88 protein-coding genes and 1 tRNA gene (1 of these 89 running past the window's edge) are annotated in these 115,343 nt (G+C 47.4%); 51 read left to right on the top strand and 38 right to left on the bottom strand.

What is annotated here, in order from left to right:
• From JNN12_05310 to JNN12_05280, 7 genes are all read right to left on the bottom strand, one after another.
• Window positions 1-491, bottom strand: partial view of a hypothetical protein gene (locus JNN12_05310; GenBank protein MBL7977740.1) — the 5' portion only. The gene continues 1,789 nt to the left of window position 1, outside the view; the window shows 491 of its 2,280 coding nt (coding positions 1-491); it begins with the start codon at window positions 489-491; its stop codon lies beyond the left edge, outside the window.
• Window positions 492-511: 20 nt separating this feature from the next.
• Window positions 512-1,495, bottom strand: coding sequence for a hypothetical protein (locus JNN12_05305; protein MBL7977739.1), 984 nt, complete (start codon window positions 1,493-1,495; stop codon window positions 512-514).
• A gap of 345 nt (window positions 1,496-1,840) precedes the next feature.
• A complete protein-coding gene (locus JNN12_05300; GenBank protein MBL7977738.1) occupies window positions 1,841-3,310 on the bottom strand; it encodes a glycosyltransferase in 1,470 nt (489 codons plus the stop codon).
• Window positions 3,311-3,405: 95 nt separating this feature from the next.
• Window positions 3,406-5,892 (bottom strand): hypothetical protein, encoded by a 2,487-nt coding sequence (locus JNN12_05295; GenBank protein ID MBL7977737.1) that lies wholly within the window; start codon window positions 5,890-5,892, stop codon window positions 3,406-3,408.
• A gap of 28 nt (window positions 5,893-5,920) precedes the next feature.
• Window positions 5,921-7,492: a hypothetical protein gene (locus tag JNN12_05290; GenBank protein ID MBL7977736.1), complete on the bottom strand. Its 1,572-nt coding sequence runs from the start codon at window positions 7,490-7,492 to the stop codon at window positions 5,921-5,923.
• Window positions 7,493-7,809: 317 nt separating this feature from the next.
• On the bottom strand, window positions 7,810-8,583 hold the full coding sequence (locus JNN12_05285; GenBank protein ID MBL7977735.1) for a methyltransferase domain-containing protein: 774 nt from the start codon (window positions 8,581-8,583) through the stop codon (window positions 7,810-7,812).
• 10 nt (window positions 8,584-8,593) lie between these two features.
• Complete coding sequence (locus tag JNN12_05280) at window positions 8,594-9,658, bottom strand: hypothetical protein (GenBank protein MBL7977734.1); 1,065 nt, start codon at window positions 9,656-9,658, stop codon at window positions 8,594-8,596.
• A gap of 251 nt (window positions 9,659-9,909) precedes the next feature.
• Here JNN12_05280 and JNN12_05275 point away from each other — a divergent pair, with 251 nt between their 5' ends.
• A complete protein-coding gene (locus JNN12_05275; GenBank protein MBL7977733.1) occupies window positions 9,910-11,334 on the top strand; it encodes an alpha-glucosidase C-terminal domain-containing protein in 1,425 nt (474 codons plus the stop codon).
• Between the two features lie 267 nt (window positions 11,335-11,601).
• Here the strand turns inward: JNN12_05275 and atpC are convergent, their stop codons facing one another.
• The gene (atpC, locus tag JNN12_05270) at window positions 11,602-12,012 is read right to left on the bottom strand and encodes an ATP synthase F1 subunit epsilon (protein MBL7977732.1); all 411 of its coding nucleotides are present in this window, start codon (window positions 12,010-12,012) and stop codon (window positions 11,602-11,604) included.
• 80 nt (window positions 12,013-12,092) lie between these two features.
• On the bottom strand, window positions 12,093-13,580 hold the full coding sequence (atpD, locus tag JNN12_05265; protein ID MBL7977731.1) for a F0F1 ATP synthase subunit beta: 1,488 nt from the start codon (window positions 13,578-13,580) through the stop codon (window positions 12,093-12,095).
• A 336-nt stretch (window positions 13,581-13,916) separates the two neighbouring features.
• Between atpD and JNN12_05260 the strand changes: the two genes are divergently transcribed.
• The 3 genes from JNN12_05260 to JNN12_05250 all read left to right on the top strand — a co-directional run bounded on the left by JNN12_05260 (window position 13,917) and on the right by JNN12_05250 (window position 17,484).
• The gene (locus tag JNN12_05260; GenBank protein MBL7977730.1) at window positions 13,917-14,270 is read left to right on the top strand and encodes a metal-sensitive transcriptional regulator; all 354 of its coding nucleotides are present in this window, start codon (window positions 13,917-13,919) and stop codon (window positions 14,268-14,270) included.
• Window positions 14,271-14,387: 117 nt separating this feature from the next.
• A complete protein-coding gene (locus JNN12_05255; protein ID MBL7977729.1) occupies window positions 14,388-16,286 on the top strand; it encodes a hypothetical protein in 1,899 nt (632 codons plus the stop codon).
• Window positions 16,279-17,484 (top strand): anhydro-N-acetylmuramic acid kinase, encoded by a 1,206-nt coding sequence (locus JNN12_05250; protein MBL7977728.1) that lies wholly within the window; start codon window positions 16,279-16,281, stop codon window positions 17,482-17,484. The genes JNN12_05255 and JNN12_05250 overlap by 8 nt, the downstream gene beginning before the upstream one ends.
• Window positions 17,485-17,491: 7 nt before the next feature.
• On the opposite strand, the gene purB is transcribed toward JNN12_05250, so the two are convergent.
• The 5 genes from purB to JNN12_05225 all read right to left on the bottom strand — a co-directional run bounded on the left by purB (window position 17,492) and on the right by JNN12_05225 (window position 23,964).
• On the bottom strand, window positions 17,492-18,790 hold the full coding sequence (gene purB / locus JNN12_05245) for an adenylosuccinate lyase (protein ID MBL7977727.1): 1,299 nt from the start codon (window positions 18,788-18,790) through the stop codon (window positions 17,492-17,494).
• A gap of 38 nt (window positions 18,791-18,828) precedes the next feature.
• Complete coding sequence (gene pdxH, locus JNN12_05240) at window positions 18,829-19,464, bottom strand: pyridoxamine 5'-phosphate oxidase (protein MBL7977726.1); 636 nt, start codon at window positions 19,462-19,464, stop codon at window positions 18,829-18,831.
• Between the two features lie 180 nt (window positions 19,465-19,644).
• Entirely contained in the window at window positions 19,645-21,477 is a 1,833-nt protein-coding gene (gene rho, locus JNN12_05235; GenBank protein MBL7977725.1) for a transcription termination factor Rho, read from the bottom strand.
• 239 nt (window positions 21,478-21,716) lie between these two features.
• Window positions 21,717-23,015, bottom strand: coding sequence for a bifunctional folylpolyglutamate synthase/dihydrofolate synthase (locus JNN12_05230; GenBank protein MBL7977724.1), 1,299 nt, complete (start codon window positions 23,013-23,015; stop codon window positions 21,717-21,719).
• 4 nt (window positions 23,016-23,019) lie between these two features.
• Complete coding sequence (locus tag JNN12_05225) at window positions 23,020-23,964, bottom strand: RsmB/NOP family class I SAM-dependent RNA methyltransferase (protein ID MBL7977723.1); 945 nt, start codon at window positions 23,962-23,964, stop codon at window positions 23,020-23,022.
• Between the two features lie 187 nt (window positions 23,965-24,151).
• Here JNN12_05225 and clpX point away from each other — a divergent pair, with 187 nt between their 5' ends.
• The 8 genes from clpX to JNN12_05185 all read left to right on the top strand — a co-directional run bounded on the left by clpX (window position 24,152) and on the right by JNN12_05185 (window position 34,251).
• The gene (gene clpX / locus JNN12_05220) at window positions 24,152-25,408 is read left to right on the top strand and encodes an ATP-dependent Clp protease ATP-binding subunit ClpX (protein ID MBL7977722.1); all 1,257 of its coding nucleotides are present in this window, start codon (window positions 24,152-24,154) and stop codon (window positions 25,406-25,408) included.
• Between the two features lies 1 nt (window position 25,409).
• Complete coding sequence (locus JNN12_05215) at window positions 25,410-25,841, top strand: DedA family protein (GenBank protein MBL7977721.1); 432 nt, start codon at window positions 25,410-25,412, stop codon at window positions 25,839-25,841.
• A 3-nt stretch (window positions 25,842-25,844) separates the two neighbouring features.
• Window positions 25,845-26,798 (top strand): YihY/virulence factor BrkB family protein, encoded by a 954-nt coding sequence (locus tag JNN12_05210; GenBank protein ID MBL7977720.1) that lies wholly within the window; start codon window positions 25,845-25,847, stop codon window positions 26,796-26,798.
• 280 nt (window positions 26,799-27,078) lie between these two features.
• Window positions 27,079-29,949: a tetratricopeptide repeat protein gene (locus tag JNN12_05205; protein ID MBL7977719.1), complete on the top strand. Its 2,871-nt coding sequence runs from the start codon at window positions 27,079-27,081 to the stop codon at window positions 29,947-29,949.
• Window positions 29,950-30,058: 109 nt separating this feature from the next.
• Window positions 30,059-31,582 (top strand): class I SAM-dependent methyltransferase, encoded by a 1,524-nt coding sequence (locus JNN12_05200; protein MBL7977718.1) that lies wholly within the window; start codon window positions 30,059-30,061, stop codon window positions 31,580-31,582.
• A 3-nt stretch (window positions 31,583-31,585) separates the two neighbouring features.
• Window positions 31,586-32,731, top strand: coding sequence for a cysteine desulfurase (locus tag JNN12_05195; protein ID MBL7977717.1), 1,146 nt, complete (start codon window positions 31,586-31,588; stop codon window positions 32,729-32,731).
• Window positions 32,732-32,734: 3 nt separating this feature from the next.
• Entirely contained in the window at window positions 32,735-33,934 is a 1,200-nt protein-coding gene (locus JNN12_05190; protein ID MBL7977716.1) for an amidohydrolase, read from the top strand.
• 17 nt (window positions 33,935-33,951) lie between these two features.
• Window positions 33,952-34,251, top strand: a complete 300-nt coding sequence (locus JNN12_05185; protein MBL7977715.1) for a hypothetical protein — start codon at window positions 33,952-33,954, stop codon at window positions 34,249-34,251.
• Window positions 34,252-34,570: 319 nt separating this feature from the next.
• On the opposite strand, the gene JNN12_05180 is transcribed toward JNN12_05185, so the two are convergent.
• Both JNN12_05180 and JNN12_05175 read right to left on the bottom strand, forming a co-directional pair.
• Window positions 34,571-35,161, bottom strand: a complete 591-nt coding sequence (locus JNN12_05180) for a leucyl/phenylalanyl-tRNA--protein transferase (GenBank protein ID MBL7977714.1) — start codon at window positions 35,159-35,161, stop codon at window positions 34,571-34,573.
• Window positions 35,161-36,600: a substrate-binding domain-containing protein gene (locus JNN12_05175; protein MBL7977713.1), complete on the bottom strand. Its 1,440-nt coding sequence runs from the start codon at window positions 36,598-36,600 to the stop codon at window positions 35,161-35,163. Before JNN12_05175 ends, JNN12_05180 begins: the two co-directional genes overlap by 1 nt.
• 395 nt (window positions 36,601-36,995) lie before the next feature.
• Here JNN12_05175 and JNN12_05170 point away from each other — a divergent pair, with 395 nt between their 5' ends.
• Complete coding sequence (locus JNN12_05170) at window positions 36,996-38,180, top strand: T9SS type A sorting domain-containing protein (GenBank protein ID MBL7977712.1); 1,185 nt, start codon at window positions 36,996-36,998, stop codon at window positions 38,178-38,180.
• 562 nt (window positions 38,181-38,742) lie between these two features.
• On the opposite strand, the gene JNN12_05165 is transcribed toward JNN12_05170, so the two are convergent.
• Both JNN12_05165 and pepQ read right to left on the bottom strand, forming a co-directional pair.
• A complete protein-coding gene (locus tag JNN12_05165) occupies window positions 38,743-39,747 on the bottom strand; it encodes a GNAT family N-acetyltransferase (protein ID MBL7977711.1) in 1,005 nt (334 codons plus the stop codon).
• A 68-nt stretch (window positions 39,748-39,815) separates the two neighbouring features.
• Entirely contained in the window at window positions 39,816-41,153 is a 1,338-nt protein-coding gene (pepQ, locus tag JNN12_05160) for a Xaa-Pro dipeptidase (protein MBL7977710.1), read from the bottom strand.
• Window positions 41,154-41,313: 160 nt separating this feature from the next.
• Between pepQ and JNN12_05155 the strand changes: the two genes are divergently transcribed.
• The 4 genes from JNN12_05155 to JNN12_05140 all read left to right on the top strand — a co-directional run bounded on the left by JNN12_05155 (window position 41,314) and on the right by JNN12_05140 (window position 43,766).
• Window positions 41,314-41,384: transfer RNA gene (locus tag JNN12_05155), tRNA-Gln, on the top strand.
• 94 nt (window positions 41,385-41,478) lie between these two features.
• On the top strand, window positions 41,479-42,432 hold the full coding sequence (locus JNN12_05150; protein MBL7977709.1) for a ribose-phosphate pyrophosphokinase: 954 nt from the start codon (window positions 41,479-41,481) through the stop codon (window positions 42,430-42,432).
• Between the two features lie 81 nt (window positions 42,433-42,513).
• On the top strand, window positions 42,514-43,065 hold the full coding sequence (locus JNN12_05145; GenBank protein MBL7977708.1) for a 50S ribosomal protein L25: 552 nt from the start codon (window positions 42,514-42,516) through the stop codon (window positions 43,063-43,065).
• 89 nt (window positions 43,066-43,154) lie between these two features.
• Window positions 43,155-43,766 carry an aminoacyl-tRNA hydrolase gene (locus tag JNN12_05140; GenBank protein MBL7977707.1) on the top strand — a complete coding sequence of 204 codons (612 nt, stop codon included), beginning with the start codon at window positions 43,155-43,157 and terminating at the stop codon, window positions 43,764-43,766.
• 76 nt (window positions 43,767-43,842) lie between these two features.
• Here the strand turns inward: JNN12_05140 and JNN12_05135 are convergent, their stop codons facing one another.
• Window positions 43,843-44,271, bottom strand: a complete 429-nt coding sequence (locus tag JNN12_05135) for a hypothetical protein (protein ID MBL7977706.1) — start codon at window positions 44,269-44,271, stop codon at window positions 43,843-43,845.
• A gap of 304 nt (window positions 44,272-44,575) precedes the next feature.
• Between JNN12_05135 and JNN12_05130 the strand changes: the two genes are divergently transcribed.
• Complete coding sequence (locus JNN12_05130; protein ID MBL7977705.1) at window positions 44,576-44,839, top strand: NifU family protein; 264 nt, start codon at window positions 44,576-44,578, stop codon at window positions 44,837-44,839.
• 43 nt (window positions 44,840-44,882) lie between these two features.
• Here the strand turns inward: JNN12_05130 and JNN12_05125 are convergent, their stop codons facing one another.
• From JNN12_05125 to JNN12_05110, 4 genes are all read right to left on the bottom strand, one after another.
• Window positions 44,883-46,115: an HlyC/CorC family transporter gene (locus tag JNN12_05125; protein ID MBL7977704.1), complete on the bottom strand. Its 1,233-nt coding sequence runs from the start codon at window positions 46,113-46,115 to the stop codon at window positions 44,883-44,885.
• Between the two features lie 176 nt (window positions 46,116-46,291).
• Complete coding sequence (locus JNN12_05120; protein ID MBL7977703.1) at window positions 46,292-46,816, bottom strand: rhomboid family intramembrane serine protease; 525 nt, start codon at window positions 46,814-46,816, stop codon at window positions 46,292-46,294.
• A 338-nt stretch (window positions 46,817-47,154) separates the two neighbouring features.
• Window positions 47,155-48,552, bottom strand: a complete 1,398-nt coding sequence (locus tag JNN12_05115) for a radical SAM protein (GenBank protein MBL7977702.1) — start codon at window positions 48,550-48,552, stop codon at window positions 47,155-47,157.
• 733 nt (window positions 48,553-49,285) lie between these two features.
• Window positions 49,286-49,525: a hypothetical protein gene (locus JNN12_05110; protein ID MBL7977701.1), complete on the bottom strand. Its 240-nt coding sequence runs from the start codon at window positions 49,523-49,525 to the stop codon at window positions 49,286-49,288.
• Window positions 49,526-49,775: 250 nt separating this feature from the next.
• On the opposite strand from JNN12_05110, the gene JNN12_05105 reads away from it, so the two are divergent.
• The 9 genes from JNN12_05105 to JNN12_05065 all read left to right on the top strand — a co-directional run bounded on the left by JNN12_05105 (window position 49,776) and on the right by JNN12_05065 (window position 65,938).
• A complete protein-coding gene (locus tag JNN12_05105) occupies window positions 49,776-50,438 on the top strand; it encodes a hypothetical protein (protein MBL7977700.1) in 663 nt (220 codons plus the stop codon).
• Between the two features lie 50 nt (window positions 50,439-50,488).
• The gene (locus tag JNN12_05100; protein MBL7977699.1) at window positions 50,489-51,145 is read left to right on the top strand and encodes a hypothetical protein; all 657 of its coding nucleotides are present in this window, start codon (window positions 50,489-50,491) and stop codon (window positions 51,143-51,145) included.
• Window positions 51,146-51,259: 114 nt separating this feature from the next.
• Complete coding sequence (locus tag JNN12_05095) at window positions 51,260-53,518, top strand: family 20 glycosylhydrolase (protein ID MBL7977698.1); 2,259 nt, start codon at window positions 51,260-51,262, stop codon at window positions 53,516-53,518.
• 574 nt (window positions 53,519-54,092) lie between these two features.
• Entirely contained in the window at window positions 54,093-57,230 is a 3,138-nt protein-coding gene (locus tag JNN12_05090) for a hypothetical protein (GenBank protein MBL7977697.1), read from the top strand.
• A 69-nt stretch (window positions 57,231-57,299) separates the two neighbouring features.
• Window positions 57,300-58,685 (top strand): hypothetical protein, encoded by a 1,386-nt coding sequence (locus JNN12_05085; GenBank protein MBL7977696.1) that lies wholly within the window; start codon window positions 57,300-57,302, stop codon window positions 58,683-58,685.
• 29 nt (window positions 58,686-58,714) lie between these two features.
• Window positions 58,715-59,557 (top strand): glycoside hydrolase family 16 protein, encoded by an 843-nt coding sequence (locus JNN12_05080; protein MBL7977695.1) that lies wholly within the window; start codon window positions 58,715-58,717, stop codon window positions 59,555-59,557.
• Window positions 59,558-59,602: 45 nt separating this feature from the next.
• Window positions 59,603-63,010, top strand: a complete 3,408-nt coding sequence (locus tag JNN12_05075) for a hypothetical protein (GenBank protein MBL7977694.1) — start codon at window positions 59,603-59,605, stop codon at window positions 63,008-63,010.
• Window positions 63,011-63,020: 10 nt separating this feature from the next.
• Complete coding sequence (locus JNN12_05070; GenBank protein MBL7977693.1) at window positions 63,021-64,514, top strand: glycoside hydrolase family 30 protein; 1,494 nt, start codon at window positions 63,021-63,023, stop codon at window positions 64,512-64,514.
• Window positions 64,515-64,516: 2 nt separating this feature from the next.
• Entirely contained in the window at window positions 64,517-65,938 is a 1,422-nt protein-coding gene (locus JNN12_05065; protein MBL7977692.1) for an MFS transporter, read from the top strand.
• A 278-nt stretch (window positions 65,939-66,216) separates the two neighbouring features.
• On the opposite strand, the gene JNN12_05060 is transcribed toward JNN12_05065, so the two are convergent.
• The 6 genes from JNN12_05060 to JNN12_05035 all read right to left on the bottom strand — a co-directional run bounded on the left by JNN12_05060 (window position 66,217) and on the right by JNN12_05035 (window position 74,382).
• Window positions 66,217-67,176, bottom strand: a complete 960-nt coding sequence (locus JNN12_05060) for an alpha/beta hydrolase (protein ID MBL7977691.1) — start codon at window positions 67,174-67,176, stop codon at window positions 66,217-66,219.
• Window positions 67,173-68,672, bottom strand: coding sequence for a long-chain fatty acid--CoA ligase (locus tag JNN12_05055; GenBank protein ID MBL7977690.1), 1,500 nt, complete (start codon window positions 68,670-68,672; stop codon window positions 67,173-67,175). Before JNN12_05055 ends, JNN12_05060 begins: the two co-directional genes overlap by 4 nt.
• Before the next feature lie 5 nt (window positions 68,673-68,677).
• Window positions 68,678-70,147, bottom strand: a complete 1,470-nt coding sequence (locus JNN12_05050) for a sodium:solute symporter family protein (protein MBL7977689.1) — start codon at window positions 70,145-70,147, stop codon at window positions 68,678-68,680.
• A gap of 30 nt (window positions 70,148-70,177) precedes the next feature.
• Window positions 70,178-71,164, bottom strand: a complete 987-nt coding sequence (locus tag JNN12_05045) for a ketoacyl-ACP synthase III (protein ID MBL7977688.1) — start codon at window positions 71,162-71,164, stop codon at window positions 70,178-70,180.
• A gap of 105 nt (window positions 71,165-71,269) precedes the next feature.
• On the bottom strand, window positions 71,270-73,840 hold the full coding sequence (locus tag JNN12_05040; GenBank protein ID MBL7977687.1) for a TonB-dependent receptor: 2,571 nt from the start codon (window positions 73,838-73,840) through the stop codon (window positions 71,270-71,272).
• A 38-nt stretch (window positions 73,841-73,878) separates the two neighbouring features.
• Complete coding sequence (locus JNN12_05035; protein ID MBL7977686.1) at window positions 73,879-74,382, bottom strand: winged helix DNA-binding protein; 504 nt, start codon at window positions 74,380-74,382, stop codon at window positions 73,879-73,881.
• Between the two features lie 240 nt (window positions 74,383-74,622).
• Here JNN12_05035 and JNN12_05030 point away from each other — a divergent pair, with 240 nt between their 5' ends.
• From JNN12_05030 to JNN12_05010, 5 genes are all read left to right on the top strand, one after another.
• Complete coding sequence (locus JNN12_05030) at window positions 74,623-75,549, top strand: DJ-1/PfpI family protein (protein ID MBL7977685.1); 927 nt, start codon at window positions 74,623-74,625, stop codon at window positions 75,547-75,549.
• Window positions 75,550-75,784: 235 nt separating this feature from the next.
• Window positions 75,785-78,322, top strand: a complete 2,538-nt coding sequence (locus tag JNN12_05025; protein MBL7977684.1) for a M1 family metallopeptidase — start codon at window positions 75,785-75,787, stop codon at window positions 78,320-78,322.
• A 137-nt stretch (window positions 78,323-78,459) separates the two neighbouring features.
• On the top strand, window positions 78,460-78,807 hold the full coding sequence (locus tag JNN12_05020; GenBank protein MBL7977683.1) for a hypothetical protein: 348 nt from the start codon (window positions 78,460-78,462) through the stop codon (window positions 78,805-78,807).
• Window positions 78,804-79,262: a GNAT family N-acetyltransferase gene (locus JNN12_05015; GenBank protein ID MBL7977682.1), complete on the top strand. Its 459-nt coding sequence runs from the start codon at window positions 78,804-78,806 to the stop codon at window positions 79,260-79,262. The genes JNN12_05020 and JNN12_05015 overlap by 4 nt, the downstream gene beginning before the upstream one ends.
• A 1-nt stretch (window position 79,263) precedes the next feature.
• Window positions 79,264-79,779 (top strand): DinB family protein, encoded by a 516-nt coding sequence (locus JNN12_05010; GenBank protein MBL7977681.1) that lies wholly within the window; start codon window positions 79,264-79,266, stop codon window positions 79,777-79,779.
• Between the two features lie 229 nt (window positions 79,780-80,008).
• Here JNN12_05010 and gmk read toward each other — a convergent pair whose 3' ends face one another.
• Together gmk and JNN12_05000 are read right to left on the bottom strand one after the other, a co-directional pair.
• Window positions 80,009-80,584 carry a guanylate kinase gene (gmk, locus tag JNN12_05005; protein ID MBL7977680.1) on the bottom strand — a complete coding sequence of 192 codons (576 nt, stop codon included), beginning with the start codon at window positions 80,582-80,584 and terminating at the stop codon, window positions 80,009-80,011.
• Between the two features lie 157 nt (window positions 80,585-80,741).
• The gene (locus JNN12_05000) at window positions 80,742-81,830 is read right to left on the bottom strand and encodes a DUF3298 and DUF4163 domain-containing protein (protein MBL7977679.1); all 1,089 of its coding nucleotides are present in this window, start codon (window positions 81,828-81,830) and stop codon (window positions 80,742-80,744) included.
• 190 nt (window positions 81,831-82,020) lie between these two features.
• On the opposite strand from JNN12_05000, the gene mnmA reads away from it, so the two are divergent.
• Together mnmA and JNN12_04990 are read left to right on the top strand one after the other, a co-directional pair.
• Complete coding sequence (mnmA, locus tag JNN12_04995) at window positions 82,021-83,136, top strand: tRNA 2-thiouridine(34) synthase MnmA (protein MBL7977678.1); 1,116 nt, start codon at window positions 82,021-82,023, stop codon at window positions 83,134-83,136.
• Between the two features lie 650 nt (window positions 83,137-83,786).
• Window positions 83,787-84,935, top strand: coding sequence for a hypothetical protein (locus tag JNN12_04990; protein ID MBL7977677.1), 1,149 nt, complete (start codon window positions 83,787-83,789; stop codon window positions 84,933-84,935).
• Here the strand turns inward: JNN12_04990 and JNN12_04985 are convergent, their stop codons facing one another.
• Window positions 84,936-86,138 (bottom strand): glycosyltransferase family 4 protein, encoded by a 1,203-nt coding sequence (locus JNN12_04985; GenBank protein ID MBL7977676.1) that lies wholly within the window; start codon window positions 86,136-86,138, stop codon window positions 84,936-84,938.
• Window positions 86,139-86,232: 94 nt separating this feature from the next.
• On the opposite strand from JNN12_04985, the gene JNN12_04980 reads away from it, so the two are divergent.
• From JNN12_04980 to JNN12_04955, 6 genes are all read left to right on the top strand, one after another.
• A complete protein-coding gene (locus tag JNN12_04980) occupies window positions 86,233-87,378 on the top strand; it encodes a 4-phosphoerythronate dehydrogenase (protein MBL7977675.1) in 1,146 nt (381 codons plus the stop codon).
• Window positions 87,379-87,577: 199 nt separating this feature from the next.
• Window positions 87,578-93,739, top strand: coding sequence for a PKD domain-containing protein (locus JNN12_04975; GenBank protein ID MBL7977674.1), 6,162 nt, complete (start codon window positions 87,578-87,580; stop codon window positions 93,737-93,739).
• A gap of 163 nt (window positions 93,740-93,902) precedes the next feature.
• A complete protein-coding gene (locus JNN12_04970) occupies window positions 93,903-95,243 on the top strand; it encodes an AAA family ATPase (GenBank protein MBL7977673.1) in 1,341 nt (446 codons plus the stop codon).
• An 11-nt stretch (window positions 95,244-95,254) separates the two neighbouring features.
• On the top strand, window positions 95,255-96,088 hold the full coding sequence (locus JNN12_04965) for a sulfite exporter TauE/SafE family protein (protein MBL7977672.1): 834 nt from the start codon (window positions 95,255-95,257) through the stop codon (window positions 96,086-96,088).
• A gap of 53 nt (window positions 96,089-96,141) precedes the next feature.
• Complete coding sequence (gene pgeF / locus JNN12_04960; GenBank protein ID MBL7977671.1) at window positions 96,142-96,966, top strand: peptidoglycan editing factor PgeF; 825 nt, start codon at window positions 96,142-96,144, stop codon at window positions 96,964-96,966.
• A 59-nt stretch (window positions 96,967-97,025) separates the two neighbouring features.
• A complete protein-coding gene (locus JNN12_04955) occupies window positions 97,026-97,316 on the top strand; it encodes a hypothetical protein (protein MBL7977670.1) in 291 nt (96 codons plus the stop codon).
• Between the two features lie 38 nt (window positions 97,317-97,354).
• Here JNN12_04955 and JNN12_04950 read toward each other — a convergent pair whose 3' ends face one another.
• Window positions 97,355-98,527: a PLP-dependent transferase gene (locus JNN12_04950; GenBank protein ID MBL7977669.1), complete on the bottom strand. Its 1,173-nt coding sequence runs from the start codon at window positions 98,525-98,527 to the stop codon at window positions 97,355-97,357.
• A gap of 93 nt (window positions 98,528-98,620) precedes the next feature.
• Between JNN12_04950 and JNN12_04945 the strand changes: the two genes are divergently transcribed.
• Window positions 98,621-99,100 (top strand): Lrp/AsnC family transcriptional regulator, encoded by a 480-nt coding sequence (locus JNN12_04945; protein MBL7977668.1) that lies wholly within the window; start codon window positions 98,621-98,623, stop codon window positions 99,098-99,100.
• A gap of 38 nt (window positions 99,101-99,138) precedes the next feature.
• Here JNN12_04945 and JNN12_04940 read toward each other — a convergent pair whose 3' ends face one another.
• Both JNN12_04940 and sixA read right to left on the bottom strand, forming a co-directional pair.
• Window positions 99,139-100,479: an alkaline phosphatase gene (locus JNN12_04940; GenBank protein ID MBL7977667.1), complete on the bottom strand. Its 1,341-nt coding sequence runs from the start codon at window positions 100,477-100,479 to the stop codon at window positions 99,139-99,141.
• Window positions 100,480-100,649: 170 nt separating this feature from the next.
• Complete coding sequence (sixA, locus tag JNN12_04935; protein ID MBL7977666.1) at window positions 100,650-101,117, bottom strand: phosphohistidine phosphatase SixA; 468 nt, start codon at window positions 101,115-101,117, stop codon at window positions 100,650-100,652.
• A gap of 133 nt (window positions 101,118-101,250) precedes the next feature.
• On the opposite strand from sixA, the gene mdh reads away from it, so the two are divergent.
• Window positions 101,251-102,183, top strand: a complete 933-nt coding sequence (mdh, locus tag JNN12_04930) for a malate dehydrogenase (GenBank protein MBL7977665.1) — start codon at window positions 101,251-101,253, stop codon at window positions 102,181-102,183.
• A gap of 100 nt (window positions 102,184-102,283) precedes the next feature.
• Entirely contained in the window at window positions 102,284-102,463 is a 180-nt protein-coding gene (locus JNN12_04925; protein ID MBL7977664.1) for a hypothetical protein, read from the top strand.
• A 389-nt stretch (window positions 102,464-102,852) separates the two neighbouring features.
• On the opposite strand, the gene JNN12_04920 is transcribed toward JNN12_04925, so the two are convergent.
• Together JNN12_04920 and JNN12_04915 are read right to left on the bottom strand one after the other, a co-directional pair.
• Complete coding sequence (locus tag JNN12_04920; GenBank protein ID MBL7977663.1) at window positions 102,853-103,440, bottom strand: CbrC family protein; 588 nt, start codon at window positions 103,438-103,440, stop codon at window positions 102,853-102,855.
• 12 nt (window positions 103,441-103,452) lie between these two features.
• On the bottom strand, window positions 103,453-104,871 hold the full coding sequence (locus JNN12_04915; GenBank protein MBL7977662.1) for an MBL fold metallo-hydrolase: 1,419 nt from the start codon (window positions 104,869-104,871) through the stop codon (window positions 103,453-103,455).
• A gap of 209 nt (window positions 104,872-105,080) precedes the next feature.
• Here JNN12_04915 and yidD point away from each other — a divergent pair, with 209 nt between their 5' ends.
• The 8 genes from yidD to JNN12_04875 all read left to right on the top strand — a co-directional run bounded on the left by yidD (window position 105,081) and on the right by JNN12_04875 (window position 114,042).
• A complete protein-coding gene (yidD, locus tag JNN12_04910; protein MBL7977661.1) occupies window positions 105,081-105,377 on the top strand; it encodes a membrane protein insertion efficiency factor YidD in 297 nt (98 codons plus the stop codon).
• Window positions 105,377-105,883: a MogA/MoaB family molybdenum cofactor biosynthesis protein gene (locus JNN12_04905; GenBank protein MBL7977660.1), complete on the top strand. Its 507-nt coding sequence runs from the start codon at window positions 105,377-105,379 to the stop codon at window positions 105,881-105,883. The genes yidD and JNN12_04905 overlap by 1 nt, the downstream gene beginning before the upstream one ends.
• 103 nt (window positions 105,884-105,986) lie before the next feature.
• The gene (locus tag JNN12_04900) at window positions 105,987-106,661 is read left to right on the top strand and encodes a hypothetical protein (protein ID MBL7977659.1); all 675 of its coding nucleotides are present in this window, start codon (window positions 105,987-105,989) and stop codon (window positions 106,659-106,661) included.
• 2 nt (window positions 106,662-106,663) lie between these two features.
• Window positions 106,664-107,317 carry a hypothetical protein gene (locus JNN12_04895; GenBank protein ID MBL7977658.1) on the top strand — a complete coding sequence of 218 codons (654 nt, stop codon included), beginning with the start codon at window positions 106,664-106,666 and terminating at the stop codon, window positions 107,315-107,317.
• Window positions 107,314-108,387 (top strand): glycosyltransferase family 2 protein, encoded by a 1,074-nt coding sequence (locus JNN12_04890; protein ID MBL7977657.1) that lies wholly within the window; start codon window positions 107,314-107,316, stop codon window positions 108,385-108,387. Before JNN12_04895 ends, JNN12_04890 begins: the two co-directional genes overlap by 4 nt.
• Window positions 108,388-108,654: 267 nt before the next feature.
• The gene (locus JNN12_04885) at window positions 108,655-111,012 is read left to right on the top strand and encodes a TonB-dependent receptor (protein ID MBL7977656.1); all 2,358 of its coding nucleotides are present in this window, start codon (window positions 108,655-108,657) and stop codon (window positions 111,010-111,012) included.
• A 42-nt stretch (window positions 111,013-111,054) separates the two neighbouring features.
• Window positions 111,055-112,248 carry a right-handed parallel beta-helix repeat-containing protein gene (locus tag JNN12_04880; GenBank protein MBL7977655.1) on the top strand — a complete coding sequence of 398 codons (1,194 nt, stop codon included), beginning with the start codon at window positions 111,055-111,057 and terminating at the stop codon, window positions 112,246-112,248.
• A 393-nt stretch (window positions 112,249-112,641) separates the two neighbouring features.
• On the top strand, window positions 112,642-114,042 hold the full coding sequence (locus tag JNN12_04875; protein MBL7977654.1) for a T9SS type A sorting domain-containing protein: 1,401 nt from the start codon (window positions 112,642-112,644) through the stop codon (window positions 114,040-114,042).
• 183 nt (window positions 114,043-114,225) lie between these two features.
• Here JNN12_04875 and JNN12_04870 read toward each other — a convergent pair whose 3' ends face one another.
• Window positions 114,226-114,747 carry a rhodanese-like domain-containing protein gene (locus JNN12_04870; protein ID MBL7977653.1) on the bottom strand — a complete coding sequence of 174 codons (522 nt, stop codon included), beginning with the start codon at window positions 114,745-114,747 and terminating at the stop codon, window positions 114,226-114,228.
• Window positions 114,748-115,343 lie beyond the last annotated feature (596 nt).

Below are 115,343 nucleotides of genomic sequence, written 5' to 3'. Positions count from 1 at the left end.
CAAGAACCATCTGGCTTATACAAACCCAGCGCCCAAGTTGCCACCACCGTTCCACCATTGTTCATGAAACGCCTGATTTGTGCGGCCTCATTATCGCTCAATGCCCGCACCGAAGGCAAGATCAGCATTTCCCATCTTGGGTTTCCCTCCTTATCCATCAATTGTCCGTCTTCAATGTTCTCATCCGTAAGCGGATAAGCCCCTTGGTTGCGTATCTGAAGCAGGTGTTGCCATTGGGCAACCGTGGTATCGCGCCACCGAAGACCAGAACCATTAAATTGAAGGATATTATGAACCTGTGCTGTATAGTCGCTTTTGAGAATGGCTACACGTAGAGGTGGGCGCCGCACTGGGAGCAGCCTTTTCAGGTCCGATGGCCCTCCAATGGTACTTTCAATCAACTGAAAAAAAACAAAACCGCCTGCAATCACAAAAAAAAGCGAGAACAAAACCAACCACAACAAATTGATGCGTGCAGGGCGATACAGCATAGGGCAAATGATCTACAATTTCAGTTCCATTCAGGCTTTTCATCCCGACGCGGAGGTATAGATGGAGGCGGGGGAGTATGGGGCATCGGTTGAGGCTTAGCAGGAGGCGGTGTCGTCTTTTTCTTAGGTACAGGTCGCGTAATGGTCATACGTGGCCGCATGGCAGAAAGCTCTACTGGAACCATAAAGAGAAGGTTATTGGACGGTATTAACGGAGAAACATCCTGAACATCCGATAAACCAATAGATTCCAATACCAAGGGTTCTGGCCCTACCAGATCTTCAAATGCATGCAAACTGCCCGCCGAGTCGCCGCCTGAATAAACGCCGTCTCCGGTCTGCGGCTCTGGACTCACACTTAAAACAGGCGGCGTAAAGACCTCGTCTATGCTCCGTTCCGTTGTAGGCATATCTGGCAACATTACTTGAGGGATGTTCCTTATCTCCGATACCGATGTTTCCTGAGGTGCGGTTATGCTTTCCTTTTTGTCTGCTGTATGCTCGCCGAGTTCTGTTTTACTGCTGGATAGCCCCATTTTTTCTTTAATTTCAGGCTGTTTATTTTCCGGCATCTCTCCAACCATTGTTTCTGAAACAGGCTCGCGAGGAATGTTTTCGGAAACGGGCGTTTCTGTAGCCTTACGCTCTCCAGTTGGAGGCTCCAACATGGTGACGGTGAAAGGTGTTTTCTCTTTTTTGGGTACGGGTGTCTCGGTTGTTGGGTGCTCGTTTTGAGAAGCGAGGGCTTTGTGCAGCGTCTTCGTAATGGCCTTGGGCGTAACCGGAACGGGCGGTGGAACGGTTGGTTTCACCGTAGTCGTCGTTGCGGCTTCGGTCAGTACATAGGGCTTGGGAGGCCCAATCTGACGAAGTGCCTCTTCATCTTTGCGCGCCTGACGCTCGCGGATACGGTGGAGCCAGTACTGTACAAAACTGAAAATCAGTGTTCCCAGCATCAGTACCAGAATAATGGTCGTAATGATTGTCAGACTTTGGGCTTCCATAGCAGTAAAACAGATTGAATGGTGGGCACACGCAAGAACCGTTGTTCCATTTTTTATGTATCGCCAATCCGTTTTTTGGTTCCGTCAAAAACAGGCTAAAGGCGATTTAAGTTTTATGAATATAACTTTTTACGTCACATACATTGCGGTCATCTTTGTATTAAAGGACGCCCTCGTACATGTTTGGAACGTATAGTTCTTAAATTGCAAACAGTGTGCCCAAAACCCAATATTCACCGTGTTTTTTTAAGTAGGTATCAAACATCCTCCTAAAATGGTGATTCATGGTGAATATATCCCTTTCCAGAATACCCGAAAATGCCAGACAGTGCATGCGCCAAAACCCTATAAGCGGGCACCAATGCGTTCCAATTTGCCCCATCCCATCCGAATACCCAATAGCTCCTCGATGGTTGCTAATATTTTACAAATATCTATCACCAACACGAAGAAGATGCGATAAAAAATAGCATACCATACCAGCCGAATCTCTTCCTTCTCGGCTGCAACGGCACAAAGGGCCATCGCCATATCCAACAAAGTGAGACCCAACCACCAATAGAGCAAATAATAGGCAATGCTATAGGCAAACGCCACATAGATAAAATAGACCGTTGCAAATACATTCGCGAATGGCCAGACAAAAGCCTCGAAGATCACCAACCACATTTGCAACCATGCACCAAAATTAGACCATTTCTGATGACGGTTTTTGCGAATCGCTTGCAGGATACCCCGTGTCCAGCGATAACGTTGCTTCATGAGGGAGGAAATGGTATTGGGCGCTTCCGTCCAAGAAATGGCCATTGGCTCATAAACCACTCGCCAACCCTGTCGTAACATCTTCAGGGTGATGTCGCAGTCTTCGGCAAAAGTGTCGGAACTATACCAGCCTACTTTTTCGATGGTGGCTTTCCGGAAAAGTCCAACCGGACCAGGTACGATGTTTACTAGCTTAAAAAAACTTTGGGCCGTTCGGGTCAGGTTTAACCCTTCCACATATTCCAACGCCTGAAAAGTAGTCCACCATGTATTGCGGTTTAGGACTTTAACATTTCCGGCTACAGCCCCAATTTTAGGATCCTCCATATGTCGGATGGCCATGCGTAGGGTCTCTGGTGCAAGATTGGAATCGCCGTCTGCACAGAGGACAAAATCATACTTCGCAACCTGTATTCCGGCATTCAGGGCCGAAGCTTTTCCGCCATTTGGTTTTGTAACAAGCCGCAGTGTCGCATTTCCGTGTTTTCCCAAGACACGTTCTACGATTCGGGCAGTATTGTCTCGCGACCCATCATCCACAATGATGACTTCATATTCGGGATAATCCAGCGATAACAATGAAAGTAGGGTTTGGCGGATGAGTTTTTCTTCGTTATAGGCGGGCACCACTACTGAAATGGGTGGCATAAAGGTACTTCGCTTTTGACCGTATCGGAACGTATAGCGGATCATATAGAGCAGCGCAAACAGCATCTGAAAAGCATAACGCGCCACTACAACCAACAAAAAAACCACCAACACATATGTAGATGCCTGTACGACCAAGCCAGACCAAGTGAGCACTGCTTGATCGGCAAACAACCGATACCCCAAAACAGGTAAGATAGGATTCTGAATCAACAAAAATAGAACCACCACCACCACGACCAAGGCTAATACCATAAACCCAAACCACCATACAGAAGGCCGCTCAGGCTTAAGGGGTTCGTATTGCGGAACCACCAATGGATCAAAAGCCGTATAGACCAACTCCGGCGGTGGACCGGGAGGACGCTTCGGAGATAAAGGCTTTTCGGAGGATGGTGGTTTCATCTGATCTTGCGGTGGAATAAAAAAGGCAGACTTTAAGGGTCTGCCTGGTTTCGATTTTGAACTTAATGGCAGGGGAGGCCCTGAAGACCCACGCCTCAGAGTGTCCAATAGAAATTAACACCGCCTACCAAAATCTGATAGGTATTATATGGGTTTGTTTCCAGTTTATTTCGATAGCGGAAAGACTGGGTAATACGCCCCATCAGGCCAATTCCAATATTCGGAGCAAACTTATAGATAACATCCAATTCGCCACGTCCGAAGGCAAAGTCGTTATTTAACAACATCCCCGGTCCTACTTTAAAGCGGAGGTAATACTTTTCCGCCATCTCTCGTTCATGCAAGAGCCATGCCATAACTTCTTGGTACGACCAATTTGTGGGCGAAAAATAGAAGTTCACCTTATTATCGTAGTTGATGGTATAGTAGCTGGCCCCAATCCATGAGTTGCGAAAGGTCTTATATCCCAAATCGCCACCAATAGACATACCTTTGTTTTCGCCAAACTTGTCTTTTACCACATTGTAATGATAAGAAGCATTAAATAGTAACTTCTGGCCATATGGCGTACCCAAGTCGCCACCAATTTGGTTTAATACCAACTCATTTTGGGCGCCCGCCGGAGACCAAAGCGCAGTTGCACCTTCCTGACGTTCTGCTCCCAGTGATAGACGAAAAACATTTTTTGTTTGGTGATAATAACGGAGTGCCCCAAAAGGTGCCGTCCGACCACCTGCATAATCCACAATACCACCTTCTGCTGCAATACGATTGGTATAGTTATGTCCATAAAAACGATAAGGCTCCGGCTTGGTAAGGTCAATAAAAGCCCCAAGAGAGACTTGGTTGTACCACGTATCACCATAACCTAAAGGCTTATCCCCGTCAGGATTTTTCACAGGATCGCTGATACCTGGCCGCGACTGGAAGGCCGTCCCTTTGTTTCCGCCCGAAGTAAAACCTGCGGTCAGAACTACCGGAATCGGGAGTGTGATCTGAGAACTGACCCCCATCGCAAGAGCATCGTAGTTCGTTTCAAAGCCCTTGGCGCTGATACCACGTACAAAAGGAATCAGCAGAGCGGCATAATTATAAGATCCACTTTTGCCAACGCCCGGTGTGGCCCATGTGATGCGCTGGCGTAAATCTGGGTCATCCGGCGAAAGTGCCAAGGCCATATTGTAGGCTTCACGAGACTTCCCAAACCATCGGGCTTTTGCATACGCATCCCCCAATAAGCGGTAAGCCCCTGTACTTTTATGACCACGGTCCATCAATTCTTCCAAAACGGCAATCGTTCCCGCAAAGTCATTCATGTCGTAGCGTAGCTGGGCAACGCGCAGTACCAATGCTTGGTCATATTCTTCAACCAAGGCCCGTTGTAGTACCCCAATGGCCGATTCGGGGTCTCCGCCGTCTGCAATGGCATTCGCCATTTCTGCAAGGATTTCTTTTTTAACCGGGCCACCTTTGCGGAAGTACATCTCGAAAGCATCTGCGGCATCAAAGTATTTTTGTTCGCGATACAACTGCCGTGCCCGCTCCAAGTCTGCACTATATCGTGCAGCGGCCCCGAAACCCACACGTCCCGTGCGCTTACTTTCGGCAATTAGGGCATCTAATTGTTCTAGGCGGCCATTAAAGCCGGAGCCTACACAGGTTTGCGCCCGACGTGCATACTGGTCGGCCTCGTCGAGTTTGCCCTGATACACCTTGAGGAGCGACATGTTGGCAAGAATATCCACATTACAAGACTCTCGTTGAAGGGACTCGTTCAGGTATTGCTCGGTACGGTCAGTAACTTTGCCACTAAATAATGTGATAGAAGCATATAGATTTTTGTACTTCAAACTGGAGGGCCGCGCCGCAATCAATGCTTCCACTTCTGGTAGCGCCATGTCATACTTCTCCATAGACATCAATAAGTCTGCATATTCAAACCGCAATTCGGGATCACTGCTCACCGTAAGGGCCCGTTGATAGGTCGTGATTGCAGCATCGCGGTTCCCACTTACCGCTTGGAAGTAGGCCAATTCCCGCAGTGCTTGTCCGTCTCTGGGATTAGCATTGGCCTTAGATTGAAGCTGGGCAATTTTTTGTGCTGTTAGGCTTGCTTTACGGGAAGCCATGTCATTTTTCCGACGGAGGTACTCTGGGTCTTGCGCATTTACATAGCGTTGCCCTTCCAAGAACTCTTCGGCTTCATAAAACCGACCAGCCTGCATCAAGGCATCTACCAATTCGTAGCGGGTTTTGCTGTCATTAGGCGTCACCCGCACTTTGTAGGTGAGGCGGTCTATTGGGAAAAGCAGCGAACGTCCCTTCGCGCGAACAAAGTAGTCGTCGGCCTCTATGGTGAGACGCATCCACTCGTGCTGGTTGCCATATTGTTCCCGCACCGATTGGAGCAGGTCGTAGGCATCGGCATATCGTTTTTTTCGGATAAATTGCCGGGCTTGTTCGAGAGGATCGGAGGCGGAGGCGGTATCTGTGGTGCGTTGTTGGGCCAGAACCGAATCGGCAACCGGATTGCACAGGAGCAATGCAATCACAACAAGGAAGGTATATCGCAACTTTTTCATAGCGGATGAAGCGAAATGAGCGGTGAGTTTAGGGCCGATCCATGGCGTAGGCCAAGAATTCTTCTGCCGTTTTAAAAGGTTTGCCATCTGGAACCACAATGGCGGATACGGAACGGAGCAAGTGCTCTGCCTGCTGAGGCGCCTCTTTTCGGAGTTGGCCCATCAGTTCAGTGAAGAAGGACTGAGACTCTTCCGCCCCGATATTCGTGCGCAGCATCACCAAGCGCTCGCGGTCGTGATTCACAAGCATGCTATCGGTATTGCGTAGCGCATCTGTTACCAAGTCCAGAATAAATTCAAAATCAAATGGACGAACTTTTTTGCCCTCTCCACGATCCATGCGCATGGCGATTAGGAGGAAAGAATGCCCATTTTGGTCGCGCAAACGGAATTGATGCTCCAGAACTTGCTGAAATGCTGCCCGGTCTGTATAGTCGCGAACTTCATGCTGCAACACGTCTTCCACAAGGGCTTCCTCCTCCTGTCGCAAACTGCTTAGGTTCTCGAAGGAAGGCAGGGGATTGGCCAAGGGCGTCGGAATAACCGGAGTATGGGTTATGGCTGGCGGTGGTGCCGTCACCAAAATCGGTTCTGGTTTTTGTACCGGAACGGGTGGTGGAGTTACAACATGATTGGTAGGCGCATACGCTGGCATTCGGGCAGAACTGCCAAAACGACGCGGTAATTCCGACAACCGACGCGGTGTCTGCATGGTCGGTAAAATGAATGGCTGGCCCAATGCAGGTTCAGGAGCCGGAGGCTCGGGTTCAGCAGGAACCACTGGTACAATCACTTCCGGCTCGGGAGCAGCAACGGGTTCTTCCACCACTACTGGTTGCGGTACTTCCGGCTCTGGTTCTTCAAAGGATTGTTGTAGGGCCGACTGCTCCAAAAGATAACGTTCGTTTTCCGAGACCGTTTCTGCCAAATCCCAATAATCTGCAACAGGTCCTTCGAGGTGCCCGATATTGGGGATAATCGTCAATAAACGGCGAGAGGAAGTCGGCTCTTCTTGGTCGAGGGCCACATGAATACAACCCGTTACTTGGCGAGCAATGAACTCGATGACATTACGGGCATTGTCATTGGCTGGTTCGCCGAGAGCAAACAAAAGCGTTGTGTCCACCAATTCAATGCGTTCAAGCATGTCTATGAAGGCATCCTGGAATGCCGCGAAAGACTTGAATTGTGCAAAGCGGCTGAAGTTGTCAATAATCAACCGATCCGGATTTTCCTGTGCCACCACCTGAACCAAATCCGTAATGGCCTTGTGGAGTTCCTCATCCGTCAGTTCATTTGGTTTGAACGACGGCGGAATCCGCATCAGTTTAACCAAACCATCCTCTACGGCCCCTCTCAGGTCGAAGTTTATAGAAGCGGCCTGAATGATGAGATCGCGGGGGCGTTCGGGGAAAATATAGAGACAGCGCTCTTTTTGCTTCACCCCCGTGAACGCAAATTGCAGGTTCATTAGACTACGACCTGTCCATGCTTGTCCATAGAGGAGGTAGGAACCACCCCGATACAAACCGCCCCAAGCTTCGTCAATCACATTGATGCCGGTAATAATTTTGGGCGCGTAGATACTTTGTTTTTCCATTACAAACAACCGTATGAGGTTTGGGTATTTAACGTTCTTATCCGATAACAAACGGTATGCCACCTTTCTAGATACAAAGAAAAATCCGTTCCAAAAGGGCTCGCGTCCCAATACCTACACAAAACAAAGCCTCGGAATGCCAAGATTGAAACGCAGTATCGGAATGAGATCAAAAAGTAAACAAGGGATGTGTACTTTTTAATGTAAGAAGCCGATCATGCGATTGACGAACTGATGACCGTTGGTGGCGGGACACGTCGTTTCTGTTTGCGGGTTTATGATGCAGCGCAGGGGATCATCGTTTAGTTTTGTGCCAATTAAGATTTAGTCAAACGGTTCTTTTTTTTTGCAACACAAAACAAGTCAAAACAACGATCTGAAGCAGGTGCGAGTTCAAATTCCGCGAGGCTGACGGCCTGGGTAAGGGCGGTATCACTCTTGCGTAAGGCCAACCGATTGAGTCTATTCAGCAGGTCGTATGGTATCTGTAGGATACGCCTGGGGAGGCGGTATTGCAGATTTAATACGTCGAAACGGGCTATTCTTTCGACGAATGCTTTGTTTTTTTCAAAATAGGCCATTGCGGTGGCCTTGCCGAAGATGCCCAACATCTCGACCGAATCAAAAAACGGACAGCACAATTCGGATAATTCCGCAGCCGTATATTCGCGAACATGCCAAGGATTGCGGGTGAGCGACATACGGATATTAGGCGTGGAAAGGATCAACGTTCCTCCGGGTTTTAGAACCCGTGCGCATTCCGAAACAAACAAATAATCTTCTTCTATGTGTTCAATAACCTGAAACGAGACCACTACATCAAACTGTTCTGCGGCATAGGGGAGGGGGGGGATGTTCCCTCGAAGAAATGTTACATTTTCAAGGCTTGCTGGAACAGGTGTTTCATATTTATCTATCGCATTGTAATGTATTGCTTTAGGGGCCAATTCTTGGATACCATAGCCCGTACCACTCCCCACCTCCAAAACATTTCCATGTATGTAAGGAGCGGCTTCGCGATATGCAAAAAGGTGCCTTTGAAAGATAGGATTATCAGAAGCCACCGTTGGAGAAGAGCGCTCGGCAGTCATAAATAAATATTTAATGAATTAATTGTTTTGTCGTTCTATTTCCTTGCCGCCATTGGTACAGTCTCACCGATGGCGTGGGTTCATGATACGCCACTGCAAAAATGAGACGCCCATCGGGCAATAATTTGACGTCCATATCCATCGGCGTCCAGTTTTTTTGATACTGGGGCTTGGGCGTTTCAGCAACCTGCCGGAGCCTGCCCTTCTCGTCGTAGCGGTCTATGCGCAGCCATCCTGCCCGGAGGTTCAGTACAAACAAAGAAGAATCTAAAGCGACAGCCGAAGAGGTGAGCAACGGCGGATTCCATTCATCTCCAATTAAAAATGCTCGGCTCTGCCGCAACATCGGCGAGTCGAAACCAGTCAATTTGAGCGTATCCAATCCACCATCTGGCCTCAAAAAATCCACCACTGGACGAAAACCAGAAAGGCTCATGGGTCGGTCCCCCCACATACGCAAGTTACCAGCATAGCGCCAGAATCTTTTTTTCGAGAATTTGGCACTCGGCCAACCAATACGGCCATCGGGGTTCATACGGGCCATAAAACCTTGGTAGGTGTCATCGCCGCCAGTTGCTTTGAAATAATATTGATTTTTATGGTAGAGCACATATGTCATCGGGCCTGTCGGAACGGAAACTACATGCACCTTGTTGCCGTTTTTGTAATATTCTAAGCGATTTAAGCCACGATTCAGCACCAAAACGGTATCCCCTTTAAATCCGGCCAAATACGGATATTTAAAATCAGGAGAAGCAATCTGACCAACACGTCGTCCGTTTAGGTCGTATATAAAAACACGGTTTTGCTCCACATCACTAATATAAATCTGTTCTTCAGGGCCAAAACGAACGGTTTGTGGATGGATCATTTCGTCGTTTGGGACCGATGCCGAAATCCACAGCCGTTCCAAGCGTTCAATAGGCACTTGTACCGCGATTTTGCGCGATAAAGAATCCGAAGGCATCAGATCAGAAGATTCTGAACGTCCAAAAGGACGGCAGGCACTCAGCAAACCAAGCAAGGCCAACAAGATGACGGGGCGTCTCAAGACGTGAGGCCAGAAGATTACCATATTTGATTAACGTTTTAGGGGATCATTCCAGAAAGATAGCGATATTAAGGCGCTACTATGCCGAATTGTCCATAAAACCCGATGTTTTTTCCACCGGACCAGTATTCATTTATTGAAAAACAGATAAGTTTTTCTTCGGAAGGGGTTTTTCCGGCATTGCGAAACTTTGGGGATGCACACAAATGAAGTAGCTTCTTTGTAACATTTTTTGTTACCACGTGCCCTTCATCTTATAAAACCCAATCTGCATCATGAAATTACATTATTTAGTACTGGCAATTGCCTTGATAGGGCTGCCGTCCTGCAAATCAACCCTAACAACCCCTCATAGCGGGGCCAAACCCAATCTAACACCCCAAATGCGGGTACCGGAATGGGCCAAGAACGCCGTGATTTACGAGTTGAATACCCGCCAGTTTTCAAAGGAAGGGACCTTGAAAAAAGCAGCCGAAGCCCTGCCACGTATCAAAGATTTGGGGGTGGATATTGTATGGCTTATGCCGATTTATCCGATTGCCGAAGCGCAAAAAAAATGCAATCCCGCAGAAACCACTCCTTGTCTTGGTAGCCCATATGCCGCCTATGATTTCAAAGACGTTAATCCCCAACTCGGTACACAAGCCGATTTTCGGGCGTTCGTCCAAAAAGCACATGCTCTGGGACTAAAGGTGATTTTAGACTTTATTCCCGATCATACCGGATGGGAATCCAAGTGGATGAAGGAACACCCGGAATATTTTGTACGGGTCAATGGCCAATTTACGGTTCCCATAGACCCTTTTTCCAAACAAGCTACCGACTGGACGGATGTGGCCATGCTGGACTACAACAATCCGGCATTGCGGCGTGCCATCATTGACGCCCATGAATTTTGGGTACGGGAGTTTGACGTGGATGGATTTCGGGAAGATGTGGCGGGGTTTATACCAAATGACTTTTGGGCAGAACTGCGAATTGCGTTAGACCGCATTAAACCCGTTTTTATGCTTTCGGAGTGGGGTGATATTCCCGAACACCTTACCTCTTGTTTTCAGGTGAATTATGGCTGGAAGTTCCATGTACTGATTAAAGACATTGCCAAAGGAAAGAAAAATGCGAATGATCTGATGACTTACCTTTCGGAGTTCAAGTCTAAATTTCCAAAACAGGGTTATCAGATGCATTTTACCCAAAACCACGACGAAAATACTTGGAATGGTACCGAGGGTGAGTCTTTTGGTGAAGCTGGGAATACTTTTACAGCCCTCGTCTTTACTTTTGATGGGATGCCCCTCATCTATAATGGCCAAGAAGCCTCGCTAAATAAACGCCTGTCATTTTTCCATAAAGACGAGATTGATTGGTCTGGCCCTTCGCGTGCGACCTTCTTCCAGAAATTGACCCAACTCAAACATACAAATGAAGCGTTATGGAATGGAACCGCAGGCGGAAGTGTCCAGCGCCTCGACAGCAATGACAACGCGAGCATCATGGCTTTTGTCCGTGAACAAAACGGAGACCGGGTAATGGCCGTATTTAACTTGTCCTCCAAATCACAAGAAACAACCATACAAGCGGGGAAATTTGTTGGAACCTACGGAAACGTCATGAAGGGTGGACGCCAAAACGTAGCCGCCAATCAGGTATTTACGCTGAAACCTTGGGAGTTCGTTCTGCTGTCTATGGACAAACCATAATCCCAAAATTACACACGATTTACTTGTACCACGCAGAGGCCGTCTCATAAGTATTAGAGATGGCCTTTTTTTGTGATGGTTATACCTATGTGGATAAGGAAGGGCACTCGGCCTTATTGTGGCGGCTTTTGGCGCTTAACAATATGAGCACAAGGCAACGAGAAAAGGGTTAACGCAAACAGACGTGAAATGAATACCCATATTGGCAAAAAAAAACCGCCCCGTTTTGTAGCGAGGCGATTACAACTCGTCGGGCCAAGGAACGGCTTAGACTTTTCCCATAGAGGCACGGAGGCGGTTACGAGCACGCTCCAATGCCACACGGGCCTTTTCCTTTTCAACGGGGTCTTCTGCCTTGGCTAATTGTGCAAGCGCTTTGTCCATAGAACTTTGGGCACGTGCTGCATCAATCTCACTTACGGCCTCCGCCGACTCCGCCAGTACCATCACTTTGTTGTGGTGTACCTGCACAAATCCGCCACCCGTAGTGTAGTCAATTTTATCACCCTCCGGGGTTTTGATTGAAATAACCCCCACACCCATAGCAGCCAGCATAGGGGCGTGGTTGGCCAGAATCTGAAACCCACCATCCATTCCCGGAGCAGCAATGCTGATCACATCGCCCTTAAAAACACTGCCGTTGAGTTCAACGATCTCTGTATAAAAAGTATTGGCCATTTTTGTAAAGCCCTAAATAAAGCCAGTGGTTGGCTTAAAGTGGATGAACATAGAATACGTCCGGATGTACTCATGCGGTATTATGCGGTTGCAGCCATTTTCTCGGCTGCTTCCAGCACTTCTTCGATAGCACCTTTATAGCGGAATGCTTGTTCTGGAATTTCATCCAATTCACCATTCAAAATCATTTTAAATCCTTTGATGGTGTCGTCAATTTTAACGTATTTGCCCTGCATCCCGGTGAACTGCTCGGCCACGTGGAAAGGTTGAGACATAAATTGCTGGGCTTTCCGTGCGCGGGAAACCACCAATTTATCCTCTTCCGAGAGTTCGTCCATACCCAAAATGGCAATAATGTCTTGCAATTCTTTATAGCGTTGCAGAAGCATCTTCACCCCTTGTGCCGTATTGTAGTGGTCGTCGCCCAAGACACGAGGATCCAAAATCCGAGAGGTTGAATCCAATGGGTCAATGGCCGGATAAATCCCCAACGAAGCAATTTGTCGAGAAAGCACGGTTGTGGCATCCAAGTGGGCAAAAGTCGTCGCTGGGGCCGGGTCCGTCAAGTCATCCGCAGGAACATAAACCGCCTGTACAGAAGTTACGGAACCGTTTTTCGTAGAAGTAATGCGTTCCTGCATCCTACCCATTTCGGTAGCGAGGGTGGGTTGGTACCCTACCGCAGAAGGCATACGACCCAACAAGGCCGATACCTCTGAACCCGCCTGGGTGAAACGGAAAATATTGTCCACAAAGAAAAGTACGTCTTTCCCGCCGAGATCACGGAAGTATTCGGCAATGGTCAAGCCAGTCAAGGCTACACGTGCACGCGCTCCGGGCGGCTCGTTCATCTGACCAAACACCAACGTAAGGCTACTATCGGTCAGTTCTTGCATGTCCACCTTCGAGAGATCCCAATTGCCTTCTTCCATCGAGTGTTTGAACGTATCGCCATAGCGTACTACATTAGACTCAATCATTTCGCGGAGGAGGTCGTTCCCTTCACGGGTCCGTTCGCCTACACCCGCAAACACCGAAAGTCCATCGTGGCCTTTTGCAATATTGTTGATCAACTCCATGATGAGTACGGTCTTACCCACACCTGCACCACCAAAGAGGCCAATTTTCCCCCCTTTGGCATAGGGTTCCAGCAAGTCCACCACCTTAATACCCGTCTCAAGCATTTCTACGGCAGCGGCCAACTGATCGAAAGAGGGCGGCTCGGCATGAATTGGCCGATAGTCATCGGCTTTAGGCTGTGGAAGGCCATCAATGGCGCGGCCCACAACATTGAACAAACGTCCACGGATTTCGGAACCAGTGGGTACAGAGATGGCCCGATTTAAGTTGATCACTTCGGTACCGCGTGTAAGGCCATCGGTAGATTCCATGGAAACGGCACGGACACGGTTTTCACCGAGGTGTTGCTGAACTTCAAGAACCAGATTCGTTTGCCCCGGGCGCTCAATTTCGAGGGCGTGCAAAATTTCCGGTACCTGGTTTTGCGGAAATTCCACGTCAATTACCGGACCGATGATCTGGACGACTTTTCCTTTGGCGTTGCTCATATCAAAGTGAATTATCAAGGTTGAGAAGTCTGAAGGAATGTACCCCCTTGCGAACAGCACAAGCGTGTGAACACAATGGGCATTACGCTTTTCATAAGTTTTATCAAAATAAAAAACTGCTTTTTGTTAGTGGCTGTTTATCCGTGAAATCTGTGTTTTACATCCACGAAGAATTCAGGAAGGGACATGCTAAGTGTCTATTTTGTGAAGGTTATAAGAGGTTGTTTGGTCTTTTACCAGGTTTGGCTTGGATCGGGTTTCCTATTTTGAAGTTATCACAACCCAAAACACCTTTCTTGCATCCAAGACAAACACCCACCAACCCAACACCTTTGTATGTCTGTCACGATACCCGCGGTTGAATGGATCCCGCTGAATACCCAGGAAAAAAATACGCAGCAGGACGCTCTACATGCCACCTTCGATGCCGAACAAGTTCTTCGCAAAGGACTTACCAATCGTCTTGCCCGAATCGAAGGACATGTCCGATCGGTGAGGGAAATGGTTCTTCAGGATCGGCCTTCACGGGATGTGGTCTTACAGGTACAAGCCATCAAAGCAGCCCTCAACCAATTTGCCCTCACCTTGCTTGAACATGAATTAAAGCAAGAAATGCACCTTTCCGAAGAGACACAACCACAGGTAGAAGAATTGATCCAGACCTTAAAAATGTTACTCAAACACGCCTGACAAAAGAAATTTCTATTGGTAATTCCGCGTTCTAATCTTGTGTAATGGCCTTTAAGACCGTACTTTCCTCAAATCATTCCGGAATTCATCTTCCGGATCTACTTTTCCGCCCTCCCTATGAGCCGGGGAATGATGATCTGGCCACCGATCGCCGATTTTGCCATGCTACAAGAAACTTCCCAAAACCTGTACCGCCAGCTTTTAGCAGTTTTTCCACCTGTTAAAGCCTATCCTCTTGCCACACTTGGCACATCTGCCATGCCGCCCGATATTGCACACTTTCTAGAGAAAGTCCTGCTTCACCGGGCCACCTTTGAATTGGAGCACCTCAAGAGCCCTTGGTTTCGCATGGATGCGCCCGAAATTTCTGCTCTTTTCGCTAGCCTGCGGGAAAACATGGAACACCATATACAGTTTCCGGCAGATGACTGGGCCGCTGCATTAGAAAACGCAACGGGGATTGTATTAAGTTATTTGATCCGACCGAGCCATACCTTGGCAGGGTTTGTTTTTGGCCGCCAAAGCGAGGCCCTGGCCCCAGAGGTGGTGTTACGGCGTATGCAATATTTTTTGGCTTACCCGTATTTCACAGAAATTCTTTCGGCATTCTTGGCCCGTAAAAAAAATGAGACCTTGGCCAAAGAGCGATGCTTAGACTTGTTCTCCCAGATTGATCGTCGAATGGTGGAGGGCTATGGCCCCACCCATTGGCTGAGCCTCCTTGAGCCATTGTTCGACATCTTTACTTATATCAATGCAGATGGTACGCCCTCCGTTCCAACAACCCTCTTGGCGGTATTTTTTCAGGATAAGGGTGAAGAACGTCTGTATCGTCGGCTGTTGTTCGAAGGCCAGATTCGGCAAAAAGGAACTTTAACAGCCGATGAGCTACGTACTTTTCTGAATATTGCACCACACACAGATTCTGTGACTTCGCCTGCTAATGCGGTTTTAGGCCCCGTAACCCCAAATAACGAAGAACACCTTAAACCACTCGATACGCTTGGCCCAGAACGCGATGAACCGGAGCCACCTGAAACATTGGGGTCTGAACGCGATGAGCCTACTGACGCCTTGGGACCTGAGCGTGATTCTGTCTTGCCTCTTGCCTCCGAGACCCTCACAACCATAGAGGACAATACATCCGGTAACGACCCACTACCCGTTATGCAGGAAGAAGCCGATCCCCCCAGTCCCTTTGCCCCGGAAATTGAAAACCATTCGGATATAGCGCTTCCCAGAACGAGCAAAGTTGCATTTTCTGAAGAAGGAAATACAATACCATTGCCCGATATTCCGGTGGCTCCCACATTCACTGCTAAAGAAATGGTGGATGACGAAGGAAATACCGATGACATCCCAGTACATTCCGCAGAAGAGGTATTAGCTGCCCTTATCGGAGCAACCGATTCTTCCCTAACCGTTGAAGACCCATCCGAGGTCGGGGCTTCACAAACAAACGAATTAAAGCCCATAGAAACGGTCCAGTCTGTGCCCTCAAGCGAACATTCGGCACACAAAATGGCAACGGGACCAATCAGGATGCACAACCTGCTCCGCGAAACCCTTGGTACAAGCAAGGACGGCGCCAACTCTGTCCATACCCCGCACCTTCAGTCACCCACATTGGCTTCCACATTGCGACAACCAACCGGATTGCCCCTTTGGAAGCAATTTAATCAAAAAGTGCCTTCCGAACGTGTATCAACCGGACCAACAACTTCCGACCCCAACTTAGAAGCTGCCATGCGTATAGAGCCACTTATACTGGGGTTTTTGAGTCCAGAACGGCGAACATGGTTTCTGCGCACTCTTTTCAACAATAGTCCTGCGTTCTATCTGGAATTGCTCGAAAAACTACGGCAGTGTAAAACATGGAACGAGGCTTCCGAAGTGATTGCCATCGCACTTTTCTTAAAAAACAACATAGACATTTACAGCGAGGCAGCCGTGGTCTTTACCGATACAGTCGAAACACGATTTATGCAAAATAAACGTTCTGCCTCTAATGCTTAATGGTATGTTTCTAAAGCGTTTACTAGAAAAAGAGGAACGTTTGGTCGTGGGCCTTATGAGCGGTACATCCTTAGATGGAATTGACGTTACGCTGGCCCGGATTTCTGGAAGTGGCCCCGAAATCCAAATTAATGTCCTTCATACGTTTGGAAAGGCATACCCTGATGTACTGCGCGAACGCTTGCTCCGGAATTCTCTTTCCGACAAGCCTGCCTCGGTGCGGGAAATAAGCCAATTAAATACGCTCTTACCACAGTTTTATGCCGATGCTGTGCAGGAAACCTTGAACGAAGTGGGCATTCTTTTTTCAGATTTAGACCTGATTGGCTCGCACGGACAAACCATACATCATGTCCCCAAACCCGAAATATTGATCGGGAAGTCTGTCATTTCCACTTTGCAGATCGGCGATGGCTCCTTTTTGGCGAATCTGACGGGGGTTCCTGTCGTCTGTGATTTCAGAACGGCAGATATGGCTTTGGGAGGACAAGGTGCGCCTTTGGTCCCCTATTTAGACTATGTGATGTTTTCGGACAAAAACGAAACACGTTTACTGCTCAACTTGGGCGGCATAGCCAATATCACCTCGCTCCCAAAAGGAGGTACAGCCCAAGAGGTGCGTGCATTTGATACAGGACCAGCCAATATGGTCATCAATGGCTTAGTCCAATATTTTTATGGCTTGCCTTGGGATCCGGACGGGCAATACGGGGCCACCGGAACCGTGGACGCAGCTTTGTTAAAACACTGTATGTCAGATCCGTATTTTACTGCGCCCCCACCAAAATCTACCGGACGTGAAGTCTATAATGCCACCTTTATTGAACGCCTCGTCTCAGAAAATCCACATCTTTCTCCTAATGACCTAATTGCCACGGCCACGGCCTTTACCGCAGCATCCATTTGGACGGCATATCAATCCTTTTTGGCTTCGGATTTTCCCGCCGATGTATTAATCGCTTCCGGAGGTGGCATCCACAACCAATCTTTGATGCAAATGCTGAGAACCCGGTTTGCACCCATTCGGGTTTGTACCTTAGACGACTTAGGGGTTTCCTCAGACGGAAAAGAAGCCCTTTGTTTTGCAGTCTTGGCACACGAATACTTAAACGAAGTACCTACCAACATGCCATCGGTAACAGGTGCTTCCGGGCCAACGCTTTTGGGCAAACTCTGCCTCCCTGCTCCGAAGCGATAGCGCCCTCTTATACCCCAACCCGTTCAAATATCTCATCCACAAACCTGAGGTGGTAGGCGGGGTTAAAGGCGTCTTGTATTTCCTCAGATGAAAGCGTAGCCATAATAGTACTATCCAACAACACCAATTCCTTGAATGGTTGCTCGGTTTCCCATGCCTGCATCGCCAAAGGCTGCACCGTATCGTAGGCCGTTTCGCGGGGTAGTCCTTTTTCAATCAATAAAAGCAATAAACGCTGGCTGAAGACCAATCCATGCGTCCGTGTCATGTTACGTAACATGTTTTGGGGAAACACCGTCAAGTGCTCGATCAAGTTTGCCATCCGATGCAAGGCATAGTCCAAAATAGTTGTGGCATCGGGCAAAATCACCCGCTCTGCCGCCGAGTGTGAAATGTCCCGTTCATGCCACAGTGCGACATTCTCGAAGGCAGTTATCATATAGCCACGCAACAGCCGGGCACACCCTGTAATGTTCTCGGAACCAATTGGGTTGCGCTTATGGGGCATGGCCGATGAACCTTTCTGGCCTTTCCCAAAGGCCTCCTCCACCTCTCGGACTTCACTTTTTTGGAGTCCACGAATTTCCACCGCAATTTTCTCTAAACTGGCCCCAATTAGTGCTAAAACTCCCATGTAGTGGGCATGGCGGTCCCGTTGGATCACCTGGGTAGAGATCGGAGCCGCCTCTAAGCCAAGTTCTAAGCAGGTAAAACGCTCCACATCGGGTGGAATATTGGCAAAAGTCCCCACTGCGCCCGATATTTTACCAACTTCCACCCCTTTTGCTGCTTCGAGGAACCGTACACGGTTGCGGTCTATCTCGGCCACATACAAGGCCATCTTCAACCCAAAGGTGGTGGGTTCTGCGTGAATGCCATGTGTCCGGCCCATCATCAGCGTATGCTTGTGCTCGTGTGCTTTTGCTGCCAAAACGGACCGCAAACGGTCTATTCCCGCCACTAATAATGCGTTTGCCTGCTTAAGCCGAACCCCCCATGCGGTATCCACCACATCCGAAGAAGTGAGGCCATAATGAATCCATTTTCGTGCAGAGGCTTCGCCCAAGTGCTCGCTCACTGCGCGTGTAAAGGCCACCACATCGTGTCGGGTATGGGCCTCTATTTCGTGGATTCGCTCCACCGAAAAGCCTGAGTGCGCATATAAAAAATCCACCTCTGTCTCAGGGATCACACCCAGTTTCGCCCATGCCCGACACGCAGCCAACTCTACGGCCAGCCATGCCCGGTACTGATTTTCTTCGCTCCAAAGGGCCGCCATTTGCGGACGGGTATAACGCGCAATCATGGAATTCAACAAAAAGAATTTGGAAAAAAAGGATTATTTCAGGGAGAGAGCCGTTCTATCTTCCAGTACGCTCCCATCTTCTGATAGCGGATACGGTCATGAAGTCGGCTTGGGCGGCCTTGCCAAAACTCCAATAACGTGGGTTTTATCAGATATCCGCCCCAGTGGGAGGGGCGTGTGACCAGCCCATCTGCAAATCGAACTTCCAGTTCGGCGAGACGCTCTTCAATAACCGAACGACCTTGAATGACGGTGCTTTGCTCGGAAACCCAAGCCCCTACTTTGCTCCCGAATGGCCGACTTTCAAAATATGCATCAGATTCCGCGTGGGGCACTTTTTCCACATTTCCTTCTATTCGGATCTGGCGTTCCAACTCTGGCCACCAAAAGGTAAGGGCTGCAAAAGGCCGTTCTTGCATTTCGTGCCCTTTCGCACTCTCGTAATTTGTGTAGAAAACAAATCCCCGTTCGTCCACCCCCTTTAACAGGACAATACGGGCTTTCGGAATACCGGAGGCCTGAACGGTCGAAAGGGTCATGGCATTGGGTTCAATGACCTCTGCCTGAAGGGCATCATTAAACCATTTCTTAAACTGTACCAATGGGTCGGCGTCACAATCCGCTTCCAATAACCCACCTTTCGTGTAATGGGCGCGTAAAACTGCAATATTCATGATTAAGCTGGTTTAAAGTGTAAAAAAACCATGCCAGATACGATCTTGGATTACCAGCAAGGTACAATTATTAGCGTAAAGGATCGGCGTATTCCGGACGAAAAAACGATGCTTTCGTTCATAAAAAAAGCCGCGTCCCTCTAAGAGGAATGCGGCTTGGCAAACAAAAAAGAATATGGGTTATGAATTCATCACCGTCAGGAATTCCTCATTATTGCGAGTGCCACGCATCTTGTCTAAAAGAAACGTCATGGCAGCAATAGGCTCCATATCGGCCATAAGTTTACGAAGGATCCAAACACGGTTCAGAACGGTTTCCGGAATCAGGTGTTCTTCTCGCCGCGTTCCAGATTTGATAATGTCTATGGCGGGGTAAATCCGACGGTCCGAAAGGTCGCGGTTTAGTACCAACTCCATGTTTCCAGTACCTTTAAACTCCTCAAAGATCACCTCGTCCATCCGACTTCCTGTATCAACAAGTGCGGTACCAACAATCGTCAGCGACCCCCCTTCCTCCACATTTCGGGCCGCCCCAAAAAAGCGTTTGGGCCCCCGTAGTGCACCCGCTTCTATACCACCGGAGAGGGTCTTTCCAGAGGCTGGAGCAACTGTATTGTGCGCCCGTGCCAGACGGGTAATGGAATCTAATAAGATCACTACATCTTGACCGGCTTCAATCAGCCGTTTGGCTTTTTCTAACACAATATTGCTTACCTCCACATGGCGCTCCGGATCCTCATCAAAGGTAGAAGCAATGACTTCTCCTTCTATGTGGCGGCGCATATCCGTCACTTCTTCCGGTCGTTCATCCACTAACAATACGATCAGATGGCATTCTGGATGATTGGTCGTGATGGCATTGGCAATTTGTTGCAGGAGAATCGTCTTACCACTTTTGGGTGGCGAAACAATCAGTCCACGCTGCCCTTTACCAATAGGAGCAAACAGGTCTATAATCCGGGTGCTGTAATCCGAAGCGCGGGACTCTAATTTTAGTCGTTCTTCTGGATAAAGCGGTGTCAGATAATCAAATGTGGGACGTTCTTGCAATAGCGCCGGATCACGGCCATTAATCGTATTGACCCGAATCAAGGCGAAGAAGCGTTCGCCTTCCTTTGGAGGACGGATTTCACCATCCACCGTATCACCCAGTCGTAGGCTAAACCGTTTTATCTGTGAAGGCGAAACATAGATATCATCCGGACTGGGCAGGTAGTTGTATTCTGCCGAGCGTAGAAAGCCGTAGCCATCTGGTAAGATTTCCAAAACGCCCACTTTTCGGATCATGCCTTCTAGTTCCACGCCGTTTGGGTCGAAACTCCGCATGTAATCCGGCAAGGCTTCTTTTGCCGCACGGATGCGTTCGTCTCTTCGGACGCGGTCTTCGCGGGAGTACCGTCCTGGCCTTTCCGGTCGTTGTTCTCTTTTAGGAGGTGGTACACGGTCTCGGTCACTACGGTCCCGGTCGTCTTTTTTCATCCCCCCACCTCCTCGATCGTCCCGCCGCACCATTGGTGAGCGTTCTTCGCGTTTATTGCTCCACTCTTCGCGTTTGCTCCCGCCCCAATCATCCCGTTTTTTAAAGTCGGACTGTGGCGTTCGGGGTTTGAAACGATCCTCTTGACGTGGGCGTTGTTCTTCGCGTTGTTCTCTCGGTTTTTCTTCGCGCGGACGAAAAACGCCCTCGGAACGAAAGTCCTCTCGTTCTTCAACAGGCTCTCCATTGGAAGTCGGTGGTGCAAATAATTCGGGTGTAATGGGGGGTTCCACCTCTGGAGGTGGTGGTTGATAGGAAAGAGGGTCTATTTTAACGGCTGTTTTACGAGGCCGTTTTCCGGCGCGATCTGCCGCAGGTTCACGCTCTGGTTCTTCGGCAGCCGCAAGGGCAAATGATTCCAGAATCTGATAAATCAGTTCCTGTTTGGTCATCCGATAGGTACTGGCTATGCCGAGGGTTCGGGCAATGTCTTGCAGTTCAGTAACCTTTTTTTCCTGAAGGGTTGCAATGTTCATGGATGAAACAGATCCGGAGTATCCGAATGTCTAAAGGTGGGTTTTATGGAGAAGTAGAAATATTATTCAATCAACAGAAAAAGCGCCCAACGAATATCCGATGCGAATAAAACAGACGGCTTGTCTGAAATACTACGGAGGGTGAAGGAGTGTGCTGTATATAGACTCAGGCTGAGATTATGACATACAAGTTAGGGCTTTTTCCAAAAAAAACAAAGGGTATAGTGGATATTTTTTGGTTAAATTGAAAAAAAATCATCATTTGTACCCAATTCGGCAACCACTTGATGGCTTCCAGTAACCAGTACCGATTTATTTTTCGCTGGTAGTTCTTTTAATAGATGGATGGCCTCGGCAACGGAGTCGCAAATAGTGACCGCTAATCCTTCGTCAATTAAGATGGCGGCCAATTCTTGGGCTTCATATCCTCGTGGTGGCGGGAGTCCTACAATATATACATGGGCTTTCTCCCGAACAAACATCCGCGCCATATTGGTCAGGCTTTTGTCTTTCATACAACCAAAAACCACATATAGTGCCTTAGCGGGACCGAGAAAGCGTATAAACCGCAAAGCCACTTCCAGTCCTTCCGCATTATGGGCCACATCAGCCACGACAAGTGGCTGTTGCGAACGGACTTCGCACCTTCCTCTTAAGCCAGACAAGGAGGAGACATTGGCAAGCCCTGTACGGACCGCTACTTCTGGGGCTTCCGGAAAAAGGATTTCGGCACAACAAAGGGCTAAGTGGGCATTTTCGCGTTGGTGTACACCATTTAGGGACACCATTAGGCGCTTATAGGCATGGTTGGGCGTTTGAATATCAGCTATAAAACCGTCGGGTAATAATCGGAAATTTTGAATGGCGCCGTTTAAAAAAAGTTCATGAAAACGCGCATTTTTGTGCTTGGCTTTTTGTCGGATTACCTCCAACACTTCGGGCTGCGAAGCCATTGTAAAGAGGGGGATACCCGGCTTGATAATGCCTGCTTTTTCGGCAGCAATTTTGGGAAGGGTTTTTCCTAACTGTTCGGTATGATCCCACCCAATCTGGGTGATGGCTGTTACCAAAGGCTGAATCACATTGGTGGCATCCAACCTACCGCCAAGCCCTGTCTCTATCACCGCAGCTTCCACGTCCATTTCGGCAAAAAAAACAAACGCAAGCGCTGTTGTCGCTTCAAAGAAGGAGGGTTTTTCCTCTTCAAAGAGGGGTTTCCAATGGGTTACTGCGCGGGCCATCCAATCTGATGGAGCTGGCTGACCATCTATTCGGAAGCGCTCGGTAAAATGAAACAGGTGAGGGGAAGTATAAAGGCCAACCCGTTTGCCAGAAGCCGTTCCAATGGCTGCGATCATTGAAGAAACCGAGCCTTTTCCATTGGTTCCGGCAATGTGTGCGGTTGGATAACGTAGGTGCGGATTTCCCATGGCATGAAGAATCCTGCGAATTTTTTCCAACCCCGGTTTGTATGCCTCGGTTGTTTTCTCGAAACGAGGCAATGCCAACAGATATTGATAGGCTGTTTCCGGCGTCATGGCATTAATCGGTAGGCATACATTTTCGGAGCTTGGCCACAAAAAAACCTTCCATTTGCGGTGTGGGTAAAATCCGAAGGGCATATTGGATATCGCTCCGGAATGTATTGTTTTCCCATTTTTCCAACGCTGATTGGGTATTGGGAAAGGCTACAGAGAGCGGCTCCATACAAACGGCATCCCCAAACTGTTGGAGGACCGCTTCGAGGACCGCTTCATTCTCTTCGGGTGCAAAAGAACAGGTGGAATAGACAATTTCCCCACCCGGTCGCGCGCACCGGACAGCTGCTTGGAGCAATTGGCTTTGTTTCCATGCCATTTCATGCACTTTCCGAAGGCTCCAGTATCGGTAGGTTTCGGGATTTTCTTCGCGAAAACGGGCTTCGGTAGAACAAGGAGCGTCTAGTAGAACCCGATCGAAGTAATTCGGACGATGTCGCCAAATGGTGGTTCCGTCTTTCAAAAAGGTACGGACATTTGTTGCGCCTTGGGCCTTCAGATTCGCTTGCAACTGGAAGAACCGTTTCCGAACCACTTCTATGGCAGCGATGGAGCCCGAATTCTGCATTAAAGCAGCCATTTGTAAGGTTTTACTACCGGGAGCCGCAGCTAAATCCAGTATCTGCTCTTCTTTTTGGGGATTCAGTAGGATTACCGGAACCATACTTGAAAGGTTCTGAAGGTAGATCCAATGCTTTTGGTATGCGTCACTGGCCATCAAGCGGCTCCGGTCTTCCGGCAAAACCCAAAAGGCCAAAGGATTCCACTCCACTGCTCGTATCGGTATCCCTGCCGAAGCGAGTGCGGCCTGTACCATTTCCGGCGTTGCCCGCATCGTATTGATCCGAAATCCGGTTACCGGTGGCTCTGAGAACGATTGCAAAACGGCCTCCCAAGCATGTTTAGGTACAATCTGAGTAAGCCTTTCGACAAAAACACGGGGAAGCATATATACTCTTAGGATCGCGGGATAACAAGAAGAAACAAGACAGCGAAAGTTTTATCAGGAGTCTAAAATACACATCGTTTCGTTTTGTTTCAAGTGTCCGCAGGGGATTAGGTGGTTTAAATGATTTGAAATACCCCTTATGACGCTGTATATTATCTTACTTATAACGTTCCAGCAATACCCTGCTATGCATAACCTGAACGAAGAAACGATTCGGTGTTCTTTTTGTGGCCGTCCGGCACAAGACGTGGTCTCGATGGTAGCTGGCCCAGATGTCTATATCTGCGACCGATGTGTGGAAGATGCCGTACATATCATAGAAAGCGAACGACAGCAGCTACAAAAAACCCCACCTAAGCCGTTGGTCAAGCTCGCCCCCAAAGAATTGAAGCAGCGACTGGATGAGTTTGTCATCGGACAAGATCGTGCCAAAAAAGCCATGTCGGTTGCCGTTTACAACCATTACAAACGAGTCGAGGACGAATCTTTCATGGCAGATTTTCACGATGTCGAAATCGAGAAATCCAACATGATTTTAATCGGCCCTACCGGTACAGGCAAAACCCTGTTGGCCCGTACCTTAGCCCGTGTTTTGGACGTACCCTTCTCGATCTCGGATGCTACTTCGCTGACCGAAGCGGGTTATGTGGGCGACGACGTTGAGACGGTTTTATATCATCTTCTTCAAGCAGCCGATTTTAATGTGGAGCGGGCAGAACGCGGCATTGTTTTTATTGACGAAATTGATAAGATATCCCGCAAGTCCGACAGTGTGTCTATCACGCGGGATGTTTCGGGCGAGGGGGTACAACAAGCCTTGCTCAAGATTATTGAAGGCACCATTGCAGGCGTTCCGCCGAAAGGGGGGCGTAAACATCCGGAGCAATCGCTTATTAATATCAACACCAAAAATATTTTGTTTATCTGCGGCGGCGCATTCGAGGGCTTAGACGAAATTGTGGCCAAAAGGCTCACCACACGGACATATGGATTCGGAAATGGGAAATCTATAACATACGATAAAAAAGATCCCGGCATTTTCGCACATGTCGCGCCTGATGACCTCATGAAATATGGTTTGATTCCAGAACTAATTGGCCGTATGCCTGTGATCACCTCCTTAGATGGCCTTTCGGATCTGGCGCTTCGGCGTATCCTCACCGAGCCAAAAAATGCCCTCGTCAAGCAATACCAAAAACTCTTTGCTATGGATGGCGTTTATCTGGTTTTTGAAGACAAGGCCTTGGATGCAATTGTTCACAAAGCCCGAAAATTAGGCACGGGCGCACGGGGTTTGCGTTCCGTCATGGAAGGAATGATGACCGAGATCATGTTTGATATTCCAAGTAGAGCACACCTCCGAACCTGTCGCATCACCCGCGAGGCAGTGATGGAAGGCGCTCCCCCCATCATGGAAGAGCGCATACAACGTGCTGTCGGGTAAGATGGATTTTTTGACCCAGCATATCCTCCTGAACGTGTTTATCGTGTGCTTTTTGGGCGCTACACTCCTGCCTTTGCCCACCGAAGCTGCTTTGTTGGGGGCATTGTATTTGGGTGAAAGTGTGGTTTTGGTGTGGCTGCTCGGTTCAGTCGCCAACATACTGGGTGCATTTACCAATTACCTCATCGGCGTTTACTTCGCAGATCGTGCGGCTTTTCGTTTGCACCGCAGCACCTCTGGTCGTAGGGCCATGGCGTGGTACAGCAAATACGGAGCATGGAGCATGATGGGCAGTTGGCTTCCGGTGATTGGCGATCCATTATGTCTTACCGCAGGTATTTTCCGAATGCCGTTGAAGTGGTTCTTCCTTGGCCAACTCACCCGTTCTATCCGCTATCTGGCGGTTGTCTCAGGTTTTTTGGCCGTGAGGTAAGAAATGAATATCCGTAAAGCTTGGCCCTTCACCTTACCAAAACGCCTGTTGGATGTACTGAAATTTTATGCAAAGGGCATTTGGCACCGTTTAGAAACAGATGATGTCTTTGTGTGGGCGGCAGCCATCGCTTTTAAAATGTTGATCGCTTTTATCCCTTTACTCATCATGGCCACTGGGGTCATTGGCTGGGTGGTACAATATACTTTAAACACTTCCGATCCCTATTTGGCCATCAATCGCTTTTTGGCCACCTTCTTGCCGCAGTACCAAAACCGAGAGGTGGTACAGGGCATCAACAGTTTGGCCCGCGCCGGACAGCGGTTCACCTACATTGGCTCGGCCTCTTTGTTCATTTTGTCTATCAGTTTGTTTACGACCCTCCAAACGGTTGTTTCCCACATTTTTAAGGAAGAGCGGGTACACCGCAGCCTTTGGCGTTCGTATGTATTCGATGCACGAATGGTGATTCAAGTGGGCTTTGCCTTTGTGGTATCCATTCTCCTTACCCTGATCTTGACCACCGTAAAACAAACAGGAGATGGGTATTTAGGAACCTTACCCAACATTTCGCCAGAACTTATTGTGCTGTGGGGAAGCCTTGCAAACGGAATTCTATATTATTTATTGCCGTTATTAGCGACGATGGCGATGTTTTTTCAGCTATATTTTTTTGTTCCGCAGCCCCACCCTCCTGTTCGAAGTGTCTTAGTAGGAACCCTGTTCACCGCAGTGCTTTGGGAATTGGCAAAAAACCTCTTTGCTTGGTATGCCTCTACCCTACGGCCCTTTGATCGTTATGGAGCATCCCATGATGCCCTGGTTCCAGCACTCGGAGATTTCTTCGGAATCACCATGGCCTTGGTCTTTTGGGCGTATTATTCTGGACTTGTCTTTATTCTGGGAGGAATGATGGCAGCCCTTCACGAAAAAGCGCGTCGGAAAGGGCTGCATTAGCAACAGGCTGAAAACAAACCAATCTACCACACACAGGTTGTACAGAAACCTAAACCGAACACCCGATAGAAAAAAACCCTTGATATTGCCATCCGTTGTTCTCGATATTGGCCCTCTGCTCCCGGAACCCATATGATTGATTATGCGTAGAAGATTAAAATCTTTTCATCAACACACCGACGCCTTACGTCCCTCTGTTACCGATCTTATATTCCATCCCGGCCTTTGCTGAACGGTCAGAAACCGTTTGGGGTAAGCATTTGACATGAAAAAAATCTGTATGCGTCGTTATTGGCTTTTAGCTTTCTTCGTCTTTGCTGGATTTGGGGCTGGGTGTAAGCCCCCTGCTTTTCTGGCCAATCGCTTTCAGGACTTTGCGGCCTATTATAATCGTTTTTATAATGCCCAAGAAGCCTTTCGTGAGGGTCTCAAAAACATCGAACGTCCCAACGATGTTGTGAACAGAGACGAGTACATCCGGCTGTTTATTGGTGCAGAAAGCGCGAGTGGTGGAAACTTCGAGAAGGTAATCAAAAAAAGTGCGGACTTACTGCGGGCATACCCTCGGTCTAAGTGGGCAGATGACGCCATTTTACTTATCGGAAAAGCCTATTTCTATCAGGGCGAGTATCTGGGCGCCGAACAAAAATTTAATGAGGTGATTCAAACACCAGATTCCCCGTTGCGTGATGAAGCACGCTTTTGGCAGGCACGCACGCTCATTAGTGCAAAGTCCTACGACCGCGCGTTGGCCCTTTTGAGCGAGTCCCTTTTGATCAAAGACCTAAAACCCAAATGGGGAGCCTATATGCAATTGGCTCTGGGAGAGTTGTTTGTCCGCCAGAAAGACTGGACAAAGGCTGCGGAGGCACTTGAAAAGGGCTTGGAACGCTCTACCGAACGTGAACTATCGGCGAAGGCCACCTATTTATTGGGACAAGTGTATGAAACCCAGCAAGCCTGGACAAAAGCGGCTTCGGCCTATCGGAAAGTACCCCAATACCGCCCTTCTTATGAATTGATCTATGCGGCACAGATCTCAGAAGCCGAGGTTGCAGGGCTTAATATCCGTCCAGAGCTAGGGATGGCCGTCATCCGAAAACTGGTTCGGGACGACAAATTCATCAAAGAACGGGCCGAGATTCTCCTACTTCAAGGCCGCATTATGGCCCGAATGGGACAATCTCGCGAGGCATACACCTTGTTTGATGATCTATTATACAACCCCAATCGGAATGCCAATGCAGTGAAGGGCAAAGTCCATTACGCTCTCGCCAGTATGTACCGAGATCAGTTCCGGAACTATCGTCGGGCAGGTGCTCATTTTGATACCGCGTCCACCAATTTGCGCACCGGAATCGGTGAAGAAGGACGTCTTAGGCTACCCAAAGCCATTACCGATGCTGCCCGCCAGGCGGCTACCTACAAGAGTTTTAATAAATCGGCATCGCGGGTATTTGAAATTGATTCGTTACTATGGGTTTCTCAGCTAAACCGTAAATCCTTCGATTCGTTGCTCACCGTTGTTCGGGCACGTAAAGAGAAAGAACAAGCAGCGCTTCAGGCCGAGGCAGAACGCCGCCGTGCCGAGTCGCAATTTGCCAGTAGCCAACAACAAAGAACCAATAATACCTCCTTTGGTCGGCCCGGAGAATCGCAACCAGGTGGATTTTTGGGCCACTTAGATCCGATCCGCGTGCAGGAAGGAAAAAACAACTTTAAACAACGCTGGGGCGACCGCCCACTTGCACCCAACTGGCGGCGAAAAGCAGCCATTGGCAATCTAAACGAAGGACAGGGTGCCAAACAAGACAGTCTCCGGATAGCAGAAAAGGCACGGTTATTGGCACAAGCCGAAAAAGGCACCATCCAAATTGACACTTCTTCGGTACCCAGAACCGCAGAGGCACGCAAAAAACTCTTAGAAGAACGGGCCCAAATGCGCTATGATGTGGGCAATATCCTATTTTTGTCTATCAACTTACCTGATTCTGCCGCCGTTTGGTATCGTAAGGTTATAGATGACAACCGGACCTCTCCGGTGGCCCAACGTGCTTATTTTGCCCTTGCAGAAGTACAACAAGTCCTTAAAGATACCACTTCGGCAGAACGTCTGTATCGTTTTATCGTGGATGAATATGCGGGTTCAGACTTTGCCGTAAGGGCACGAGAACGCTTAGGATTGCCAGCGGAGGACCGGGTAGTTACGGATACACTGGTCATTGCAGAGAAAGCCTATCAACGGGCCTATACATCATGGGAGCAAGGCGCTCACCAAACCGCTTTGTCGGATTTACTGGCGCTGGTCCAGCAATACCCCAAATCGCCAGTCACGCCCAAGGCCATGTTGGCAGCGGGGCAGATTTATACCGAGTGGGCCACCCTCGAAAAGCAAGACCTTTACGGTATTTGGCCTTTTGAGTTTGCAAAAACCGAGCCGCCATTGCCAGATTCGATACAGCAAGCCAAGCCGGATAAACCCCGAAGACCACTCCCGCAGCCTTTAACGTTGGAGACGCTTTATAAAAATCTTGCTGAACAGTACCCCACTTCGCCCTATGGAAAACAAGCACAACTCTTGGGCAAAGCGCTTACTGAACTAAAACCTAAACCCGCAACGCCCCCACAAGACTCAACAGCAGTGGTGCCTCAGGCAGATGAAGCCCACACCAATGCTGTACCAGAGGCGGCCAAACCCCCTGCAAACCCAAAAAACGGTGAAGAGGATGTCTTCATCCGAAAAACACCTGACCCAACTACCCAAACAGGCAATGCACCACCAACTGATCCTACAAACAAGGAGGTGGACGAAAGGCCAATGCTTAAAAACGCACAAGATAGTGCCGATAAACTACCACAGTTTCCGGGGGGCCAAACGGCTTTAATGGCCTTTATCAAAGACAACCTGAAATATCCAGAAGAAGCCGTAGAAAAAAAGATAGAAGGGGCCGTTTTTATCCGCTTTACGGTGGACGATATGGGCAAGGCGCAGGCACCAGAAGTAGTGAGCGGCATTGGTGCTGGTTGCGACGAAGAAGCCATTCGCTTGGTCAGTCTGATGCCAAAATGGGAAGTGGGAATATTAAATGGCAAACCCGCCACACAGCAAACAACCATCCAAATTTTGTTTAACCTTCCTTCAGATAAATAGCCCAATTTCCCAAAGCCCCAAACGGGGCTTTGGGCTACGAGCATGGTGCATCCAAGGGAATTGTTTTATATTACGAGTACCCCATTTTCCTTGCCAAAAAGCATCGCCCATGTCTTTTATTTACGACGAAATTCCATACACCAACCAAACGTATCCAGAAATGGCTCCAGCGCAAATGGCCGTAATGGGTCGGCTCTTTGGCTTAGAAACGTTCGACATGGCCCATTCCCGCGTCTTGGAAGTGGGTTGTGGCAATGGGATGAACCTGATTCCACTGGCGATGGCCGCGCCAGAAAGCACCTTTGAAGGTTTAGACTTGTCCGAGACCGCCATTCTGGAAGGACAAAAAATGGTTGAGGCATTGGGCATTAGGAACCTAACCCTGTTCCATGCCGACGTAACCCAATGGCCCTTAAAAGGCCCTTCCTATGACTTCATCATGGCGCATGGGGTCTATTCTTGGGTTCCACCCACCGTTCGTGAATCCCTGCTACGGTTATATAAAAACCGACTTGCCACAACTGGATTGGGCTATATAAGTTTTAAAACCTACCCCGGTGCACATTTTTATGCCGCTTCGCGGAATATGATGCGATACCACACCCATGACTTAGCGGACCCACAAACCCAAATCGAACAAAGCATGGCGCTTTTGCGCTTCGTATTGTCTGGGCAACCAGAAAATCCAACGGTTTTGCACCACCGTTTTTATAAAGACTACCTACAAGCCGAGTGGGACAGGCTCTCGGCCCTGCCAGATTGGTACCTACAACACGACCACCTTGCCGATTTTAGTGAGCCTTTTTATTTCCATCAGGTACACGAGGCACTGGCCATGCACGGGTTACAATATTGGAGCGATGCCCATTTTCCGGCCATGCAAATCCGAAACTTCCCCAAGCCCGTCCAGCAAGTATTGGTACAAATGCCCGTTTTGGTGCGCGAACAATATTTAGACTTTCTGCTTGGACGTGCCTTTCGACAAGCATTGGTGTGCCATGCCGAAATTCCGAGGTCCGTTACCTCTCAGCCAGAAAGCCTCTTGTCGTGCGTGGTCGGTGCGCCTTTCCAGATTCAAGAAACCCCCCCCACAGGTTTTGTCCTTACGGGCCATAATGGAAGCACCATCGTATCCGATAATGGCGCCGTCCGTGTAATCGCTGCTTTTCTCGGAGCAAAATGGCCCCAAATGGTGCCTGTTCAGGCCTTGATCACCGCCCTTAAAAACACGTTATCGGTTCATCCAGATCAACAACCCCTACTGGTTACCCGCATACTGTTGGGCCTATATGCAGATGGCCTGCTGGTGGTTCGAACCATTGCCCCGAATGTATCCCAGAAAGTTCCTCAGCGTCCGCTCGCCCTAAAAGCAGCCCGATTTCAAGCCGCATATGGCTTACCGTTCCTCACCAATGGTCTTCATGAAGCGAAGCCCATCTCAGATCCGGCTATTCAATGCCTGATTCCGCTTCTAGATGGCACAAGAGATGCAGACGTGTTATTATCCGATTGGCAAAAAGCCTTGTCTAAAGGATACCATACAATGGAAATCACAAAAGAGACATTGGAATCGGTCTTACAAACCCTATGGCTCGATACATTCTTGGAGGATTACGTCGAGGAAACCGCCTAAACGATGATCTATTTAGACCATAATGCCACTACACCCGTAGAAACAACGGTTTTGGAAACAATGTTGCCATATTTCCATACCCATTTTGGCAATGCAGGCAGTAACCTTCATCCATATGGCTGGGCTGCTGCGGAAGCGATAAAACACGCACGCACCCAAGTAGCTGCCTTGCTTTTGGCCGAACCAGAAGAATTGCTGTTTACGTCTGGTGCTACCGAATCGGTGAATTTGGCGATTAAGGGTGTAGCTCAAGCCTATCAACACAAGGGGCGACACCTTGTAACGGTACAGACGGAACACAAAGCTGTTTTGGAAGCCCATGCACAACTGGCCCAACAAGGATGGAAAGTGGAATATCTGCCAACAGATGCGGATGGCATCTTGTCCCCAACCGTTTTTGCCCATGCCTTACGATCGGAAACGGTGTTGGCTTCGGTGATGTGGGCCAATAACGAAACAGGCGTGTTACAAGACCTCCCCATACTCTATCAGATTGCTCGCGAAAAGGGGGTTCTGCTGTTTTCGGATGCCACACAGGCCGCCGGAAAAGTACCTATTTCGGCACATCACGCCGATTTATTGGCCATTTCGGGACATAAAATGTATGCACCCAAAGGAATCGGGGCGCTCTATGTGCGGCGACGGAACCCGAGGGTAAGCCTCTTGCCCCAAATCATTGGCGGAGGGCAAGAACGCGGCATGCGCGGGGGCACACTCAATACGCCCGGCATTGTGGCTTTGGGGAAAGCGGCACAAATCGCACAAACCACCCTACAAACAACATCCGAACGCATTCAATACCTCCGGGATCTCCTCGAAAGCCAATTATTAGAACAATTACCTGCTGTCACGGTGCATGGTGCCAGCGTTCCCCGCCTGCCCAATACATTAAGCTTCCGCGTCTCCGGCATTCCAGCCATTACGTGGGTGAAGGAGGTGCGGCAAGTGGCCTTCTCTACGGGAAGCGCTTGTACAACCGCCCAAACCAAGCCAAGTCATGTGCTCACCGCCTTAGGATTAGACCGCACCTCGGCACTGGAAACCATCCGAATCAGTCTTGGTCGGCCTACGACCCCATTCGAGATTGAACAAACCATCTCGCATTTTATAACTGCTGCCCAGAAATTAGGCATTAAACCCCATATCTGACCCATGATCGCAACCATCAAAGCCTTCGCAGACCAGTTTTTCGAGGAAACGGTTCGGAACCGACAACACCTACATGCACACCCCGAACTGGCCTTTGAGGAGTACGAAACCGCAGCCTTTATTCAGGCCCAATTAGTCGGCATGGAAGTGACCATAGAACCGGATATTGCCAAAACGGGCCTTGTAGTCACTTTGCAAGGTACAAGACCAGGCCCCACACGGGCCCTTCGGGCAGACATGGATGCTTTGCCAATTGTAGAACAAAACCTACTACCGTTTTCTTCCACCCGTCCGGGAAAAATGCACGCCTGTGGTCACGATGCCCACACCGCCAGCCTCATCACCACCATTAAAATACTTCACTCCATTCGGGAACATCTTCATGGGACGGTACGCTTTCTCTTTCAACCAAGCGAGGAAAAACTCCCCGGTGGCGCAAAAGTGATGATAGAAGAAGGAGCTTTGGCGGCGCGTGCTTCCGGCCCCGCTCCTGCACACATTTTCGGACAACATGTGGCGCCAGAGCTGCCCACCGGAACCATTGGTGTACGGAGTGGCATGTATATGGCCTCTACCGAAGAAATTTACCTAACCGTTAGTGGGCAGGGAGGGCATGGGGCAGCCCCTCATCTACTGACGGCGGATGCGGTGTTGGTGGCGAGCCACATTGTTGTGGCCCTCCAAAGTATCATCAGCCGGAATTGCCCGCCCGACTCCCCCAGCGTCTTGTCTTTTGGGCGCTTCATGGCCGAGGGGGCAACAAATGTTCTTCCCCAAGTGGTGCAGATCGAAGGGACCTTCCGCGCAATGGACGAGAAGTGGCGGTTTCAGGCACACGACCTCATCCGCCGTGTGGCTACACAAACCGCCGAAGCCTTTGGCGCAACATGCGAGGTGGAGATCAAGATTGGCTATCCATGCCTCTATAATGATCCCGCTGCGACTCGCTTTGTCCGAGAGGCCGCGCAGGATTATGTGGGACCAGCAAAAACAATTGACTTAGACCGTTGGTTTGCCGCCGAAGATTTTGCATTTTACCTACAAGAACTGCCCGGTGTGTTCTATCGGTTGGGTACGGGGAATGCAGCCTGCGAAAGCACCTATGGCCTGCACCATCCCCGATTTACCATAGACGAAGAAGCGCTCCGTATAGGGCCGGGGTTTATGGCTTATTTGGCCCTGCACTACGAACAATACACCTGATTTAATCCTTTATTACGATGGAAGCTTATTATTTAATTGGGGCTGTCGTTGCTTTTATTGCCACGTCTTCGGTGATTGGCGGCATGTTCAGCAAATACATTGAGGTACGACGCTATAAGCCGGAAAAAGAGTTAGACCTAGCCCGCGAAGCGCTCAAAGACGCCCAGAACACCATCGCTACCCTAAAAGAAGGGAATGCTGATTTGCGCAAGCGGATCGAAAAACTCGAAGCCCGTGCAACCAGTACACCATTGATGCATCAGGGCGAAGAAATGCACGAAGCGCGTTCAATTGGTAAGGGCCGTGTTACCGAATAAAAAAGGATGCGGTGTGGGAAATCCGCATCCTAATCTCTCGGAAGTTTTGCACACAACTCCTCTCTCAAAAATTGTGGTCTCAAAAAGAACCACAGAATGGGGGCAATGGTTGGGATGAATCCCCCGTTACTTGTCTGAAAATACCAACTTTTTTTTCCGGTTTGCCACCAAATTGGGATAAATGGACTATTTTTGGGATGAGTGGCGCCTATGAACCGTTAATCGCAGGTACCGAATGAAAGGCGAACCTTCTACAAACCATTTGCAATGATGGTCTTATCCTAAACACCTCCTTTGAAATATTGATTTGTGTTCAGCCTCAGTCCCATGAAACAGGTAATCGGAGGGCTTTGCGGAGCAGTTGCACATACCGTCTTCGGGAAATTTCATAAGCCCCAAAGTGTGCCAAGTGAGGGGTGATGAACTGTGTATCCAACAGGACAAACCCCTGATTTCTCAGGTGCGTCACCAAATGCACGAGCGCCACCTTGGAGGCGTCCCGCACGGTAGAGAACATGGATTCGCCGAAAAAAGCCCCACCCAAAACCACCCCATAAAGTCCGCCCACCAACTGTCCCTCTTGCCAACACGTTACACTGTGTGCAAATCCTTGTTGATACAACCGGACATAAGCCGTAATAAGGTCTTCTGAAATCCATGTGCTTTCCCGACGGCCACAAGCCCGCATTACCGCCTCGAACGCCTGATCTAATCGCACCTCAAATACCTTCCGGCGCACCATCTTGGCCAATGTTTTGGAAACATGAAACCGATGATCCAAGGGGATGATGGCGCGGGGATCGGGCGCAAACCAATAAATCTCGTTATTTTCTTCTGGGATGGCCATCGGAAAGATACCTTGCGCATAAGCACCCAATAGCACTTCTGGCGCTAAAAAATCCGCTTTCATCAACGATACCAAACATCCACCCGCCGATTCATGGCGCGGTACAGTTCATTGGTGTTTTCACGAACCGGATCACTGGAACCAAGACCCGTCACCGAAGCCACCGAAAGGCCGCCCTGCTGCATCAATGCCTGTACCGATTGGGCGCGCTTAAGCGATAAAGCCACATTGGAAGGCTCGCCACCCACATTGTCGGTAAAGCCAATCAGCACAAACTGCTTTCCTGCGTATCGTGGGTCGGTCTTCAGGCGCTCTAAGTCTCGGACGGCCTTGCTGTCTAACTCGCTACTGCCCGTCTTGAAGCGCAAAACCACATTGGTACGCACACCACCTCGGACGGCTGCGCGGTATTTATCCGAAATGGTAGTCGTAAAATTGTTCACCCCTTGTGGATCAAGCGGAACAAAACCCGCACGTTGGGCGGCTTCTTGTCCTTTCGAGGTCTGGATATAGGCCATGAAACGGTCTATTAGAACCTGTTTCTTCCCTTCGGAGGATTTGGGCGTATAGAGGTATAATCGCCGCGACAGTTGATACTCCTCGGTGGCAATTGTAGAAGGATTTGGCATAACGGGCTGCGTAGCATCCGTATAAAGGGCAACGCTTTTTACCTCGGCATTGCCTTTGGTGGCGGCCCAGCTCGTAAATCCAATGCCATATTCATCTTCTGCCACCGACTGAATGAGCGCTTCGTTGTCCCGAAAACTGCGGGCATTGGGAGAAATGGCTTCTTCTTCCGATCCATAAATTTCGCTCTTGAACAAATCCACCGTTGCGCCAGCATCGCGCACATAAAGGTTGATGTTTCCGGCAGGATACCCCACCTCGGCCCAATTGGTAATCTCCCCTTTAAAGATACCCGCCACCTGTGCTTTGCTCAGTTCCTTGATGCGCGTATTGCTGTTTACAATCACCGCCACGCCATCCATCGCCACCACATTTTCCACTCGGTTACTCCGCAAATCACCCAATCCGGCATTTTTCAGGTCTGCAGCCTCATTATCCGCAACGGGCCGCGATGCCATTACCACATCCGCCTGTTTGTTCTGGGCATCCACAAATCCTTGATGGCTGCCTGTGGGTTTTACCGTTACCGCAACAGCCTCGCCATTGAGGGTAGCACGAAAGGTTAATTGCTGATCGTTGCGGATTTCCGTCACGTCGCTGGCCCCTTGTTGTTTCAGGAAGGCGCGTACCAATTCCGGCACCAACCGCGCCGCCAAGGTATTCGAGCCATGAATCCGAACAGCCGTCGCATTCGCCGGGACGGTGGGAACAGGCGATGTGGCGGGCGATGTGACCGCCTCGGTTTTATCTTTGTTCATCCAGCCAGGTAAATAACGCCAAGCCAAAAAGGACAAACCACCGATTATCAGCACCAAAATCAGTCCCGAAAGGATTTGCCAGCCCGTGGAGGGCATTTCGCTACGGTCTTCGCGCATGGAAGTTGGGTTTATATGAGTTAGAGGATATTCCACCAGAAAATACGGCTTTTTTCTAAAATCCCCACAACAGCAAAACCCACTCCCAAAACGATATGGCTAAACCTAACGAAGCAGACATTAAAATTTATCCAGCCCTTTGGGATTTTCCTTCCGATCGTTTATATTCTCTCATATTGCTATGATGTGTTCCTTTCCGATGGTTGTGCGGCGCATATACCAACGCTTTATCGGTCTTCGTACTAAACCAAAAGGCATTTGACTTCTTGCGTGCTAAGAAATAATAAACCTGAAAACGTTTTTGGTTACACCTTCTTAACACGCCTTACCAGCCCAAAAGGCTATCTTTCTTTAATCCATCACCTAACTTCTTCACAACCTAAACACACACAAAAATGAAAAAAATAGTTACGATTTTGTTTGTTCTGTTATCAATAACTCCTTCCTTAGTTGCACAAACCACCTTGAGTGCAGGGCAGTTGGTAATAGTCGGCTTCAACATGGACGACCCTGATCAATTTTCGTTTGTTCCACTTGTAGATTTAGCTTCTGGTACTGTTATTAAATTTACAGATAATGGATGGATTGCTACTACAAGTAGTTTTCGAACTGGCGAGGGAACTATTACATATACAGCTCCGAGCGCAGTCACTGCCGGAACCGTTATCACCTTTTCATCACCGGCTGCCGCTCCTTTTTCATCAGCCGGTTCTTTTGCATTCAGTGCAACTGGTGATCAGATTTTGGCTTATCAAGGCTCTGATAGCTCTCCAACTTTCATTTTTGCAGTAAATAACGATGGTGCCGCCGTTTGGCAAACAGATGCTACAAGTGCCAACAACTCAGCTTTACCAAGTGGGTTAACCAATGGAACGAACGCCGTAGCATTATCAGAACTTGACAATTACCTATATACGGGCCCAACAGGTAATCCAACTCAACTTTTAGCTTCTGTTTCAAATTCTGCTAATTGGACAGGAAGTGACACTACCCCTTTCACCATGCCAACTTCTAGTCCCCTCCCCATCGAATTGGCGGATTTTACGGCGCAGGCCACGAAGGATGCTGTTACGCTGAACTGGCAAACGATCTCGGAGGTGAATAGCGATGTATTCGAGGTGCAACACTTGGTGAAGGGCGAGTGGCAAACCGTGGCCACCGTACAAGCAGCGGGTTCCAGCACCGATGTGCGTTCCTATACCCAAGCCGTACAAGGCTTGCAAGTGGGCACCCACTACTTCCGCCTAAAAAGTGTGGACAAAGACGGCGGTGTGAAGTACAGCAAACAAGTGGCCGTTTCGGTAGAGGTTCCGGGTACGTTTGTCATGAACCCCGCCTATCCAAACCCGTTTAATCCGCAAACCACGCTCACCTTTGCCGTTGCCCAAAAACAAGCCGTCACCATGACGTTGTTCAACGCACTGGGCCAACAAATCTCGGTCTTGTACCAAGGCACACCCGAAGCCAATACGCTCCAAACCGTGCAACTGGATGGCAGTGCCTTGCAAAGCGGTGCGTATTTTGTTCGTCTTGCCGGAACAAATTTTAACACCATGCAAAAGGTGATGTTGGTGAAATAAGCTACATCTGCTTCTTTTTCCAAAGCCCGGAGCCTGATGGTTTCGGGCTTTTTTTGTTTGCTATACGCCCCCTAAATCCCACCCTTTAGGCGCGGAAAAGCCCTGTCTAAAAAGACCAACCACCACCCGCGTTTTGGAGGAGTGGTATTGAACCCCTGCATTGAACTTTCCTTTCCTTGTTTTGCGTTTCTTTTATTAACCCCTTCTTTTGCGTGCCGAAGGAGTAAATAGTTGCTTTAGTTTTGATGTAAGTAATGATAAAACAAGACTTTAAAACTTTCTTTCTGAAATATTGGTACCTCCTGATCTGGGCACTAAGGCATCATCATTAAACCTTTTGGCCTTTAAAAGAATTTTAGCATTGGTGGTTATGTTCTGGGTTCTTGCGGTGTCTATATATTTATATGCAGCCTAAAATAAGGTGTCTCATACACAACATAAACAAATACATACATGAAAAACCGAGTTCGCGCACAATCCAATCCCAAAGAACTTGATCGGGATTTTCCAGAGATCGCCCTCGCCTTGATTAAAGGAGCCATGTTGATTGGCTCACTCAAGTTTATTGGCTATCTGCTGATTCCGTAAAAACGAGGCGCATAAACAAATCTACCCGCATGTAGCCCAAATTTTCAGGTACAGCTTCTTCCAGAAAACCGCGTTTACGGTAGAGGTTTATTGCAGTATCCAATTTAGAATTGGTAGAGAGCCACACACTACGGGCCTGCTTGGCACGGGCAAAATCCAATCCTGCCTCCACCAATTTTTTACCCCATCCACGTCCTTGCTTTTCGGGTATAACGGCCAACTTGGCCAGTTCCATTTCGTCCGGGCCACTTGGAATCATGGCTACCGTTCCTACGGCGATGTTGTCTTCCAATAAAAAGAAAATTTCGCCCCCTTTTTCAAGAATATGCTTCTCCGGATTTTCCAAATACGCCCGATCGGGGGCTTCCACCGAGAAATAATGCGTAATCCATTGGTAATTTAGGTACGCAAAGGCATCTCGATAATCCGGATGGAACGGAATCACCCGAATATTGCCTATATCTCGTTGCATCAAATAGTCGGTGGGTGGGTTCTCACTCCCCAAAGGGAAATTCACATAGCCCGTTTTACGGAAACCCCACCGTTTGTAATACCGGACGGCTCCCGGATTTTGGTCCCAAACCGTTAGCCAAAGCACATCGTGCCCCTGTTCTTCCGCATAGTGGAGGGCTTTTTCCATGAGGAGGCGTCCTACCCGTTGGCCCGTCCATGCTTTTTTCAGATAAATACGGTGTAGCCATAGTGGCCGGCTCCCCGATACGCCCGGAATCCGTTTATCCGGTTCCAACTGTAAATAGCCAATGGCTTCATTCGCTGAAAACGCCAACCAAACGTGTACGTGCGGATCTGCCAGTTCGTTTTGTAGTTTTGGCACATTATACGAAGACGCTATAACGCGGCGGCAGTCTTCGGGATCATAAATGGCTTCGAATGCTTCCCGAAAGGTTTGTTCCGCCAATTGTGACAAAAGCGTGGCGTCGGATACCGTAGCCGGTCGTAATACAAAGGAATATCCCATTTCAGATTCTAAAAAGGCTTACCACTCTCGTAGTAAGCCAATGTTATGATAAAGTGTTCTTTATGTCCTCAGCGGTGATCACCGATCAGGCCTCGGCTTAGGTTTTCGGGACCATCGTTGGTTACATACACATTGTCTTCCACCCGAATTCCACCCAACGGAAGCAACTCATCCACCAAGGTCCAATTGAAACAAGAAGCATGTTCACCGGAACGATGCGGATTCAACAACAGCGGAATAAAATACAACCCCGGTTCAATGGTTAGCAAGTGTCCCACTTCCAGTGGGCGTGTGGTGCGTAGCCACGGATAGGCTGGATCGGGCGCGAGAACCGTCCCGTCTATGTCCACTTGGCGTCCACCTACATCGTGAACCTGAATGCCTAAATGATGGCCCAAGCCATGTGGAAAAAACACCCGGCTGAGGCCCTTTTCAAAGGCTTCGTCTGCACCCACGGTTAATACACCCGCTTCCGAAAGCATCCCTGCAATGGTTTTGTGGGCATGGACATGAATGGCCGAGTAGTCTGCACCCACGGTACACATGGCCACACACGCTAACTCCAGCGCATCCATTTTATCTAACAAACCAGCAAAAATCGAATTGGGTTGGGCCTTTAGATACGTTCGAGTGATGTCGCTGGCGTAGCCAAAAGTGGCGGCTCCGGCATCTATGAGGAACGTATGCCCCGGATTGGGCGGAGACGTTTTTTTGGCCGTATAGTGCAAGGTCGCCGCATCGGTATCCCACCCAATAATATTGCCGTAGGGAGTATCGCGGTCTAATTGCCCGGTAACCGCAAGATAAGCCGCATGAATTTCGCGGGCGGTTCGGCCTTCCGCCGTCATTTTCTTGGCAACCCGATAGCCTTCGGCGGTTCGTTCTAGCGCTAAACGGACACAGGCAACTTCATATTCCGTTTTATAGGCGCGGAACCAATCTAAGGCATGGAGCAACGCGGTAGGCTCTACAGCCGATTGTGGCAAGCCGAGGGCATCCGCCGCTTTGGGGCTATTTCCGATATACGCAAATTTCCAAAGAGCACCAGCGGCTTGAATGGCTTCTTCAAACGAGGAAACAACAGTTACATCCAGCACTTCCGCGTAGGGATGATCCAATGGTTCGGGGGATTCATACCAAAAATCTTGTGGTACTACGTGGATCAACCGGATAGCGGCGCCCGGCTTGAAAATTACCAAATGATCTGGCCCAACAACGGGGGCAAAACGAACAAAATGGGGAACGGTATGAAACCATACGTCGTGGTCATCGGCATGATAGACCGACGCAGCACCCGCATGAAACACGATCCCATCGAAACATTCGCCTCTTTTTGCAGCATGGGCCAATGCCTCGGTGGTATAGCGGCTAACCGCTTCGAGATGGTTTTTAAACAAATTTTCCATGTGATTAAGCATTTATGAACAAAGTATAAACCCATTATGTGTCCGTTTTTCCGAAAACAAATCGAATTTGTGAATCTACCATGCAAGATACAACACAGCCTTATGAAAGTATTGACATGTGTAAAGTTTTATTTGTACATTTAGGATCTAAAATAAAGATAGCCCGATCGTCTAACGGTAGGACAGCGCCCTTTGGAGGCGTACGTGGTGGTTCGAATCCTCCTCGGGCTACAAATATAAGACACAGAAACGGGGCTCGTTCCTCGTTTTTTTTTGTGTGTTCCGTCATAAATGGCGCCGAAAATATCGCGTTTGCGATTATGTTATGCTCCACCATTACGATTTTAGGCCTATTTCAATCTTTGCCGGGCGCTCCAATCCGGTTTTGGCGGAGGCCATTGCAGGCCATTATGGACAGCGGCTTGGAAACGTGACCATCAAGGAATTTTCGGACGGAGAGTTATATGTTCGGTTCGAGGAATCTATCCGAGGGCGCGATGTTTATCTGATTCAAAGCACCAACCCTCCAGCCTCTAACTGGTTGGAATTATTGTTGATGATTGATGCCGCACGGCGTGCGTCGGCGGATCGGATTACAGCGGTGATTCCTTATTTTGGGTATGCGAGACAAGAGCGCAAAGACCAGCCCCGTGTTTCGATTGCGGCCAAGTTGATGGCCAATATGCTTACGACAGCGGGCGCAGATCGGATACTGACCATGGATCTGCACGCGCCACAAATTCAGGGGTTCTTTGATATTCCGGTGGATCATTTGTATGGCTCGGCTGTTTTTGTGGATGCCATCCGACGCATGAATATTGACAATTTGTTGATTGTTGCGCCGGACATGGGTTCCATCAAACGAGCAAGGGCTTATGCCTCAAAATTGGGATGTGGGCTTGCCGTCATAGATAAGCGGCGGGCACAGGCCAATCAGTCCGAGGTAATGAGCATCATCGGAGATGTTAAAGGCAAAAATGTGATTTTGGTGGATGATATGGCTGATACCGCCGGGACGCTGGTAAATGCAGCCGTTGCCCTACAAGAACGGGGTGCTTTGGAAGTGCGAGCCGCTTGTACGCATGGCATTTTCTCAGGCCCAGCTTTGGAACGGATTGCGCATTCGGATATCGTGGAATTTTTGGTGACCGATACCATTTACCACGACCCTCAATTGCTGCACGAGAAAATTACGACGATTAGTGTGGCGCCAGGGTTTGCGGATGCCATTCGTCGGATTTATACCGATGATTCGATTTCCACCCTTTTTACGGAATAATAACCGCCCTATTGGGGCATTTTCTTAGGTACGGGAGGTCACATAACGTCTTGGCCAATCCCCTTAAAACCATATAATAACATGGAAAAAGTAGTTCTCAATGCCACGCCACGCGAAGTGGGCAAATCTGCCAGTGCTGCCGAACGCCGTAAGGGCTTGGTCCCATGCGTTTTATACGCCAATGGCGTTGCTCCGGTTTATTTCTCGGTCACGGAACTGAACCTAAAACCGCTGGTCTTTACAAATAAAAAGGCCATTGCTACGGTGGAGGTGGATGGAAAAATCTACGATTGCATGATCAAGCAAATAGACAACCATCCTGTGACCGACCGTCCGATCCACGTGGATTTTCAGGCGCTGATTCCGGGCACCAAAATCCGTACTTCGGTTCCGCTTCATGCGGTGGGTACTCCTAAAGGGGTGGTAGCCGGGGGCGCGTTGAAAAAGGTGATCTTTAAGGCCAATGTGGAATGCGATCCTGCCGACTTACCAACCTACATTCCGGTGGATGTTTCGCACTTAGAAATAGGGAAAGATATCCGGATCAAGGACTTAGCGGTAAAAGGGATTAAATTCCTGAGTGATGCCAATCAGTCTATTGCGAAAGTGGTGACGAAGCGGGCCAACCGTTAACTATTTTAAAAAACTGCGAAGCGCGTTATGTCGGGCCAATTAAGGCTTTGCATAACGCGCTTTTTGCTTACAATACGTACTACACCCGTATGGCACATCGGTTAATTATTGGGCTGGGGAATCCAGGGAAAGAATACCTCCATACCCGCCATAATGTGGGTTTTATGGTCATAGATGCCCTCGCCGAGAAGACCAAATGCACCATCGAGTCTTCGGATATTCCAAGATTGGCGCCGTTTTTTGGTCAACGCTCGGTGGCCATAGAAGCCGAGTCTAAGTTTAAAGGATATCCATTTTTTCTACTCAAGCCGCTGACCTATATGAACCTGAGTGGTTCGGCGGTAAAAAAAGTGGCCAATAAATATGGGATTCCAGCAGAAAATATGTTGGTGATTTACGACGATATTGCGCTTCCGGTTGGTACGCTCCGGATTCGGCCATCTGGAAGCGCGGGCGGGCACAATGGCCTACAAGACATCATAGACGAATTGGCAACAGATGCCATCCCGCGCCTACGCTTTGGGATTGGCAGTGCCTTCGAGCGCGGCGAACAGTCTCGTTATGTATTGTCGCCCTTTGCAGAAGAGGAACAATCGGTGGTTAAGGCTTCTATCAAAACCGCAATGGATGCAAGCCTGACTTTTGTTCGGGAGGGGTTACAAGTGGCAATGAATCGGTACAACCGCAAAAACAGCCTCTAAAAAAACGGGGTACCGCATTTTTCAAGTACCCCGTTTTTCTCACCCATTATTTACCCAAATCTTATTTTCTAACGAATTAGCCTTTGCATGGCCCGGTTCTGCGGTCGCGTCGGTCTTCTTTCCGGTCGCGGATGTCTTCGCGCCAATCTTGGATGTCTTCTTTACGGTCACGTCGGTCTTCTGCACGATCTCTCCGGTCTTCACGTCGGTCACGAATGTCTTCAAGCCGGTCTTTAAGTCCGCCGTTATGCCGGGCATCCCGTCGGTCTTCTCTTCGGTCGCGGATGTCTTCGCGCCGATCTCGGATGTCTTCTTTACGGTCGCGCCGGTCTTCTGCGCGGTCGCGTCGGTCTTCTCTTCGGTCACGGATGTCTTCTTTACAATCTTCCGGAATAGATTTTGCTTTCCGTTTGATCATTTGTGCTTGTGCATCGTCTGCGTTTACCAACAAGATGGTTCCGGCGATCAAGACCGTGCCTAAGAAGGTTTTAATGATGCTTTTCATGGCGTAGAATATTTTTATGATGATGAAAATGGAAGGCGGGGTTGGGTGGCTCTTATCCTTTCCCCTGCGCTACACCCATATATTACGGCGATTGTGGGCCTAAAGTATTGTCGGAATGACGGGAAGAGCATGGTTAATTAGCATCAGAAATGTGGCAAAAATGTGGCTGATTCCGATTCATCTATTTGTATGTTCGAGGAGGGCTTTGGAACGAAATTCTTGAACAAGGGTATGATAATTATGGCTTTGTCGTCTTATCTTAGGATGAAAATTCCAAAATATTATTCAAACCGCTTCTGATCTGATGTTTGCGTATAACGACCCTACCTTGCTTAAAAAAGTAGAAGATGCCCTTGAACTGATCCGCCCGTATTTACAGGCAGATGGGGGTTCTGTACGGATTGCCGATATCACACCGGATATGGTAGTAGAGTTGGAGTTGTTAGGCGCGTGCGAGTCTTGCCCAATGAGTTTAATGACCTTACGCGCAGGCATTGAACAGACGATCAAAAATGCCGTTCCGCAAATTAGCCGCGTAGAGGCCGTTAACGTAGCGGTTGCCCATTAGTCTTGGTTTGGTTGTTTCGTGCTCCCAATGGTATATTACCCGATTATTCGGGGTTAATTTCGGAAATCAGTAGTTTGTCCACACGGTTATTGTCCATGTCCACAATTTCGAAACGATAATTTCGCCACTCAAACGTATCCCCTGCTTTGGGGAGCCGCCGTAGTTTCTGCAAAACAAATCCGCTGATGGTATAAAATTCCCCATGTCGGTATTGATCATCAATGATATCAAATTCGCGGAGGAAATCGTCGTAGGGCAATCGGGCATCTACCAGCCAAGATTCATTTTCTCGTTTAATAATCCAGTCTTCTTCCTGATCGTGGTCTTCTTTAGGAATGAGGTCACCAAAGAGCGCCTCAAAAATATCATCCATCGCCACCAATCCCAATAACTGCCCAAATTCATCTACGACAAACCCTTGGTGGGTTTTTTCCTCTCGGAAGCGTTCTAATGCCTTCCAAGCCCGCACGTTTTCGGGAAAAAAGATGGCAGGTCGGATGAGTTTTCGCAAGTCGGGCTGGTCTTGCATGGTCAAGGCAACGACTAGGTCTTTCAGGTGAATGAGGCCCAATACATGATCTAAGGACCCTTCACAGATGGGGTACACATCGTGTTGTTCTTCAACGAGAATGCGCCGTATGGTAGGCCAATCATCCGCAACGTCTAACCATGCCAGATCGGAACGGTGGGTCATGAGAGAGCCAACGCGCTTATCACCGAGATGAAAGACATTTTCTACGATGTCTTGTTCGATGGCTTCAATGGTTCCGGCGGTGGCTCCTTCCCCTACAATGGCTTTAATTTCTTCTTCTGTCACCGCCGAATTATCGCTTTTGATGCCTAATAAGCGGATAAACAGCTCGGTTGTAGCGGTTAGGAGCCAAATGAATGGTGCGGTGATCTTGGAGATGGCCGTCATAGGACCCGCAACCAAACGGGCAATGGTTTCTGGATTTGCCATCCCGATCCTCTTGGGCAATAACTCACCAAAAACCAAGGAAAGAAACGTAATGGCGATGACAACAACCCCTATCGCTGAGGCTTCTGGATAGGGCACATTCAGCCCTTTCAGCCCGTTCAGAATAAACTCGGTAAGAGATCCACCGCTAAAAAAACCATTGAGAATTCCGACAAGCGTTATGCCAATCTGGACACTGGATAAAAACCGGGTTGGTTCTGCGGCCAGCTTCAGGGCCTGCGATGCGCCACGAACATCGCGCTTGGCTGCTACCTCCAGTCGAGATTTCCGGGCTTGTACAACAGCAATTTCGGACATGGAAAAAATGCCGTTGATAATGATCAAGACACCAATTATCAGTATTTCGGTTAACATATGAAAACAGAATAGGTGCGCTTCGTGCGTAAAATGGATTTGGGCGAATAGAACAGGGCTAAAATACAACAGAGACGGTTAAACGCAACCATTATTCTTTCAGCCTTGCACAAACACGGTCAACCCAGTCCTATAAAATGAGCAATTTGGGATAAGAATATCAGTAGCGACACCGGTTTAATGATGATCGTAAGCAATAGCCCACCAATCGCGCCACCCAAGTGGGCCTCGTGGGCAATATTACCCCAATTGGAATGGGTGTCAGATTTGGCAGCATAGATGGATGCCGCAATATATAGAATGGCAAAAACGATTGCTGGCATGGGGAAAAACAAGACGATCATCATCTTAAATGGCTCAAAGAGAACAAATCCTAATAGGATGCCAGAGATTGCTCCTGAGGCTCCTACAGCATTATACAGGGCATTATTTTTATATTTATAATAGGTTAGGGCATTGGCTGCCAATTCGGAACCCATATATACGGCCAAAAAGCCAACACTTCCCAAAACTTTCTCCATATAAGGCCCAAAAGACCAAAGGGTAACCATGTTAAAGAGCAAGTGCATCCAACTTCCGTGCAGAAATCCACTGGTAATAAAACGATACCACTCTTTGTGGCGCCGCACATCATAAGGTTTCATCCCCCATTTTTCGATGAGCTGTGGTTGGGTCAGAAATGTAAGGGCGCTGATCAAAATATTCAGCAAGAGCAGGTTGAAAGTAACGGGCGCTGTAAAAAAGAAGGTTTGCAAGGTGTTTGCGAATTTATGTGGGTTGTGAATAAAAGGAAAGCCCTACTGACGCATAAAATGGTGAATCGGTTTCATATAAACAAAGCTTTCATGTTGGCAGTTGTCTTGCCGGAGACCGCAAACTGCACGCATACAAGACCCCAACAGATTGAGAAAAACTCTAAGGGTTATTAGGGGCGTATTTAGCTGATATAAGGTGTCCATTTGGCGGGGCGCCGCTTATTATATTATGCGCTACAACGCGCCTGTAAGGTCTTTAAATAGGCGGCTTTTTCATCACGATAAAACAGGTTCATCGTCTCGAATGGAATCATGTTGCCGTCTTTGTTCACAATATGCACACAAGACTTTTTGATGGCCCGCACATCAAAGTCATAAGCATCCATAAACCGCATAATAATGATCCGGAAGAGGTTTTCGTACCCCAAATTCGGAGCAGACACGCGGGGGAGGCAACATAAAAGTGCCCCATTCAGCTCATCAGTAGCACATTCCACCGAGTTACCCGTACTGAACAGTTGTACCATATGCTCTCGGAGGCGCTCGTCTTGTTCATATACAATCGTATTTTTAGAAGCATTAAGCAAATCGTCCGGATTAATAAAGCGCGTAAGGGGGAAGACCTCACCCTCCATTTTAAGTACATATCCCATCGCCAAAGCATCCGGATTACACGGCACGGGGATCAGGTCGTCTTCTGTAAAAAAATCTGTTTGCTCCAAAATCGCTTGTCGAACTTCGGTAAGGGTACAACGATCGGTTTTCGGATTAAAGCCTTCCAGCCGCCCCGCAATTTGTGTCGGTTGAAAGGTAACGCCACGCACACAGGGTTGTTGAAGGGCATAATGAATGATTTTCCCAATTTCGTCGGTATTGACGCCTTTTTGAAGTGTGACTACCAACGTGGTAGAGACATTGTGGCGATTCAGGTTTTCGAGGGCTTTTTCGCGGATGCTACGCAAATCAGCACCACGAAGATGAACCAGTGCATCCAATTTAAAAGAGTCGAATTGCAGATATACCTCAAAATCGGGCATATAAGTAGCCAATTGCGCTGCAAATTCGGGGTCTTTTGCAATGCGGATACCATTGGTATTCACCATTAGGTGGCGAAAGGGGCGCTTTTTGGCGGCGTCCAATATCTCAAAAAACTGAGGGTGTACCGTAGGTTCGCCGCCTGAGAGCTGGATCACATCTGGTTCACCCTCGTTTTTTACCACGATGTCAAACATATGCTCGATCTCGGCAAGGGTACGATGACGACCATAAGTAGGTGAACTACCTGCATAGCATGTGGGGCATGTGAGGTTGCATCGGTCTGTCACCTCAACAAGCGTAAGACAAGAGTGTTGTTCATGGTCGGAACAAAGTCCACAATCATATGGGCAGCCATAATGCACCTTGGTGTTAAACCGCAACGGCATTTCACTGGGCTTCATATAGTTCCGAATACGTTTATAATAGTCAATATCAGTAGCAATCAGCGCTTTTTCGCCTCCATGTTCAGGACAACGTTTGAGCATATACACGTTTCCAGCTTCAAAGACAATTTTAGCATCTACGCGCCGCAAACAGGTTGCGCAAAGGCTTTGTGTATAGTCGTAATAGGTATAAGGGCGCTCCACAATGGATCAGATAAAAGGTCAAAGTAAATGGGTCTATGAACCGTAAAGTACGCTGTTTTTAGTTCTGGAGCCAGAGCAACCATAAACAAGTGATAAAAACAATTGTGGGGCAGATTAGAAACATGGTTGGTCCTAAACCGCCTGTAAATTTGCGTTGGTTCTATTTGTCCATCACCGATCTTAATAGTTATCACCAATCTTAATAGTTATCACCGATCTTAATGGTTATCACCAAAGTTTTTATTCGATAGATGGAGTAACTTGGTACGAATTCCTGCTGGGAACAGTCGCTCAATTGCCCCCAGACTTGCAACTCTATTTCTTGGATAAAGGCGATTTGGTTCGTCGAGACATGAACAATTCAACACAAGAAATACGGATCCCACTTCCGCAATTCGATCGGATGTTGGTATGAGGTTTTACCCCCTTAAATGAAAAGGAAATGCTTATCCGGGCAGATCGAAAAAAGGCGGAAGGTGGTTTGGAAGCCGTTTCTTTTCCTTTTATGCTTTCACCATCAAAAGAGCAACATCAAGGTCTTGTGAGGCAAGTTTATCAGACAAATAACGGTTTCATCTAGGTGGTTTTATAGAAGGTGGGAGTGGATAGCGTATACTGATTCTGCGATTTATGAATCACGCGATCAGGGTAAAACGTGGACAGCACTTTCGGATCCAGCTAAAGAAATTGCTTCAGGTCAAAATGGTAACCCCACGACTTTGGCGCAATGGATTCACACACTGACCAATACCGAACGGCCATCAGGGACGTTCTCGAAATGCCGTCGGGTGTGTATTTCGCGCACATTAGCATTTTTGGGATTATGCAAACAGCAATAACCAGTAACAACCTTGTTCGCTTGGGCTTGGTGAGCGAAACGGTTGACCAAATGGACACTATTAATGAGGGTTGCCCATAGCGGTCCTCCCGGAGCTACTTGGTGCGTCAGGTACACCAATTTTAATAGTGACATGGGTTTTTCCACAACTAAACGGTTTAGCTTGCCCCGCTTACAAAGCCTATCATAAATAGTTGTAGTTCACCCAATCCAAACACAATGCCCCTATTGATGCCCCAAGCAATACGTTTGCAGGTCTTACCAATTAAATAAACAGACACATGCGACCGATGATCCTATTCCAAGCCGTATTCCGATATATTGGGTATCCACTTCTCGCGAGGAACAACTCTTTCATCTTCAACTTTTCAAAACATGTAAAGCCATGAAAAAAATTTTCTTCTTTCTTCTCTTTTTTATCGCTTTCCAAGTGAATGCACAAGTTCGGGTTTCGTGCTTCAATGGGGACGTTAGCGTTGACTCGCTTTGGACACAAGTCGAAACAAGCCACAATGTGTGTACCTTTCGAGTAGCACAACAACGAGATTACACCCTGTTGGCCTCTATTCGCAAGCATCCTTCAGTAGAGCCAAACCGATTAGTCCTTCTCGGTCGAGCCTTAGAAGGCGCTCAAGCAAGAACTCCTGTTATCGGTACGATAGCGAATGTCCGTTTTGGGACAGAAACCAGACCTCATTTTGTAGAACAGTATGGTTTTTTTAGGTTTATGTCTCTTGTTAATGGAGAGATCGTTTCACCCATATATATTTATAAGCATATTAGTGCTTTGTCTAAGGTCGGGGAGACAGAAGCCCAATACTATTTTGAGTTTACGGTTTTGGGTAACGTCAGTGACGCCCAGTCAACCAATGCATATAATCGCTATGAATCGCAATTGAATAATTTTAAAAATTCGTTGCAGTTTAGGCCAAGACTCGTCGTAAATCCAGGCGTAATGACAGGTCCTGCTGGTTCCTCTATCAGAGATGCCGCACGGCCTGCGTTGCCCAGCGGCGTTAAAGTTCCTAATAGAACAAAGCGGTTCTAATGGCTTATCCAAACGTCATCCATTCAGTTAACCCTATTAGACAACTGGCCATGAAAAAGATGATTTTTTGCTTGTTCTGGGTTTTTGCCTCTCAAATACAAGCCCAAGCCGTAACTTGTTTAAACGAGGAAGTTCAGGTGGTTAATCAGTCCGGATGGATAAACCGTGCCAACCAGCCTACCTATTGTACGTTTGATAGAGGCGAGGACTTCACCTCGTATAGTGCAATGCTGCGGAAAGCAGAAGCGGCGTTCCCAGATGTACGTGCATTAGCCGAAAACGTTTTGAGCAATATTCGGGCAGAAACAGGGGTGGAAAATGTTCGGATACTTAGGAATGGGTATTACAACGAGAACCCTCTTACCGATTTCTTTATTGAATTGACCTATGCCAAAAACATACGGGTGGGTCATGACCTAAGAACGGTATATGTCCATAAATTGATCTATGCGTTTGCCAAAGACGGGGAAGTTCAAACTCCCTATTATGCCGAAGTGGGTACTTCTACAGAACTTCCGGGGAATGTGGTTTCTACCCGTTTTACTGCCGAAAGCCCAAGGTTTTTCGCATTCATCCAGTCAATCCGTTTTCCGGTTGTGAGTTCCGTAGTGCCCCGCACCATCAATCCGAAGGTGGTCAAGGTTCCGCAAGGAATTAAAACGCCGCCGAAGCAGCCTTTGCGGATACCGCCCAGGCCCGGAAATTAAAACAAGGTGATTAGAACCTGAATGACAGGATACGTACTTGTTTAAGGAAAGAAAGCAAGGCCGTCTTTTTTTAACTATCTTAAAAGACAACCAAACTTCCAACTCCTAAACCATATGCGTATCCTATTTTTATTGGGCTTCTTGCTTCTGCCAACGTTATTGGAGGCCCAAAGCCCGACAGCACTTATCCCGCAGCCCACTTCTTTTACGGTAGAAAGTGGTTTTTTCGCCTTCCAGCCTTCCACCAAAATTATGGTTTTGCCTGCCGGAAACAAGCGGGCGAAAGAAGTGGCTGTTTTTCTTCGCGACTGGCTGAACCAACAAGTAGGTCTTAGGACGAGCCTTCAGGCGGGGACGCACATTCCGGCGGGCGCTATCGTCCTTGCTTTAGAACGGCACGATGACATTACCGCCGCCGAAGGCTACGAACTCCGCATTCGCAACAACCAAATTCGCCTCTCTGCCTCCGATGAAAAGGGCCTATTTTGGGCCGTACAAACTCTCCGGCAACTATTCCCGCCAAGTGTTGAAGGCGCAAATCCGACGAAAAAGTTCCCCATTAGCCTTCCGGCAGTCACCATAAAGGATGCGCCAAAGTTTGGATGGCGGGGTAGTTTATTAGATGTGGGGCGGCATTTTTTCCCCGTCTCTTTTGTGAAGCGGTACATAGACTTGCTCGCACAGTATAAAATGAACGTCTTGCATTGGCATCTGACCGAGGATCAGGGCTGGCGCATCGAAATCAAGAAATATCCCAAATTGACGGAAGTGGGTGCATGGCGAACCGAAGCGGACGGCTCGCGGTATGGTGGATTTTATACCCAAAAAGAAATTCAGGAAGTGGTGGAATATGCCCGCCTACGGAACATCACCGTTGTGCCGGAAATTGAGATGCCCGGCCACTCTTCGGCGGCACTTGTGGCCTATCCGCAGTATTCTTGCTCTGGCGAGACCAAGACCGTACCTACTACATGGGGCGTGTTTAACGATATTTATTGCGTGGCCAAGCCGGAAACCATGACTTTTCTGAAGGATATTTTGGATGAAGTCATGACGCTATTCCCTTCCAAATTCATCCATATTGGCGGAGACGAAGCCCCAAAAACCGCATGGAATGAGTCTGAACAGACGCAAGCCTTTATGCGCGAAAAGGGCTTAAAAAACGGCGAAGAACTCCAAAGCTGGTTCATCAAAGAAATAGATGCCTACGTTCAGAGCAAAGGTCGCGCCATTATTGGCTGGGACGAGATTTTGGAAGGCGGGCTTGCATCGGGCGCAACCGTACAGGCGTGGCGCGACATCGAACATGCCCGAACCGCTACCAAGTTGGGCAATTACGTCATCTCCTCGCCAACCAGTCATGCGTATTTTGATGGACAACCAGACGGTTTGCCCCTTGAAAAAGTCTATGGGTTTAATCCAATTCCGGAAGGACTTGCCCCCGAAGAAGCCGCCCGAATCCGAGGAGGCGAGGCCAATATCTGGACGGAATACATCACCACGGCAAATTTTGATGCGATGGTCTTTCCGCGCCTCTTGGCCATGTCGGAAGCTCTTTGGACAAAAAGTCCCAAATCTTATACTGACTTTAAAGCCCGTTTAGACCGCGATCACTACCTGCGCCTGCGCCAATGGAACGTACAAGTTGGCCCAGAAAATCGCCCGCTTATTACCATGAAACCCTTTTTTGATGCACAGTCGGGTAGCATCCGCGTGCAAGTGGAGGCCAATGTTTCCGGCATGGCACTACACTACACCACCGACGGAACCGCGCCGAAGCCTTCCTCGCCGCGTTATACCCCAGAGGTGGTCTTTGATAAACCCGGTGATGTCCTGATTTTACCCTTATTAAATGGGGAACCCCTCCTGCGCTCGGTACGGTTTACGGTTCTCGAAAAACACTTGGCCGTTGGAAAAAAACTGAACCTCACCCATTCCCCTTCACCGCGTTATACAGGAACGGGCGATCAAACCCTGACCGATGGCGTACAAGGATCGTTTATCTTCAATGATGGTCTTTGGCAAGGCTGGAACGACGAGGATTTTGAGGCAATAGTGGATCTTGGTACCGCGCAATCGGTGAAGGAAGTAGCCCTTTCTACCCTACAAGTAAGTGGTTCGTGGATTCTTTTACCCAAAGAAGTGACGTTCTCCACCTCCTCCGATGGACAAACATGGCGTACGCCCGCCCGCCTCACCCATGGCGAATCCCCCCGAAGACTGGAGGGTTTCCGTTATCTTTTTGTCCAACCCTTTAGTGGAGAACCCATCCGCTACCTCCGCATTACAGCCAAACGAGACACCCTCCCCGATTGGCACAATGGACGCGGAACGCCCGCATGGGTTTTTATAGACGAAGTGGTGGTGCAGTAGTCCCCGCTAAACAAGTTGATAGCAAGACAAAGTTTTGTAGGTAACCTCTCGTGTTGCTTGCAAAACTTTTTGTTTTTTGGAAGCCTTTCTACGCAACCGCAACACATGATATAAATCCATTAATCTTGAAACCAAGACATCCCCTCCTCGGTCTCTCCTTCGCCAGTGCTTTGTCTGGCTACTTTTTTTCACATCTTAAAGCTCTTTTGGGGGTTCTTGGTCCAAATACTGTGCTAAAAACCTCAAATAAAGCATCCTTGTTTTAGGGGATATAAAATAAAAGCTGCTGCCTTTTATTCCTGTCTGGATTATGTCTGGTGAAAACACCGTCTTTAAATCCCCTAAGTCTTTTGTCATCTTCTCTATAATGATTTAGTTTCAATCCAGAGTTCTAAAAGCGCTTTCGGTGGGGCAAAAAAATACGTTCTCCATGTTTCGGAAGGCCATCGGTCGGTTGACCCCAGCCAATGTAACCAAGAACAAAAGGTTTCTCCCACTCTCCATCTGGTAGCAAAACCCCAATGCCCAAGACCACTGGCAAAATGCCTGTTAACCAATTAAATGATTTTTTAGTATGAAGCAGTTTTTATTGGTTTTATCCCTCGCCACCTTACCACTTATGGCTTTCGCACAACCTGGCAAAACCACAATCCAGCAGGATGCGTCGGGAATCTCCCTTGTGGTAGATGGCAAGCCGCTTATGGTGAATGGTATGAATTGGGATTATTTCCCGATTGGTACCAACTTTAATTATAGCTTATGGAATCAGTCTGAAGTAACCATTAAGGCGGCTTTAGACGAAGAAATGGCGCTTTTAAAAAACATGAATGTAAATGCCATTCGGGTTTATACAGGCATTCCTAAAAAGTGGATCGAATATATATATGACAACTATGGAATCTATACCATGCTCAATCATTCGTTTGGTCGGTATGGACTAACCATAGAGGGCGCTTGGATTGCCAATACCGATTATGCAGATCCCAAGACCAAAGCCCTGCTCCTGAAGGAAGTCACCGAGATGGTGACCACCTATAAAAACACGAGGGGCTTGCTCTTATATCTCTTGGGAAATGAAAACAACTACGGCCTCTTCTGGTCGGGTGCAGAAACGGAAGACATCCCAATAGCAGATAGGCAATCTACCAAGAGAGCAAGAGACATGTATAAACTCTTCAACGAGGCTGCCCTTGCAATGAAGGCGATTGATAAAAGCTATCCGATTGCCCTATGTAATGGTGATTTACTTTTCTTGGATATTATCGCCCAAGAGTGTCCAGATGTAGATATTTTTGGAACCAATGTGTATCGTGGGGTCTCTTTTGGAGACTTGTTTGAGCGGGTAAAGAAAGAATATGGCAAGCCTGTCCTCCTCACCGAGTTCGGCTCGGATGCCTTTAATGCGCTCACCAACGACGAAGATCAAAAAGCACAAGCCCATTACCTAAAAGAGAACTGGAAAGAAATGTATCTCAATGCCAAAGGCTTAGGTAAAGCAGGCAATTCTCTTGGGGGATTTACTTTCCAATTTAGTGATGGATGGTGGAAATATGGACAAACCAAAAATTTGGATGTTCACGACAGCAACGCCTCTTGGGGGAACGGAGGTTATCAGTTCGACTTCCGCGAAGGCCAAAACAACATGAATGAAGAATGGTTTGGAATTTGTGCAAAAGGTCCGACCAACGCACAAGGCTTATACCAGCTCTATCCGCGTGCTGCTTATTACTTATTGAAGGATGTGCATCAACTGAATCCCTATACAACTGGGACGACGACGGCAAAAGTAGAAGCCCATTTTGCAGCAACAAACATCATGGAGGCTGTCTTAAGGGCGCGCTCAGACAAAGCCGCCATTCAGGGACAAGCGGGCGAAAAAATAAAATTATCCCGATTCACCGCAGAGTTTTCTACCTTCAACACAGGCGGGAGCCTCATTTCCACCCCAACAACCGCTGCTTCCGGCAGTACCGATTATCCCAAGCAATTAGGGTTTGATCATATGCAATCGTTTTATGTTGGGATAGAGGCAAAGCCCGTTGCCAACATGATGGCCAATGCCACCTTTAATGTCTTGGGGAATGTGGCCCAAAACCCGATAGACCAAATCTTTTATGAAAACCGAGGCCGACCCGTTGTTTTGAATTCGGACAATGGGAACGTGCAATTGGATGATGTGAACCGCGTGCAAGTATATAGTGCAAGCTATAACTGGAATCATGATTGGTTTAATCTAAACGGTTTTTACCGAATTGGGCATTATCATTGGGGTTACGAAGGCGATTTCTTTGGCTTGTATCCAGAAGCCAATTATGGCCCGATGATTGACATTTACAATGCCACGGCCCCCCTTGGTTTTGAAGTAGAAGGCAAGAAAACGCTCAAACATTTCAAGGCGGCTTTCGGGCCACAATTATGGTGGGGTGCAAATCCCGCATTTTTGCTCAAATATGGCCGAAAAGTCGGAAAGTCCGAACTAACGGGCGTTTATCACGAAGACCTACAAGAACAAGCAAATGTACAAAGCTCGTTTGCCATTCCACAACCCAAAACCCGAAGGGTAGCGTTGCACTTAAATCGCAAACTAGATAAATTTATCTTCGATTTAGGTGGAATTTGGGCAGGTCAGCCTCTCAATGGCAGGGTCTATCAAGTACAAAGAGGAACGGAGGGTAATTACCAAGTCTTCCAACACCAAATTGAGGCAAAGGACAATTGGGGTGGAAAGGCGAAAATCACCTATACAGGCGGAAAGTTTAATTGGTATGCCCAAGGTGCTGCACAAGGATTGGTGGCTTCTGGAGGTGCAGATCAAACGAAAACCTTTACTGGATGGCGTTTAAAGGACAGCGGAAGCGGCAATCAGTACAACTTTTTAACCGGTTTTACCGTTGCTACTGGCCAACTACAAATTGCGCCTAACTTTTTGTGGCAAAAACCCCTCGAAGGCCCCATTAGTACGAGTGTACCCGCTCCGGGAAGACCACGAAACATCCTTACAGACCCGTTTGCAGTAAGGGCTAATAGAGAGCAAATTGCCGGAGAAATCTTATTGAGCTACGATCCAACCCCCGCTTCCTGGATGTATGAGTGGGACAACGACCGTGCAGAAGATGCACCTTTTGCCATGAATCTGGGCTTTATTTATCGTCACCTGCCCACCACCCAAGACGCCGCCGTCGGGATATTCCCAGATGGCAGAAGTTCCTTCCCCTTCAATGGGGCGCCTCCAGCCAAAGATCTTTGGGAAGTGCATTCCAGAATGGTCTCGAAGATTAGCCCGGAAGTGGGGATTATTGCCAACCTTTTTGCTGGAACGGCACAAGCAAATGGGAGTGACCCGCGTACCGTTACACGATTTGGCGGAGACCTCCGCGCGATCTTTAATAAAAGTAAATTAATTGCTTCGGCAAAAATAAATGACTGGGGACCGTTCGACTATCATCGCGATTTTAATTTGACTTTCCCTGTTCAATTAATGGCCGATTTATCTACCGAAATTGCAAAGCCAGATTGGTTTGCATTACCCGGAACACGCATTGGATTACGTGGAGTCTGGAGGACTTTAGACCGTTATTCACCGCGCTACAATCCAACACAAATGTTAGATGCTTATGGGAAATGGGTACCTAATCCCAATGCTGTTGGTTATCCAAATGGTACGGAATGGGAAATCAGAACCTACGTCCATATCAACTTAGGAAACAAATAATATAATTGAAGGGCAGTCCATTTATCATATTCACAGTCAATCTGAAATTCGATGAAAAACAATACATCCATGAATCGTTTGCTCAATGTAATAGGCGTTGTTTGTTACACCCTCTTATTGAGCGGTTGCCAAAACGATGACAGCGTTTTTACGGCTGCAACCTATCCAAATAATCCCGATGTTTTTCTGGATTCATTTTCTGGAGGCTTGAATTATGCCGCCTTTTCAGGTACTGTACCCACGGCTTTTCAGGTGGACAAAAAAGTCACCTATAACAATACGGCCCAATCCATGCGATTTGATGTGCCCAATGCAGGAGATCGCCTAGGAACCTATGCTGGAGGTGCTTTTTTTACGCAGGTTGGCAGAGACCTAACACAATACGATGCCCTTACTTTTTGGGTAAAAGCGACAGAAGCCGCAACCATTGGCGCTATTGGTTTTGGGGTTGACTTGGGCGAAAATAAGTTCCAAGCAGGTTTTAGCGACCTAAAAGTGGGCACTACATGGCAAAAAGTGATCATCCCCATTCCCAATCCAGCAGCGCTAAAAAGTGAAAAAGGCTTGTTTTATGTTTCTGCGGGGAATCAAAGCGGAAATGGATACTCTTTTTGGATAGACGAAGTGCAGTTTGAAAAACTAGGAACCATTGCGCATCCACAACCTTCCATATTGAATGGTGAAAATCAAAACAAATCTGGCTTTGTGGGAATTAATGCCAATATTTCTAACCTACAAGTCCTCTTCAATATGCCTTGGGGAGAAAATCAGGGGGTTAATGTTACCCCAAATTATTTCACCTTTATCAGTTCCAAGCCGGAAGTTGCTTCCGTAGATGCAAAAGGTATTGCAACCATTGTAGGACAAGGCACTGCCACGATTACAGCTAAATTGGGAGATGTTACGGCAAAAGGTAGCCTTACCCTCACGGGTACAGGTGTTTTTGTTTCCGCCCCATCCCCTACCAGGGCCGCAAACCGGGTTATTTCCGTATTTAGTGATGCCTATACTAATGTCCCAGTAGGGTACTATAATGGCTATTGGGCACCTTTCCAAACCACCCAATCTGCCGATTTTAAAATTAATAATGACAATGTGTTAAATTACACCGCATTTAATTTTGTTGGAATTGAATTTGCAAACCCTGTCATTAATGCCAGTTCGATGACCCATTTTCATACCGATATTTTCATACCCGGTACGCTCGCAACAGGGGCAACATTCAAAATCCAGCTTGTTGACTTTGGCGCAGATGGTGCTTTTGGAGGCAATAATGACAAAAGTCATACCATCACTTATACAGCACCGACCCTAGGCGGCAATAGGTGGATAAGCATTGATATTCCCTTCTCTGTAATGACCGGACTGACAAGCAGAACAAGCTTGGCACAGATCGTTTTTGAAGGAACAAACATCAGTAATTTTTATGCCGATAACATTTATTTTTACAACTAATGTACCTCACTTTTAAAACCAAAAATGCAATGATAAATTTTAGATATAACCCTAACTATTGGGTTCTCACAGGCATTTTATTCTTTTTCTTGACAAGTGGTTGTGATCTAAATGAAGGACAGAATTTACCTGAACGAAATTGGAGTCTGACTTGGTCGGACGACTTTGATGGACAAGCAGGGACGCTTCCTAATGCCCAAAAGTGGTCCTTTGATATTGGTAGAGGGGAAAATGGATGGGGCAATTCGGAGTTACAGTATTACACCAATAGACCTCAAAATGCTGCTTTAGATGGAAGCGGAAACCTCGTTATTACGGCCATAAAAGAAAATTTTGGAGGTGCCAGTTATACCTCTGCACGTATCAAAACAAAAGATATTTTCACACAAAAATATGGTCGTTTTGAAGCCCGTATTCAAACACCATATGGTCAAGGAATTTGGCCCGCTTTTTGGATGTTGGGTGATAACATTGAAACAGCAACGTGGCCTTTATGTGGTGAAATAGACATCATGGAACAACGCGGCCAAGAACCTTCTGTTCTAAACGGATCCTTGCATGGTCCCGGTTTTTCTGGTGCAAACCCATTAACGGGAAAATATGTCCTCAAAAACAGCCGATTTGATACCGGGTTTCACGTGTATGCGGTTGAATGGTTTGAAGACCGGATTGATTTTTTTGTGGATGATTTGCTCTTTCATCGGATCACTAAAAAAGATATTCCTACAAACGGGCAATGGGTTTATGACCATCCTTTCTTTATGATCCTGAATGTGGCGGTAGGCGGAAACTACGTGGGGGCACCTAATGCGGGCACCAATTTCCCACAAAAAATGATCATAGATTACGTGAAAGTATATCAAGAAATGTAATATCTGTTGTACGAATAATCTATTTTTTTAAAAAAATCCTCCATAATGAAACAGGTCGTCTTCGGCAACACTACATTTTATCAAATTACCAATATTGATAAAATGAGGCCATTCTTTATGACAATTTTGAGCTCCTCGAATCATTGGATGTTTGTTTCGAGTAACGGCGGACTTACGGCAGGCCGGATAAGTGCTGATTTTTCGCTTTTCCCATATTATACCGAAGACAAAATTACAGATGGTGCCGAATATACTGGCTCCAAAACCATTATCCGAGGTAAAAACAAGGCAGGTGTTTACGTCTGGGAACCCTTCTCTGAAAGAAATAGAAGTCATTTTGAAACCCAGCGAAATTTGTATAAAAGTATTTATGGAAATGAGCTTATTTTTGAAGAGATTAACCAGACTCTTGGATTAATTTTCAGGTACCAGTGGAGCAATGCTGCCCAATACGGTTTTATTCGAAAAGCAACATTGGTCAATCTGAATGCCGAAAATTGCCAACTTGACGTGCTCGATGGCCTACAGAATATACTTCCGGCAGGTGTTGGTAGTGATTTACAGAACTTTTATAGCAATTTGGTGGATGCCTACAAACAAAGTGAGCTGGCAATGCCATTGGGACTGGGCATCTATGCCCTTTCAGCCATTATTGTGGATCGGGCGGAACCCAGCGAGGCGCTTAAAGCCAATACCGTTTGGTCGTTCGGGCTTCAAAATCCTATCAATTTGCTCTCTACGTTTCAATTAGAATCATTTAGGAATGGACGGACAATCCATCCTGAAATTGAAAATAAAGGCGAAAAAGGGGCTTATTTTATCTGTGAAACCCTCTCGCTAACTGCAAATGATGTTAAAGAATGGTATATGGTGGCGGATGTTCATAAAAGCCATAGTGAGGTTATTCACTTAATGGAAGCCCTTAAACAACCGACTCGTTTAATAAAAGATGTTTTAGCAGATGTAGCGGAAGGCACAAGCAATCTCCTTAAATTGGCTTGTAATGCAGATGGATTACAAAACACCTCCGATCCGCTTAAAGACTCTAGACATTTTTCCAATGTCTTATTTAACATCATGCGAGGCGGTATTTTTGATGACCAATATTTGATTTCAAAATCAGATTTTTTATCCTATCTTAATAACGCAAATAAACATATTTTTAAATTAATTTCAGAAGAAGCAATAAAATGGCCAGAGAAATTTGATTTTAATTTCATTACACAGCTATATCTTTTCGATACAAATACTGACTTTCAAAGATTATCTAAAGAATATCTGCCTCTGTATTTCAGCCGAAGACATGGCGATCCCTCACGTCCATGGAATAAGTTTTATGTAAATACCATCAATGAAACCGATGGTAGTAAAGTATTGGATTATCAAGGGAACTGGCGGGATATTTTCCAAAATTGGGAAGCATTGGCCATGTCCTTTCCTGAATATGCGGAAAGCATGGTTTATAAATTTTTAAATGCAACTACGTTTGAAGGATATAACCCCTATAGAGTAAGTAAAGACGGTTTTGATTGGGAAATTATTGAGCCAGATGATCCTTGGGCGTATATCGGCTATTGGGGGGATCATCAAGTGATCTATTTATTAAAATTTTTGGAATTTATAACCGCTTATAAACCTGATTTATTGGGAAATTTATTCGATAAAGAAAGTTTTGTTTATGCCCATGTTCCTTACAAGATAAAAAAATACCAAGATATTGTTCTCAATCCAAAAGATACAATTACTTTCGATCACGTAATGGACTTACGTATCCGAGAAGAAAGAACTAATGTTGGATCGGACGCTTGTTTAGTAAAAGATGAAGACAACAATATTCATCACGTTAACTTCATTGAAAAAATTCTCGCTGTTATCTTATCCAAAATATCTAATTTTATTCCGGAAGCGGGTATTTGGATGAATACCCAAAGGCCCGAATGGAATGATGCGAACAATGCGTTGGTTGGAAATGGTGTTTCGATGGTTACTTTATACTATTTACGTCGTTTTTTGGTTTTTTTCGAGAAAATATTATGCACATCGCCTGTTAGTGAAGTTAAGATTTCTCAAGAACTCATTGACTGTTACAAAAATATTCGGAAAGTTCTGGAAGATAATGTGGCTTTACTCTCGTCAGAAATCACCGATTCTGATCGTAGAAACATCATGGACCAACTTGGTGAAGCAGCAAGTTCTTACCGTTGGCATGTATATGATCACGGATTTTGGGGTAAAAAACGAACCATTTCTATTGAAGGTATTCAGCGATTTAATAAAGTGTCTTTACAGTTTATTGACCACACCATTCAGTCTAACAAACGGCCAGATGGGCTTTACCATGCATATAACTTAGCCTCATTTGAAGGGCAAGCTGTACAGGTATCTCGCCTTACTGTCATGCTGGAAGGTCAGGTGGCAGCACTAAGCGCAGGGATATTGGATGCTAAACAAGTGGTACAGGTGCTAAACGCATTAAAGCAAAGTCCTTTATATGTTGAAGACCGAAATAGCTACATCTTATATCCAGATAAAAAATTACCGGGCTTTCTGGAAAAGAATACATTTGATGAGTCAGAAATAAAAAATTGTTTATTGATTCAGGAATTAATAGAAAAAGGTAACAAGTCAATCATTGAGAGAGATGCATTAGGATATTATCATTTTAATAAGAATTTTAAAAATAATAATGACTTAAAAGACGGATTATCGAATTTAATTTCACTTCATTACGTACATTATAATGAAGTTGAATTAAATAAGATATATCTAATCTACGAGAAGATATTTAATCATAAAGCCTTTACAGGGCGGTCTGGGACTTTTTATGCATATGAAGGGTTAGGCTCTGTCTATTGGCATATGGTTTCAAAATTATTATTGGCTGTTTTAGAAAATATATTTAAAGCATATCAGGAAAAAGTAGCTAAAAAGGATTTTGACGCTCTCGTCCAACATTATTATGACCTTTATGAAGGTCTTGGCGTTCATAAGTCTCCACAAGCGTATGGTGCATTTCCTACAGATGCTTATTCGCACACACCTTCCAGAAAAGGTGCACAACAGCCTGGCATGACTGGACAAGTAAAGGAGGACATTATCTGCCATTGGGGTGAATTAGGTGTTCAGATACAAAATGGCCAACTTCATTTTAAACCTATCATTCTTACAAAAAAGACATTTAAGAGTGATCCATTTTTGTTTACTTATACAGATGTTAAAAACAAACAAAATAAGTATCTCATTCCTGAAAATAGCATGGCATTTACTTATTGTCAGGTTCCGGTAATTTATGAGCTTGGAGATAAAATAAGCATGACTGTAACCTTAAAGAATCAAGAAGAGATAGTATTTAATACCAGTGTACTATCAGCCGAATTAAGCGAAGCCATATTTTTAAGAAAAGGAATTGTGCAATCCATAAAAGTCTGTATTAACCCTAATGCATTAATCTAACTCTTACCTTATGAGATACTTTTTTTTATTTCTTGTTATTTTCTTGGGGATAGATACGGTTATGTCGCAGGCTAAAAGTTGGGAAGTAAATGCATGGAAATCTTCTGCTAGTGGAGATGCTTTGACAGCGGTAAGTATTCAAAACATTACAACCTCTCCCAGTGTGATTATTCGGATTCAGCCTAAGATTAAATTTCAGAAAATATTGGGATTTGGTGGTGCTTTCACCGAAGCAACTACATATTTATTACAAAAATTGAGTGTGGCAAACCGAAAAAAAATATTAAACGCATACTTTGGACAAGAAGGAGCAAATTATTCTTTGTGTCGAACCCAAATGAATTCATCAGATTTTTCTCTTGATCATTATGCATATGCGATGACACCAGGCGATACATTACTAAAAAATTTTGACATACGTCATGATGAAGAATCCATTATTCCCATTATCAAAGAAGCACAAAAATTTTCTAAAGAAGGCTTTAACTTAATTGCTTCTCCGTGGACAGCTCCCCCTTGGATGAAAGACAATAACCATTGGGTGGGGGGTAAACTTAAACCAGAATATTACGCTACTTGGGCATTGTTTTTTTCAAAATACTTAGATGCCTACAAAAGACATGGAATTCCATTTTGGGGTATTACCGTAGAGAATGAACCAAATGGGAATGGCAATAATTGGGAAAGTATGCACTATACTCCACAAGAAATGACCAATTTTGTACAATACTATTTAGGCCCTCACCTTGAAAAAAATGGATATAAAAGTATTAAAATTTTAGGTTATGATCAAAATAGGGCGGACCTAAAAAATTGGGTAGATGAAATGTATCGCACATCAGAAAGTAGTCGCTATTTTCATGGAACAGCCATACATTGGTATGAAAGCACCTACGACTATTTCCCGGAAGCGTTGGATTATGCCCATCATAAAGCACCCGAAAAACATTTAATTCAGACAGAAGCCTGTATAGATGCAGAAGTACCTGTATGGCAGAATGATCAATGGTATTGGCAGCCCCATGCCACAGATTGGGGTTACGATTGGGCATCTGAGCATGAAAAATACCTCCATCCTAAATATGTACCCGTCTATCGTTACGCCGAAGACATTATCGGCTCTTTAAATCACTGGGTAGAAGGCTGGATTGACTGGAACATGGTATTGGATCAACAAGGTGGACCAAATTGGTTTAAAAATTGGTGTATTGCACCCATCATTGTAAACGTAGAAAAAGATGAAGTCTATTTTACGCCTTTGTATTATGTGATGTCGCATTTTAGCAAATTCATCAGACCGGGAGCACATAGAATTGGCCTTTCAAACTTAAATAGTACTATCCATGCAACCGCTGTCGAAAATACAGATCATTCTATTGTCTTGGTATTGTTAAATAAAGAGAAAAAGCCCCAGACTGTCTCCATTCATCTGGATGGTTTTTCTCACATATTTAATTTAGATCAAGAAAGTTTGCAAACCATAACCCTAAAACCCCATAATTAATTATGAGTAACCAGATCAATCAGGGTGTACCGATCGTCCAAAAAATGGCCTTTGGTGCTGGTCACTTGGTGAATAATCTTTTTCCGGGTGCCTTGGGGGTTTTTTCCTTTTTCTTACTAACAGGATTTGGAATTGACCCCGTGTATGCAGGTATGCTGTCTGCCATTCCTCGTTTTATAGATGCTTTATCAGACCCAATTATGGGTTTTATTTCTGATAATACGAAATCAAAGTGGGGACGAAGAAGGCCTTATATCTTTGCGGGTGCTATCTTTGCGGGTATTTTCTTTTTTGTTCAATGGCAAATGAGTGAGGCAAATGGAACTGTTTTTAATTTTTGGTATTTTTTGATTACCTCTATTATATTTATTTTATTTAATACCATGTTTTCTACCCCATTAATTGGTTTGGGGTATGAAATGACAAGTGACTATAAAGAAAGAACAAGGTTGATGGGCTTTTCTCAAACAGTAAGCCAATTGGCTTGGATGATTGTGCCCTGGTTCTGGGTATTGGTTGCTGATCCAAATTTGTTTGCCACACAAGCAGAAGGTGTTCGCACTTTATCTATTATAGTAGGTATTGCGTGTATTATTCTCGGCATTTTGCCAGCTATTTTTTGTAAAGAAGTAGCCGCTTCTCATATTGAAAACCAAGCAGACTTAACCTTAAAAAACACCTTTAATAATTTAGGTAAGTTATTTAAAGATATTAAGAACATGAGCCGCAATATTCCATTTATGCGTCTATGTGGAGCGACTTTTTTGGTCTTCAACGGCTTTCAAATGGTTGCTTCATTTAGTATTTTTATTATTGTTTTTTACATGTTTAATGGTAGTTACGAAGCAGCTGGCACTTTACCTGCTTGGTTTTCTACCATTAGTGCCCTGGCAACGGCCTTTTTGGTTATTCCTATTGTCACCATGTTGGCCAATAAATATGGGAAGCGGACGGCATTTGTAATTTCTACTTTCATTTCGATTATTGGGTATATTCTGAAATGGTGGGGATTTAATCCGGAAAACCCTTGGATGATTTTTATGCCTGTTCCATTTATTGCCTTTGGATTGGGCGGCTTATTTACCTTAATGATGAGCATGACCGCCGATGTGTGCGACTTGGACGAGTTGGAAAATGGTATGCCACGAAAAGAAGGAACCTTTGGCGCCATTTATTGGTGGATGGTCAAACTTGGTCAAGCCTTGGCGTTGTTTTTAGGGGGAATTGTACTAAAAGTAGCTGGATTTGACCAAAATGCCGCGATACAGACCGCCGAAACAATGACGCTTTTACGTATTTTCGATATTGCTCTGCCTGCCATAACAGCCGCGCTGGCTATTTGGTTGATGTGGAATTACGACTTATCCGAGGAAAAAGCAAAGGAAATTAAAGCGGAACTTGTACGCAGAAGAGGCGAGTTATAAGAAGCCATATCACATTGTTTGATGAAGAGAAAAGGAAAGGGGAGTCTCGCAGATGCAGGCTCCCTTTTCCTTTGGTATAAAACCTTCTGGGTTTAGTTTCAGCCGATTAGGCCGTTCACTTGAATGATCTGGCTTTGCGAGAGACCTATTTTGATGTCTCATAAGCAAAGACCACAGGTTCGGCAGGGCGAAAACGATAGGAAAAAACCATAACCTTATCCTACACTTGGTCTTTGGCCAATACCTAAAGTTGTTCCGTCATAAGACAGGAATGACCATTATTTGGAAGGTGAATTCTTTAGCCATGTGAGTAACACGCGATTAAATGCTTCCGGCTGTTCTAATGGCAACAAGTGTCCGGCTTTTTCCACCAACTCCACTTTTGCATTATGGAGGGCACTTCCGGCGCGACTGGCAATGTCTGCTGTGGTGAGGCCGGGATTAAAGAAACGGTTTGGAATCATTTTGTCCCCCTTGCCATAAAGAACCAAAACAGGGAGGTGGAGGACATCCAACTGCTCATAGACAGCCCCGTCCAACATGCCAGAAACCGATTTTTCGTTGACCTCGGCATAGGCGCGGAAGTCTGGCCGGGTTTTCCATGCTTTCCGTTGTTCTACCAACCATCCAAATTTTGGGGCGTCATACGTATCGAAATTAAGGGCAATACTGGTCGTGATTTGTGGGTCGGTGGCCTCCATAATAGACTTGACGGTCATGAAGTTCCTTAGACTCGTACGGGCTTTTTCGTCGAAGGTCTCTATGCCAGCCGCCGAGACCAAAACGAGCTTCGACACCTTGTCCGGATGCTGAAGTGCGAGCGTCATCCCGATTTGTCCACCCATAGAGAGGCCCACATACGTCACTTTTTCGATTCGCATGGCTGTCAGAAAAGCCGCTACTTGATCGGCAAACCACGGCATGGTCGCCGGCACTTGCTCCTTAGACGAAGCGCCGTAACCAGGCAGATCTATGGCAATGACGCGGTACCCTTCGGTGAATGCTGGCAGGTTTTCCTTCCAAAAAGATGAGTTGGAACCCAAGCCATGTACAAACAAAAGCACCTCTTTGCCTTTTCCGCCTTCCCAAAAAGCAATTTGGTGGTTGCCAACGGTTATTTTTTTGAGGGGAGCAAGGGCGTGGGGCAAGGCATCGGTAACGGGCATGGTAGGTATTTTTGTGGCCTGACATCCAGCCAAAAGAGTAAAAATCAGCAGATTAAAAAAAAGTGTTCTCATAAGGTTGATGTAGTATTCGGGGTATTCAAACGATCTGCCAGTTCCCGTTTTAGGATTTTACCACTATGGCCTTTGGGTAATTCGGGCAGGAAGTGGACGTATTTTGGGATTTTATAACGTGCAAGGAAACGCTGACAATGGGCGATGATTTCCGCCTCGGTAGCGTTTTGATTCGGCATTAGGGCAATAAAGGCCAATCCTGTTTCGCCCCATTTGGCATCTGGTATGCCGATAACGGCAGCCTCGGCCACCGCAGGATGTTGGTACAAAACCTTTTCCACCTCGGCAGGATACACATTCTCGCCGCCCGAAATATACAGGTCTTTTTTACGTCCGGCCACATAGAAATACCCTTCTTCGTCCACACGCACCAAGTCTCCAGTATAGAACCATTCATTCTGCAAGGCTTGGGCAGTTGCAGGTTCATTCCGCCAATATCCAGAGGTAGTCATGGGGCCGCGCATGAGCAGTTCGCCCGTGGTTCCGGCAGGCACATCGTTGCCAAAATCGTCCACTACCCGAACGTCCACATAGAAATTAGGAAAGCCAATGGATCCGGCTTTACGGATGGCGTCTTCTTCGGGTAAAGAAAAGCAGTTTGGTCCAACTTCCGTCATCCCAAACCCTTGCCGAATGGGTACGCCTTTTTGTTGCCAAGTTTGGATAAGTGGAATTGGCATGGGTTCGCCGCCTACAATTGCATATCGCACACTTTGGAGATTTACCCTTCCGAAATTGGGATGATCCGAAAGCATTTTCATCATGGTTGGTACGCCCCAGATGATACTCATTTGCTCGTTCTCGCCTAGTTCGAGGATTTCCGCCGGATCAAAGCGGTCTAATAAAATGGTGGTTGCTCCCAGCAAAAGAAAGGGCGTTAGCAGGACATTCCAGCCGCCTGTATGGTAAAACGGTGCGGCGTTGAAGGAGATGTCCTTGGTGGTCAGGTCGAGACGCATGATGGTATTATACGCATTAAAGGCCAGCATCTTGTGCGTGATCATGGCTCCTTTGGGTCGTCCAGTTGTGCCAGAGGTGTAAAGGATCATAACGGCATCGTCTGGATTTTGCTGAAACGATGGCAAACTAAGTTCTTTATTCTCAATAACCTGAAGCACTTTTGTTATAGGCAAACAAATCGGCTTTGCGTTTGTTACATATTCGGCAAAAGCGTCTCCATAGAAGAGTACCGCCGGTTCACTATCCTCAACGATGTATTGCACCTCGGAGGGGGTAAGGCGATAATTCAGTGGAACGAGGATGAGTCCGACTTTCTGACAGGCAAAAAAAAGCAGGATATGCGCCAAACTATTCTCGGCAAGCACCGCCACTCGATCGCCCACCTTGAGGTTGTACTGTGTGAGGAGCCAATGGGCTGTTTGATTGCCCAAATGGTCACATTCTAAATAAGAAAGCCGTCGGTTTTCCGGCTGCCAGATGAGGGCCGTTTTTTGTGGGTAATATTGTGCATTTCGGGCGAGCCAGTCTGTTCTCATACAGGTTATCTTTTATGGAAGGACGGACGGTTGGAGAGGACGAACAACGTAGCGACGATCAAACTGCCGATAAGGGCAAAGGTAGCCGGAACGGCGGGGTTATTGGACATCAAGGTTATTTTGCCGTAGGTCATGCCAAAATGAATCACAATAGCGGTCAAAGCCGTGATCAATACGCCCATTTTTGTAAGTCGTTTAGAGAAAATCCCAAATAAAACGGGCGCAAAAGTAGCTGAAAACAGTCCATAAACGCCATTTTGTGCCAACATTGCTACCGATAGATCGGGCTTGATTTGGCTGGCAGAGATCAGAAATAATACCGGGGCCAATACCACCAAAAAACCCTTTCCATATCGTAGCGCCTGTCGGTCCGCGTCCTCTCGAGATTTTTCGGGTTGGGGGAAAAGGTTTTTATAGACATCGTTGGCAAAGATGGCTGAGAGCGAAACGAGCAAGCCTTCCATCGTAGAAAAACCCGCAGAAAGCAGGCCAAGCGCTACAATTCCCCGAACCACAGGCCCAAAATGATCGGTCAGATAGCGGGGCATGACGGCATCTACGGCAAGACTTGGATCGTTAAACTGGATGCGGGCAAAAGCACCGACGACCAGCACCATGAAGAAGAAGAAAACCGTTACAAGACCTGTCGTAAGGTATTTATTTACATCACTTTCTGTCTTGAGATAAAGGGCTTTGGAAATAATATGCGGCTGCATAATCACCGCCACGCCAATCATAAAATTGGCCACATAGACCTCAAAGAAATTCCTAAAAAGTGCACTCTTGGGGTTGATTGGTTGGGCGAGCCAGGGGTCTATGGCCCTCAGTTTTTCTAAGAACCCGCCAAGCCCGTCCGCAAAATACGAAATACCAGAGCCGAGCAAGATTAGTGCCACCACAAGCATGATAAGTGCCTGTACCGAATTGATGAGAATATGTGCGCCTGCGCCACCAAGAAAAATGGCCACCAATGGTAAAATGATGACGATGGCAATGGCCACCAGTAAATCTATACCCAGCAACGCTCCCAAGACACGGGCCAATCCAACCGTAATCAATACCAAAAAAGTAATGAGCAATAAACTTAAAAAGGCATAAAAAAGCGTAAGCCGTTTATCCCCAAATCGGTCGCCAATCCATTGTGGAACCGTTAAAACCGCAAACTGATCGCCCACCCGCCGGAAACTCTTGGAGACAATGATCAGCCCCACCATAATGCCCAGCGGTGTCGCCACGGCATATCCTAAAAATCCAGCCATTCCAAAGTGATAGACCAAGCCGGGATTGATTACAAAAGTGGCCGCACTTGTCAGATTGGCCGCCAACGATAGACCCACCCAAGTCGGGTTGACCTGACGATTACCCACCGAAAAAGAGGCCAAGCCTTTGCTCTGACGAAGACCGAGATAGGTGGCATAGGCCATAAAGGCCACATATATGCCAAAAAAAATCCAACCAATGACGTGCGAATCCATAAAGGTATCTTTTGTGAGGGGTTGAAAAATTTACCAGCGGAGCGCTAACGCAGCCATGGCCGCTCCACCGCCAGAGGTAACGATAAAGATCAAATCTCCCCGACGGAGTTTACCCGCCGCGTTGGCATCGGCCAGGGCCATCGGAATGGCGGCGCTTCCGGTATAACCATATCGGTCCATGATGTAATGGGTTTTGGTTTCTGGAATCGCGAAATGCCCCAGTACCTCGCGGATCGTGAGGATGTTAATTTGGGTGAAGAAATAACGATCCACCTCTTGTGTCGTTATGCCCAACTCGGCGCATAATGCTTGAATCACCCCCGTCCAAAGGTCAAAATTAAACGTTTTGGGGAATTTTTTCCGGAATTGAAGCAAATGTTGTTGTTCATGAATCAGGACTTCGGTTGGGGGTGTTGCGGCTCCACCCACATAAAGACCCATATAGTCGTTGTACTGACCATCGGACCATAAACGAGAAGCCAGAACCCCGCTTTCGTCTTCAGAGGGCGTTAGTACCACCGCACCTGCACCATCTGCAAAAAGTGTGGCGACATTGCGGTCTCTGAAGTCCAAAAAGCGGCTCATGCCATATGCCCCAATCACCAAAACGTATTGATAGCGCGGATCTGCCCCAATGTATTTACTGCCGATGTCCAAGGCCGTCGCAAATCCGGCACAGGCGGTATTGATGTCGAAGGATCCGGCACCGGTAGCGCCTATTTTATGTTGTACGATGGCAGCCGTAGAAGGCGAGAGGAAGTCTGGCGTATCAGTCGCAACTACCACCAATTGAATGTCTTGCGGCTGGAGACCCGCATTTTGGATGGCGCGCCGCCCTGCTTCAGCGGCCAGATCGGATGTGGTTTGTTCGTCTGTCATGTATCGCCGCTCAAAAATATGGCGGTTTTCGCGCAGAAAAGCATCTACATCCTGTTGATAAAGGTCATTGAAGAATGTATTAGGGATCACCCGTTCCGGTGCATACAAACCTGTTCCGATAATTTTGGCTTTGCGCATACTACTTTTAAATCCGACTCGTGTGTAGAAAAGCGGTTTGGTGAGTTTAATGAGCAAAAACGGGTGGCAGTTTGGATGAACCACCACCCGTTTTCGATAACTGGCTTATTTCATATTGGCTTTGAGCTCAAACGAAATCAACCGTCCGATAGAAGGCGAACCAACAAATTCGCGTTGTTCTACATTAAAGACATTGCTGACCGCAGCCCCCAGCGAGAACACCTTGTTCAGGGCGTAGCCCATACTTAGGTCCACCGTAGTGAAGCCGCCCAATGCACCATGATCCCAGTTTTTAAGGTAGCTGGCCGCTGTGCCAGAGGGCAGGGTAACCGAGACCACCCCACGTTTGCCTTCGCCAGCCGCCGTACCAATCTGGTTTCCGGAATAAAAATCGTATTCTTGTACCCACCGAGCCGATATGTTGGCAAAGAGGGGTTTTCCGGCGATATTGGCCAAACTCAACGTACCCGCTACACGGTGGTTGGGGGCATTGAGGCTTCGCTCTTCTGCCGAGACCACACCGTCACGGTTTGCATCGTTTTTGAGGTCTCCGTCTGTGATGTCGGAGTCGAACCAAGAATACTTCACCCCAAGTGTAGTATTCTTGTTAAGGTAATAGTTTATCCCCAAGTCCACCCCCCAAGCGTCCACTTGGCCATAGTTGAAGTAGGTAAGGAATTGTGCGCCCGAAAGAACACCCGCTGCACTAACCGCTCCTGGAAGCGCGGTATTTTTAATTTCGATATCTCCCATTGAAAGCGGGCGGCCCAAAATACCGATCGAAGGACTCAAGAAGTCTTTGGTTTTGCCATAATATCCGGCTACATCCACAAATACTTTTTTGTTGAACGTTCCTTTATACCCCACTTCATACGTTCCGATTTGCTCTGGACGCAATGGGTCGGTGGTTTTAATGGCCGCTGCGTCATTCACATTGGCCCCATTCGGGATGTAACGAATGCCTTTTCCGTTGCCATAAACGATGTTGAAGATATAGGCATATTGAAATAAAATCAACGGATTCGAGAAAGCGCGGCCATAACTTGCCCGAAACGCACCATCACCCACCGTTTTTACAAGCGCTACTTTCGGTGCAAACTGGTTGCCGAAGTTACTATGGTTGTCTAAGCGCCCCGCAGCCACCAATTTGAAGCCCACAGGCAAGGTTTTTTCCAATTGTAAGGCGGCTCCCATTTGGGTGACATTAATGAGGGTGCCTTCTTGCCCGGGAACCGTGCTGTCTGCAATGGAGGTTCCAAAGGTATTGGGTTGGTCATTTTGGTAATTCGCCGAGGCTACAACGTTTAGGCCCAATGCTTCAAACGAGTTGTTGTATTGCAGTTCGGCATTTAACCGCCCCGATTTTTCCTTGAATTGGTTACCCAAACGGAGACCAAAAGCATCAGCGGCTTCGGAGGATAAACGCCCCACTACCGGAAAGAAGGGGTTGGTGGCATCGGTAATGGTACTGTTGATGCGGTTCGTGTAGTCACGGGTGTAAGGGGTGATACCATACGAGGTTCCTACGTCTGTCCAGGTATAATAAACCTGACCAAATAGACGTGGTGATACATAACGGGCTTGGGCATAGGAGAATTTCCAGTCTCGGATTTGGTTACGCCCCACATTGTTCACACTCAGAAAATCGTTTACGCTTCCGCCATACGACAAGATAATATCGTTTCCGGCTTTGGGCGTAAAGTATAAATGACCTTCACCCCGAATGTGTTGGAAGGTGTGGTCCACATTGCGTTCCGGAACCGAGCGGACACGACCATAAAAAGTCCCCCCTACATAAACACTATCCCTAAAGTCGAAGTCTTCCCCTTTGGTAAACTCACCCGTTACCTTAAAAGCAAACTTATCGCCCAGGGTTTGCGCATGACGTAAGCGTGCTGAAAGTACACTTTGATTTCCACCAGACAGGGCAACGGTGGTTCCCGGATGGCGACGCGGGTCTTTGGTAATGGTATTCGCCACACCATTATGCGCATTCGGGCCATACAATGCCGAGTTCGGGCCTAGCACTACTTCTAATCGCTCGATGTCTTCCTTTATCACGGTATTCATAATCCCCGCAGGCAGGCCACTTCCACCCGCCATCATGGAGTTTCGGCCATCGGTCATGGCCATTACCTTCGCATTAAAGGCATTATTAAAGCCACGTGCATTAAAGCCCACACCTGTTACACCCGTCCGAACGAACTCTACCCCTTGAATCTTTGAGGCCAGTTCGCCCACATTAAACGAGGCAATTTGGTCTAAATCTTTAGCCGTAATCACGCTAATAGAAGCCGGCGCTTCGGTCAGCTTTTCGGGACGGCGAGAAGCCGTAACCACCACCTCGTCTCCAGAAAGTGTTACCGGATTCAGCGAAACATCTAAGGTTTGGTCTTTTCCTACGGCCAACAATACGGTGCGGGTCTCGGTGGCATATCCCACAAACGAGTATCGGATGCTAAACGTACCTGCTTTGCCCACACGAAGGGAATAAGCCCCCGTCGTGCTGGTAACGGTTCCTGTAGAAGAACCAACAACGGCTACTGTAACGCCAGGCAGTGGTGTATTAGAGCCACTATCTCGGACGATACCACTTACCGTTTGTGCAGACACCATTGGCGCTATCACGCAAAGCAATGCCACGCCGCAGGCCCATAACGTGCGGAAAGGTTTCATTTTTTGTTTGGGTTTGGATGATTAGGTCAGTAAGATGATCAAAAACGCTCCTCTTCGTGACGATTGGAAAGGGGTTTTTGGGATTTCCATTCTTCCGAGAAGTTGCGGTAAAAAGTCTCCATAAGCGTGTAAAAAGCACGCATGTGTTCCAAATTTCGGGTCAGATGTCCGTTTCCGGGTGCATCCGGCGATACCTCGTTCAAAAACTGCTCGGCAATGCGGCGATTGCGCCGTACCGTTTGCATGTTGAACATAAAGTTGTTGAAGAATAAGTCGGGGTGGGTGGTATAATAATCCCGACGATTCTCCGGACCAGTCACCTTTCGCAAAATACCCATCGTAGAAAGCTCACGAACCGCCGTGGAAATCGGACCTTTAGAGCGGCCCAACGCATCCACGATATCATCGAGGCTCATGGGTTCCGGCTGACCCAGTAGAAGGCCCACAATGAGTCCTTTAATCCGTTGAAAACCGTAATTTTCATAGATATTGCCAAATTCTACGACCAATTCGTGTTGCAGGGGTGAGAGTTCAAGCGACATTTATAAATTTTGTTTTGTTTGATAATTTTCAAACGATTGAAATATAAGAAAGCGCTTTCCGTTGCGCAAGCATTTTATGAGTTAATGCCCAAAATATTTGTCTATCGGCAATAAAACCAATTTGATACATGAAGCAGCCACTAATTCGGGGTATCTTGCCCTTGCTGTCTATGCCTTATGCATGTATTTTGACTTATTCTTTCCGTGTAGAGCATGTCCATCATAACAACCCCTTATCCCATGCGCCGAACGAAGTTCATTTTTATTGTTTTACCGGAAGTTCACCTACTGGATCTTGCGGGGCCAGACCAAGTCTTGAGCGAGGCCATAGATTTTGGCGCCAACTTCGAGATCGTGTACTGTGGCATCGAGCACGAAATCCAAACCTCTGCAGGCTTGGGCCTTCACCGACTAATGCACTTCTCCGAGGTGACCTATGCCGCAGGAGACTATATTATTATCCCAGGATCGCGGGTCAAATACATTATGTCTGATGCATTCCGGAAACAAGAGGCGCTATTTCATTGGATTGCAGGGGCCAACCAGAATGGGGCCCACTTGGTCAGTATTTGTGTGGGGGCTTTTGTCATGGCCGCAGCGGGTGTGCTAAACCAACGGGCTTGTACCACCCACTTTCAGTTAATCCAACAACTCAAAAAAGATTTTCCTCAGCTAAAAGTCATCGAAAATGTATTGTACCTTTCGGAAGGCCGCATCCATACCAGTGCTGGAATTGCCTCTGGAATAGATCTCATGTTGTATTTATTAGAAGGACTTACCGATAGTTATTTTGCCCATAAGGTCGCCAAAGAATTGGTGGTATATAACCGTAGAAAAGGAGGAGACCACCAGATAAGTCCTTATTTCAATTACCGGAACCACATACACTATGGCATCCATGCCGTACAAGACCACATTATCGAAAAGATAGACCAGAAGCACAACCTCGCTTCACTGGCAGACGTGGCTTGCATGAGTGAACGAAACCTAACACGTACCTTCAAACAAGAAACGGGGCTTACGGTCAATCAATTCATCACCCAAGTCCGTATCCAAAAACTACGAGAATTCTCCCGAACGCCCGACCTTTCCAGGTCTCAACTTGCGCCCAAAGTGGGTCTTAACAGCGAAAAGCAGGTAGAACGGCTCCTCCGCCAGCTTGATTGACGATGGATTGGCCGTAAATGTCGTGTCCTTGTCCACATCCCATTTCCCAAAGACGCTAATTTATTGGAGAGTCGCTGGTCAATGTGGTATAAGAGTTTGGTATTAAGCATTTACAGGCGGAGACGCATATGTAGCCGCCTGTAAATAAATGTACGAATCTTAACCGCTCCACTACCGGTGTAAGACCTTGCCCGAAAGGCCCACCTCGTCCATATTTTAGCCTTAGCATGTTCAAATGAACCAAAAAATAGCTTATATTTTGTTTCTTTTTGGGATACTTTCTTTTGTTGTTTATGCCCAAGACAAGCCTAAACATGCCACTACAGAATCCATTGATTTAGCCCACTATAAAATCCACTTAGCCCTTGATTGGGAGAAAAAACGCGTACTTGGAAAGGTAGAAATTACGTTATCATTTACTACACCGTCCAATTCCATTCAGTTAGCTGCTAATCAACTCCTGATCCATGAAATTTACGCAGAGGATCAGCAACTTTCTCGGTTCACCTTAGATAAAGAAAACAATATTCTACAAATTGATTTAAACAAAACATATCAAAAAGGAGACTCTTTAAAATTAAATATCCGATACGAAACCACACAAGTAAATGAGCCGGATCCGAATAATCTTGGCGGCAGTTTCGGAAAGGGAGTCCGATTTTTTTCGCCCACTACAACCAATCCCATCAAGCGAAAACAAGCTTGGTCTCAGAGCGAATGGCAGCACCACCCCTATTGGCTACCGGGGAGCCTTGTTCTTTCCGATTTGGCGACAACCGAATTGATGGTCACAGTGGAAACTCCTTTGACAGTTATTGCCAACGGCGTACTTGTGGGGCAAACCGAGAATTCCGATCAAACCCGTACGTTTCACTACAAGACAAGCCACCCACATCCGCTTTATTTAACCTCCTTTGTGGTGGGCGAGTACCAACGATTGGTACAACATTACCAAGAGACACCCTTATATACCTATTGTTATCCCGATGAAAAAGAAGCAGCCACTGCTACCATCGTTCGCTTGCCGGAAATGATGCGATTTCTAATGGAAAAAACTGGTTTTCAATATCCATTTTCGCATTATACACAAGTGGTGGTGCAAAATTACCCTTTTCCCAGCCTAACAGGGCAACAAGCCATGAGCATCATTTCGGACAATATGATTGATGACTACGGAACGCACGAAGATTTTCAATATTTATGGGATGGTGTGGAATTTAATGCTTTGGCGAGTCAATGGTTTGGGAATATAATTATACCCAAAAATGTTCGAGATATTTGGCTGACCAAGGCTTTTGCACAATATTTTGAAGGACTTTTTACGGCACATATCCACAAGGAGGCAGAATATCAATTGTGGTATTATCCTTGGGAGGCAAGCAATATTTGGAACGAGATTAAAGCCGATAACCCATCACCCATCGTCCCAAAGGAAGTGGAACAGGAAGAAGCCTTTACTAAAAGTAGTGCGGTAAAATACAGAGGTGCATGGATACTCCGAATGTTACAAAGAGAATTAGGAGACCAAGTTTTTTTTAAAGCAATTCAGGTTTTTATTAAAGAAAATGCTTTTAAACCAGTTTCAACCGAAGATTTTGTAGCAGTTATTCAACGTGTTAGTCCGAAAGACCTAAAATGGTTCTTTGACCAATGGATATATCAAGCCCAATATCCTATTTTCAAGGTTACAAAAGAAATAAATATAAAACGCAATGAAATAAAATTAATTTTTAAACAAATCCAAAAATTAAATAACCAACCTCTTAGTACGCGTTTTTTTAGAGGAATATTAGATATTGAAATAGAGGGAATAAAAAAATCAATCTGGATTAAACCACAAGAAACCACCACAATAGTCTATCGTTTTTCCCAAATGCCGCACTATATAAATATAGACCCTCATCAGATTTGGCTTAAAGAAGTTCAATATAACCAAAATACAGAAGCATTATTGACTCAGCTAAAATACAGCCCTTTTACGTCCTCCCGAAATACAGCCTTTTTTGAATTGGTAAATATTTATAAGGCCGATCCTATGAACAAAACCCTCCAGAAAAGGCTTTTGGATGCGGTGCATGAAGTCCTCCAAAGCAAAGCCTATTGGCGCTTCCGTTTTAATGTATTGGGGCAGCTCCAAGCGGTCATAAATGCACCTTTTGACCCTCAAACAACCCGCTTATTAACGGATATTATAAAGAAAGACCGTTCATGGGTGAAAGCGGCAGCCCTTTCCAATCTGGGCAATACGCAGGATTCAACCTTTGCACCGCTCTACCTTTCGAACCTTAATGACCTAAGCGACCGTGTGGTTAATGCAGCGGCTATTGCGTTGGGAAAAACCAAAGTCAGCCATTCTTTTTTAACGTTAACCCATTTAAAAACAAGACCTTCTTGGAAAAACCAGAGCCTGATGCACGCCCTAAATGGATTGGTTGCATTAGGAGATACTAAAGCAGAATCATTTGCTTTAGAGGCTTTGACAGACCTCCACACACCAAGGTGGTTTTTGGGAAATGGTTGGGATTTTCCATTGGTTGCCGTACAAACGTTGACCACACTTGGCAAGACAGAAAAGGCATACGCCATGCTTTCAGCTAGATTGAACCAATCACTTCAGGAAGGATCGGTAGATGATATTTTCTATCACGTCCTCCTCCTTACGACCTTGGGAAATCCCAAAGCAAAAGAAATTTTCGCTCCACTGAAAGCTCGATACCACAACAATCCCAATATCCTCTCGGCCATTGAACAATTTGAGGCTCAACTTAAATAAATAAGTGATATATGATCGTTAAAACACCCTATAAACCGAGGATAATTCGATTTAAGGAACTTGCCTATATTGATGATTGGGTGATTAAATGTTACACCATCACCCAATCGGATAATTCTATTCCTCTAAAAATAATCATGATTATTAAAGACCATATTTCAAAATGGCTTCAACATGCTCAACTAATCAGCCTTACACACTATAACATTGCAACACTCATTATTCACCAAGGAAAAGAAGGATATTACGCCATTATATCATGGTGGATAGACGAAAATATGTTACAATTATTTGCTTATTTTTCCTCGAACCCCATGACCGAAGACTTTCAAATGGTCTCGGATAAAGGAATTGTATCATGTGTCTGGGAAATGGCTATTTTGTGGTTCGAGCGGAATGTCTGGGTGGAAGAAGTAATGCTGCAACATAATAATCCAGACGCACGAACGAATTACCTAAACCGTCACCTAAATACAATTATATGAATTATATCATACGAAAATCAACCCTAAAAGACGTGGATTCTGTTGGCCAACTCTTTGATTTATATCGTGTTTTCTATGAAAAAGAAAGCGATATAGAGACCGCAAAACGTTTTATAACAGAACGTATGGAACAAACTGATTCTGAAATCTATCTTGCAGAAACTTCTGAAGGAAGAGCAGTGGGTTTTACACAATTATATCCACTTTTTTCTTCTACACGTATGAAACGTCTTTGGCTCTTAAATGATTTATATGTGGAAAAATCATTTCGGGGAAAAGGAATCTCAAAAGCACTCATTGAGTCCGCAAAACAACTCGCTGTTCGCACAAATGCCTGTGGGCTTTTATTGGAAACAGCCATCACAAACACGGTTGGCCATCAACTCTACCCTTCAACAGGGTTTGAAATACAAAGTGATTCTAATTTTTATTTTTGGACCAATAACCGCACCTAACATGACCAGATCGCAACTGAATCCTATGCCCGCCTATTTTGATCGGTACATCAATATGACCGATGAGGTGACGGTGGAACAGGCCTTGCAGACCAGCCTCGATGAACTCCAACAAGCACCGTTAGAGGCGTGGCAAACAGTGGGGAAGGCTGTTTATGCACCTGGAAAATGGACGATTCCAGATATATTACAACATCTTATTGATACCGAGCGGGTGTTTTGTTACCGTGCCTTGTCGTTTGCACGCGGCGAAAAAGAGGTACAGTCATACGACGAAGACGGCTATGGCAAAATGGCCAAAGCCACCCAACGAAGCCTCGAAGACCTACTCGAAGAAGCCCTTGCTGTACGCAAAGCCACCCTTTTATTGTTCCAAAGTTTTGATAGTGAAATGCGGGAACGCATTGGAGAAGGATTCAAAGGCCCTTATTCGGTTCATTCCATCGGTTTTATTTTGGCGGGACACCAAAGATGGCACTTCAGAACCATTGAGGAGCGGTATCTTCCACTGGTTTAAGAAAGCACAGATTGTGCAAAAATATTTGATAGAAACGGATGGATAAAAATCAGAAAGGAGTTATTGTTAATGAATAAAGTAAAATTTATTTTGTAAACTACGTATTCATTACATTATACAGATACGGTAAAGCAACCTCTTTAGACGTTATTTTGAATAATATTATTGTATTATGGCATTGGTTATCTATGGTATTTTTTGGGTTATCGGAAAAACCTTTAGCCTTTTTTCAGGAGGTTTTGGCGGCTTTACGAGCCAGAAATTGGTGTACATGGGCCATTGCTTCGGCTACAGCCATATTCAGGTCATCGTTTAGGATCACCACATCACACTTATCGGCAAAGGACATTTCGTAGGCAGCTTTTTTCAGGCGGCGCTCCAACGATTCCGCCGTCTCGGTTCCACGTGCCACCAAACGTTCACGCAATGCCTCCAGACTCGGTGGTTTAATGAACAACGTGAGGGCATGATCGCCATACAGCGTCTTTACGTTTTGCGCACCTTCCACATCTATATCCAGCAAGGCAATACCAGAGGTGGCTATACGCTCTATCTCGGAACGTAAGGTGCCATAAAACAGCCCTGGGTACACTTCTTCATATTCCACAAACGCCCCTGCCGCAATCTTGGCCCGAAAGTCCGCCTCGTTCAAATAAAAATAATCTCGCCCATCTTGCTCGTAAGACCTTCTTTCTCGTGTTGTAGCCGAGACCGAAAAGCGCATCAGCGGAAATTGCGCCAAAAGTGCTTTGGCAATGGTGGTTTTGCCGGAGCCACTGGGTGCGGCAAGAACAACGATTTTCATAAAAAAACAAATTTAAACCGCTCCAAATTAATTGTTTCCCCATTCGTCGCCTGCAAATCCTATGCTAAGTTTAAAGTGGGTAGCAAAGACCCCGCAACGCTTTTCAATCCATATATGATGGATCGCAAAAGCCGCCGCCAATACCTCTTCGCCATGACTACCGCTGTTTTTCAAGAAGGCCGCCCACTTTAATCCAGTCGCGAAAGGCGCTATATGGAATCAATACCTCAAAATCGCCTTGGGCAAAAGCGGCAATTTCATATGGATCGAACTGTACGAGCAAGCCATTGCTTTTTAGAACCACATTCTGATAGTTATCGGCAGTGGGTGCCGTTCCATTTATAAACCACTCATCGTTGGGATTTTCCGCCAACCGCGCATCTTTCCGAAGTTCCTCGCGCACCAGATGCGACAGGGGTTTCAGAAATCCGGGCTTAAGCAGTTCGTCTAAGTGAACGGGATTGCCCGTCTGAAGGTTAATGGTTAGTGTTTTAGAAAAATGGTTGCCGTGTGCCCCGCCTGAGTACACATAAACCCCATATTGCACCGAAAGGAGTTGTGGCGTAACCCAGATATCGCTGTAGGAAATTTCCATTTCATATACCTGTACGCCACTCCTTTCATCTGGCGGATTTTGCTCGGAGTCGCGGACAAATTCATCCACCAGCGGTTTAATGACGGCCTTTAGCGTAAGGTTTGCGCGAGATTGTGCGACCGTATTTTTCATTCCGCTCAGTTGTGGATAGGCCATCTTCGCGGTATAACCCCTGCCTTTCCGTACCTCTTCTTGTTTGGTCACCAAAGGCGCGTTCATTTCCACGGCGCTTGTCGGGGCCAGCCTTGTCGGAGCAGTTTTTTGCGCTAAACGGAGTTTAAACGGCAACGATCGGCCATTGCCTGTCCATGTTCCAATCACTTCATCCTTCCGGATTTCGCCCGAAAAAGTTCCGGTTTGTTTCCCAGAGGCGTCAAACTCCGAGAGGCGCATACCAGAACCCTGAATGTCTCCCTGCAACTGCAAATCCTGCCCTTTTCGGAGGTACTGGTAGGTTCCGCTTAAAGTTTGTCCCACCCGACGGAGTTTCATGGCGATGGGCAGGCGGCCATCAATATCCCCAGAGAAATGGATGTTTTCCGGTAAAGACGCCGCAATGGAGGGCTTAACAGCAGAGTCGGGGCTTTCGGCTGGTGTACAGGCAGACCCAATACATGCCAGAAACAGAGGAAGCCAGAAAAAAGAGCGCATACACATAGGTTTGGAAGACCAATTGAGGAAAAGCATAAAAAGGGAGTCTAAGGTGTTTCGCTTGAATTCGCAAGGGCTGAGGCCCAAAAAGAACCTGAAATTTTCTAAAAACCAGACCGATGCTTTGGAACGAAGCGCGAGCGGCGGTGTTCAAATGCGCTGTTTATATAATGCTTAGCAAAACAAGAACATGAGTAAAAATGGAAGGGTTTTGGTGGCCATGAGTGGGGGCGTGGACTCCTCGGTGGCAGCGGCCTATTTGCGCGATCAAGGCTACGAAGTAGTGGGGATCACCATGAAAACGTGGGATTATGCCTCCAGCGGCCTGACAACAGCCCCAAAAAAAGAAGTGGGCTGCTGCACCATCGGCTCCATGAACGACGCACGGGGCGTGGCCATCAAAATGGGTTTTACACACTTTGTGGTGGACATCCGTGAGGAATTTGGAGATTGGGTGATCAACCGTTTTACGGGAGATTATATGGCAGGACGCACACCCAACCCATGTGTTTTGTGCAATACCCACATCAAATGGACGGCCTTGTTACGCCGTGCAGACGATTTGGATTGCGACTTTATTGCCACCGGACATTATGCGAATGTGCGAAAAGACCAAAAAACCGGACGATGGATTCTATATAAAGGATTAGACCAAAACAAGGATCAGTCTTATGCCCTTTGGGGGTTACCACAGGAGCAGTTGGCACGTTCGATCTTCCCACTGGGCCAATTCACCAAGCCTGCCATCCGCGAAATGGCACGGGAGTATGGCCTAATTCGGGTGGCAGACAAAAAAGACTCGTATGAAATTTGTTTTATTCCCGACAATGACTACCGTGGTTTTTTGAAACGGCGCAATCCAGAAGCGGTTGCAGCAATTGGCAAAGGGCTTTTTAAGCGATCGGATGGCCAAGTGGTGGGCGCACATGAAGGGTATCCGTTTTACACGATCGGGCAACGGCGGGGCCTTAATATTGCCCTTGGCGAACCCGTTTACGTCACACGCATTGAGCCAGAGACAAATACTGTTTTTATTGGCCCGAAGGAAGAATTATTGCAAAAAGCACTCGTGGCCCGCGAAGTGAACTTTGTGAAATATGCCAACCTCTACGAAGAACACGCCGTAACCGCAAAAATCCGCTACAAAGATGAGGGCGCTCCAGCGACTGTTTGGCAAACCGACGACGATGAACTGCGGGTGGTCTTCTCGGAAAGCCGCTCGGCCATCACGCCGGGACAGTCGTTAGTCCTCTATGAAGACGCCGATGTGGTAGCGGGCGCGTGGATCCGACAAGCCCACCCCTAAAACCAAACCCCATACATACAACCTGTTCCATAACCGCTACCCGTTTTGTTCTAATGGAAAAGATAGTCAGATCGCACTATCTCCATTTTTAGAGGCCACTTTCTTGGGCATACATCATTACATACGATCTCCATTTTTATCATAAAGCAACATCACTTATGGGGATAAAGGATATCAGACCATATTATTTTCTACGTTTTACGACCAAGGATTGCATCTACTAGTAAAACCTCGTAAAAACATGCAGAAGTCAAAAGTGCTTGTGGCACTCAATGACGTTACCTTGATGAAAAAGCGTGGGGGTGAATGACCTTTTGACTTCGGTATTTGATTTAGAGCATACCCGTCATCGTAAAGTAGAGAATGGTTTTGTTCATAATGGTGTGCGCCTTAATTGCATACCAAAGCGGATTTAGAATCCGCTACCTGCCTAACAAGCCTCACATTTTTATCAGCAGTGCGCCGAATTACATTACGGCCTCATAAAAAAACGTCCCATTGCGTCAAAAACGCTATTTTTTACTCCCACTGTCCTCAACCTCACGTTAAGATTGGAAAAGAAAACTCAAGCGGCTTAGGTGAAAGGGTTCTAATGTCTTAAATTAATTTTTAACAACCCCTTAGAAACCGATCCTAATAGACATTGAATCATGCCCAATTTTGTCGTTCGTCCTATTTCGTCTAAGCGCGATATGAACCGCTTCATAGACTTCGTGTATGATTTCTATAACGAGAAGGACTATCCGTATGCGGTGCCGCCGCTCAGAATGGACCAAGCAGAAACCCTCAGTCCCAAAAAGAATCCTTTTTTTGAACACGGGAAAGTACAATGCTTTTTGGCTGAAGACCCGTCTGGAAATATTTTGGGGCGGATTGCAGCCATTATCAATGGCTCGTACCAGGAGAAATATCAGGATGGCAGCGGCTTTTTTGGCTTTTTTGAATCGGTAGAGGACTATGCCGTGGCGGAGGCCCTGTTTAAAGCCGCCGAAGAATGGCTTCGGGCAAAGGGGTTAACCAAGATGGGTGGGCCACTAAACCCAACCATTAATGACACAGCTGGTTTGTTGGTGGATGGATTTGACCGCCGTCCTTCGGTCATGATGCCCTATAATCCACCATATTATGAGGGTTTCCTGAAGGAATATGGGTTTGAGCGGGTGATGACGATGTGGGCCTATTACATTCACCACAAGTACCGGGCAAACTTTGATAAATTGGAGCGGATGATTGGTCTGCTCTACAAACGGTATCCGGGTTTAAAACTTCGGACTTTAGACATGAAGCACTTCGACAGAGACGCACAGATTGTGAAAGAAATCTATAACGAGGCATGGTCTAATAACTGGGGAAGTGTGCCTATGACCGATAACGAGTTTAAGCATTTGGCCGGATTTCTGAAACTTATCGTGGATCCACGAGTGGTCTTTATCCTTGAGTTGGACGGCGAACCTGTGGCCTTTTCTATTACCTTGCCGGATCTCAACCAAGTATTGCGGTATGTTAAACGCGGAAGTATTGTGCAAGGGCTGCCTTTGATCCTACGAAACCGAAGACCCGGCAAAGGAAGTATGATCCATGATGGCCGCACTTTGCTGATGGGTGTTCGGCTCAAACATCAGGGGAAAGGATTTGACGCCATTGTGAACCATGCCATCGTAAAATACGGCCCCGAAAATGGCTATGATGGTTCAGAAATGTCGTGGTTGTTGGATTCAAATAAGCCGATGGTGAACGCAGCGATCAATCTGGGTGGGGTGAAAGACAAGGAATACGGCATGTTCGAGAAGGTTTTTTGATCAAATGAACCGTTGGATTAATCCCTCAAACTGGTCGGCAATTTGGGGGATATGGAAGTGGGCATCGGCATATGCACGGGCATTTTGACCCATCACCTGGCGGCGTTCCGGATGGTTTCGCATGTCTAAAATGGCCGTTGCCAGATTGTCTGCATCGGCATTTCCCAGTACAAGACCTGTTTGATGGCGGGTGGTAATTTTGGCCGCCAAATTTACTTCGGGCACAACCAAAATGGATGGGCGTGCAGCTGCAAAGGCCGACCAAACCTTAGAGGGAACACTAAAAATGCCGGCATCTGGTTCCAAAAGCGTCAGCATGACATCGGCTGTTGCCAGTACTTGGGGAAATGCCTCGAACGGTTGAAATGGCAAAAGTACCAAATTATCCAACTGCCTGTCTGCCTTTGCATGGTGCAGAATATCCACACTTACGCCCTCGGAGACAACCAGAAACACAATGTCGGACTCGTTTTTTAAGCGGGTGGCGGCATCGGCGATGAGCATCGGATTGTGTTTTAGCCCCAGTGTGCCCGAATACAGCACGACAAACCGTTCGTGCATGTTCCATTTTTCTGAAAAAGGGTTGTGCCGCGGCAATACCGGAATATGGTCTATGGGTGCCCAATTCGGGATGACGGTCATGTTTTCATCTCGCACGCCCCAGTCTGCAATGATGTCCTGAAAATCCTCTGCAATCACCACCACATGTTGTGAACGACGCAGCATGGCCGCCTCCAAACGTCCATAATACCATCCAACAATCGAGCCGATAGGGCCTAATTTTTGGGCCAGAATGCTTTTGGCGGCGATGCTGATGATGTCTTGGAGCCAGAAGACAAAAGGAATTTGGTGTTGGTTTGCCCAAGCAAGGATTTTACGCTGGGCCTCCAAAGGCGTATTGGCCGAGAAGATCAGGTCTGGACGAAGGTTGTCGCATAATTGGGTTACGGCATCACCATAAGCCGCTTCTTGAAAACGTCTTCTGAATAATTTTTTTTTCTGGACGGGTGGCTCTCCCTCCCCTAAATTGATCACCCGTAATCCAGGTGTATCGCTTACCAATGTTCCGCGAGGGCTTTCTACTGCCGATGTATAAACATGGGTTACAGGATACCCGCGTTTGGCCAATGCACGGCTCAGGTCTATGGGGAAAGCGTGGCCAGGATAATCGTGAATCAGGAGATGTGGACGGGAAGCAGGCATGGAATTTCAAAAATCACCGATACGTTTTTCCGTAGCATATACCATTCTGTAATGGCAAAGCATGTTACAGAGAATCTCGTTAACAATATAGGCCATGAAAATCGTTGCAGACGAAAATATCCCGCTTTTAAACCAATTCTTCGGAGATTGGGGTGAACTAAAGCGCTTGCCGGGCAAAGCGATCACCCCCGAAGTGGTTCGCGAGGCCGATGTACTCTTGGTACGAAGTGTCACCCCGATAAATCCGTCGCTCCTACAAGGAAGCCGGGTACAATTTGTGGCTACGGCAACCGCCGGAACCGATCATGTGGATGTGGCGTGGTTAAAAAAGCAGGGAATTGGCTTTGCCCACGCACCGGGTTCCAATGCTGAATCGGTGGTGGAGTATGTGTTGGCGGGGCTTTTGCACCTTGCGGTTCGGCATAACACGGTACTTAGGGGAAAAACGGTGGGGGTGGTGGGGGTGGGCGAAATCGGTCGTCGGCTGATTCCGCGCTTGGAGGCCCTTGGATGCACGGTCTTGCAAAACGATCCGATACGCGCGCGCCACGAATTCGGCCCTTGGACAGCCCTAAAGGACTTGCTCCAGCAATCGGATGTGGTGACGTTTCATGTACCTCTCACGAAGAATGGGCCGTTCCCAACTTATAAACTTATCCATAAAAATAACTTACAATGGCTCAAGAAAGGGGGATGGATTGTCCAGACTTCCCGTGGCGGCGTAATAGACGAAGCAGCATTGGCCGACGGTTTGGATTGCGGATTGGTGGGGGCGGCCATTCTGGATGTCTGGGAAAACGAACCAAATTTTAACCTCGACTTGGCGGCGAGAGGTCACCTTGTAACGCCCCACATTGCTGGATATTCTTATGATGGCAAATTAAAAGGCTCCGAGATGATCTATCATGCTTTTTGTAACTTTTTCGGGTATGATAAACAATCAGAAATCATCCGGCAAGAAACGCCTCCATTGTTTACACTTGATATACCAGCAGAAGCATTTACGGAGATTGTTTATTTACAAAATCTTTCTCAAGCCATGTACGATATTCCGTCTGATGATACGCGGTTTCGTGCGTTGATACCATTACCACCTGATACACGGGCTATGGCCTTTCACACATTACGCAAAAACTACCCAACTCGTTATCGTTTTGGCCGTTATGCCCTGACAAGCCCAGTTCCATTGCTATGGAGCCGTGCAATTGGGGAAGGGCTATGCCTCGACACCTACAACTAACCCATTTAAAATTCAAAAACTTATACGCCCCACAAATCATTTTGGAATAAACGAAACAAATTCTTCTGACCTCTAAACCGAAGAATACGGACATTGTGCAGTTCTCTTGGCCAATTTCGGCATGAAATTTTCAGTTAATCCCGACGTTAGCAGTGTGCATTTGTTTGTTTCATCTGGACTACCCACCCCGTTTTGTGATATGAAAAAACATATATTAACAACTTTTTTTTGGGCTTTGGGACTATGGCTATCAGCGGCCATGCCCGCTTATGCACAAACCCATTTTACGGGTTGTAAGTCCAATTTGCGCCAGGTTTCGGTCTTGGTCTCGTCTAGTGCCCAATTGGGTGTTAATGGAGCAGGACTTCCTGCTGGTAGCGAAATTGCCGTTTTCACCCCAAACGGTGTGTGTGCAGGGGTGGGGGTTTGGCAAAATGACCCCACCTCGCTTTTAGAAATCATGGTATCGGAAGATTCGGACAAATCCGCTACGCCTACACAAGACGGAATGATCAATGGGGATGCCATGCGGTTCCGGATTTGGGACAAGGCCACGAATAAAGAGTATCCTGAATCGGCAGTGAAGGCCACTTTTTCATCTGACCCATCCGGAAACGCCACTTTTAAATATACACTTTCGCCATATTTTCTATCGGCACTAATCGTGATGGAAAATGGTACGACACTGGCCTTTTCCAGTACGCCCGTTACAGCTGCCACCGAAGGAAGCGCTTATGCCTACGACATCAATACGACAGGGACATCGGGCAATACGCGCACCATTACCGCACCGACATTGCCCGCATGGCTAAGCTTTACCGCAACGGGCAATGGAACTGGGCGTCTGACGGGAAATCCAACAGATGCACAAGAAGGCAGTCATTCGGTGGTTTTACGGGTTACCGATGGTTCTTCCACCACAGACCAGACGTTTACCATTGTGGTGGCCAATGCTGCACCCGTCATCTCCTCGGTTACAGGTGCTTTCTCCGGTGTTGCAGGTACCCCACTCTCCTTCACCGTGAATGCGACGGACCCCGGTAATGATGCGCTCGCCTACTCTTGGAATCCTGGTGATGGTTCCGGTGCAAAAACGGGTGGTGCAACCTTCACCCACACCTACACCGCTTCGGGCAAATATACGCTCAGTGTTACGGTTAATGATGGGGATGGCGGAACGACGACCCGTTCCCAAGAAGTAACCATCGGTAGTACCAATTCGCCGCCTGTATTCACCAGTAATGCCCCATTGACCATTCAGGAAGGTTCGCCTTATTCTTACGCTATTACGACCAATGATGGGGATGGGGATACGAGGACAATTACAGCTCCCTCGAAACCAGTCTGGCTCACGCTTACAGACAATAGAAATGGAACGGCCACGCTATCGGGAACCCCGAATGGTTCACAAACAGGTTCGGCCAATATCACTTTGCGTGTACAAGACAGCAAAGGGGCTAGTGCGGAGCAAACCTTTACCATTACGGTGAACAATACAGCCCCCGTCATCACCAATTTGGCCGGAGATTTCTCTGGAACCGTTGGAGCGACCATGTCTTTTACAGGAACCGCCACCGATGCAGGCAATGATCCGTTAGGCTATACCTGGGACTTTGGCGATGGCTCGCCCTTTCAAAGTGGTTCTCCTTTAACCAATGTATCTCATGCCTACACCACTGCTGGGGTTTTCGTCCTGAAACTAACTGTGACGGATGGCAAAGGGGGCGCTACTTCACGGACACAAAACATTACCGTAAGTGGTACCAATAATAGTACGCCTCGGTTTACCAGCACACCCGTTTTGACGGCCACCGAGGGGAGTAATTACATTTATACCATTTCTGCAACCGATCCGGATACTGGCGCCGCACTCACAATTACGGCCCTCACCAAGCCTGTATGGCTAACCCTAACGGCTACAGGCAATGGAACCTCTACGCTAACAGGGTTGCCCTTAGACCTGAATGAAGGTCCGAACGCGGTGGTTTTGCAGGTCTCCGACGGGACATCTTCTGAACGTCAATCTTTTGAGATCACTGTACAAAATGCACCACCCATGATCTTGGCCTTCACCGGAAATTTCTCTGGTACCGCCGGACAATCCCTGAACTTTGTGGCAACGGCCAGTGACCCCGGTAACGATGCCCTCACATACCGTTGGGACTGGGGAGACGGTACACCTGCGCAACAAGCCGTTGACCTGAAAAATGTATCCCATATGTGGACCGTTGGGGGGACTTATACGCTCCGCCTTACCATAACCGATGGCGATGGCGCAACGGCCACAGACACCAGAACCGTGACAATCGGGACAGTCAACGCTCCACCCGTCTTCTCCAGTACACCCGTCACGGTTGTTAATGAGGGGAGTTCCTATTCGTATGCCATAACCACGACCGACGGCAATAATGATGCGCGAACCATTGTTGCCAGCCAAAAACCTTCTTGGATGACTTTTCGCGATAACGGCGACGGAACAGCGACACTTACTGGAAATCCACTTGATCCAGATGAAGGCCGTTATCCAATCGTCCTCACGGTTTCTGACAGTAAAGGGGGTTCTACCGAGCAGCGTTTTGAGGTCTCCGTGCTAAACATGGCACCTGTCATAACGTCGTTGACGGGAAGTTTTACAGGTGATGTGGGTGTATTGCTTTCTTTTAAAGGAGTTGCCACCGACGCCGGAAAAGACGAGTTGACCTTTTCTTGGAACTGGGGTGATGGAACCCCAATCTCCGCTGGGGTGGATTTGACAGATGCTGGCCATCGCTACAATAATCCTGGTAGTTACACCCTTACCCTAACAGTAACCGATCCAGATGGGGGGCGGGCCATCGAAACACGAACCGTGGTGGTCGGGATCAGCAATGCTCCTACTTTTACTTCCACCCCTCTTACAACGGCCACCGAAGGGTCTTTGTACACATACCTGATAACCACGATCGGTGGAAACGGGAATCCGCTCAATGTTACGGGATCGTCTAAACCCGCTTGGTTAAATATCGTTGCTACAGGAAATGGGATGGCCACCCTGAGTGGTACTCCGACCGATGCGAACGAAGGGACCAACAACATCACCTTGGAAGTGACCGATGGTGCAAAGGTGACCAAGCAAGTCTTTGCGATCAATGTGCTCAATGCTCCACCTGTCATCGGTAATATCACCGGAGACTTTACAGGCCAGTCTGGTCGTGAATTAAACTATTCGGCAGTGGCCAGTGATCCAGGGAACGATGCATTGAGCTATTCATGGAATTTTGGCGATGGGACCCCTGTTGCACAAGGCACTTCGGTCAAGCATACTTATGGAGCGCCTGGCACTTATACGCTTGTGCTCACCGTCACCGATGTGGACAATGCAGCGGTAACGGCCATCCGCACAGTGATTGTGGAAGCGGTGGTTCAAAAGGCAGATCTCGCCATCATCAAGACAGTTACCAATGCCCAACCGACCCCAGGCACCAATGTGTCTTATACCATTACGGTCACCAATAATGGGCCAGATGCCGCCAGTGGGGTACAAGTACAAGACATTTTACCTGCGGGTGTAACCTATATCCTGCACACTGCCGGACAAACCTATAATAAAGAAAATGGTATCTGGTATGTGGGTAGCCTTGCGGTGGGTTCATCGTCGGCACTCACCTTGACGACGTCGGTCAGTGCCAATGTGGTAGATGGACAGGTGATTACCAATGTGGCCAGTGTTTTTAAAAGTGATCAGACGGATGGCAATGTAGCAAACAATACGGCCAATGCACAGTTGATCACGCGTATCCTGCAACAAGATGTAGATGTGGTGCTTAGCGCCACCATTTCTTCTGGAAATGCCAAGCCGGGCGATACCGTCACCCAGACCTTTAATGTGCTGAATAATGGCCCCGGCATGGCTCAGAATCTGGCGTTAAACATCAATTTGCCGCCCGAAGTACAGTACAAAGGGTTGGGAACCCTTGCAGCAGGCTGGTCACTGGTTTCGCAACCAGGTATTGGAATGTATGGCGGAACCGTTCAACTTGCGTCCCAGTCATTGGGCGCCGGAACCCCCGCTTCGTTGCAAATAACGGTAGGTATCTCACCAAATGCAGCAGCCAATACCATGTTGAGCATCTCATCGGGTGTTTCACTGGCGAATAACGACCAAAACCCAATTAACAATACCAATGTTACAACCATAAAAGTAGGGAGTATTCAGCAGCCGTGTAATTTGCTGATGTCTCAGGTAAACAATAATGCGATTCCACAGATAAATGAGCGGGTGGACTTTACGCTTGCACTCACGAATAGCAGTTTAGGTACACAAACGGGCGTTCGTGTGTTCAATAAATTACCTGTGGGGCTCTCGTTTGTATCCACGCCCACCATTTCGTCGGGAACGTATAATGCTGCAACGGGTGAGTGGTATATTGGTACGCTTGCCCCTGGTGCTACGGTAACCCTTGTAATCCGGTCGCAGGTAATCACTACGGCGAAAGAGCCCATTGTTCTGACGGCCACGGCCACTACGAGCGAAAGTTGCACGGTGCAGGCTACTTCTTCGGTTGCTGCCAATGAAACCTCCAGCGGCGAAAATGGAGGGGTAGAGTCTTCTGGTACACAATCATTTGCCATTTCCATTGGCGATTTCGAGGAACGCCTCCGTCGAATCTCCACTACCTCCGAAGCCGCTGAGGCATGGCTCAATAGAGATTGGTTGCCTCTGATGCAACCTGCTATAAACCTTGCAGAAACAGCTAGTCTTGCCCCGTACCATACAACCTCGTTTGTTAGTGTTTTACAGCCCTATGTCCCAACGGTTGGTCCGGAAAACACATTTGGGAAAGTCGTCTCCCCTACTTGGCTGGCACAATCCGGAATTACCAATGCCCGCGAAATTTATAGTTTAGACTACTTGACGGGGAATGCACTCCGCTTTGGGTCTGTCCTCGCGATAGATTCTGGAACCCAACTGTACGACCACACCAAGTATGTTTGTGACCGACTCGGTGGCGCGTATCTTTCGGAAGTACAGATGATTATGATTGAAAACCGTCCATTTGTATTGGGTAAACTGAGCCAGCCGGATGGGAAGGTGGACTATGCCATTTCTTTTGTAGCCTATGAAACCACAGCGGGCGCAACCATAGATAGCCGATTTACACGGATGGAATACGTCATTCCGGCTGGAACCACCCGTGTCCTGAACTTCCAGGTGTGGGCGGCAAGCATTCCGGCAGCCACAACACTTGTCAAAACCATCATAGGCAATATTGTTTCACAACGCCGGAACGCCACCTATCTGAATACCACCAATCGGGTTCCAGAGGTGTATGTACAATCTGCGGTCTATCGCAATGGCCAGATGGTGCTGAATCTTGCCAATACCGCTGGTGCAAACAGCGTCACCATCAACATGACCTACCGTGATGTAGAAACCAAGTCGCCCAATCAATGGGCCAATCGTTCTTTTACCCTCACATTGAACCCCGGCTTAGAAACCCAGACGCTTAACGTCCCCAGCGGTGTGTTTTATGACGCCTCGTTTACCTTAGTCCCAAACACAGGCGTAGGCCGGGACGAAATGTATCTTTCGGATGGGCAATGGAGCTACTACCATCCTTTGAATGCGGTACAGTCGTATGTTATCAGTCCCCAGCCCTCCTATACACCTCAGGCGGGTACCTTGTCCTTGGAGCGCCCTGCAACACTTTCCGGCTATACACCCGGAACCTCGACAAACGACTGGGTGAGTTTGTTCCGTTATACCAAGGCCGGACGTCAGGCATTAGATATAGCACGCCAACAGTACAAGACGGCATCATTCACGGCCTCGGGTACAGGAACCTTCCAAGTAGAATTCTTTAAGGCGGGTATGCGTAACGATTGGGATCAATTTCGTACAGGTATCCTGACCCTTACAGGTGTACCGCGTACTTTTACCATTGATCTTACCAAGCTAACGCGCAGTGGGGGAGGTGTTTTTACAGGAAACGACTTAGAAATGATTGTTTTCCGGGTTCTGGGGAATGGTGTTCAACCTCAACCATATAACATTACCATAAGCGATCTGAAGTTTAGCGGAGCCTCTGTTCCAATTGATGAGGAAGCAGAATTACCTGATGCCATTACATTGGAACAAAACTACCCGAATCCATTTAATCCGTCCACGCAAATCCGATTTTCTTTGGAAAAGGGGCAAAATATTACGCTTAAGGTGTATAATGTTTTAGGCCAAGAAGTCGCCACCTTGGTTAATGGGCCTTTGTCAGCAGGCAATCATGTGGTAACATTGGCCGCAAACGAATGGGCCAGTGGTATGTATATGTATCGGTTACAAGCGGGAAAGCGCATTCTCTCGCGCCGTATGATATTGGTCAAATAGCCCGATTCAGGCAGTGATTAATACAGACCTTGGCAACCAACCATCCTCCGTTACCTTTTGGTAGTTGGAGGATTTTTTTGTTCATCATGCGACATATTTTTGGAGATTTGGCCGAAAATGCCGCCACTTGTCTTAGATTAGGGTGTTTCAACGAACGAAAGACGTGTCTGATTTATTTGACGTTGCTGCCGAGCAACACCGAGCACGGATGGCGCCATTGGCCGATAGAATGCGTCCGCAAACATTAGAGGAGTTTGTGGGGCAAGGCCATATCCTTGGAGAGGGGAAATTGCTGCGTCGGGCCATCGAAGCCGATCGTATCCACTCGCTGATCTTCTACGGGCCTCCGGGAACAGGAAAAACCACACTCGCCCGCATCATCGCCAATACCACCTCGGCACATTTTACGGCCATCAATGCCGTTTTGGCGGGTGTTAAAGAGATTCGCGAAGCCATAGACGCTGCCAAAGACTGCCTGAAATTCCAACGGAAACGTACCATCCTCTTCGTGGACGAAGTGCATCGGTTTAATAAATCACAACAAGATGCCCTGCTCCCTCATGTGGAAAATGGAACCATCGTCTTAATCGGTGCAACAACCGAAAATCCCTATTTTGAAGTCAATAAAGCCTTAGTAAGTCGTTCACGGATATTTGAATTACAGCCTCTTGAAAACAAAGACCTCCACCGTGTATTGGCTCAGGCCCTCGCGCATCCGGAACGGGGCTATGGCCGCAAGAAAGTTCAGATAGACGAAGAAGCCGCCCATCACTTGGTGGATACAGCGAATGGTGATGCACGAAGTTTACTCAATGCACTGGAGTTGGCGGTAGAAACCACACTGCCCGATGAGCAAGACACCATTTCGGTGAATAGGCTTGTGGCTGAAGAAAGTATTCAAAAAAGGGCGGTTCTTTACGACAAAGAAGGAGACGCCCATTACGACATTGCCTCCGCCTTTATCAAGTCGCTACGGGGCAGTGATCCCGATGCCGCCCTCTATTGGATGGCGCGGATGGTGTATGCGGGCGAGGACCCACGGTTTATCTTCCGGAGAATGCTCATTTTTGCAGCAGAAGATATAGGATTAGCAGACCCTAATGCACTCCGAATGGCCGTAACAGCGGCTCAGGCATTCGATTATGTGGGAATGCCCGAAGGGCGCTTTCATTTGGCCGAATGCTGTTTATATCTGGCAACGGCTCCAAAAAGCAATACCACTATGGCTTTTTTTGAGGCACTGGCAGCCGTCGAGAACGAACGATCGGGCGATGTCCCGAACCATTTGAAAGATGCCAACCGAGATGCCCAAGGGTTGGGACATGGTAAAGGGTATCTTTATCCACATGCGTTCCGGGATCATTTTGTCCCTCAGCAATATTTGCCAGACCAACTACAGGGCACGTACTACTATAAACCCAGTGACCAGGGATATGAAAGGCGTATCGGTGAACGTTTGGCGATGTGGCGTTCAGCGCACAAAATCCCCTCCCATAAAACCTAAAACAGGCTTTTATGACCTTACTCCACCTCATCCTTTTGGTTGTTGCCGGACTTTTTGGCGGCTTTATAGGCGGCTTACTGGGGATCGGCGGCGGAATCATTTTTGCGCCTGTTCTTTTGTTATACTTTCAGGCCATAGGTGTTCCGTCAACTGCGGTGCTGCCCCTCACATTGGGAACCAGTTTACTCACCGTGCTCATTGCTACATTCTCCAGTGCTTATACGCAATATCGGCTGGGCGCTTTGAGGTGGCCTGTGGCACTCTTTACCGGATTGGTTAGTGCGTTGGTAGTGCTGGTTATTACAGCCGTGATTTCTACACAACACTGGTACAACAAACGGGTGTTCCAATTGTTTTTCGGAAGTGTCTTGCTGTTGGTTGTTTGGCGGATGCTGGCGTATAAGCCTCAAGTGATGAACAGTGAGGCACTGCCCGAGAACAATCGCCCCAAAGGTTTATTAATGGCCATTGGCGGGGTTTCCGGCCTGGTATCTGCGCTTACGGGTGTTGGGGGTGGTACCATTCTCGTACCCGCCTATCATCGTTTCTTGCAAATGCCCATGACGGTTGCTACAGGCACTTCGGCCGGAACCATCATCATTACGGCTTCAGCCGCGATTCTGGGGTACGTGGCCCAAGGGTGGGGCGTGTCTTTGTTGCCTTTTTCAGTTGGGTTTGTGGATGGAACGGCATCGTTAACGCTGGCTCTTCCTGCCATGATAAGCGCCCGTTGGGGGGTGCTGGTGGCGCATAAAATCAATACCAAATGGCTAAAACGCATTTTTGCGGCCTTTGCACTATTCATTGCCCTGCGTATGATGTTGAATGCCTTGTTCGAGGTTTAGCAGCCGCATAAAAGCACCGTTTCTTTAGAGAACCTTTTAACCATACCCTAAAAATGTCTTCACCCGTATCCGACCCCATACCAAGCCTTATCCGCCCTCAGCTGTTTAGTGCGTTTTCCGGACTTACGGCGGGTTTTACTACCCGTCGGGGAGGATATAGTCAGGGTCCGTTTGACAGCCTAAATTTGGGTATCAATACCGCCGATGATCCGGAAGTTGTTGCTGCAAACCATCGGCTTCTGGCACGTGAACTCGGTTTTGATGACCAGCAGTTGGTTTTAATGCGTCAGGTGCATAGCGGGGTCGTACAAGTCGTTAATGAATCGGGTATTTATACCAATATTGACGGCGTGGTTACCTCTATACGAGGTCTTTTATTGATGGTAGGGGTGGCAGACTGTGCCGCAGTTTTAATCGCGGATCCCCAATCAAAGGTTGTGGGGGCCTGCCATTCTGGTTGGAAGGGAACTGTCGCCAATATTACCGCCGAAACCATTCGCCAAATGCAGGCATTGGGGGCAACTCCCTCGAATATGTACGCATGGGTTAGTCCGTGTATCTCGACCACGAACTTTGAGGTGGGGGAAGAAGTGGCCAAGCAGTTTGATCCCGCGTTTGTACATCGGTCGTCCGATTGGCCCAAACCTCATGTGGACATCAAGGCTTGCATCGTTCAACAAGCCCAAACAGCGGGTATTCCCCTGCGTCAGATTGCCTATGATCCTGCTTGCACGGTTGCTGAGGTAAATCGGTTTTTTTCTTATCGTGCCGAAAAGGGCCATACAGGCCGATTAATGGGTTTTATCGGCCTGACTACCGAAGATACTGTGGCCTCAACGAGAAGTGGGCTATCTCCTGAAATAGACCGAGGTCGTTAAACCATTTCGCTGTAGCACGGTCAAAAGGGCGCATTTATTATACAAATACCTTCTCGACCATGCTGCAAAACTTTATCAGCCATCAACTCACGAAAGAAGAAAGCCTCGATACCCAAGGTGGTGCCGCTGCCGCTGGAATGGTCCAACTGAACAGCCGCACTACATTGGAATACCATTATTACACCCCATCCATAGGCTACGTGAACGGACAGACAGTTGTCGCCGGTGGATATGATGTGGATATGTGGATCACCCGCAACGGAATTCGCAGAGAGATCCGTTCAATCCGACGTATTAGTCGCTTAAATGAGCGATTAAGCCTTGGTATTCCAGAGGCTGCTCTCGTTTAGCCATCCCCATACAAGCGGTTTTCCTACCTATGTTAGGGCTAAACCGATTCAGGCGTACCGAGTGCTTGTTCCAAATCTGCCCATAAATCTTCAACCTGTTCCAGTCCAGCAGAAATCCGCAACAAGCCCTCCGAGATGTGTCCGGCAGCTTTTCCTTCCTCCGAAACCACACGATGGGTTAGGCCCGCAGGGTGTTGGATGAGGGTATCGGTTGATCCTAAACTTACTGCTGGTGTCATGAGGCGTACCCGTCTCAAAACACGTGCAGCGGCCTCGTGATCCGAAACTTCGAAGGAAAGGATGCTACCGGGGCCTTTCATTTGTCGGCCAATGAGGGCCTTAGGGTCGCCTTCTGGCAAACCAGGATAAAACACGGCCCGGACGGAGGAATGGGTACGTAATCGCGCTGCCAAGATCTGTGCGTTTGCTTGTGCCCGTTCTACCCGAATGGGTAGGGTTGGGAGGCCCCGATGCAACAAGTACGCCCCCATTGGGTGTAGCAATCCACCCGTCATAATACGTACCTGCCGGAGTTTTTCGGCCCAGAACTCATTTGTGGAAACCACACCTGCTATCACGTCTCCATGACCACCAATAAATTTTGTGGCCGAGTGTAGAACGAACGTTGCGCCGAAATCTATGGGGCGCAATAGGATGGGTGTTGCAAAAGTAGCATCCACTAAAACCGGAACCGAGCCTGCTTGCGCCACAATATCTGCAATATCCACCAACGATACCGTAGGATTAGCGGGCGTCTCGATCACCACGAGTGCGGTATCGGGCCTGAGGGCTTCGTGGACGCCTTGCGGGTCGGTAAAGGTTACGTTCATCCCCAGGAGCGAGGAACCCAAGAGGTGGTCAGATGAGCCATAGAGTGGTCGGACTGCCACCACATGTGTGCCATTGGGTCGTGCAGTCAGTAAACATGCGGTGAGCGCTGCCATACCAGAGCCAAATGCCACTGAAGCGGATGCCCCTTCCAGTTGCGCCATGGCTTCTTCGAACCGGGCTACGGTTGGGTTAAAGAGCCTTGCATAGATGGGTTCTTCCGGAACAAGACGGCCTTGCACAAATGCGTCTAAACTTGCCGTTGCGCCATCTAAGTCGTGGATCGGGTAGGTCGTAGAGAAGTCAATTGGTGGTGCATGGACGCCCAGCGTACGGAATGCCATACGGCCTGCATGAACAGAAAGAGTTTCGGTATGTTGCATGATTCGTCGGATATGATTTGGTTAAAGATGATAAAAGTTATTACCTTTAGGACGCCTTAACCTAATTCTCCGAAGACTATTTGGTGCAACGATATGAACTTTCTTTTAGACAAAACAGACTGCGAGATTGTACGCATTTTACAGAAGAATGCGCGGTTGTCCAATAAGGAACTGGCTTATGAGATTGGCCTTTCCCCTTCCTCTTGTCTGGAGCGGGTGCGCCGATTACAAGAACAAGGCATCTTCGAGGGTTTTCATGCCGAACTTCATCCGCCTGCGGTGGGCATTGGGATGCAGGCAATGATTGCCGTCCGGCTAACGCACCATGCCCTGAATACGGTAGAGACGTTCCGGGAATACATCCTGAAAAATCCGGCGGTGATTGGCCTCTTTCATGTGACAGGGGCCAATGATTTTTTGATCCATATTGCTGTAACCGATGCGAACCACTTGCGTTCTCTTTTGCTGAGTGCTTTTTCTACGCGCCCAGAGGTGACGCACATCGAGACCTCTATTATTTTTGAATACACGCGGAGTTTCCAGATGCCTGTTTACACCCAAAAAGAAGGATAGTTCGAACGATATTCCTTATTGGTCTGTATGTCCGAAGTTTATTTGAACATGGTCTTGGTAAGGGCTTTTAGATCAAACCCCATGGCTTTTGCAAGGGCTTGTCCTACCGCTGCATTTTCATGATTGCCCCTAAATAAATAAGTCCCTGGTCCATATGCGTGTATGGTCACATCTACTGCAGAATGGCCATCAGTTGTCCACCCGATTATACTGCGTTTGGAAACAATATGGATCAGCGTAAAAGCAAATCGCGGGGCCTCAGAGGCAATTCCACTTTTGAGGGCCGTAATTTCTTCTTCTGTCAGGTCGGTAATTCCTGCTTTTTCTTTTAGCAGGGCCACCACATCTGTACCCGGTTTTTTGGCAAGTGCTGCCAACGTATCAACCGAGTTTTTGACTTTAGCCAACTCTTCTGGCTTCCATTGATAAACGCCATCACGTCCCAAGGTCATGCCGCCTGTCTCGTGATCTGCCACCGAAACAACAAGGGTTTGACCGTCTCTACGTGCAAATTCAAGTGCTTTACGAACGGCAGCATCATACGCAAGAATGTCATGAACATGTCCAGCAGGATCGTTTGCATGTCCGGCATGGTCTATACGACTGCCTTCCACCATCAGTACAAAGCCTTTTGGGTTATTTTTTTGTAACAACTGCAACGCCTTTTCGGTCATCTCTGCCAAGCTTGGTTCTTTTGTGGCGTCCCGATCCACTTCGTAGGCCATATGATCTGGGGCAAAGACGGCAATGGCGGGTAATTTACCCAATTGTCGAAACTCGACGAGATTTCCTGCCAAGGCATAGCCTTTCCCTTTGGCCTCTTGTAGGAGGTTGCGGCCATCTGCACGTGCACCTCCAGCTTCTTTGGGGGTAAAATACTTTCCCCCGCCGCCAAAGATGAGGTCCATACCCGACGTTTCGATCTGCTGAGCCGCGATGTCATCTTCGTTGGCGCGTCGCGGGACATGCGACGAAAATGCTGCGGGAGTAGCATGGGTGATGCGTGTTGTGACCACAACACCCGTCCTAAGACCACGTTTTTTTGCTGCTTCAAAGAGGGTGGCACATGGCGTGCCGTCTGGCCCTACGGCAATCGCACCGTTATAAGTTTTGATGCCACACGAATAGGCCGTAGCACCAGCAGCCGAGTCGGTTACACGGCTATTCGAGGCGTAAGTACGGGCATTACCGACGAGAAATTCGTCTAACGCCATCCGCATTTTTCCGGTAGTTGCTTGTTGGAAGTCTCGGGCCATGGTCAAACTGGCAGGACCAAAGCCGTCTGGGATCATCAGAATTAGGTTTTTCGGACGCGTCTGGGCTTGAGCATTACACTGTAACGACCAAATGGCCAGCAGAAAAAGGGCGACAATGCGCAGGGGAGGGAACATGGCTTGTGTAAGATTATTGGGGATTGTTTTGTCCAATTTAAGACAAAAGGCCAGCCGTTGGGTGATCACAGTATAAAATTTAAGCCCCATATAAACAAAAAACGACCACCAGAATGGCCGTTTCTGACTTGTGTACATTGCCGAAAACCACAACCAAATCAATAGGCCATTTGTACTTCCGGTTCCAGCATTTCCATAAACGTGCCGCCAAGAAGCCCAAGTCGATTGATTTTGAGATGGATGACGGCGCCTTTTGCAACATCTACCCATTTCCCGGTGAGGTGGTGCACCATTTCCGATAAGTCTGGCTGGTGACCGACAATGGCTACCGAGCTTGGTGCGTCGTAAATGGTGATCATTTCGCTCACGTCGTCTATGGTGCAACCACAGCCCAGCGCGGCCCAGACCTCATGTTTCAACCCAAGGGTACGGCTCAGAATTTGTGCGGTTTCTAAGGCGCGGGCATAGGGGCTGGTAAACATCATATCGGGCGAAAACCCCCGGCGTTGTAGGCCAATCACCTGACGCCGGAGCGCATAGCGTCCTTCCGGAGTAAGTCTTCGGTCAAAATCGGATTTACCAATGCCGTCTTCGGCAATACCATGCCGAATAAAATACAAATCCATGTGCTTCTCCTGTGGAGTCCGTTGGAAGGACGGGTGATTTTTGCGTAAAGGGTAGGACGTTATTCGTTGCAGGATTATTTTTAAAAATACTAACCTAAAAATTCCATCCTTTCAACCAAAACATTGAGATAACATGAAAAAAATCACCGTCGTTGGGGCAGGCAACGTAGGTGCCACTGTTGCCGAAACCATTGCCCGGAAAGACATGGTGGAGGAGGTGGTCCTAATTGATATTAAGGAAGGACTTCCGCAGGGTAAAGCCTTGGATTTGGCGCAATCTGCTGCGGTGCATCTCTTTGATACCAAAGTGACCGGAACGAATGATTATGCCGATACCGCAAACTCGGATATCTGTGTGATTACAGCAGGATTGCCCCGTAAGCCGGGTATGAGCCGCGATGACTTGCTTTCGATGAATGCCAATATTGTGAAATCCGTCACCGAGCAATTTATCGTCCATAGTCCAAATGCAATTATTATTGTCGTCTCGAATCCATTAGATGCCATGACGTATGTGGCTGCCGTAAAAAGCAACCTACCCAAAAACAAGGTCATGGGTATGGCGGGCGTTTTGGATGCGGCCCGATTCCGAGCGTTCATCAAAATGGAACTCGGTGTTTCCATCCGCGACATCCAATGTATGTTGCTCGGAGGTCACGGCGATACCATGGTTCCAATGCCACGTTATACCACTGTTTCCGGAACGCCGTTGCCCGCACTTTTGCCAGCGGAAAAAATTGCACCGATGGTGGAACGTACCAAATTTGGCGGGGGTGAATTGGTCAAGTTGATGGGTACCTCGGCTTGGTATGCACCTGGCGCTGCCGCTGCTGAAATGTGCGAGGCCATTGTCAAAAACTCGAATCGTGTTTTACCCTGTGCAGTTTGGGCAGAAGGCGTTTATGGCTTGGATGGCGTATTCGTCGGATTGCCCGTGCGCCTTGGAAGAAATGGGGTAGAGGAAATTGTGGAATTAGAATTAAACGAAGAGGAGAAGGCTTTGTTAAAAGTATCGGTGGATGACGTGAAGTACAATGTTCAACGCCTGCACGAGCTAGGTCTCTGAACGAATCAATTTTGCTTTGAAAAGGGGCTTCCATAACCGGAAGCCTTTTTTTGTGACATACCATTTTGAAAATTTGCCTTTTGGTAACAGAAAAAAACTTTTGGACAAATTATCTGGACGTTTGGCAAAGCAACAAAAATGCCTCGGCCTGTATCTTTTCATCCATAGTGCTTTGGTCGAAGACGTTCATGAAGCGCTAGGCTATCAGCCCATAAAAAACCAGATAGATATTCCGCCGATTATTAAATTACTGGTTTTTGGGGAATCCCAACATGCCTGAGAATGTAACGGTTTCTATGATAGCCAAGTTAGAAGTCGAATTAGCCTGCGTATTTCGGAGGGAAAAGTAATACATGGGCTAGGCGATGGAAGATGGGCAACCTCGTTGTAGTGTTGCCCATCTTTTATATGCTAACCATCCATCCACAAGGCTACTTTTTGCCATTGAACGCCCTGTTTTTTACAAACTAATGCGAATCCCTAATTACCTAATCCGGCAGATGCTAGGGTATTGATCGCACCCATCGTTCTGATGATTGTATTATCTACCATTAAAACGTTCTTACCGGAGTTGGTATTCCGCCACCAGGAAAAGTTACCCTAGGATAGCCCACAACAGAAGAGAGAAAAAAAGCACTTAGCCTCGTTTTTGGGTGGGTGCTTTTCTTTTTAAGGGAAATCGAAATACCCACGCACGATGCCACAATGGGTACAAGTAAAAGCATAATACCGGATGTCCCAATGATCGGGTGTGGTTTCAGGATGTTCCATCAAACGATCCCAAATCACTTCGGCTGGCTCAGACAAGCGCTCCATCCAGGCTTGTTGTATAAACAATTCTTTTGCACCCAGCAAAGAGCCGGCTTCCTCTAAGAAGTCGCGCAAAACTTTTCTACCCGTATAGTGCATAAAGTCATTGCAATGAACCAGCCATGTGGCGTCGTGCCAAGCAGCGAAAGGAGGTGTTCGGCGTAACGACTGGAAGGCGTGGGGCGCAAAGTCTTCGGGAACGACTTGGTAGGTCCGATAGTCGTGCGTGAAGCCGTCTTCCGTGAGGTATCCCCATTCACTATCATGATCAAAACCAAAGTCACCTTCAAGAAGGCAGGTCATACAACCCGAATGCAACATCGGAAACACCATAAAGCAGGGCTTCCATTCGCCACAGAAATAGCATTGGTGGTTTACCCGAAAAGCGATATCTTCTTCAGGCGCGGCAAAGTAGGGAAATATAACAGGGTGTTTCAGGTTACACATCAGGTCAAAAGATCAGTCCACCGAGACGGGTACCCCTTGGATTGGGAGGATAACCTCCACATCCGGATAAAAATACCGGATATTATCTGCCATCCAGGTCCGGGCCTCATCCTCGCCATGCACCAGCAAGACTTTACGGGGTTTTAGTTTCTCAACCACTTGTAGCAATTCGCGTCGGTTAGAATGTCCGCTGAACCTAAACCGTTTCACCGTACAGGCAATGTTCAGTCCTTCGGGCTGGTGTTGCGGGTCTAAGGCCACTTTCTCGGTGTCCCCTTTTTGTGCGGCTTCGAGCAACACGGCACCGGGACAACCTGGTTTTACATATCCAACAAAAAAGATGCTGTGTCGTGGATCTCCGATCATTTTCAGGGCAATCCGGTGCGAAAGGGTACGTTCAAACAACATACCGGATCCTACGATAAAGATGCCCGGCTCTTCTCCATTGATCAAGTAGTCTAATTTAGCCTTGCTTTTGGGCAGGCGTTTTTGTTCGATCTTAAAAACTTCAAATTTTTCATCTATACGTGGCGAAATAAAGCGTGTTCGGTCGTAAATGTCTGAAATGGCCCGTTGGGCGCCTGCTGTATAAACAGGTAGGTCTTCTGGTAATTTCTTTTGCTTTTTCCAACGTCCCAGCAGTGCAATCATTTCTTGCGATCTTCCCAAGGCAAAAGCGGGGATCAGTACACTCCCTTTGCGCTTGATGGTCTCCAGAATGCCTTCCAACAAGCGGTCTTCTTCACGTTTTCGGGTTGTAAGTTCCGCCGTAGGATCGGCACCGAGCGTGGACTCCAGAATCAGCACATCCACAGGGCCTTGGGGAAAATCGGCGCCTGGTTGAATGGCCTGCGCACGCAAACTAAGGTCGCCCGAATAAAAAGTCCGAAAAGTTTGTGCCCCATGCCCCACTTCCAGTAAGGTTCCTACGGCTCCCAATGTATGCCCAGCATGGTAAAAGGTGGCCTGTATCGGAGCTTGGGCACGGACCCCCTCATTTAGGTCGAATGGGGTTTCGAGTGGCCACGAACGATAGAGATAGGCCGCAAGTTCGGCTTGTTCTTCGGTAAACATGGGTGGATGGGCATTAACCCCTTCCTTGAACCGCTTTTTTTGTAGCCGCGCAGACTCTGGCAAGAGAAAATCCAGCAACAAACGCGTAGGCTGTGTCATGTGGATGCGGGCATGGGGAAAATGGCGCAACATGACGGGTAAAGAGCCGATGTGGTCGTGGTGTGCATGGGACAAGATGGCATAATCTACGCCCCAGTCTGGGTGTTTCTCTAATAAATTAAAGTCTGGAAGTCCCGCTACGCCATCAATATTCGGATCCTGACCACTATCCAATAGGATGCCTGTACCGGCGATGTTTAGGTAATGTGCCGAGCCGCTAATCTCGGAGGTGCTGCCCAAGGCAATGTAATGAAACATAAAATACTCCTCCAACAACCAAAGGTATTGGACATAAAACTCCCGCTGGGAGGCGATTGGTAATTTATTTATACGCATTCGACCTATGGCCGAATTATCATCGTTGCCTTAGACAAACTAAAATACGCCTTTATCTCTCAAAGTTTTTTGAAACCAATGGGCGTTTTTGGCGTTGATCCGACAAATTTACGCTTATTGGCTTCAAGCAAATGCCTGTTCTTCTTTTTATCTGGAATCTTCCTCGTAACCTTGCACGCCTGCTGATTCGTTTTTATCAATTGGCCATTTCGCCGTATTTCCCCAGCTCTTGCCGCTTTTCGCCCACTTGTTCACAATATGGATATCAAGCCCTCGAAAAATATGGCCTGCTCAAGGGTGGTCTTCTTACCATTTGGCGAATTTTGCGGTGTAATCCTTGGTTCGGCGCCCATGGCTATGATCCGCCCCGCTGGTTTGGAGAACCTTCCCCCCCAATAAACAACCCGCACGAACACCCCGAAAAGTGATGTCTGCACCAGAACACCGTTTTTTAGCAGGACAAAGCCCGGTTTACGTGGGCTTGCTTACCATCAGCGATACCCGGACGCCAGAGACAGACCAAAGTGGGACATGGATAAAAATGGCTCTGGAGCAAGCAGGTCATATAGTGACACACTACACCGTCGTCCGAGATGAGCCGGATATGATTCAGGAAACCGTACATACCTGGTCCTCCGAAGTGCAGGCCATCATTACTTCGGGAGGAACAGGGATCTCGCGCCGCGATCAGACCTTCGAGGCGCTCTCTGGCTTGATCCAAAAAAACATCCCTGGGTTTGGAGAGGTTTTCCGGATGCTCTCTTATCAAGAAGTGGGGGCAGCAGCCATTTTATCGCGTGCCGTAGCAGGACTCATGGATCATGGAACCTTGCTCTTTTGCCTGCCCGGATCCCTGAATGCGGTGCGGTTAGGCATGGAAAAGCTCATTTTGCCCGAAATTGCGCATATGGTTTGGGAACTAAAACGAACCTGAGTTCTTAAAAGCCCGTCGTCACCCAGCGATCACCCGTTTTTTCTGTGGAGGTTTCACCCCGAAGGTATTGCTTAGGCGTGCCATTCCTCTATTTATTTCCGTCATGTCCTTCTTTTTCCGTTTATTCTTGTCAGTAGGTCCATTGTGGTGCCTGTTTATGGCTCCTGTACATGCCCAAACCCGCGTCCGCTTTGGATCGGTTGCGCCGCCGGAAGTCCTGTATCCGGTAAAAAAAGGGTATGTGGATTTGGAAACGCTCCGGCTGATCGAACACAATGTGGTACTCCCCAAAGACTTTAAGTCTGCCTCACCTTATACTGCCCGATTCTCCCGGACAGCGACCAGTGCATATGGTCGCGAACATATTTTAGACATGGCGGATAGTCGTCGGATTGGGACGCTCACTTTTGATGCCAAAGGCGGATTTACGGTGCGCTTAGATAGTCTGATGGAAGCCATTTTGGTTTGGGAGGGGCTGCAATTGCCATTGGGTGGTGGAAATAACCGCATTGAGTCGGTCGTAGGGCGTATTCCAGGACATACACGGGTGTTGTTTACGGCCTTTTACCGCCAACATGATGCCCATGCCTATCTGATGGCCCATGATTTGTTGGTGGGCGGCTTAATCTGGACGAAGAAAACGACCTTTAAGGCCACGCTTCAAAATGTGACCTTAAGCCTCTTCCAAAATCGTTTGGTGGTGGAACACGAGGCATCCGTCCAACGTTCCGTTTTTATATTGGATACCCTAAACGGAAAGACGCTCTTTCAGGACTAAAAATGATGCCTACTTCCGCAAAATATTGGGTTTTATTTACGTTGGTGATGCTTGGAACGGGTTCTTCTATGCCGTCTTTTGGTTTACCGGAAGAAATTCAGGATGCCTACGAGCGTAAGGACACGGCACGCCTCCGCCGTGCCTTAAATGCCGCCACCAGCCAGACCGAGAAATTTCTGGCCATTTATCGCTTGTATCCTTTGACCTTAGACAAAAACCTGATCCGCAACATCCCGACGGAGCTTAAACAAGCCTCGGCACGCGAATATGCCCTGTTGGCAGCACTTTGGAGTTATCGGATCAACGAAGACAAAAGTCTGCTCATCTCTGCCGGAATGCGTATTAATGGCCTTTTGGACAAAGCCAAGCGCCTGAACCCCAATGAGCCTGTGTATTTATTGGTGGATGGTCAGGGGCTGTTTTATATGCCCGGTATGTTTGGCGGCAGCTACAACAAAGCACTGGTACGGTTTCGTGCTGCACGCGATGCCATTGTGCGCGACAAGCCTGTAGGCCTCAGCCGCTTAGACGCCGAGACATGGATTTGGTATGCCCTATACAAGCAAAAGGCTGCCAATGCCACAGCCTATAAGCAAGAATTGCTGGGGCGTGGCTTGCCCCCGATCTATCGGGAATTTTTACTCAGCCCGCCATGATTTCCTTGTTTTGGGTGTTGATGGCGGTGTATGCCATGTTTTTTCTAAACATCTTGGCAAATCGTCTTTACACCGCCCGGATGGCTAAACGGAACAATACGGGCGGAAATCCCCTTCCTCGCATCTCGGTGGTGATACCCGCCCGTAATGAAGCCGCCAATTTGCACCAATTGCTCCCCTCTCTTCAGCGGCAAGAATACCCCTATTTTGAAGTTCTGGTGTATGACGACGCATCGGAAGACGAAACTTGGGAAGTGATTCAAGGATATTCGTCCAAGCATTTACGGGGCATTCGGGGAAAGGGCCCTGCATCAGGCTGGTTAGGCAAGCCCCATGCACTGTTTCAGGCATCGAAGCACGCAACCGGCGATGTCTTGCTTTTTTTGGATGCGGATGCCTGTTTTTTGCATCCAAAAGCCTTGTCGCACCTTGTAGTACAGTTTTCAGGATTACCAACTCAGGCGTATCTGAGCGGGCTGCCTAAACTAACAGGCGCGGGGTTGTTGTTGGTGAGCTTGGTCCCTTTTCTGGTTACGGCTGCCTTGCCGATGAACCTAATGCGGTTTGGCCAATTTAAAAGCCTAAGTATGTTGAACGGACAATGTTGGATGATCCGACGCGAACACTATGAAGTGCTCCAGCCACACGAATTTGCCAAAGATCGCATTCTCGAAGACGTGGAAATTGGGCGTTACCTGAAAGGCCAAGGTGTGATGCCATATTTGGCCGACCTAAAAAAAATCCTTTCTGTACGGATGTATGACGATTTTAAGGACGCGTGGAGGGGATTCAGGAAAAACTTCTATTTGGTTATTGGAGGCGGACACCCGCTTTTATTTGTGATCCTTTGGATTGGACTAACTGGGTTGTTCGTGGGTGCATGGTGGGTCTCTCCTTGGTTTTTACTGGCTGGTGTGGCCCTTAAAACCCTTGTAGATCGGTTTTCTGGTTTTTCGATAGGCTATTCACTTTTGGCACCTGTTTCATATATACTACTATCGGCGCTCTTGTTAGACTCGGCGTTCTCTCATCTCACTGGGCGTGTGGTTTGGAAAGGGCGGCGTCTTTAGAGGTTCATATAAAAATATCAATACCGACTAAATATGGTATTTTACTAATTATCTATAAGTATTTATTATTGCGATGTTTATGCAAATAAAATACATAAGGTCTAATTAAAAGAGACCCGGTACCTCTTGTCCTAAAAGTGTATTGGGGTATTTCTGCTTTGCAGGGTATAAAAAACGTTTTTCCTTTTAGTACCAACACCGTTTCTAATTTGAAATGCAGATAATGTGAAGTACATTCTGGTCGTTTGTCTCCCAAAACCGATGACCATGTACCGATACTTTTTGTGTTTCTTGTTCTTGCTGCCCTTCACTGCAATGGCGCAACGGCCTAAACAAACCTTGAAAGGGGTGGTAATAGACAAGACTACCCGACATCCCTTGACAGGTGCCACCATCACATTACCAGAATCCAAACCGTTAAAGGGAACCACTTCTGGTGCTGATGGGCGTTTTCGGCTCGAAGGCGTCGCCGTTGGTGTTTATACGGTTCGCATACAATTTATTGGATATGCAGAGGTGATCCTCAATCGGATAGAAGTAACTTCTGCCAAAGAAACCGAGATGACGGTTGAAATGACGGAGCTTAATACCGAATTGGCGGGAACAACGATTATTGCTAGCCGAAAAAACGACCCCTTAAACGAAATGTCGGTGGTCTCGGCGCGGTCTTTTTCGGTGGAGGAAACCAAACGATATGCAGCCACCATCAACGATCCCAGCCGATTGGTGGCGGGGTATCCGGGTGTCACGAATACCCAAGACAACAACAACGATATTGTGGTGCGGGGCAATACGTCCGCCGGGGTTTTGTGGCGATTGGAAGGTGTGGATATTCCGAATCCCAACCATTTTGCCCGTCCCGGTTCTTCAGGAGGAGGCATTAGTGCCTTTTCTGCCAGCCTTTTGGCCAATTCCGATTTTTCCTCCGGCGCTTTTGCTGCCGAATATGGCAATGCCCTCTCGGCGGTATTTGACATGCGGTTTCGGCACGGAAATACCGAAAAACGGGAATATACCGCACGGATCGGTTTGATTGGGCTGGAAATTGGTGTAGAAGGCCCACTCCAACGAAACAAAAGTGCTTATTTGGCCAATTACCGATACTCCACACTCGGCATCTTGTCGGGCATGGGCTTCAATTTTGTATCGGAACGCACCAGCAACACGTTTCAAGACTTGTCTTTTTTACTCTACTTCCCTTCCCAAAATGGAAAATCCGTCACAACTGTTTTTGGGTTTGGCGGGCTTAGTTTGGAACGCCATTCGGAACTAAAAGACCAAAGCAAGTGGAAATCCCGTGGCGATCGTCAGCGTTCGGACTTTGAAACCAATCTGGGGGTCTTGGGCGTCACCAATACTTATCTACTCACCAGCAAATCTTATCTCAAAACCACTTTGGCATTGATGGATAGCTTTAATTCGATTGTAGAAGACACCCTCAATCATATACGTATTCCTGCCATTACCGCCCATAACAATGCGCGTGATACCCGCATCAGTTTGGCATCGCATTATAGCCGGAAAGTCTCCACGTTTTTATCCTTAAAGGCCGGGCTGAACGCCAGTCTGTTCCGCTACAACCTCTTTTTTGACCGTTTGGTACACGAAAACTGGCAAACCGCCATAGACAGCGATGGCCTAACAGGGCAAGCAGATGTTTATGTACAGACAAAATACCATCTAACTTCTCGAACGGCAATCATAGCGGGTATTCATGGGCTTTGGTTTGCACTCAACAAAACGTCCAGTGTAGAACCACGTATTGCACTTACGTCCACTTTGTCACCACGCCAAACGATGACGCTTGCCTATGGCCTGCATAGCCGAATTTTGCCATTGGGACTATATTTTAAGCGGAATGTTTGCCCACTACTACAGCCGAATTGTACACCATATCCCACTTTGCCTAATACCAACCTACCTTTGGCCAAAGCCCATCATTGGGTCGTAAGCCATAATTTTGCACCTTCCGAGCAATTCCATGTGCAAACCGAAGTCTATTATCAACGTCTGTTTAATGTGCCTACACTGGCTTCTGGGTTAAATAGCTATTGGTTTTTTAATGATATGGAGGGCTTTGGGCAAACAGGGCTTGCACCCGAAGGCAAGGGACGAAACTATGGCATAGACCTGATTGTGGAACGCCATTTTGTGAATCGTTTCTTTTTCTTGCTCACGGGTGCGGTATTCCGTTCTTTCTTTGACCTGCCCAATGGCCAATCGTTTTCTACCCAATACGACAGTCGTTTCACCTCCAGTTATCTGGGGGGCAAAGAATTTCCACTGCGGAAAGGTGGAATTCTTCAGGTGGGGAGTCGGGTGGCTTGGAATGGCGGCAACCGATACACACCGCCCGACGAAGCAAAATCGGCACAAGCAGGCTATTATGTCTCCGATGAGTCCCGTATCTTTGCTGCTCAAGTACCCAATTATTTTCGAGTGGATGGTCGGATAGCCGTCACTAAAAACCGTAATAAGTATAACTACACGGTTTCTTTGGATATGATGAACATTGGTAGCCGTAAAAATCCACAGTGGCAACAATTCGATCCTCAATCCAAAGAATATTATTTTTCGTATCAGTCAGAGTTTATTCCGGTCTTAACATGGGAAGTAGATTTCTGATGGTATTCTGTTTTTTTTATTGGTTCAAAACCTAAATATCCAATGCGTAAACTTGTTTTATTTTATATCCTATACCTCTTGCCACGGTCCCTTTTTGCCCAAGCCGAAATCGAAAAACAAATCCAAACCCAACTCATTATGGTGGAAGACGGCGGCACGGTACAACTACCGGAGGGAACGTTCAACATACGGGGGGCGCTTTCTATGGATGGCAAAAAGCACGTTACCATCAAAGGTGCTGGAAAAGACAAAACCGTTCTCAACTTTAAAAGCCAAACAGAGGGCGCAGAAGGGCTCCGTGTGACCGACGGCCAAGATATTGTGCTGGAAGATTTTTCAGTGGTGGATGCCAAGGGCGATGCCATTAAGGTACAAAAAGTGGATGGCATCACCTTTCGGAATATAAAAACCGCATGGACGGCCAAAGGAAGCGAAAAAAACGGTGCGTATGGCCTCTATCCTGTGCAATGTACCCGCGTTTTGATCGAGGGGAGCGAAGCAATTGGGGCATCTGATGCCGGTATTTACGTTGGACAATCCGACCGCGTGGTGGTGCGAAAATCACGGGCATACCAGAATGTGGCGGGTATCGAAATTGAAAACACGACCAATGCCGAGGTGTATGACAATGAGGCTACGGGTAATACGGGTGGGGTTTTGGTCTTTGATCTGCCTGGTCTTCCCAAAAAACAAGGAGGCAACGTGAAGGTCTATGACAACCACATCCATAAAAATAACTACCGCAATTTTGCGCCAAAAGGCAATATGGTGGCAACCGTACCTGCGGGAACGGGGGTGATCATATTGGCCACATCGGGTGTAGAGGTTACCGGAAACCGAATTGAGGGGCACAAAACCGTTTCGGTGGCCATTGCCAGCTACCTAATGACGGAAATCCCGATTCAGGACCAAACATACAATCCTTTTCCTTCCAATATTTTTGTTCACCAAAACACGTATCAGCAAGTCCGCGCACTGCCAGATATTAAGAATAGAATGGGACAATTGCTCCTGCTCAAATTTAGGAGAAAAACGCCTCATGTGGTCTATGACGGCATCCTAAATCCCGCTCTTGTTGGTGCCGACGGACGATATAAACCAGAACACCGGATTTGTGTGGAAGAAAAAAATATTCGCTTTACCAATCTGGATGCCGGAAACAAGTTCAAGGCCCTTGCCATCAACCCAGTATATATGAATTGTCGGCAAACTCCATTAAAGATCGTGGCACAGTAGGCCGGACCTCGAAGGGACGCCTTACATTGTTTTTATCTCATAAACCGTATAAGAGGGTAAATACCAGCGTGTCGGCTCAACAGATATTGGGAGCACTTCCAATACTCTGTAACCTCCATCATCTCTTTGTGTTGTAGGGCGTATCATATAAGCCCAAGACGCCTACCACAACTTAGTGAAATACCTTGTGACTCGTAAGAGTCCTTCTGGAAATTGCTCCGAGGTGATAAGCCATTGGAGAGGTCTTCGGATGTATTGTCAGGTGGTTTACCTTTTCATCACACCCAATAGGCCGATTGGGGTAGAACAACAGATACGATACCTTAGGCATATTCAATTCTCTTCTACTTTCTAAAGTAGGAACCTCAAAAAACATACAAAACAAAAACACACATGACAATCACGGAACGCTCTTCACAGAAGCACATTACGGCTACACTATTGATGTTAGTGATGATGAGCCAATTTACAAGCGCCCAAACCCTCACGCACGGTTTAGCATGGCTTTGGTCAGATCAAGCAAGCCCCACCGCAACCATTACGCCCAACACAGCCTACTCCTACAACTCGACAGGTGGCGCGGTTACAATGGCTAAATTGCAAACCGGAATTTACGAGGTCAATTTTGCAGGCTTGAACTTACCAGCAAACGCAAGTATAGGCTTACACATCTCTGCGTATGCAGGCAATCATCATTGCATCAATTTTGCGGCAGGTCCCGGAACGAACACCTATCGTTGGCAGATTCGTTGCTTTGCGCCCGACGGCACGGCAAAAGACGGCTTATTTACTGCCGTAATTTTTAAAGATGATCGGCAAGGTTGGGATAATGTGAACCTACAATACACGCCGAGTAATACGCCTTTAACGATTACCAATGGCTATAATTCACGAGGTGGCGCGATTTCTGTGGTCAAGTTTGGTATTGGCTTGTACCGTATAGAAGCACTTGGCATTACCAAATTTGATGGCACGCTGATGGCAACGGCATTTAACCAAACCGAAGTGCGTTATTGTAATGCAGATTCTTGGGCACCTCCTGCGGGCAATGTGGGGGTTCATTTATTTGTGCGTTGCTTCGATAAAGAGGGTAAAGAAGCTGATACACCTGTTCAGGTTAGCTATCGCCGTGATTTGAATGCAGGGATAGCGATCAATGGCACGAAGTTTCATAATGCTTATGTTTTTGCAAATGGCAAAACGGCTATACCAGCAGTGGATGCTGGATATTCCAAAAACACGGCAAGCACAGCTCCAACGACGATCACACGAAGTAGTGTTGGAAATTTCTTGGTCAATATCCCAGGCATTGCGCCCTCCAATAAAACGACTGTCATTGTGCGAAGTTACGGCGACAAAAACACGTATTGTAATGTAGCCACTTTCTTTGCGGATAACAGTGGCGGCACAGGAGTACGAGTATGGTGTTTCAATTCTGCTGGCGTGGCAACCGATGCCAATTTTGTGCTTCAATACTTCACGAATACGCCCAATGGAACACTTATTGCTACCACCGCCGAAGCGCCAACGCGTTTTGAACTTTCTGAAGCTTATCCCAATCCTTTTAACCCAAGTACTTCGTTCACACTTTCGCTAAACAAGCCGCAAAATGTAGCGATTAAAGTGTTCAATACGCTTGGGCAAGAAGTGGCTTCAGTACACGAAGGCATTTTGGGGGCGAACACAAAGCACGCATTTTCTTTCGAGGCAAAAGGCTTGACCAGTGGAACGTATTTCATCCAAGTGAAAGGTGAACATTTTGCCCAAATCCGTACGGCCACATTGGTGAAATAGATCGTTTCGGTTGAACATTAGGACGAAGCCGTCAGAAGTGGGGCTATGGCGGCTTTTTTGCAGATTGCATACAATGGAAAGAACAACTAAATACCAAACAACGTTGACTATCGTCATGTTAATAACGCATTAAAGAAAGTATGATGCCGTATGCCTTGTGCTTTGCTGCTTGTTCTTAACAGTTTAATTCCGCGCCTGATAGGACCTATAGGCGCGTTTCAGCAGAACACCCCAAGCCTGATCGTAAGGATGTACCTCTTGTACTTCGCGGTCGTTGCGATAAACCGGACGGCCTTCGTTTTTCCACTTAAAAATGGAGCCTTCTAAGTTTTGGACATTCGTGAAACCCGCTTTTTGCATTCGGCTTACGACCTTGGCTGAACGATAGCCTACCGAGCAATACACCACCACAGGCGTTTGTTTAGAGAGCGAAAGGCCAGAGAAATCTTGTAATTCTGGATTGATGGAAACGGCATTTTTCAAATGACTCACCTTAAATTCGTATGGATTGCGGGCATCCAGCAAAACGGGTTGGGTCCTGCTGGTATCACCCAGCCAGTGAGCCAATGCCGCCGTGGACAACTGCTTGGCCTCTGGAAAAGTGGAACGAACCAATTGCGTAATCATCCGCCACGAAATTTCCTGACCACAACAAAAAGGAACTGCCGCGAAAATCAATGCCATTCCAAAAATTAATCGTTTCATATATGAGATAATCAAGTGTGTTAAGGAGAATAAAGTCATACGTAACAAAAACGGGAACCCTTTGGCTTCCGCTTGATTCAAAATTAATGACCGTAGAAGCAATATTCTAACGTTTTAGTTTTCTGGTTAAAGTTTGTATAGTTTGGTGTTTTCCACAATTCCAAAACACCCCCTTCGGGGAATTGCGCTACGCCAAAGGGTAACGCCACCCAACGTTTCGCACTCAAAGAACCCGGACGCGTTTTATTGCCGATAAGGGGCGTTAGCCCTGTAATCTTGCTTGGTTTTAACCATATGACGCTCATCGGTTGATGTCAGGACTACGCCGCTTTATGAGGTCTCGTGTGGCATGATCTACGAAGAGGCCAGGGCTACGCCCCTTTTTTTCCTGTAATGCCTTCCCGTTCTACGAACGTGCTATCGTTTAATTCCGATAAACCCCTTCGGGGAATTGCGCTACACCAAAGGGTAACACCACCCAACGTTTAGGACTCGGCAGCACCCAGACACGTTAAGTAGGCTAAATAGATTCCCGTTTTCGCGACCATGACGTACTCGGCACTTAGAAGCCCGCCATGCCCAACTTGTTTGGGCAT

It is taken from the genome of Bacteroidetes Order II. bacterium, assembly GCA_016788705.1.
GTDB lineage: Bacteria > Bacteroidota > Rhodothermia > Rhodothermales > UBA2364 > UBA2364.
This window is presented reverse-complemented; position numbering and strand designations above follow the sequence as displayed.

Bases quoted from the DNA above. Each gene is read 5' to 3' on its own strand.
- JNN12_05305 (MBL7977739.1), bottom strand. From the start codon at position 1,495: ATGGAAGCCCAAAGTCTGACAATCATTACGACCATTATTCTGGTACTG.
- JNN12_05300 (MBL7977738.1), bottom strand. From the start codon at position 3,310: ATGAAACCACCATCCTCCGAAAAGCCTTTATCTCCGAAGCGTCCTCCC.
- JNN12_05295 (MBL7977737.1), bottom strand. From the start codon at position 5,892: ATGAAAAAGTTGCGATATACCTTCCTTGTTGTGATTGCATTGCTCCTG.
- JNN12_05290 (MBL7977736.1), bottom strand. From the start codon at position 7,492: ATGGAAAAACAAAGTATCTACGCGCCCAAAATTATTACCGGCATCAAT.
- JNN12_05285 (MBL7977735.1), bottom strand. From the start codon at position 8,583: ATGACTGCCGAGCGCTCTTCTCCAACGGTGGCTTCTGATAATCCTATC.
- JNN12_05280 (MBL7977734.1), bottom strand. From the start codon at position 9,658: ATGGTAATCTTCTGGCCTCACGTCTTGAGACGCCCCGTCATCTTGTTG.
- JNN12_05275 (MBL7977733.1), top strand. From the start codon at position 9,910: ATGAAATTACATTATTTAGTACTGGCAATTGCCTTGATAGGGCTGCCG.
- atpC (MBL7977732.1), bottom strand. From the start codon at position 12,012: ATGGCCAATACTTTTTATACAGAGATCGTTGAACTCAACGGCAGTGTT.
- atpD (MBL7977731.1), bottom strand. From the start codon at position 13,580: ATGAGCAACGCCAAAGGAAAAGTCGTCCAGATCATCGGTCCGGTAATT.
- JNN12_05260 (MBL7977730.1), top strand. From the start codon at position 13,917: ATGTCTGTCACGATACCCGCGGTTGAATGGATCCCGCTGAATACCCAG.
- JNN12_05255 (MBL7977729.1), top strand. From the start codon at position 14,388: ATGAGCCGGGGAATGATGATCTGGCCACCGATCGCCGATTTTGCCATG.
- JNN12_05250 (MBL7977728.1), top strand. From the start codon at position 16,279: ATGCTTAATGGTATGTTTCTAAAGCGTTTACTAGAAAAAGAGGAACGT.
- purB (MBL7977727.1), bottom strand. From the start codon at position 18,790: ATGATTGCGCGTTATACCCGTCCGCAAATGGCGGCCCTTTGGAGCGAA.
- pdxH (MBL7977726.1), bottom strand. From the start codon at position 19,464: ATGAATATTGCAGTTTTACGCGCCCATTACACGAAAGGTGGGTTATTG.
- rho (MBL7977725.1), bottom strand. From the start codon at position 21,477: ATGAACATTGCAACCCTTCAGGAAAAAAAGGTTACTGAACTGCAAGAC.
- JNN12_05230 (MBL7977724.1), bottom strand. From the start codon at position 23,015: ATGACGCCGGAAACAGCCTATCAATATCTGTTGGCATTGCCTCGTTTC.
- JNN12_05225 (MBL7977723.1), bottom strand. From the start codon at position 23,964: ATGCTTCCCCGTGTTTTTGTCGAAAGGCTTACTCAGATTGTACCTAAA.
- clpX (MBL7977722.1), top strand. From the start codon at position 24,152: ATGCATAACCTGAACGAAGAAACGATTCGGTGTTCTTTTTGTGGCCGT.
- JNN12_05215 (MBL7977721.1), top strand. From the start codon at position 25,410: ATGGATTTTTTGACCCAGCATATCCTCCTGAACGTGTTTATCGTGTGC.
- JNN12_05210 (MBL7977720.1), top strand. From the start codon at position 25,845: ATGAATATCCGTAAAGCTTGGCCCTTCACCTTACCAAAACGCCTGTTG.
- JNN12_05205 (MBL7977719.1), top strand. From the start codon at position 27,079: ATGCGTCGTTATTGGCTTTTAGCTTTCTTCGTCTTTGCTGGATTTGGG.
- JNN12_05200 (MBL7977718.1), top strand. From the start codon at position 30,059: ATGTCTTTTATTTACGACGAAATTCCATACACCAACCAAACGTATCCA.
- JNN12_05195 (MBL7977717.1), top strand. From the start codon at position 31,586: ATGATCTATTTAGACCATAATGCCACTACACCCGTAGAAACAACGGTT.
- JNN12_05190 (MBL7977716.1), top strand. From the start codon at position 32,735: ATGATCGCAACCATCAAAGCCTTCGCAGACCAGTTTTTCGAGGAAACG.
- JNN12_05185 (MBL7977715.1), top strand. From the start codon at position 33,952: ATGGAAGCTTATTATTTAATTGGGGCTGTCGTTGCTTTTATTGCCACG.
- JNN12_05180 (MBL7977714.1), bottom strand. From the start codon at position 35,161: ATGAAAGCGGATTTTTTAGCGCCAGAAGTGCTATTGGGTGCTTATGCG.
- JNN12_05175 (MBL7977713.1), bottom strand. From the start codon at position 36,600: ATGCGCGAAGACCGTAGCGAAATGCCCTCCACGGGCTGGCAAATCCTT.
- JNN12_05170 (MBL7977712.1), top strand. From the start codon at position 36,996: ATGAAAAAAATAGTTACGATTTTGTTTGTTCTGTTATCAATAACTCCT.
- JNN12_05165 (MBL7977711.1), bottom strand. From the start codon at position 39,747: ATGGGATATTCCTTTGTATTACGACCGGCTACGGTATCCGACGCCACG.
- pepQ (MBL7977710.1), bottom strand. From the start codon at position 41,153: ATGGAAAATTTGTTTAAAAACCATCTCGAAGCGGTTAGCCGCTATACC.
- JNN12_05150 (MBL7977709.1), top strand. From the start codon at position 41,479: ATGCTCCACCATTACGATTTTAGGCCTATTTCAATCTTTGCCGGGCGC.
- JNN12_05145 (MBL7977708.1), top strand. From the start codon at position 42,514: ATGGAAAAAGTAGTTCTCAATGCCACGCCACGCGAAGTGGGCAAATCT.
- JNN12_05140 (MBL7977707.1), top strand. From the start codon at position 43,155: ATGGCACATCGGTTAATTATTGGGCTGGGGAATCCAGGGAAAGAATAC.
- JNN12_05135 (MBL7977706.1), bottom strand. From the start codon at position 44,271: ATGAAAAGCATCATTAAAACCTTCTTAGGCACGGTCTTGATCGCCGGA.
- JNN12_05130 (MBL7977705.1), top strand. From the start codon at position 44,576: ATGTTTGCGTATAACGACCCTACCTTGCTTAAAAAAGTAGAAGATGCC.
- JNN12_05125 (MBL7977704.1), bottom strand. From the start codon at position 46,115: ATGTCCGAAATTGCTGTTGTACAAGCCCGGAAATCTCGACTGGAGGTA.
- JNN12_05120 (MBL7977703.1), bottom strand. From the start codon at position 46,816: ATGAAACCTTATGATGTGCGGCGCCACAAAGAGTGGTATCGTTTTATT.
- JNN12_05110 (MBL7977701.1), bottom strand. From the start codon at position 49,525: ATGTCACTATTAAAATTGGTGTACCTGACGCACCAAGTAGCTCCGGGA.
- JNN12_05105 (MBL7977700.1), top strand. From the start codon at position 49,776: ATGAAAAAAATTTTCTTCTTTCTTCTCTTTTTTATCGCTTTCCAAGTG.
- JNN12_05100 (MBL7977699.1), top strand. From the start codon at position 50,489: ATGAAAAAGATGATTTTTTGCTTGTTCTGGGTTTTTGCCTCTCAAATA.
- JNN12_05095 (MBL7977698.1), top strand. From the start codon at position 51,260: ATGCGTATCCTATTTTTATTGGGCTTCTTGCTTCTGCCAACGTTATTG.
- JNN12_05090 (MBL7977697.1), top strand. From the start codon at position 54,093: ATGAAGCAGTTTTTATTGGTTTTATCCCTCGCCACCTTACCACTTATG.
- JNN12_05085 (MBL7977696.1), top strand. From the start codon at position 57,300: ATGAATCGTTTGCTCAATGTAATAGGCGTTGTTTGTTACACCCTCTTA.
- JNN12_05080 (MBL7977695.1), top strand. From the start codon at position 58,715: ATGATAAATTTTAGATATAACCCTAACTATTGGGTTCTCACAGGCATT.
- JNN12_05075 (MBL7977694.1), top strand. From the start codon at position 59,603: ATGAAACAGGTCGTCTTCGGCAACACTACATTTTATCAAATTACCAAT.
- JNN12_05070 (MBL7977693.1), top strand. From the start codon at position 63,021: ATGAGATACTTTTTTTTATTTCTTGTTATTTTCTTGGGGATAGATACG.
- JNN12_05065 (MBL7977692.1), top strand. From the start codon at position 64,517: ATGAGTAACCAGATCAATCAGGGTGTACCGATCGTCCAAAAAATGGCC.
- JNN12_05060 (MBL7977691.1), bottom strand. From the start codon at position 67,176: ATGAGAACACTTTTTTTTAATCTGCTGATTTTTACTCTTTTGGCTGGA.
- JNN12_05055 (MBL7977690.1), bottom strand. From the start codon at position 68,672: ATGAGAACAGACTGGCTCGCCCGAAATGCACAATATTACCCACAAAAA.
- JNN12_05050 (MBL7977689.1), bottom strand. From the start codon at position 70,147: ATGGATTCGCACGTCATTGGTTGGATTTTTTTTGGCATATATGTGGCC.
- JNN12_05045 (MBL7977688.1), bottom strand. From the start codon at position 71,164: ATGCGCAAAGCCAAAATTATCGGAACAGGTTTGTATGCACCGGAACGG.
- JNN12_05040 (MBL7977687.1), bottom strand. From the start codon at position 73,840: ATGAAACCTTTCCGCACGTTATGGGCCTGCGGCGTGGCATTGCTTTGC.
- JNN12_05035 (MBL7977686.1), bottom strand. From the start codon at position 74,382: ATGTCGCTTGAACTCTCACCCCTGCAACACGAATTGGTCGTAGAATTT.
- JNN12_05030 (MBL7977685.1), top strand. From the start codon at position 74,623: ATGCGCCGAACGAAGTTCATTTTTATTGTTTTACCGGAAGTTCACCTA.
- JNN12_05025 (MBL7977684.1), top strand. From the start codon at position 75,785: ATGAACCAAAAAATAGCTTATATTTTGTTTCTTTTTGGGATACTTTCT.
- JNN12_05020 (MBL7977683.1), top strand. From the start codon at position 78,460: ATGATTATTAAAGACCATATTTCAAAATGGCTTCAACATGCTCAACTA.
- JNN12_05015 (MBL7977682.1), top strand. From the start codon at position 78,804: ATGAATTATATCATACGAAAATCAACCCTAAAAGACGTGGATTCTGTT.
- JNN12_05010 (MBL7977681.1), top strand. From the start codon at position 79,264: ATGACCAGATCGCAACTGAATCCTATGCCCGCCTATTTTGATCGGTAC.
- gmk (MBL7977680.1), bottom strand. From the start codon at position 80,584: ATGAAAATCGTTGTTCTTGCCGCACCCAGTGGCTCCGGCAAAACCACC.
- JNN12_05000 (MBL7977679.1), bottom strand. From the start codon at position 81,830: ATGCGCTCTTTTTTCTGGCTTCCTCTGTTTCTGGCATGTATTGGGTCT.
- mnmA (MBL7977678.1), top strand. From the start codon at position 82,021: ATGAGTAAAAATGGAAGGGTTTTGGTGGCCATGAGTGGGGGCGTGGAC.
- JNN12_04990 (MBL7977677.1), top strand. From the start codon at position 83,787: ATGCCCAATTTTGTCGTTCGTCCTATTTCGTCTAAGCGCGATATGAAC.
- JNN12_04985 (MBL7977676.1), bottom strand. From the start codon at position 86,138: ATGCCTGCTTCCCGTCCACATCTCCTGATTCACGATTATCCTGGCCAC.
- JNN12_04980 (MBL7977675.1), top strand. From the start codon at position 86,233: ATGAAAATCGTTGCAGACGAAAATATCCCGCTTTTAAACCAATTCTTC.
- JNN12_04975 (MBL7977674.1), top strand. From the start codon at position 87,578: ATGAAAAAACATATATTAACAACTTTTTTTTGGGCTTTGGGACTATGG.
- JNN12_04965 (MBL7977672.1), top strand. From the start codon at position 95,255: ATGACCTTACTCCACCTCATCCTTTTGGTTGTTGCCGGACTTTTTGGC.
- pgeF (MBL7977671.1), top strand. From the start codon at position 96,142: ATGTCTTCACCCGTATCCGACCCCATACCAAGCCTTATCCGCCCTCAG.
- JNN12_04955 (MBL7977670.1), top strand. From the start codon at position 97,026: ATGCTGCAAAACTTTATCAGCCATCAACTCACGAAAGAAGAAAGCCTC.
- JNN12_04950 (MBL7977669.1), bottom strand. From the start codon at position 98,527: ATGCAACATACCGAAACTCTTTCTGTTCATGCAGGCCGTATGGCATTC.
- JNN12_04945 (MBL7977668.1), top strand. From the start codon at position 98,621: ATGAACTTTCTTTTAGACAAAACAGACTGCGAGATTGTACGCATTTTA.
- sixA (MBL7977666.1), bottom strand. From the start codon at position 101,117: ATGGATTTGTATTTTATTCGGCATGGTATTGCCGAAGACGGCATTGGT.
- mdh (MBL7977665.1), top strand. From the start codon at position 101,251: ATGAAAAAAATCACCGTCGTTGGGGCAGGCAACGTAGGTGCCACTGTT.
- JNN12_04920 (MBL7977663.1), bottom strand. From the start codon at position 103,440: ATGTGTAACCTGAAACACCCTGTTATATTTCCCTACTTTGCCGCGCCT.
- JNN12_04915 (MBL7977662.1), bottom strand. From the start codon at position 104,871: ATGTTTCATTACATTGCCTTGGGCAGCACCTCCGAGATTAGCGGCTCG.
- yidD (MBL7977661.1), top strand. From the start codon at position 105,081: ATGCCTGTTCTTCTTTTTATCTGGAATCTTCCTCGTAACCTTGCACGC.
- JNN12_04905 (MBL7977660.1), top strand. From the start codon at position 105,377: ATGTCTGCACCAGAACACCGTTTTTTAGCAGGACAAAGCCCGGTTTAC.
- JNN12_04900 (MBL7977659.1), top strand. From the start codon at position 105,987: ATGTCCTTCTTTTTCCGTTTATTCTTGTCAGTAGGTCCATTGTGGTGC.
- JNN12_04895 (MBL7977658.1), top strand. From the start codon at position 106,664: ATGATGCCTACTTCCGCAAAATATTGGGTTTTATTTACGTTGGTGATG.
- JNN12_04890 (MBL7977657.1), top strand. From the start codon at position 107,314: ATGATTTCCTTGTTTTGGGTGTTGATGGCGGTGTATGCCATGTTTTTT.
- JNN12_04885 (MBL7977656.1), top strand. From the start codon at position 108,655: ATGTACCGATACTTTTTGTGTTTCTTGTTCTTGCTGCCCTTCACTGCA.
- JNN12_04880 (MBL7977655.1), top strand. From the start codon at position 111,055: ATGCGTAAACTTGTTTTATTTTATATCCTATACCTCTTGCCACGGTCC.
- JNN12_04875 (MBL7977654.1), top strand. From the start codon at position 112,642: ATGACAATCACGGAACGCTCTTCACAGAAGCACATTACGGCTACACTA.
- JNN12_04870 (MBL7977653.1), bottom strand. From the start codon at position 114,747: ATGAAACGATTAATTTTTGGAATGGCATTGATTTTCGCGGCAGTTCCT.